This is a genomic window from Cellulosilyticum sp. ST5, assembly GCF_046529625.1.
GTDB lineage: Bacteria > Bacillota > Clostridia > Lachnospirales > Cellulosilyticaceae > Cellulosilyticum > Cellulosilyticum lentocellum.
On the sequence record NZ_CP132338.1, the window covers coordinates 1,614,802 to 1,730,144 of the forward strand.

Sequence of the window (115,343 nt, forward strand, 5' to 3'; positions counted from 1 at the left end):
TAAAAGCAAATCAAAATCTGCTTCTAAGCCTTTATCTTTTTTACGCTACCTATAATACCACTCTCAAACATCACTTTTATACCATAATGATGCTCAGGTGAATTGGTGAGTATCTTTTTTACTATGCCTTCTGTCAGCTTTATAGTACGCTGATTTATATAGTTAGCTCATAATATGCAGTTACTCAAAGAAGGTAAGAATACTTCCGTCAATAGTAGTAACGGAACAAGTTTTACCACCCCATGGTTGAACAATTACCTCTGAAATTTCATTTCATCCACGACTGCTAAATAGTTTGTACACCTCCCCTAAAGATATGTTCCCACAAGCACCACCTGCCCTAAAACACACAAAGGCTTAAAGCGTATAATCGCTCTAAGCCTTGATATATCTAGGTTTTATTTGTTAAGCTTCACTACAGTCTCAACGTGCCTTTGGACAAAGTGAGGAAACTATTTGGTATAAATAGGAGAGTGCACCCCCGGGGTTCGTTGAGATACCCCCTAATAAATAGGAAGAAACTCATTCAAATTATTAGGAATAGTTTGATTAACACTTATATTATCAGCTCATCTTTGACTTAGAAATTGTTTATTGTACTCACTAAATGATTATGGGACACCCCTTTTAAAAAAACAAGAATTTGAAAAGTATCAATTTACCATTTTTGCAAAAAGGGTCTCTACGTCTTGAAATTCATCATAAACCCTTAGGTTGAACCCAAAACCTTCATTAAAACTTGATTGGTGTACCAGGTTGATAAACTATACTATACTTTACCTAAATAATTTTATGAGTTTCTATCCACACTAATAACTCATTGTATTTCATACTTCCACTTGCTAATTCAATCCCTACTTGAATTAACTCTTTTTGTTCATACTTTATAGCTATATCATTAAGTTTTAATAATAGAAGCATGATTAAAACACCCATCCTTTTATTTCCATCACTAAAACTATGATTAGCAACAATTCCCCACGTTATGCGTGCGATTTTTTGTTCAGTAGTAACATATGCTTCTTTTCCATAAATTGTTTGAAATGGACTATTAATAGCCGAATCTAACAAATTTATATTACTAATTCCCTCAACTCCCCCAGTTTCTTGAATTAGTAAACTGTGCAATTTTATTAATTGTTGTATATCAAATTTTATCATTTTGCTAACTCCTCAAAGGCATCTCTATTTTCCTGTAATATAACTTTCGCTATATTGAAAATATTCTCTTCTCCTCTGTTTTTAATATATTGTTCTACCTCACTCATCCAGCAGCTAGTAAATTTCCAATTCTCTCGTTCCTTAGTTATAGATATATAAAACTGCATAGTTTCCTCAGTCTCTATAGTAAAAACAAATATCACACTTTTCCCGAAATGATCAATACACTGTCGGTTCATACTATAAAATTTTTCTATCAACACATTTATCTCATTATTATCAATCTCTATTTTTTTTTCATTTAATATACTAAAAAGCGTTTTTAAAGGCTCCTCTGTATCAATACTTACTATATCTTGTACATTGTTTTTTGTAATAAATACGATAGAGTACTGATTTTTATCTCGTTCACCATCATATTTTAAAAACAATTTAATATTACTTTCCGCTAAGTATTTCTGCAATTTCTGAAACATCTTTTACACCTCCTGTTGCTATTGAATTAATCAAATCCCATTTTTGATTATCAGACAATGAAGTCGTAACTCCTAAATCATCTAATAACATATTCATTGTATCTAAAGCCGTTCTTTTATTTCCATTCTCAAAAGCATGACTTGCAACACCCTTTGTAACCGCTGCTATTTGTTCATATGGCTCATCATAGTAGGAGGCAGAATTTAATATGCTTTCTATTGAGTTATACGCTTCATTTCCATTTGAATATTTCTTATTAATATTCCTAATATCACCTGCAATTTCATCCATATTATCAATTAAATTCCTACTAGACTTAACCACTCCATTTACACCATCATCTATCTTATTAACTGCATTTTTAACAGCAGCCTTTTCTGATGCTGCTACCTCATCTGAGTATTTTACAGCAGCTTCACTTACTAATGCAAGTTTTTCTGAGCCTTTTTTTCCAGTCTTTATTAATTGAAACACTTCATCCCCGTTCTTTACTACTCCTAATACTGGAACTATCCCTATTCCATCTAACACAGTTTGCCCCACATGTCCCCAAGACCATTCCCATTGATCTATATCTGCTAAAAGGTCTCTAACATCTGCTGGTGCATCTAATCCAAATAACCCCAGTGCCATTTGTCCACCTGTTCCTAACAATGTTACATCATCTGTATAGTTTCCTTTGATTAATTGATTTAGACTTTTTTCCAAATAGCTTCTTTCTGTATTTGATAAGGTTATTTCAACATATGTCATATTAGGATCTTTAGGCCCTATACTTTCTCCTTTATTATCATATCCTTTTATTGCTTCCTGTACTTCTTTGGGCAAATGAGAAATATCTGAACTAGTATCTTTTTGTGTATTTGTGTCTTCTTTTACATTATTAGCTGAAAGTTTTAGTTCGATACCTTTAGATTTAAGTTCTTTATCTATAACCGCTAGTGTAGTTTGTCCTACCATCCCCTCATTACTACCTGTATTATCTATATGATGGTCTTTTTTAAATTGATTTACTGCTGCGAGAGTCTTTTCTCCAAAGTATCCATAAGTTCTATGTGTATCTAAGTACCCTAACTCTTCTAATGCAATTTGAAGTTCCTCTATGCGTTTTCTTTCTTCTATCTTAACTATATTAATTCCTTCTCCTGGAGTATTAAACCCCATACCTATATGTAATAGACTTCTTGTATCCTTTACTTCATTATAACTTCCTTTTTGTTTGTTTGCTATCTCTCTTTCTATGCTTTCTAAAGTACTTATTCCTACTTTTCCATTATTTATCCCTTCATTACCCAGGTTATGATCCTTCTTATACTTATTTACTGCTTCTAACGTAAGGTTTCCAAAATATCCATAGTATCCGTTGGTATTTAAATACCCCAATTCTTCTAATGCTAATTGAAGATTACGTATATCTCCACTTACATCAGTTACTTTCTCATTAGCTGCGATATTCCTACCCATTCCCAGACTTAACAGTTCTCTAGAATCCGATATGATTATATTTTCTTGTTTTTTATTTTCCTCTTTATCAGTAGGGGTACTATTCGGTATACTGACATCTGATACTGGTTTAAAAACACCATTTCCATTTACTTGCCTCGTACCACCGATTTCTTTAGGAATATATTTGTAGTCATCACTGGATACAATTTTCCCATTCTTGATAATCTTACCATCTATATTCTGATAGAAATTATCTCCCTCTATGTAAACATATGATTTTAATTCACTACTATTAATATGGGGCGTACTGCTACTTATAGGTGTACTACTGCTTATAGGTGTACGGCTACTTATAGGTGTACTACTGCTTATAGGTGTGCTACTGCTTATAGGTGTACTACTGCTTATAGGTGTACTGCTGCTTATAGGTGTACTACTGCTTATAGGTGTACTGCTACTTATAGGTGTACTGCTACTTATGGGCATACTATTACTTTGAATATATCCACCACCGGATGTACTTTTTATTGTAGTACTGGAAGTATACTGAATCCATGGTGAGTTACTACTACTAATTTGAGTTATAGGATTGTATTTTTCATCTCGTACATCAATACCTTGTATAACAAGAGACTGTATTGTATTATTATCATAATAATAACGTGTACCACGATCACTTTGTCCACGTACAATTATTACATATTGTCCCTCTGTTGAAGTCTCTCTTGTACCTCCTATTTCTTTAGGAATGTATTTATAGTTTTCTTGAAGGACTGCTTCTCCATTTTTATACAATTTCCCTAATATGTTATCATATGTATTATTTCCTTCAGTATATGTATGTATATCTCTATTTATATCGAAGTTAGAACTTTCAACAAACTGCCCATTCCCATCATTAAGTCTATTTCCACCGATTTCCTTTGGTATATATCCCATATTTTCTTGTTCTACTAGATTACCATTTTTATATATTTTCCCATTAACGTTTTCATAAACATTAGTTCCTTCGATATAGATTTTCTTATCTCTGTTTATATCAAATTCTGAAGCATTTACAAATTCACCATTTCCATTTGATTGTCTATTCCCCCCAATTTCTTTTGGTATATACCCCATATTTCCTTGCTCTACTAAACTACCATTTTTATATATTTTCCCATTAACATTTTCGTAAATATTATTTCCTTCTACATAAATTTTTTTACCATTGATAACATCGAAGTTAGAACTTTCAACAAACTGCCCATTCCCATCATTAAGTCTATTTCCACCGATTTCCTTTGGTATATATCCCATATTTTCTTGTTCTACTAGATTACCATTTTTATATATTTTCCCATTAACGTTTTCATAAACATTAGTTCCTTCGATATAGATTTTCTTATCTCTGTTTATATCAAATTCTGAAGCATTTACAAATTCACCATTTCCATTTGATTGTCTATTCCCCCCAATTTCTTTTGGTATATACCCCATATTTCCTTGCTCTACTAAACTACCATTTTTATATATTTTCCCATTAACATTTTCGTAAATATTATTTCCTTCTACATAAATTTTTTTACCATTGATAACATCGAAGTTAGAACTTTCAACAAACTGCCCATTCCCATCATTAAGTCTATTTCCACCGATTTCCTTTGGTATATATCCCATATTTTCTTGTTCTACTAGATTACCATTTTTATATATTTTCCCATTAACGTTTTCATAAACATTAGTTCCTTCGATATAGATTTTCTTATCTCTGTTTATATCAAATTCTGAAGTATTTACAAATTCACCATTTCCATCTGATTGTCTATTCCCCCCAATTTCTTTTGGTATATACCCCATATTTCCTTGCTCTACTAAACTACCATTTTTATATATTTTCCCATTAACATTTTCGTAAATATTATTTCCTTCGGTATATACTTTCTTTATATCTTGTGAATCATTTGTTGATAAGGAATACCCGTTTCCAGATGTATTTCTAGTACCTCCAATTTCTGAGGGTATATATTTTAAATCATCTTTTGTTACAATTTTACCATTCTTATAAACTTCACCATTTTTATTTTCATATACATTATTACCTTCAATATATATGTCAGGCGTACTATTTTTTAAGTCATTGGTACTAGTGCTACTTGGAGGAATATTAGTGCTACTTGAAGTAGTACTTGTACTAGGTGTATAGCTACTTGTGTAACTATCTGTATTTGCTATGTAGTTTCCGTTCCCTTCATTATTTCTAGTACCACCAATTTCTTTAGGAATATATTTATAATCTTCATTCTTAACTGCTGTACCATTTTTATATATTACCCCATTCTTATTTTCATATATATTGTTCCCTTCTACGTATGAACAAGCACTCATGTTTTTCATCCCCTTATATTTAAAAATCAACGTACTTTAAACGATGGCTCATGTGATAATCTAAAGTAATCTTGCAGTTTATAATAGCCGTTAATAAATACCCTTATTATCCATACGCCCTCAGGATACTCCCGCTGTTTTTGACTCAAGTCTAAACAAAACCATTTAGTTTGAAATTCCTCTTTTCTGTGCGTTTCCCCATAAAAAGTATGCTCGCTTATATGATACAGACTCATACTAGGTTCATACCATAGTACTGTTATTTGATGTAAACCTACTTGCATTTGTAACTTAATCCCTAGGCATACTTTTCTATCAGTCTTTAAATTGATAACTTTTTGTGTAAAATTCTCGCTAATATCATGCCATAATCTATTTGTAATTATATATTTCTGAATATGCATAGTATCTTTTAACACAGGATTACTTATTTGATTATCTCTAATTCTTACAATTGACCACATTTCATTCTGTTCATCCAATGCATATTTTTCACTTGTCGGATCATTTAACTTAATATATTGGTTTACAACATACTTATAAAAATATATCCCATCAGGTAAATGCAAGTTGATGCACCAGGTATCTCCCACTTTAAGTAATCTATCCTTATTATGTTGGCAACCATTCAATGACCCTATTATGTAAATTTCTTGAATCTTAATATCCTTTATATCTTTACAAACAAAAAGTGCCATCTTAATCTCCTATCGTCTATCTTAAAAGCAAAGATATTCAACATTATTAACTATGATTCTAATAATTCTCTCCACGTTTCTACATACTTCTCAATCATTTTTTCTACTGTAAAATTTTGCAATTGTACTTCTAAGTATGTAACTTCCTTGTTAATATATTCATCACTATCTTTTTGAAATAACTTTATAATATCAATTAATTCATCCTGTTCATATGCATCATATTGATATTTATAGTCCTGAATAATTTCACTGATACCTCCATTTCTACTAGATATAATAGGTATTCCCCATTTCATACCTTCCACAACCACATAGCCAAACGGTTCATACAATGATGGAATAATAAGTGCATCTAATGAATTTAAGAAACTATCTTTTCTTGCCCCCATGCACCATCCCATAAATCTTACTTTATCATTCATATTTGCTGCTTCAATATATTGAAGTAGTGTACTAAAATAATAAGGGTCATTATTAGCACATGCAATTCTTAGTTCACCATCTATATCCTTAAATGCCTTTATACATTCTAAAATTCCTTTTCTATAATCCATTCTGCCAATATATCCAAATATCTTCTTTTTATGAGCGGTTCGTTTATTTTTTATTTCTTCAAAAGCTAAAGTAATTCCATTATGTATTACTTTTGTTTTGCGATCATATTGTGGATAAATATTAAGTAATCTATTTCTTTCTGCATAAGAAACACAAATTAACTGATGTGCATTTTCACACATATATTCAAAATTCTGTTTTATGTTTAGATTTCCACCAAACGGATCATCTTTAGGTGGTGGTTCGGGTAATGGTACTGAATGAATCACATACACGACTTTTTTACTAGAAATTATTTTTTCTGTAACGCAAAATGCTAATTCATAGAAATGAATAACAACTATATCACACTCTAAATCCTCTATTTTATAACCTTCATCATATGTCATGGATAAAATGTCATAGAATCCAGGGAAACTCCCTATATCAATATCGGTATAAGCATTATTATGTATATGGATAAAACCCGTTTCACCATCTCTATGTTTATATAATTCGTTAATATATGTTCCCATGCCTCCTATCACATAATTACCTATCTCATTAGTAATATGTACTACTTTATATTTTGTTTTAAAATATAAATTAATCAATTAGGTCTTCCCTCTTTCCTAAAACAACATTATATTTAAATATTTGATACCTTTGGTACTTATCGTTACATTCTAGATATATTGCTGGAATACATTCCAAATCTGGATGTTCAAACTGTCTATTTAAATCTAATATAAAATAACCTTCTATATTTACATTTACGTTATACACCTTATCAAGTATAAGTTTTTTATTATTAACAATCACTTCTTGAGGGAGTAGTCTATTTTTCATATTATTTCTCCATTAATCCTTCTTAGATTTTAATAAATATATTGTACAAAATAGTAATTATGTCCCAGGGTATATTATAGGTTATAAAAAATATTTAGATTGCAATCTATGCCTTTATGTAAGTTACAGGCTATTAAAAGATTAGTGTAGACACAAATCAAGTTGTTAAACAGCGTATTTATAGAGTAATAGATATAAGCTGAAATTTAGAAACGTTTCCAAAAAAAGTTTGATAATTTTTAATATTAATAATATTATACTTTGACAAACTTTGTTTTGCAATTATTATAGTTCTTGTTAATTCGTCAATATATTACATTTTGAGGTACTTTATTTTATTAAAGCACAGGAAAATCTACTTTTGGTTCATTAATACTTTATATTGGTACTCTAAGTTAGTATCATCTAATAGTGAAATGTGCAGTTTTCCTTTGCCATCTATCACTTTGATCTGTTCCAGCATTCTAAGACCTAGGTTCTCATTGAATTGTTCCTGTTTTACTCCATGATCTAATATCTCAATAAACTCATTTAACCTATATTGTTTTAATGCATCACTATCCTCTAACGCAGTTCTCCATTTTTCTAAGAAATACTTCTTATTTGCAACTAGTTCATTAAATGCCTCAACAAAGGCTTTCTTCAATATCTCCTCGTTAATGTGTCTACTCTCACAACCTTTTACTCCTTTAACCTTATATCTATTTCTGCACATCTAAACTTTCCTTTTACCCTTACCCTCGGGCTGCATCCACGTTCTCCTATTATAGACAGAGCCACAAATACCACAAATAACTTTGCCACCAAAGGGTATTCTTGTGTCTAGATTCTTGATGCCATGCTCCATACAAAAGTTTTGCGCCTTTCTATCTCTAATTGAACAGCTTCCCAAGTTTCAGGTTCTATGATAGCTGGGTGGCTTTCTTCTACATAATACTTTGGGACTTTACCAGTATTCTTTACACGTTCCTTTGTTAAGAAATCTACTGTGTAAGTCTTCTGCAAGAGTGCATCCCCTTTGTATTTCTCATTTTGTAAGATGCTTTTGATGGTGCTCTCGTACCACTTACTTGTGCCATTCCAGTTTTTAACCTTCTCTTTTTCTAGTTCTCTTGTAATATGGGCTGTACCTTTGCCATCTAAGAAATCCTTATAAATCCTTTTTACAATTACTGCTTGTTTACTATTGATAATAAGATTACCTTCGTTATCTTTGTCATAACCTAAGAACTTTTTCTCATTAATAGTAACTTTACCTTGTTCAAACCTTCTTCTTACACCCCAGGTAGATGCCTTGCTAATCGATAAGCTCTCTTCCTGCGCTATACTAGACATCAAATTTATCAGAAGCTCACCATTTGAGTCTAATGTATTGATGTTCTCTTTTTCAAAAAATATTCCAATACCTAAATCTTTTAACAGTCTTATATTATTTAAGCAGTCCACGGTATTTCTGGCGAAACGGCTTATAGATTTTATGACCACCATGTCTATCTTATGCTCTTTGCAGTCTGCAATCATTTTATTAAATTATTTCCGCTTCTTTGTATTGGTTCCTGATATACCTTCATCGGCATAGATTCCCACTATTTTCCACTCATCATTGTTGTTTATTAAATTTTTAAAATATATTCTTTGTGCCTCAAAACTATTTAATTGTTGGTCCTGGTCTGTAGAAACTCTACAGTATGCAGCTACTCTCTTTTTTATAGGATGGATTATCCCATTGCTTTCTGTTACTTCATTTTTTGGTACTACTGGTATAAGTGTAATGCTTCTGGCCATTTTTTATCCACTCCCTCACAATAGTTTCTTCTTTTATATTAAGTCCCTCTAAAACACTTTCATCTATAACTGTTCCAGAGCAGGTAGCCTTTCCATTTTTAATATAAATACTACATTGCCACACGACTTTTTTACATGGCTTTCCACTGTTCCAAACTCTGCGTTGTAGTTTACTGCCACACTTACTGCAAATGAGTAGTCCTGATAAAGGATATTTTTTACTATTTCCCTTTTTATTTCTACGCCTCATTTTTAATTCTTCTTGGGCCTGCTCCCACATCTCTGTAGATACAATAGGAGAATGATTTTCTCCTACATAAAAGCTTTCTTTTTTATTGATGTTTCTTCTACTCTGCTTGCATAAATGATCTGGTCTATAATATTTCTGTAGCAAAGCATCACCCTTGTATTTCTCGTTTTTCAATATTTCAAGAATAGTAGTATCATGCCATCTGGCCCCTGTTACTGTTGGAATCCCTTCTGCATTTAATTCTTTTGCAATGATAAAGCTTCCTTTACCAGTTAGATAATCTTCGTAAATACGCCTTACTATCTGAGCTTCTTTTTGATTAATAACCAAGTCCCCATATTCATCTTTGTCATAGCCTAAGAAGCGCTTTGTATTAATAATGAGCTCGCCTTTTTCAAACTTCTTTCTAATACGCCATCTGATGTTTTCGCTCACACTTCTACTTTCTTCTTCTGCAAATGCAGAAAGGACAGTAAGAATAAGCTCACCGTCCTACGTTAGTGTTTTGTTATTTTGGTCTTCAAATTATAACAATTAAACCTTTACGCAAAACTACCTACTTACGCGTAATTGTGCCCCCCTACTCATTTGGGAACATATATCCGCTCTAAATCTACCCAAAAACACATCAAGGCTTAGAACACAAAAACGTTCTAAGCCTTGATATTACTAAGGTTTATTGTACCGCTAAAAAAACTCTTTCCCACTTCACCCCCCACAAACCTTAATCCTTCGTTGCCCGCTAAAAAAAGTCATGCCTGATTTCTTCATTTTTGACCTATTTTTTTCTCTCAAATTTAACAAAATCGGGAACAACTTTATTTTCATTAAAACAAAGTCATGGCTGATTTTAAAGGAAAGTGATTAGGGAAAAGGGGTAAGAAAAAAGGATTAAGGGATGTTTTTCCCTCAATCCTTCTATCTTTATTTTTCTTTAAAACCCTTGTCCCTCAATCTCTTAACCCTATTTTAATTCCTGCTTTGATCCCTGGTTTTTTACCCTTGAACCTTACTTCTTATTCCTGCTCTTTCTTCCTGCATTTGCTCTGGTGGAAGAAATTAGTGGGAAAGAGTTTGTTTTAGGGGGACACTATCCTTGACATCTTAACCACACTCTCGACATGCGTCGTTTGCGGAAACATATCAACTGGTTGTACCTTCTCTACTTGATACCCTTCTACTACAAGATACGCTAAATCTCTTGCTAAAGTAGCTGGATCACAAGAAACATATACTATTTTATTAGGTGACATCTTGATTAAAGTCTCTAATAATTTGCTATCGCAGCCTTTGCGTGGTGGATCTACGACTATAGTATCTGCCACAATGCCTTGTTCATACATTTGTGGGATAACTTCCTCTGCTTTTCCCACATAGAATTCTGCATTGGTAATATGATTGAGAGCTGCATTTTCTTTTGCATTTTCAATAGCTTCTGGTATAATTTCTACGCCATATACTTTCTTTGCTTTTTGTGCAAGAAATAAAGAGATAGAGCCTATCCCACAGTAGGCATCCCAAACGATCTCATCGCCTGTTAGCTCTGCATATTCTAAAGCTTTGGTATATAGTACCTCTGTTTGCTGAGGGTTGACTTGGAAGAAGGATAAAGGTGAGATTTTAAACTGTAAATCTCCAATGTAATCAATAATGGCATTCTCTCCATCTAAAACTGTACAGCTATTGCCTAATATAGTGTTACTTTTTTCTAAATGCTGGTTAAGTATAATACTTGTTACAGGCGCTACTGCTTTAATAGCTTTTACAAACTCATCTGCATGAGGTAGTTTGGGTCCGTTAATCACTAAGCACACCATCATCTCCTCTGTATGATAACCTGTTTTAATCATTAAATGGCGTACCAGTCCTGTATGCTTTTCTTCATCATAAATGCTAATCTTGTACTTTTCTAAAAAAGCTATTACAGCTTTCATAATGGCTTCTTTTTTAGGATCTTGAATGTAACAAGTTTCTAGTGGTATTAGCTGATGACTACGAGGAGCAAAAAAGCCCGTTTGTACTTTGCCATTAATCTGACGAATAGGATATTGGGCTTTATTACGATAATGATAAGGGGTGTCCATTCCTAGGGTTGGTAATACCTCTATGTCTTTTAGACCACCAATACGATTTAAGCAATCTTTTACTTTTTTGGTTTTCCAATCTAATTGTGCCTCATAGCTCAGATGTTGAAGCTGACAGCCTCCACAGGTCTCTGCCACTTCACAAATAGGTTCTACCCTAAAAGGTGAAGGTGTAATAAGCTTTACTAATTTGCCATAGCCAAAGCTTTTTTTCACTTTTACAATACGTATTTCTACTACATCTCCAGTAATCGCTCTAGGAATGAAAACGGTAAAGTCATTGATTTTACCAATCCCTTCTCCTTCTGAGCCCATATCTGTAATAGTTAGCTCGTAGTGCTGATTCTTTTCAATTGGTTTATCCATAGTTACTCCTAATTTAAACGTTTATTTTTCTTATTTTCCTCAAAAAGTAAGGTTTTAATAGCTTTTGCTAATACTTCATCATCCACAGCTTGCATACGATCGGTCATGTTTTTTTGCAAAAAGCGCTCTAATAAAGGTGAATAGCCTTGCTCTTCTTTTTTCACCAATGGTTTTGCTGTATTTTCTTTACTTACTTTTCCTTCTGTTTTCTTCATTTCGCTCTCCCCTGCCATTCACATACGGTATCTTTACAAATACAATGTTTACATTTCATAAAGTCTGGTGTTGCTATTGGCTTATACTCCCCTTCTAACATTTCTCTCATTTGCTTCATTGTACGCTTAAGATCTGCTCTTAGCCTAGCCGTGTTACGAATCGTAAAGGTTTTATTGGCATAAACCAGTTTTCCATAAGGTGGCTTTTTTCCATAAACTTCTTCAATGATTAAAAAATAAGCTACCAGTTGATACACATCTCCTAGGTGTGGTTGATCTTCTGTTAGCTTACCACTTTTAATCTCTAACGGAATATAACGTCTTAGCAGCCAGGTTTCAAAGATAAAATCCGGCTTTCCTTGTAAAGCTAGACGTTCTGCTACTAAAAGCTTTGTTCCTTTTTCATCTTTATAAATGGCTGACGCTCTTTTGACACCTATTTCTCTCCGGTCTTTAACACTTATTGTGGGTCTAAAACCTAACCATAAAAGGAGTGTAAAACTAAGGAGTAAGCTTATTTCTATTATTTGGACCATCTCATAAAACTCCCAACTAAAATAGCAATCACTAGGATTAGCCCTAAAATCATTAATAGACGTTTGATGCGGTAGCTTCTATAATAGGCCTTATGAAATTTAATTCCCTTTGTAAAATGCGCTTCTGTTTTACTTTGTTTACTACCTAGTGCTTTATACTGCTCCTTTAAAGCAGTTTGCCCATAATAACGGCCATAATACCACTGATAGGGACAATAAATAAAGCGATTTATTTCATTGGCAGATAACTTTTTATGGGCACTTCCCTTTTCTTTCTTCATAAGGTTACTCGTCTAATATTTCTTCCTAATAATTTATGATAACCTACATAAGGCTCTTCACTACTTGTTTCTAAAAGCTCATCTATCATTTTAAGCCGTGAATCTGAGAAGTCTGCTAAATGAACAATCATAGCTTCTATACATTTAGGCCTTTTAGGTGATGCATATTCATATTCACCATGATGAGCGATGACTACATGCTTAAGTAACATTTCAATTTCTGCTGGAAAGCCTTCAATTTGGCTAGCTGCATCATGAATTATTTCAGCTCCAATCACTAAATGGCCAATGAGCTGGCCTTCATCTGAATAATCATTCCTTGGAAAAGTGGTTAATTCTCTAAGCTTGCCAATATCATGCAGTAAACAACCTGCTATTACCAAATCCTTTTGGGCATTTTCATATAAATCTGCCATAGCAAGACCTAGTTTAGTGACTGTGATGGTATGCTCTAATAAGCCATTTAAATACCCATGGTGAACACTCTTACCAGCACTATGAACGATAAAATCATCATACGTTTTTTCATCTAAAAAGATGGTCTCTAAAAGCTGCTTAATAGAAGGTTCTTGAACCTTTTCAATGAGCTCTAATAGCTCTGCTTCTAATACATTTACATCTTTTTTGGTATGTGGAATAAAGTTCTTTAAGTCATAACCGCCTTCAGCTTTTTGTATTTTAGTCACATTAAGCTGCAAGTTTTCTTGATATAGTAAGGTCTCTCCTTCTACTTCTACAATATCATCTACTTCAAAAGGTAAAATACAACTATGAAAGGACCAAATCTTGGCATCTATAGCACCCGTACGGTCCTGTAATCTAATAGTACAATAGTCTTTTCCATTTTTATTTTTTAAAATTTGTTTAAACTTACATAAGTAATAGCCTTTGATATTGTCTTGAGGCTTCATATCACTAATTTGTGTCATATACTCTCTCCCTTTTCTTTCCTAAAGTAATACTAACAAATCTACCATGAGTTTTCAACGCTTTCTATAGATTTCACTGTTAAATTCTGTTAACAAACAAAAGAAAAGGTATTTATTCTTAGCATCTTGCCCTTGCCAAGATAAATACCTTGTTTTTAAAATAGATTTGCTTTCTTCTGTTGCAAACTAAAATAGAAAATAACCGGCTTATTTTCTTCTGATTCAACGCCGACCACTTCTCCATGTTGTTTGATAATTTCTTTCACAATAACTAACCCTAATCCTACACCGCGCTTATCCATTCCTCTAGAACGATCTCCTTTATAAAAGCGATTCCAAATTTCTGATTGTTGCTCTTTTGGAATAGGTGGTCCTGAATTACAAATAGCTACCCATATTTTATCATCTTTTAATGCTGTTCTTACTTCTATCGTGCCATCTTGCTCTACAAATTTCATAGCATTATCTAAAAGATTTTGGACCACACGGCTGATTCCATCTAAATCTGCTACAACATAAGGTGGATCTGCTTCAAACATCTTAACTAAACTTACACCTTTTTCTAAAGCCCGTTTTTCTAAACTAGCAAAATTACGTTCAATAACACTATTAATATTGAAAGCTGTTTTATGAAGCGCATCTTTAGATTCTTCCATCTTATTTAACTCTAGAATAGTATTAGTCATACCAATCATACGATGCGTTTCACTAAGTACAATCTTTAAATAGCGTTCTTGCTTTTCTGGGGAAATAGTTCCATCTAACATAGCTGTTACAAAACCTTGGATGGAAGTTAAGGGAGAACGTAAATCATGAGAAACATTGGCAATAAAACTTCTCCTATTCTCCTCAATCTTATCTAATTCTTCAGCCATATGGTTTAACGACAAACCTAGTTCCGCTATTTCATCTTGCCCCTTCACTATAATACGCTCATCAAAATGACCACTTGCTATGGTCTTAGCAACTGTATTCATCTCTTTTAGGGGCTTGGTCATTTGTTTAGAGATAAAATAAATCCATATGAACATGACCGTCCCTACAATCCCCACTACCTTTAAAATTAAATTTCTTACTTCATCAATAGTCTGAAGCACATAAGGCATCGGTGTATGAATAAACAAAGCGTATTGTACCTTTTCACCTACTCCCATGGGATAACCAATGGTTAAAACAGGTGTAGAAAAATAATCTTTAAAACCATTTTCAAGTCCCACTGCACGTCCCTCAAAAACCTCTTGCAAGTTAGCTTCTTTGGGTAACTTTTGTGCCATATTTTGTACACTATCTTTACCAATTACAAGCCCCTCACCCTTTTGATCTACAATCCAGGTAGTCGCTTGCAAATAACTGGACATGACTTGTACACGATATAAAATTTTCTCTAGTGCATCTTCTTTAGAAGTACTATAAGCACCCTCTTTATAAAATTCCGTGGCAATGGTTTGTGCTTGCTTTCTCATAATATCCTGAGTATATTTCACAAAATAGGACTGAAACGAATGGGTAAAGGTGATAAAAAGCATGACTAACATCAACACTAAAATACTGATATACACAGAAACTAAACGGCTAAATAAACTTGGAAATCTCAGTTTATCCATTATCTCTCGAATTTGTAGCCTACGCCCCAGACGGTTTTTATGCTCCATGTGTGATCACCCTCAAATTTATCTCTTAGCCTCTTAATATGCACATCTACAGTTCTTGTATCTCCTACAAAGTCATATCCCCAAATCTTATCTAAAAGCTGCTCTCTAGTAAAAACTTGTTTAGGATGACTTGCCAGAAAATAAAGTACCTCTAGTTCTTTTGGTGGTAATTCTACTAAAGCTCCTTCATAAGTCACCGAATAATTGTCCTTATCAATAATTAAATTATCAAGCACAATACGATTTTTAGGTGCAACTTCCTCTATCGGTTGCGTATTACGTCTAAGGACAGCTTTCACTCTTGCTATAAGTTCTTTAGGATCAAATGGTTTTACCATATAGTCATCAGCCCCTAACTCAAGGCCTAATACCTTATCAAATACCTCTCCTTTAGCAGTAAGCATAATAATCGGCGTGCGATGCTGCTTACGAATTTCTTTACAAACATCATAGCCATCTAGTTCTGGTAACATGACATCTAGCAGTACTAAGTCTGGATGAAAAGATTCAAACACTTCTAAAGCTAAGCGACCTGTAGCCACTTCCTTTGTTTCATATCCTTCTTTATTTAAGTATAAAGCAATTAATTCGGAAATATTGGTGTCATCATCTACTATAAGTATCTTTAACATATCTTCCCTCTTTTCTATAGATTACTGTTTTATTTAATCGTTACTACTGTAACCCCCATTTCTCCTTCTCCATAAAGTCCTGGTCTTTGGTCTTGTACATGAGGGTGTCTTTTTAACTTTTGGGTGATGCCGCTTCTAAGGGCACCTGTTCCTTTACCATGAATAATGGTAACTTGTTTAAGCCCTGATAAGTAGGCGTCATCTAAATATTTATCTACTACCGGCCAAGCTTCATCTACCATCATTCCTCTTACATCTACTTGCGTGGAAATGGTACTTGTTTTATTCATATGATAGCTCACTTGACCTTTTGTCTTTTTCTTTTCCTGCTTTTTAGCTACCTGTATTTCTTCTTCTAATCTTGTAAGCCCACTTAATGGGATGCGCATCGGCATAATACCTATACGTACTTCTACATTACCACTACGGTCTGCTGCTGCCGTTACAACGCCTTTTTGCATTAACGAGGTTACCATTACTTCTTCGCCTACTTCTACTGCTTTTAAAGCGACTTTTTCTTGTCTACCTACTACTTTTCCTACGCGTTTATGTTGTGCAGAAACAGTATCCGACATGCGCTTTTTTGCATTGTAAAGGCTTTGTTCATCAATGGTTGCTTGCGCTTTTCTAGCTACTGCTCTTACTTCCTTAAGCACCTTGTCCGTTTCAGCTTCAGCCGTTTTAAGTATTTCTTTAGCTTTTAACTCCGCACGTTCTAGTACTTTTTTCTTAGCTTTCTCTAATTTCTTACGTTCGTTTTGAATTTCTTCCTTTAGATGTTCTGCTTCATCACGAAAAGCTTTGGCACGTTCACGTTCCATTTCAGCTAAACGCTTGCTTTGCTCTAAGTCAACTAAGATATCTTCCATTTTGACGTTTTCTTTTTGTAAGTAAACTTTAGCTTCGTCGATGAGATACTCTGGTAATCCTAATTTCATAGAAATAGCAAAGGCATTGCTTTTACCTGGTACTCCAATTAAAAGGCGATAAGTTGGTCTTAAGGACTCCACGTCAAATTCACAGCTTGCATTTTCTACGCCATCAGTTGAAAGTGCATATAATTTAAGTTCACTATAGTGAGTCGTTGCAACAGTACGAATTTGTTGTTTTCTAAGATGTTCTAGGATAGCCATGGCTAGGGCAGCTCCTTCTACTGGGTCTGTTCCTGAACCTACTTCATCTAATAATACTAGGGAGTTTAAGCTCATGTCTTTTAAAATGCTTACAATATTAGTCATATGAGCTGAGAAAGTACTTAAACTTTGTTCTATACTCTGCTCATCACCAAGGTCAGCATAAATTCCTTCAAAAATAGCCATTTCACTACCTTCAGCCGCTGGAATCTGTAAGCCTATAGCAGCCATAAGTGAAAAAAGTCCTATGGTCTTTAAGGTAACTGTCTTACCACCTGTATTAGGTCCTGTAATAAGTAAGGTGGTAAAATCCTTCCCTACATAAATGTCAATCGGTACAACACTTTCTTTTGCTAAAAGAGGATGTCTCGCTTTTTTCAGAAAAATGTAACCTTGATTGTTTAAGCGTGGCTCACGACAATCATAACGAAGGGAAAATTCACTACGTGCAAATATACTATCTAAAAGGGTTAAAAGCTCATAGTTTCTTCCAATCTCCTCAGTAATAGGGGCGATTTGATTGGTTAATTCAATGAGCAATTTTTCAATCTCTTCTTGTTCTTTAACCTCTAAACTTTTTAAGGCATTCCCTAACTCTACAACAGCCATAGGTTCAATAAAAACAGTAGCACCTGTAGAGGATTGATCATGTACAATGCCTTTAAATTGACTTTTATACTCAATCTTAATAGGAATACAATAACGGTCTTGTCTCAGTGTCACAACAGGATCTTGTATCATATCTTGATAATGGCTAGAATGAATCATATTTTGAAGGACTTCTTTAATTTTAACACCTAAGGATTTCATTTGTTTTCTAATGTGCGCCAGTTCAGGTGTTGCATCATCTGCAAACTGATCTGCGGCTATAATACAACGTGAGATTTCTCTTTCTAAGGTTGTAAAAGGTGTTAAGCCTTCAAAATAGCCGCCTATTGAAGGATATACTTCACCTGTAGCAATCGCATCTTGATAGTAGTTCTTGCCTTGTCTTGTTAATCTTAATACATCTCTAATGGCTAACAACTCACCTGCACTCAAAATAGCACCTATATCAATATGTTTTAAAATAGGCTTAACCGCTTTAAGAGTACCAAGAGGCATTTTACCTTGTTTGATACTTATATGAATAGCTTCTGCAGTTTCTTTTTGAAGCGTTTTAACTTCCTCAAGCTCTGTAAGAGGCATTGCATGAGCAACGGCTTCTTTTCCACCTTCTGTTACTGCATAAGCTTTAACTAATTCTTTAACTTTATGAAACTCTAACTTATAAAGTGTTTTTTCATTCATTGTGTTACCTCGTATACAATATTTTACGCTATTTTTATTATGGCACATCTTCTGCTATTTGGAAACACCCTTGCCCGTAATTTCACCAAAACGTAATACAAAAAGAGTCCTCAAAAGGACTCTTCTCATTTTAAAAATAATGTAAGATACGACTTCCCATTACATAATTACGAGTATAGTAATTACTACTTAATCGGCTGAGCATGACACCTCTCGTACTATCTGCATGAAGAAATTGACCATTACCTGCATAAATACCCACATGAGAAATACGGCCGTTATTAACACCCGATGTGTCAAAAAATACTAAGTCTCCTGGCTGAAGCTGTGATTTTGTAACTGGAATACCATCTTTGGCTTGCATATAGGAAACTCTACTAATGTCAATATCAAAACCTGCATAAACCCTTTGGGTTAATCCTGAACAGTCTACTCCGCTTCTTAGATCGTTTCCTCCCCAAACATAAGGGGTTCCAATAAAGAGCTTGCCATAGTCTACAATTTCTTCTCCTAATACTTTACTATATGGAATAAAGCTATCATCAGGTACTTCCACAAAGTCTTTAGATACCCAGCCTTCTTCACCTTTTACACTTACTCTATACCATTTATCATTTTGTCCAAGGATATGGAGTTCTTGCGCATTAGCTAACATAAGCACCTTGCCGTATTTACTTGGATAGTTCCTTACATTGATCTCATTTCCTACTAACTGAGCTGTTACTCCTGTGTAACTTGGAAATATGTTATTTTTAGCTGTAGTAGTAGCATAAACAGGAATTAAAGTTCCCCATAAAATACCAATTAGACATACAGCTTTAATTATTTTTTTCATTGTTTCCTCCTAAAATGCACACGCTAGGCGTGATTTAAAAATCAACCCTATTTCATTATGAACGGATTTTCTATTTTTTATACATCTTAGTCAGAAAATTGTTTTTATTTACCAGTGATAATGATGTAACTCACCTTGCTTAGTAAGATGCTCAAACTGATGTTGTCTAAGCGCTTCATATATGACAATGGCTACGGAATTAGATAAGTTTAAAGAACGTGCTTCAGAAATCATAGGGATACGAATGCATGTTGCTTTGTTATCTAATAAAATTTCTTCTGGAATACCTGCTGTTTCTTTTCCAAACATAATATAGCATTCTTCTTCATAGCTTACATCTGTATACGTTTGTCTTGATTTTGTTGTTGCCATATAAACTTTAGGGTAATTATTTTTTTCTAGAAATTCCTCATAATTTTTATAAGTTTGAACATTAACAAGATGCCAGTAATCAAGACCTGCTCGTTTAATCTGCTTTTCATCTAAAGAAAAGCCTAACGGTTCTATTAAATGCAAGGTAGCACCTGTAGCTGCACAGGTTCTTGCAATATTTCCTGTATTTTGTGGTATTTCTGGTTCGTGTAAAACAATATGCATCATTATGTTTCCTTCTTTCTTTATTCATCCATTATTTCTTATTCTAACACGACCTTTCATTTCGTTCAACGATGCCATCTGGCTTATTCATCTATGCGATCATTTAATACTTACCTACTATTCTTTTTACCTGACAATGACGTCTTTTAGGATAAGCTAGGTGATGAAGAAAGTTTAATACCTTTTCTTCATAAGCTTTCTTCTCATGGATATAAGCTCTAATGTGTCCTTGCACAGTAGGTACCCAATAGTCTACTTTTCCTTTTTCTTTAATAGCTTCATAGATAGTAAGGGTATCTTTATAAGGAATGACCTCATCCCCTTCTGCATGAATAAGTAAAAGAGGCCGCTTTCCTAATTGCTTAGCAGCTTCTAAAGGACTTACTTCTTTTATATTCATACGAAGCCAATGCTTAGTTAACCCCACTGTTAAGTAACTAAATGGAAAACTTGGAAGCTTTGTAAAACGGCTCATGTTCTCATATAAATAATGTTTTAAATCCGCATAGGGACTATCTGCTATAATTCCCCGCACTTCTTTTGCCATAGCACCAGCCATAATAGAAACAGCTGCTCCCATTGACCATCCCATTAATACAATATGATGACAATGCTTTTCTTTTTTCACATAACGGATAGCTGCTAATAAATCATAACGTTCTAAATAACCGCCAGTTGACATCCTACCCTCTGAAAAGCCACAGTGTCTAAAGTCATACATAAGTACATGATACCCATCAGCACTCATCTGCTTTACCAAATCAAATAATGCAATTCCTTCTAGTGTTCTTACATTATGATAGCCATGAGATAAAATAACTGTATAACGGCTATCTCTAATCACGCCTTCTTCTTGAGCTGGTATCCACCAACCAGATAACATTAACCTTTTGCCTCCCTTGTTCCTTACTGGTCCATCAAAGCTCACATCTTCATAAAGAAGGCCATAATCTGAAGGCCACTTATTAATGGTTTCAGATGGTGTATACATCATTCGATAACCAATATATAAACAAGTTCCTAATATAGCGCCACCTACTGCGCAAGGCGCTAAAAAAATCCAGTCTTTACTTTTCATTTCTAAGCCACCTCTATTACTTTTTATTAGTTTGTTCATCTACTTGGTTTTCTATAACTATTCTCTGGATACTCATCAAAAAAAGACTTACTTAAGTCCATTGAATAGAATAGGATTGCTTAAGTAAGTCACTACTTTATTTGTTTAGTTTCGCAAAAGCCTCTGCAAAAGCAAAGTTACCTTCTTCCTTTTTAGTTTGCTCTTTAAGGTATTTTTGTACAGACTTCTTGTCTACCTTTTTGCTCTCACTACGGTATTTCTTATTAAAGACACTTAACTTTTCACGGAAAGTACAAGTGGTACAAACATAAATTTGCCCTTCACCTTCTCCTCTTAATTCTAACTTTTTATGGCAGTTAGGGCATCTTGTTTGGGTGAAACGGCTAATATTTTCTCTATAACCACAATTTCTATCTTGACAAACATACAGTTTTCCATGCTTTCCTTTTACTTCTAACATGAGCTTGTTACATTCAGGACAGCGTTTACCTGTCAGATTGTCATGAATATATTTTTCTCCGCTTCCCTTAACAGATTGCACCAGTTCTTCACTATAAACTCTGATTTTTTTCATAAAGGCTTTTGGATCTTGTTTACCTTTACTAATTTGTTCTAATGCCATTTCCCACTCAGCTGTAAGTAGTGGTGATTTTAAATCAACTGGTACTAACTCAATGAGCTGCTTACCTTTAGAAGTAGGAACGATTTCCTTCCCACTTTTCTCGATATAAAACATGTTGTAAAGCTTTTCTATGATATCGGCTCTTGTTGCAACTGTGCCAATGCCACCGGTCTCCCCTAATGTCTTAGCTGCCTTTTGATCCACTTCTACATATTGATGAGGTTTTTCCATAGCAGAAAGTAGTGTAGCTTCTGTAAAACGACTAGGTGCTTTTGTCATTTGCTTCGTTTTAAAGAACTGTTCTAAAACAACTGTTTCTCCCTTTTTAACTTCTGGTAAGCTTTGTACCACTTCATCCTCATCTTCATCGGCTTCTATTTCATAAAGCATTTTCCAGCCTGGTTCAATCACTTTTTTGCCCTTTGCTACAAAGCATTCCCCTTCACTGCTTACCTCTAATACGCCTTCATTATAAGCCATAGGTGGTAGTAAAACACTTAGAAAACGCTTGACAACTAAATCATAAATTTTACGTTCATCGCTATTAAGCTTTGATAAATCTGGACTTTCCTCTGTTGGAATGATGGCATGGTGATCTGAAACTTTGCTATTATCTACAAAATGTTTACTTGACTTAATACCATTTTTCAGAACTTCTCTTGCTCCTATTTTATAAGGTCCTATAGCAATAGCATTGATTCTTTCTTTAAGTGTTGGTACGATATCCTCTGACAAGAATCTAGAATCTGTTCTTGGATAAGTAAGCACTTTATAATTTTCATATAAGCGCTGCATCACTGATAGGGTTTCTTTTGGGCTAAAGCCAAAGCGTTTATTGGCATCTCTTTGAAGCTCTGTTAAGTCATATAAAGCTGGTGCATATTGTTTCTTTGATGTTTCCTTATATTCGGTTACTTGTGCCTTGCTCCCTTCTAACTTGCCAATTAAAGTATCTATTTGCTTTTCATCAAAGAAACGGTCACCTTTTTTACCTTTATAAGCAAGTTGAATGCCTTTGCACTTGGCTGATAACGTGAAGTAAGGCTTCGGCTGAAAGTTTTTGATAGCTTCTTCTCTAGCTACAATCATTGCTAAAGTGGCTGATTGCACACGGCCTGCTGAAAGCTGCGCATTAAACTTACAAGTCAGTGCTCTTGTGACATTAAGTCCTACTAACCAATCTCCTTCTGCCCTACAGACAGCCGCTTTATATAAGTTTTCATAATCTTTACCTGGCTTAAGATTTTTAAAACCTTCCGAAATTGCTTTATCTGTAACAGATGAAATCCATAAACGTTTAATAGGCTTTTTAACCCCTACTTTATCAATGGTCCACCTTGCTACTAATTCCCCTTCACGTCCTGCATCTGTAGCAATAATGATTTCATCTATGTCTTTTCGTAGCATTAAGCTCTTAACGATTTGAAATTGCTTACCTGTTCCTTTTAATACAGTTAATTTCATGCGTTCTGGTAGCATTGGAAGTGTTTCCATACTCCATGTTTTATATTGATTACCATAAGCTTCTGGGTCAGAAAGACCTACTAAATGTCCCATAGCCCAAGTAACTACATACTTAGGTCCTTCAAAAAAACCATTTTGCTTTTGTGTACATTTTAAAACACGTGCTATATCTTTTCCCACACTGGGCTTTTCTGCAAATACTAATACTTTTCCCACTTTATTCTCCTTGTCTGCTTACTTTGTCATCTGCTAGCTCGTTTAATAACCTCTTTTATTATAGCATTCTTTTCAAGATATATACAGCATCAAAAGAACCTCCTATTGTTTATGATAGGAGGTTCTCGTAGAAATAATTTATTTCTTCTTTTTAATAACAATATAGCCTAATAAACCTACGATGACAATAGCACCGATAATACCTATTACTAATGGTACATTAGAGCGTGTTGCTGTCTGAGTTGATGCTGGACTTTCTGTAGGCACTGGTGTTGCTTTTAATGTTGGTTCAGTTGTGGGTGCCACTGCTTCACTAGGCGCTGGTGTTACCTCCGCTACTTGATTAGCCAATGCCTCTATTGCTGTTTTGGCTTCAGCTTCTGTTTTATAAAGCTGCGCTTCACCTGCTGCAACACCTAAATCATTACTACCTTCTAGGGCTGAAATAACAACCCAATACTCCTGTTGCTGATCTATAGGAATATCTTTAATATCACTAGATTGTGCTTCTGCTTGGCCATCTCCATTGATATCCACACTAAATACTAAATTTAAATGATGCTCCGCATTAATGGTAGCTGTATACCAATGCTCCGTTTCCTCAGCTGTCATAGTTGTTCCTGGAAATGCACCAAGTATCTCCCCATCATCACCCCAGTTATATATATTCATACTCTCCCATCCACTATTATATGCATGAACAACTACAGAAGTGGCAGCTTTAGTCTCTGCACTTAACCCCAAAATACTTGTTACAATTCCTAATGCCATCAAAAACGACCCTACTCTTTTTAACATCTGATTCATTTTATTCACTCCTTATAGATTGAATTTTTAATTAGCTATTTATTATTTTGATATAATAAGTGTGTCCTGCAGGAATAACCAAGCTGTCTTTTTGATTGATAGGGGTATTATACAATACCTCTTCACATCTACCTCCTTCCTTCTTTCCTCTGTATGCAATTTCATAAGTGAGGGGCCCCTGTGTTTGATTGATCACTATATCTATCATTGCTTCCTGATCATATCGTCTCATAACAAAAAGCTTCCCTTGGTAAAACAAGCTCATTTCTCCTGTTTGAAGTACTTTTTCTTGCTTTCTAATCGCTATTAAGCGCTTATAATAATGATATACATCTTGATCCCAATGTGCTTCACACCAATCAAATCCTTTTCTGCATCCCGGATCATATTCTCCTATCATCCCAATTTCTGTACCATAATAAGTACACGGAATCCCTATATAGCCGAATAAAAAAGCTGCTGCATTTTTAAGTGAAGCCTTATCTTCCTGACATAAAGTTAAAAACCTTTCTGTATCATGACTATCTAAAAGATTAAGCATCCCTTCATTAACTTGCTTAGGATAACGCATATATAAACTCGTCAGTTGTTCTTTAAAAGCCTTAGCATCTATAGCCTTTCTAGCAAAATAATCTCCCATTAATTTAGTAAGTGGATAATTCATGACACTATCAAATTGATCACCCATAAGCCACGGATAAGCATTGTGCCAATTCTCTCCAATAATCACCACCTCTTGATTAATGCCTTTTACTAGTTCTCTAAATGCTCTCCAAAAGCCATGTTCGATTTCATCTGATACATCTAAACGCCAGCCATCAATACCATAGGTTTTGGTCCAATAACGAACAACGGAAAAAAGATACTCTCTTACTTCTGGATGAGCTGTATTTAGTTTTGGCATATAAGGCACCTGAGAAAAAGTTAAATAGTTAGGCGGCTCTAGAATCACTTTCTCCCCTTTAATAAAAAACCAATCATAATACTTAGATGCTCTACCTTTTTGCATCACATTTTGAAATGGAGCAAATGCTATACCACAATGATTAAACACTGCATCTAAAATAATTTTCATCCCTTTTTGATGTGCTTTTAAGACTAGTTCCTCAAAAATTTTTTCATCTCCGAAATAAGTATCAATTCGCATGTAATCTACAGTATCATATTTATGATTAGAAGGAGATTCAAAAATAGGAGTTAAATAAATGGCATTAATACCTAGTTTTTCTAAGTAATCTAACTTTTCTATAATCCCCTTTAAGTCTCCTCCAAAAAAACTCTTAGGCGTAGGATCATCTTCCCAGGGGGTTAAAGGTGTTGGAGAATTTGCTACATCCCCATTAAAAAAACGCTCTACAAAAATCTGATAAAAAATAGCATCTTGAAGCCAAGAAGGCTGCTTATGTACATCTTCTGCATTAATAAAGGGATATTGAAAATAATAACAATATGCCATATCATCATTAAATATTTCCTCTAATCCCACTTCCGTTAAAAATAAATAGTCCTCTCCTTTTTTTAGTCCAAAGTAATAACCTAGTCTAGTATCCTCTAATTGAAGCCTGTACTCATAATAGTCATAATACTCATCTTGATAAACTTTCTGCATCCACCCACTCTTTTTATTTTGCCAATTAAACTTATTGCCATAAAATAAAGTGACTTCCTCTAAATCATCTTTGGCGGTCCTTAAACGAATATGTAGTTCATCTAACTTATAAGCATAAGCATAATTACTTTTTGGGATATGACATAGTGCTTCTTTATTCATATTAGTCTCCTTTATACTGTTATTCAGCTTGAGAAGCAAGTATAGCCTCCCAAGTTTCTATCGTCTTTTTCTGTGCTTCATCAGGCGTAAGTTCTCCATCATATAAAGAAATCAGTGACTTCTCTGTAGCTGTCCAAAAAGCTTTAATATCCTTTACATTAGGCATAGGAAAGGAATTTTCAAATTGCTGTGTAAAAGGTTTCACCAAAGGGTCTTCTCCTAGGCCTCTTACATTGGATACATCCTTTAAGGTTGTAATTTTATTAGCTTTTTCATAAAGTAATGAAGCCCCTTCATCTGACACAAGAAATTCAGCTAGTAATTGGGCTGCTATAGGATACTCTGTCCAAGCTGATACATGAGCTGTTTTCACCCCTGCAAAAGGTGTTAAACTTCTTCCTTCATAAGTAGGTAGCGTCGTTACGCCAAAATGAACCCCACTATCTCTAAAGGTTTTGATATCCCATGGTCCTGTAATCTCATAAGCTACCTTCCCTTCCATGAATAAATTTCTCACAAACTCTGCATTCCTTAAATCTGTAGCACTAACAGGCATAATTTCACGAAGGCTATAAATAAGTTCAAGTCCCTTTTTAAAAGCCTCTGTTTCAAAGCCAGGATGTGCATTATCATCACCATTCTCTCCAAACGCATGATAACCAAAAGCACTTAATAAAGGATAGGCTTTATAGGTATCAGGGGTAGAATAAAGGAAATAAAACTTATTGTTTACCACATCATTATAAGTCTTAGACTCTTCTAATATTTCCTCTAGTGTGATAGCTGGTGTTTCACCTACAAGATCTTTGTTATAAAATAAGCAACTGGTTTCAATGGATACTGGTACCCCATATAGTTTGTTATCTACCGTTACCGTTTTAATACCAACATCATTCATCTTTGCTTTAATACGTTCAGCTATTTGTGGATTAATCTCTAAAAACAAACCTGCTGCCATGCCTGTTGGCATATTATCATGTGAACTCATAAATACATCTGCTCCTGTCTGAGTCGGTCCAGTTAAAATCATTTTGTCAATTTCACCCATACCTACTTTTTCTACTGTGACTGGCACACTATATTGAGCTTCAAAAGCAGTAGCAATGGCTTTGCCATACTCCTCATCTACGGTCCAAAATACAAGCTTTGCCCCTTGTTCTGGTACCAATTCCCCCTTTTCATTGACTTCATTACTTTTCACCTCAGTTTCATCCTCTATAGGCAAAGCCTTATGGCAACCCATAGCTCCTAAACTTATTAATAAACTTAATGTAATAATGGCATGTTTTTTAAATTTCATTTATTAATCCCCCTTTGATTTCACTATTCTTTACTTGCTCCTGATGCAATACCTTGTACTAGAAACTTCTGAAATACTAAGAATAAAAGCGTACATGGAACAGCAATAACCACTGAACCTGCTGCAAAAGTTGTAAAATAAGAGTTTTCATTGCCTGTAATCATACTATAAAGGCCAACAGCTACCGTTCTTGTTTTGTCTCCTGTTAACAAAAGATTGGGTAAAATATAATCCATCCATGGGAACATAAATTGTGAAACCATACAGTACACAATGATTGGCTTTGACATAGGTACAATGATTTTAAAAAATGTGGTAAGTTTTGTACTACCATCAATATAAGCAGCTTCATCTAGTGACATAGAAATACCATCTAAGTAACCTTTAACAAGCCAAACATTATATGGAATGGCACCTATCGAATACAGAAGTACTAAAGCTAGTGGTTTTCCTACCAACCCCAAGTTAACAAACAGCGAATAAATAGCTGTCATAGATAAAAAGCTAGGAAACATGGATAAGATAAGTAAAGTGATAAGACCTTGCTTTTTCCCTTTAAATTGAAATCGTGATAATACCCAAGCAGTTATTAAGATGAGAAAAACTGAAATGATTGCATTTAAAGTAGCAATTTGAAATGTATTACTAAACCAAGTGGTAAAATTCGTTTCTTGAAAAAGTCGTCTATAGTTTTCGAAAGTCAATTGTTTTGGAATGAAGGTAGAAGTTGCTAAACTTGTTCCTTTATTAAAAGAAGATAAAACAATCCACGAAACGGGTACAATCACAATGATCGACATGATCATTAATTCTAGATTAACCAAAATGGTCTTAATTCTAGTCTTCATGCTATTCCACCTCCTTAAAAGCTTGTGTTCTTCTAAAGTTATAAAAAGATACCGTTCCTATGACTACAAAAATGATAATACACATAACAGCTGCCATATTATACATTTGATCACTTAAGGTAAGCTTATAGATCCAAGAAATAAGAATATCTGTATGACCTGCTAAATGATAATTCGGATTAGCTGGATTTCCTTCCGTCAAGAAATAAATAATACCAAAGCAGTTAAAATTATTAGCCAGATTCATAATAATGAGTGGTGCCGTTGCCCTAAAAATAAGTGGCAATGTGATATACTTAAAAGACTGAAAAGATGTAGCTCCATCAATGTGGGCTGCTTCATAAAAAGCCTGATCCACATTCCCTAATACCCCCTGAATCATTACCATAAACATCGGAAAACCAAGCCATAAATTAACAACGATAATCGTAACCTTAGCAATAATCGGATCTGATAAAAAGGGAATTCTCTCATTCACCAAGCCTATATCAATAAGTAATTGACCTAAAGGACCAAACTGACCATTAAGTAAGTTTCTAAATACTAATAGTGTAATCATTTGAGGAATAGCCCAAGGTAAAATAAGAATGCCTCTAAATAGCGATTTGCATTTGGCATAGGAGCTACTTAGCAAAATAGCTTGAAATAAGCCTAAAAAGTAAGTTGTAAAGGTGGCACTTATAGCCCAAATAATGGTCCAGCCTAAAACTGAAAAGAATGTTGTTGACCACACTGGTACTTGAAATAGCTTGGTAAAGTTAGAAAATCCTACCCAATCAATTAAATGAGCTGGGGGTAAGTGATTCTTATTATAGTTTGTAAAGGCCGTTAATATAGAAAAGATAATTGGCATCACAACAATGAACATAATAGCTACTACAATAGGCCCTAAAATCACATAAGGAAAGAACTTGGTACAAGTCAGTTTCAAATACTCTTTGGAAGATACATAAACTCCCTTTTCATCTATCATCTTTCCAGTTTTATAGCTGTCTTTTAGGTTCCATATATAAATAGCCATAAATAGTCCTAAAAGCAATAAGACGATAATGCCATTAATTAAAAGTATTGTTGAATGATCTCCTGTTCTAACCCCTAACTTCTCTCCCAAGGTAATAAAACCCCAAATACCTTTTGTAAAATAACCACCATGAATTCTTATACTAAATTGCTTAATTTGACCACCTAGATATTCCAACCAATAACCACTTTGTAGCTCTATTCCTATAAATAGCATTTGAACAATGAAGAACAATAGTCCCTTTATGTATTGCTTTCCTATGAAAAATTGTCCACTTCCCCATAAGAAAGCAGATAACCCTACTGCCTTTGTACTTTTCTTCATTTCACATCCTCCCATCACCTAATACTCAATAACTTAATCGTTTAAGTTGATTTTAATTTATCACGATATTTTTCTATAGTCAATATAATTTTCACAATTTTATTTTTATTTAAACCATTTTTTTGTTGCATTTTACTAGTATTTTTACTTAATCATTTTTTGTTAAGTCGTTTTCTTACCTTTCCTCGCTTCTATTTACATACTTTTTACACTATCATTTGTTTTTATTAAGTTAAATAAGTAGCTGAAGAAAATAAAAATACGTAAAAAAAGAAGTTGCATTTCTGCAACCTCTTTTTAGTCCTATTAATCTGGTAACATTAAAATTCTCGTTTCTGCTGCTTCATCATATTCCAAAGTTAAAAGCTGCTTTAGAATGCGAACACCCATTTCAGCTTTTCTTTTATTACTTACTTCTATATACCTTGTATATGGTAATAAAGTTTCTCTGGCCGCTCCTGAAGCAATCACTACTATTTGGCTAGAATCTATATAACGCTCTACTTGTACCCCTAGATTTTCACCTATTACAATACCTTTTTTCCCTATATGCCGTTCTAAAAAAGCTTTCATATCAGCATGTCTTTTATGAATGAAAATATCTTCTTGCTTAAAATCACTCATTAAAGTATTTCTTACTTTGCCATTAATCACATCTTCCATTATTAAATAAGGATAGGGTTCACCTAGCATTCGTTTAGCTTGGTTTAACAGAAAAGTATAGTCCGGTAATACTTTATAAAACAGCTGTAATTCAACATCACAATCCATAAAAATAATAGGAACATAATATTGACTTGTAATTTTTTTAAAATGTTTTTCATCTACATCAATAATAAATGCAGCTTCTAAAGAACGCTTAGAGATAATATCTATATTTTCAAGATCATGTGTCATAGAAATCACTGTATCATATCCTATTTGATGTAGCTCACCTTGAAGGTGAGCTGCTAAATCATAATAATATTGCTTTTTAGTCATGGGGTCATCAGGTTTTAAATGAATCATAATCCCTACTAAATTACTTTTCCTATTTACTAAGGATCTAGCAGATAAATTAGGGACATAACCCATTCTTTTAGCAGTTTCTAATACCTTGAGTCTCATATCATGACTAATTTTTTCTTTTTCTGAATGGTTTATGACATAAGAAACCGTAGCTAAAGAAATATTTAATTCTTTAGCTATGTCTTTCATTGTGACTTTCCCCTTAGCCATTAGACATCCCCCCATGACTTATATGATTTCTTCTTATCTTATCTCGTTTCACTACTTATTTGCTTAAATGTGCAATACGTTCAACCACAGCTTCAAGCATTGTTTCGTATTTTTCCTTTTTAGCTTTTTCTTCTTCTAAAAGTTTGGCTGGTGCTTTTGCTACGAAGCCTTCATTTGCTAATTTTTTATTAACACGCTCTACTTCACCTTCAAGTTTTGCTTTTTCTTTAGCAAGACGATCCAGTTCTTTTTCGATATCTACTAGATCAGCAAATGGAATATAAACCGTTGCATTTGGAATCACTACAGATACAGCATCACTATCAATACCTGCATTATCTTTTTGAATCACAACTTCTGAAGCATAACCTAGTACTGCAAAGAATACCTTACCATTTTCAAAGGTGCTAATTACTTTTTCATCTTCTGATACAACAAATACTTTTGCTTTTCTTGATGGTGGTACATTCATTTCACTACGTAAGTTACGAATGTTACGTACAGCTTCTTTGATTAAGTTAATTTCTTCTTCTTCAGCTTTAAAGTTCCACTCTTCTATAAAAGCAGGCCATGTTGAAATCATGATAGAGTCTTCTTGATCTTGTAGACCAAGGAAAATTTCTTCTGTAATAAATGGCATATAGGGATGAAGCATTTTTAAAATCTGGGTCATGACTGTCTTAAGAGTCCAAAGTGCTGCAGGTCTTGTAACGTCTTCTTTGTTATAAAGACGTGGTTTTACCATTTCAATATACCAGTCGCAGAACTCTTCCCATGCAAAGTCATATAATTTTTGAACAGCTACACCAAGGTCATATTTATCCATATTATCGGTTACTTCCTTAGCTAAAGTATTCACTTTTGAAAGAATCCATTTATCAGCAGGAATTAAGTCTTTTAAGTCTACTGTTAAATTAATATCCTCTCCTTCATAGTTCATCATAATGAAACGTGCTGCATTCCATAATTTATTACCAAAGTTACGGTTAGCTTCTACTCTTTCATAGTAGAAACGCATATCATTACCAGGTGCATTACCTGTTACAAGTGTGAGTCTTAAAGCATCTGCACCGTATTTTTCAATCACTTCAAGTGGGTCTACCCCATTACCAAGTGATTTACTCATCTTACGCCCATCAGCTGCACGTACAAGCCCGTGGAATAAAACATCTTTAAATGGAATTTCTCCCATTTGTTCAATACCTGAGAATACCATACGGATAACCCAGAAGAAAATAATATCATAACCTGTTACAAGGACACTTGTAGGATAGAAATGTTTAAGCTCTTCTGTATTTTCTGGCCAACCTAAAGTTGAGAATGGCCATAGCGCTGAGCTAAACCATGTATCAAGGGTATCTTCATCTTGAACAAAGTTTGAACCACTACATTTAGAGCATGTATGAGGTTTTTCTCTAGCAATAATAATTTCACCACAATCTTGACAGTAGTAAGCAGGGATTCTGTGTCCCCACCATAATTGACGAGAAATACACCAATCTCTGATATTTTCAAGCCAGTTGTAATAGGTTTTTTCCATACGTTTTGGTACAAGATTGAGTTCACCGCTTTTAACAGCTTCAATAGCAGGTTTAGCCATTTCTTCCATTTTTACAAACCATTGTGCCTTGATCATTGGTTCAATAACACATTTACAACGGTCATGTGTTCCTACATTATGCGTATGAGGTTCTACTTTTACAAGGAAACCTGCTGCTTCTAAATCAGCTACTAAAGCTTTTCTTGCTTCATAACGATCCATACCTGCATATTTACCACAAAGGTCATTCATACTGCCGTCATCATTCATGACACAGATTTCTGGTAAGTCATGACGTTTACCTACTTCGAAGTCATTAGGGTCATGTGCTGGTGTAATTTTAACAACACCTGTTCCAAATTCTTTATCAACATAAGAATCTGCTACGACTGGAATCTCACGATCCACAAGTGGAATACGAACCATTTTACCTACTAAGTGAGCATAACGTTCATCTTCTGGGTTAACAGCAATGGCAGTATCTCCAAGCATAGTTTCAGGTCTTGTTGTTGCTAATTGTACAAATTCATCACTACCTACTACAGGATAACGAAGATGCCAGAAATGACCTTCTTTTTCCTCATGTTCTACTTCTGCATCTGAAATAGAAGTCCCACAAACTGGACACCAGTTAATAATGCGTGAGCCTCTGTAAATATAACCTTTTTCATAAAGTCTAATGAAAACCTCTTGTACAGCTTCTGAGCAGCCTTCATCCATGGTAAAGCGTTCTCTATCCCAATCACAAGAAGAACCTAATTTTTTAAGCTGTTCTACAATACGGCCGCCATATTGCTCTTTCCACTCCCATACTTTTTCTAAGAAACCTTCACGGCCTAAATCTTCTTTTGTAAGCCCTTCAGCTGCAATTTTTTCTACCACTTTAACTTCTGTTGCAATACTCGCATGGTCTGTTCCTGGTACCCAAAGGGCATTAAAACCTTGCATACGTTTGTAACGTGTTAAAATATCTTGAAGGGTATTATCAAGAGCATGACCCATGTGAAGTTGCCCTGTGATATTGGGTGGTGGCATCACAATTGTAAAAGGTTTTTTATCTTTTTCTACTTCAGCATGAAAATAACCTTTTTCCATCCATTGATGATAAAGGCGCTCTTCAACGCTACTTGGATCATATACTTTTTCTAACTGCTTCATATTGTTCCTCCTTGTGAATGATCTACTTTGTAATTATTTAGATATATAAGTTTGTAAACATTATTCATGATGCGCCTAGCAAAAGAAAAACAAAGCCGACGCCAACAACAACTAATCCTGCCATCCTTACTGCAATGACGGCACCCGATGTTAATAAATGCATTTCTGCTTCATCCTTAGGATCCATCTTTGTTTTGCCACGTACAATACGTCTAGCAAAAAAACAAATCATGAGTCCAATGCACAAAAGCACAAAACCTATCATCTGCATCGTCTCACCCCTTTATTTTAGGCATTTTTTAAGGTAATAACGTCAAAAAGAGCTTCTTCATCCCAATAAGGACGAAGAAGCTCGCGGTACCACCTTAATTCTTTGCAATGTAAATAAATAAATAAATAAATAAATAAATTACTTTGCAAAACACTTGTTAGCTTTAACGGGCATACCCGCCATTTCCTACTATTTTCAGAAATGGTGCTCCAAAGCTACCTTCTAGTGTTCTTTTCGTAAGAAGACTTTCAGCTTATAATCTTCTCTCTCTATACGCAGTAGCACTATACTCCTCTTTTTCATTGCATCAAATGTTTAATTACTTAACATTTTATGCACCTTTCTCGGTTTTGTCAAGCATCATACTTTCATTATAAGCTTCAATAGCTACTGCTACCTTCTCTTTTAAATGTTCTTCTTGACCCAACGCATAGATCTCTTTCCATAGCTCTTCTTCATAAGCTCTTAACCCATGAATTTGTTCAATCGCTTTCTCTCGTTCTTCTTTTACCTGTTTCATCTCATTAAGCTTTTTAGGCGTTAAAACCCAGTCTGATAGATTATTAATATAATCTATCTTAATTCCCTTGCCACTTAAAATAGCTAACATATCTTCTTCAATCTCATTAAGCGTTTCATTCATCTGCAAATAAATACGTTCATTATTTTTGTTTTTTAAGTAACGGTTATAATAAAGCTCTAGCTTAGCAACGCTGTCTACACCTAACTTATGATATTGAAATTCTAGATACTGTACTTGATTAAACAATCTAATTTTAGCTTTGTTAAGATATTTAACAGCTTTTTGTTGTAAGACTACGTTCCTACTGAGTTCTTTGTCAATGTTTTCTTTCAAAATAACAACACCTATAAATAAAGCTACTACTACAAATCCTATAGTTGTTAGAACTATCCATATCTGTTCTCTTAATGTCTGCAAGACTGCAAAGGAAACAAATAAGCAAATGACAATAGCTGCTATCATGATGCCACTAAACCCTTTCAGAAAACGATATCCTAGTAAAAGAGATTCTCTTTCTTCATAAAGCTCTTCTTTTTCTTCTTCTAAGTAAAAAATATGATTTTCTGTTTCTCTACGTCGTTTTTCTGCTATTTGCATTTCCTTAATGAGGTCAGGTATCTCTTCTTCATACTGACCTACTCTTGCTAAAGCTGAATTATTACTAATGAGTCTGCCTCTTAGATTCATCTTTTTTTCTTCTATGGTCTTAGCACGCCCTGCTAAAATATCTAACTTATGTATATCTTCTTTGTCTAACACTTCATATTGACTAGCTAAAGTTTCTTTACCCTCTAGCTCCTCAAGATAGTGCTGAGTACGACTCATTTTCATCTGAAGTTCATAAAGTTCCTCAAATAAACCCTCCATTGAATGTTCATCTAATTCCGTCCCTTTGCGAAACTTATTTTTTGCAAATAAGGTTGTCCATATTTTCTTTATTTTACTCACGCCTCGTTCCCCTTTGCCCTATCAAATCTTTTTTCTATATTATCACACTTCACTCATAAAAAAAAGAACCCCAAAGGGTTCTTCTTAAAGCTCACTACCAAGTACATCACCAAGTGTTACTTTTTCATCACCTGATGTCATATATTCGCTGATTTCTTCATCCATTTTAGCTGCTTCTAACTCTTTAAGAGAAAGACCAATTTTTTTAGCTTCTTTATCGATTGTAACGATTTTAGCTTGTACTTCTTGACCCATTTCTAAAGCTTCTTCTGGTTTGTTAATACGTTTTTCACTAATTTGAGAAATGTGAATTAAACCTTCTAAACCATCTGCAATAGCAGCAAAAGCACCAAAGCTTGCAAAACGTGTCACTTTGGCTGGCACAACATCACCTACTTCAAAGTTGCTTACTGCAAGTAACCATGGATCTGTTGTCATATCTTTTAAGCTTAATGCAATTTTACCTGTACTTTGATCTACAGAAGAAATAATCACATCTACTTTATCGCCTTCTTTTACCACATCTGAAGGGTGTTTAATACGTACCCATGAAAGATCTGTATTATGCACAAGACCTTCAACACCACCAAGATCTACAAAAGCACCATATGGCATTAATTTTGTTACTGTTCCTGATACTTTTTCACCTTCTACAAGAGCAGCAAGTTTTTGTGCTTTTTCTGCTTGTGCTTTTTCTGTTGCAATACGTTTACCTGATAAAACAAGTTTTTTAGATTTAGGAACAAACTCAATAATTTCAACTTCTATATCTTTACCAACGAAAGCCGCAAGGTCGGCTACATAAGTATTCGTTAATTGGGAACCTGGAATAAATCCACGAAGTCCCGTAATAGGTGCTACAACCCCACCTTTAACAACTTCTTTTACATGTACTGTAAAAGTTGCTTTCTTTTCAAATAATTCTTGAATTTCCTCTATAGCTGTTTCAGCTTCTGCTCTTCTTTTAGATACAAGAACATTGCCTTCACCATCATCTACTTTCATAACATAAACATCAAAAGTATCGTCTTCTTTGATGCTTGTACGATCTATTTCATCATAAGCTACTTCTTGCCAAGGAATAAGGCCATCTGCATGATACCCAATATTCACAATAACACCTTGTTCACCAACAAGTGCTACTTTAGCTGGTAAGATTTGACCTCTATATATACGTGTCATTGATTTATCTACTTCTGCCATTAAGTCCGCCATGGTTAGATTTTCTTCCATTTTCTAATCCTCCTTCGTTTTTTACCTATACCTTTTCTATTATACACATTTCTTCATTAAAAATATAGTGTATTTATAAGTTTATTTGATAATTTATTAAGCTTGAAACCAAATCAAACCCTCTAGAGTTAAATGTAAAATGAAATCTTTCCTTATTATATTATGCTTATAATCAATTATTCTGACTAAATTATATATTTAGAAATAAGATCTTCAAATTATAAATCTGTAAAATAATAGCTATAATAAAACAACATCATTACAGATATCAAGATAACTACTTACTAGAGTTATTTATCAGAAATTAAGACTAATCAGACAGAAGGATTGATATGAATAACAGAGAACATTTTAGTTCAAAATTAGGAATTATTGCAGCAGTTACAGGCTCAGCAATCGGTTTAGGTAACATATGGAAATTTTCATATATGGTTGGGAAGCATGGTGGGGATACCTTTATTGTTGTATACCTATTAGCTATTATATTAATGGGATTTCCATTATTTTAATAGGTTATTCCATGACTTTACCTAGGCTTAAGGAGTCATTTGCATTTTTATTCAAACCAGACTTTAGTAAAATAGCACCTTCTATTATCATTAGTGCTATAGGGCAAGCTTTCTTCTCTTTAAGCTTAGGTATGGGAGTGCTTATTACATATATTAAATTCGGTGGCAGAACACTTTTTATTGCTTTAGATTATCTTACTAACAATATCAACATTCCTCTAGTAGCTGTACTTGCAGCTATTGTGGCAACTTGGATTTGTAAAACAAAATCCCTTAATAAAGAATTAGAATGTGGGAAATAACCTTTTCTCATACAAAAAGAGTAGACTTGTCATTAGTCTACTCTTTTTGTATGAGAAAACAACACTTTTTTTACAACTCTTATACACTAAAGGTTGTACATAAAATACTAAGATTCCTTTGCAATACGTTCTGCTAACTCGTTTAAATATTCCCAACGTTCCATTTGATACATTAATTTTTCTTCTTTAGCTTGTTTCTCATTAGTAAGTTCTTGCAGGCGTCCATAATGAGAAGCATTCATACTCATTTCTTCTTCTATTTGCTGAATTTCTTTTTCTAAAGTCTCGATTACTTCATCAATCTTTTCATACTCTAATTTTTCTTTATAAGTAAATTTAAGTTTAGTTGTTGACGCTGAACTTTTTTTGTTAGTTACGGGCTTTACTTTTTTAATTTCTTCTTTTATGGCTTCTTGTTGCAATTGGCGTTCTTTATAATCTGAATAATTACCTGGTATATAAACAATATTGCCATCTCCTTCGTAAGCAAAGATTTTCTCTGCAACACGATCTAAGAAATAACGATCATGAGAAATAGCAATAACAGGCCCATTAAAATCATCTATATACTCCTCCAAAATCTGAAGGGTATGAATATCCAAGTCATTAGTAGGCTCATCTAAAAAAAGAACATTAATATCTTCCATTAAAACACCTAACAAATAAAGTCTTCTTCTTTCTCCACCTGAAAGTTTCTCAATAGGCGTATATTGAAGGATAGGAGGGAATAAAAATCGTTCTAACATTTTACTTGCTGAAATCAAACTGCCATCTGCTGTTTTAACATATTCGCCGCGTTCTTTAATGTAATCAATGACACGAAGCTTGGTATCCATCTCCTTATTTTCCTGTGTATAATAGCCAATCTTAACGGTTTCACCAATTTCAATCTTTCCGCTATCTGGTAAGACGCGCTCTGTAATGAGGTTAAGTAAAGTAGATTTTCCCATTCCATTATTTCCAATAATCCCAATGCGGTCATCTCTTACGACAGTATAAGTAAAATTCTTGATCACTTGTTGATCTCCAAAACGCTTGCTTATATTGTCAAGACTAATAATTTTCTTTCCTAATCTGCTTGTGCCTAAGCTCATTTCTAGATTCTGTTTGTAGTTTCCCTCTAAACTTCCTTCTAAGTCATAAAAACGTTCTTTTCTCGCTTTTTGTTTCGTACGCCTTGCTTCTACCCCTTTTCTCATCCACTCTAATTCTTTCTTATATAAGGAGAAGTTTTTCTCGCGCATACGCTCTTCAATACTTTCACGCTCTGCTTTTTGTTCTAGATAAGCTTCATAGTTTCCTTCATATTTATATAGCTTTCCTTGGTCTAATTCCACAATACGGTTAGTAATACGCTCCAAGAAATAACGGTCATGCGTAACCATTACAACTCCACAACGTTTATTTTTAAGAAGTTCTTCTAAATAATCAATCGTATCATTATCTAAATGGTTAGTTGGCTCATCTAAAATAAGTAAATTGCAAGGTCTAATTAAGGCTCCTGCTAAAGCAATTTTTTTGCGTTGCCCCCCTGATAACTCACTCACCTTTTGATTGAAATTCTGAATTCCTAATTTAGTTAATACTGCCTTTGCTTCACTTTCTAATTGCCAAGCACCTTCTGCATCCATCTTTTCGCTTAGCTTTAGTAACTTAAGCTGCAAGACTTCATCTTCTGGTTCCTTCTCTAACTGAGCCATTGCCTTTTCATAATCTCGTAGTACCATCATAAAAGAAGAATTTCCTTTAAAAACTTGTTCTATAACAGTTGATTCTTCATCAAATTCTGGATTTTGAGGAAGATATTCAATCACTAATTCATTAGAGGTAATTACTTCTCCACCATCAGGCGTTTCTAAACCTGCCATAATCTTTAATAAACTACTTTTTCCTGTCCCATTGATTCCAATCATGCCTATTTTTTCTGTATCATCAATACCTAATGAGAGATCATTAAAAATGACCTTCTCCCCATAAGTTTTCTTAATATTATTTAAGGATAATAAAATCATAAACCTTCCTCTTCCTTATTACTTATTCTTGTCTCCATTGATTTGAAGTAGCTGATCAATACAAGACCTTCTTCTAGCTTTCATAACTAACCCAATATAAACGGCAAATGCACCTGAACCCAAGGTCCCACAAATAATGTCTTCCATTGTGTCTTGCAAACTTCCTAGTTGTGCATTAGTTCCTAAAAAAACATCTCCTGAAAATTCAATAATTTCCCAAATACCTGCAGCTGCTATGCCTACTGCTACTACAAAAGTTACAATGACGCCTATCTTATTTTGCTTAAACAAAGTTTGACTCCTATCTAGGCTCACTAATATAATAAGTGCCACATAACCAATAAAAATACCAGAGGTAGCGTGCAAAAGCACATCCCAACAAGGAATATAGCCATAAAAGCCCAAATAAGAACCTAGCCATTGGGCAGCAAAAATAAATAAGGTGTAAAACAACCTTGCACCTATAGGGATATTAACCTTTGTCCACTTTGTATAAAGCTCAGGTACGAAAGTTAACAATAAACTTCCTAATAATAACACAAGCCGGTCAAATCTCAAAATACAAATAAGATAAACACTATTAATCAGAAAAATTAAACGGCATAAATAGATAATGCCTTTGCTCCATTTCATATATGACTCCTTTATGCTATATATTCTTAGTTTATTGTATGCTAAAAAAGTACCCATTAAACTTCTTCTTGCAAAGTTAAGTTTATATGTCATTTTATTATATCATACTCTTTTGTATAAAACATGAAAAATAGGTATATACTATAATTGCATTGATAAGATGCAACTGGCACCTATATAAATGCCCTGTCATACTTCCACCATTTTTAAGAAGTTTTATCACCTATCAATCTATATCATACTATTCCCCGATAGTTAGAAGATTGAGCATATCTTACCCCATCAAAAGCGACCTTTATTTAAGCGTCGCTTTTTTGTTGAATAAAAATAGCTTTACCTATTAGTTTACTTTTTTGTACAAATTGGTAAATTATTGTTCTACTTTGACTCCCCAATTAATTGCATGGACTCTTTATATTTCTTCTTTTATAATAAGGACTAATCACTTGCGAATTAAGAAAGAAGGGAAAACATGCAGTTTCAAAAACTTAAATATATAGTACCTCTTTGTTTACTCACTTTATCAGTAGGTTGTCAGTCAACTTCTTCTACACCCACTATTCACGAGACACCTATAGTTTCTACAACTCAAGCGACATCTACACCATCTCCAACACCTACTCCTACGCCAACACCTACTCCTGCTCCCCCTCTGACATTAAAGGCCACTGCCATTTTAGAAGCTCCTAGCTTCCAAGAAGGAACACCTGTTTTCACACATGGTGCACTGGAGGTTAATGGCATTCATATTATAGATAAGAACAGTGAAGTTTTCCAATTGCGCGGTGTTAGTACCCATGGTATTCAATGGTATAGCCAGTATACAACTGAAGAAACCTTTAAGACACTTCGTGATGATTGGCAAATTAATGCCATTCGTTTAGCACTTTATGCTGATACCGAATCTCGATATCCAGAAAATCAAGAAGCTTATACTACTATCTTAGAAAACGCTATTACAGCTGCCACTAACTTAGGTCTTTATGTCATAGTTGATTGGCATATATTAGCAGATGGTGATCCTCTTTTACATCAAGAAGATGCCAGTACCTTCTTTGATTATTTTGCGACCAAATATCAAAATTATCCTAATCTAATTTTCGAACTCTGTAATGAACCAAATGGTGGCAAAGTCAGTTGGGATGAGTCTATCAAACCTTATGCAGATACACTCTTAAAGGTCATTCGTAAAAATTCTCCTAACACTTTAGTGATTGTAGGTACACCTAAATGGTGCCAAAGTCCTCTATCAGTAGTCAGAAATCGTATTGATGATCCTCAGGTTGTTTATGCCTTTCATTTCTATGCAAACTCCCATAAGGATCCTCTAAGAGAAACTTTAGAAAATGCTATTGTTAAATATGAACTACCTCTATTTGTTAGCGAATTTGGTACTTGTGATGCTTCAGGTACAGGTGACATCAATATAGAACAATCCAATACCTGGTTAGACTTATTAGATCAATATCAAATCAGCTGGATGAATTGGAGCTTATGTGATAAAGATGAGTCTTCTGCACTTTTAGTGCCTAATGCTTCATCTGCTAATTGGTCTGATGAAGCATTAACAGAAAATGGACATTTCATTAAGGCAAGACTACAATCCTATACCAAATAGTTAGTCTCTGTCCTTTATATACTCACTCCTATACATGATAAAAAGGTGTTAGCCTATGGCTAACACCTTTTTATTATCCTAGATTAAGCTAAGATTTTATCTCGTACTTAATCTATGTTTCCTATCCCTTTATGCTTTACTTATTACTTTTTTTGAAAGCCAAGAACTCATCATAAGTTCCAAGACGATCAATTGTACCTGTTTCTGTAATTTCAATCACGCGGTTCGCAATTGTTTGAATGAATTGATGGTCATGTGAAGTGAAAAGCACATTGCCTTTGAATTCAATTAAACCATCATTTACCGCTGTAATAGACTCAAGGTCTAAGTGGTTAGTAGGTTGATCAAGCATAATAACATTAGCCCCAGATAGCATCATACGAGAAAGCATACAACGTACTTTTTCTCCCCCTGATAATACTTTTGCAGCTTTAAGTGAATCTTCTCCTGCAAAAAGCATACGACCAAGGAAACCACGAAGATAACTTTCTGTTTGATCTTCTGAATATTGACGTAACCAATCAATAAGGTTAAGGTCACAGCCTTCAAAGAACTCTGTATTATCTTTAGGGAAGTAAGATTGTGAAGTTGTTACACCCCATTTAAATGTTCCTGCATCCGGCTCAATTTCTCCAGCTAAAATCTTAAATAAAGTTGTTTGTGCAATTTCGTTTTCTCCGATAAATACGATTTTATCATCTTTATTAACGCGGAAACTTACATTATCAAGTACTTTTACGCCATCTACTGTTTTTGTAAGACCTTCTACTGTTAAGATTTCATTCCCAACTTCACGATCTGGTGTAAATCTAACGAATGGATATTTTCTTGAAGAAGCAGGCATTTCATCGAAAGTTAACTTATCAAGTAATTTACGACGAGAAGTTGCTTGTTTCGCTTTTGATTTATTGGCTGAGAAACGTGTAATGAAGTTTTGAAGTTCTTTAATTTGATCTTCTTTCTTCTTATTTTGTGCTTTCATTAATTGTTGCATCATTTGACTTGATTCATACCAGAAGTCATAGTTACCTACGTACATTCTAATCTTACCAAAGTCAATATCTACTGTATGTGTACAAACTGTATTTAAGAAGTGACGGTCATGGGATACAACAATAACAGTTCCAGGGAAATCTAATAAGAAGTCTTCAAGCCACTCTACTGAATCAATATCTAAGTGATTAGTAGGCTCATCTAGAAGCAAGATTCCTGGCTGACCAAATAAAGCTTGCGCAAGAAGAACTTTTACTTTCTCTCCACCTTGAAGATCTTTCATTAAAGCATAGTGTAAATCTGTTCCGATGCCTAACCCTTGAAGTAATTGAGCAGCTTCTGAATCTGCTTCCCAACCATTGAGTTCAGCAAATTCACCTTCTAGTTCTGCTGCTCTTTCACCATCAGCATCTGAGAAATCTTCTTTCGCATATAATGCATCTTTTTCTTGCATGATTTCATAAAGTCTTGCATTACCACGGATAACTGTTTCTAATACTTGACATTCGTCATATTGATAATGATCTTGTTTAAGAACAGACATACGAATGTTCTTAGGAATAGAAACTTCACCTGTCGTACTGTCTAATTCACCTGATAAGATTTTTAAGAAAGTTGATTTTCCAGCACCATTTGCCCCAATAACGCCATAGCAATTTTCAGGTGTAAATTTAAGGTTAACATCTTTAAACAGTGTTTTTCCTGCAAATTGCAGGCTCATGTTGTTTACTGTAATCATTTAATCTATCATCCTTTATATGTGTATTTCACACCTAATTGATAAACTAGGTATGAGCTTTTAATTTTAAACTTATTTTTTACTAACATTTTGTATTATAACATACAAGCTAGTGAGTTGCCATATAAAAATATGGAATATAACTCAGCATGATTTTACCATTGTCCACATATGATAGTATAAATAGAAAATAAAGGAGTTTAATCATGACATTTATCACACAATTTGTTGATTGGCTAATGACTTTCGTTGGCGAATTAGGTTATATCGGTATTTTTATTGTAGTTGGTCTAGAATATGCTTGTTTCCCTATTCCCAGTGAAGTGGTGCTTCCTTTTGTAGGTATGAGCATTCCACAGACTAATCTCAGCTTCTTTCCTGCTTTTCTTATAAGTATACTCGCTGGCTTAGTTGGTTCTTATATTTGCTATTTCATTGGTTATTATGGCGGACAACCTCTTTTAAATAAATTCTCTAGCTCTTCTAAAGGCATCCATAAAGCAATGAATACTTTTAATAGCTGGTTTGGTCGTTATGGCCGTCTAGCTGTTTTCTTTTCTAGAGTTATTCCTCTTACAAGAACATATATTTCTCTTTTTGCTGGTGTTAATGCTATGCCACTTTTAGAATTCTCTCTTTATTCTATTACAGGTATTGCCATCTGGAACCTTATTTTAATGAGTTTAGGCTTTTATCTAGGCAATAATTGGGAAGCTATTGAAGGCATTTTAAATACCTATAGTAATATTGTTTTAGCTCTATTAGCCATAGTCATCATCCTCTTTGCCTTAAAAAAATGGTCTGATGCTAAGAAAATTAGCTGATTTTATTTATAAGCCATGTGTAAAATTGCCTTTATAAGTAAATAATATTATAATAATTTAGAACTTATATATTATTATTCTTATTTTATATTCATTTACAAAGGAGGTCAGATATGACAAATAGTTCACTCGGTCTTATTGTAGAAGGAGGAGGGATGCGTGGTGCCTATGCCGCTGGTATTTTGGAAGCCTTTCTAGATCATGACCTATACTTCCCTTATGCTATTGGTGTCTCTGCTGGGGCCAACACCTTATGCAGTTATTTATCTAGGCAAAAAGGAAGAAACGAGCGTCTTTATACCAAATGGATTACTGATAAACGTTTTATCGGTTGGAAAAATTTCTTTAGGGAAGGTGGTTACTTTGGCATGAATTTTTTATTTGACGACTTGCCTAAGCACCTTGATCCTTTTGATTTTGAAACCTTTAAGCAAACGGATACTATTTTTAAGGTAGGGGTTACCCATTGTGAATCTGGTAACCCTCATTATTTTGAACCTACTAAAGCCAATAACCTTGACGACACAGACCGTATGCTACGTGCTTCTAGTAGCCTTCCCTTTATTTCAAAAGTGGTGGAAATAGAAGGTGAACATTATCTAGACGGCGGGCTTTGCAACTCGATTCCTATTGATAAATCCATAGCAGATGGTAATCAAAAAAATGTCATTGTTTTAACACGTAATGCAGGTTATCGTAAGCACTATTCTAAAAATATGCATCGCTTAGCAAAGGCCTATGGAAAAAAGTATCCCGAAGTCGTTCGTTGTATTGCCACTCGCTATCAACATTATAATCAAACTTTAGAAAGCATTAATCAATTGGAAAAAGAAGGTTCTGTTTTTATTTTAAGACCCGAACTTCCTTTAGAAGTTGATCGCTTTGAAAAGGATGTAGATAAATTAAAAGTTCTTTTTGAACAAGGCTATGAGCAAGCTATTACTGCAATACCTCATTTAAAAAATTGGCTTTAAAATTTTAAAGCAAGAAAAAGATGAACTAATGTCCACTTTTTCTTGCTTTTTTTAGCGATTAATAGCACCCTATTCTAACATCTATATGATATAATATGAAGTATTCAGATATGCTTTTACAACTAGGAGGCTTTATGAAAAAACGATCCATTATCTTTATATTCATTCTTTTTATGATAGGCTTAACTTATATTGTAGGTCTCTCCTCCCCTACCTTGATTGAAACCTATTATTCGCTAGGCTTCAACAAATGGTTTTTACAGTTTTTAAGTCATTGTACTGGCTTTATACCTCTTTCTCTTTTTGAAATTGGCATTTATAGTTTACTGCTTTGTCTAGCTTATCGTTTATTGGTCTGGTTATACATAGCATTTAAAAGAACTACGCCTTTTAAGAGGCATCTTACAAAAGGTCTCTTACATATCTTTTATTTTGGATTAACACTCATTTTCCTTTTCTATTGGGAATGGGGCTTTAATTATAATCGTGTGCCCTTACGCGATACACTTAGTTTAACCCGAACGACTTTTACAACCGAAGAACTTGGACGTTTATATGAGACCCTCATAGAAAAGGCCAATACACTTAGACCTTTTGTTAACGAAGATGAAAATGGTTATATGACGATTCCTGGTGGCTATAAAAGTGTTTTTGCCAGAGCAGATTTAGGTTATCTAGAACTTGCTAAGCTTTACCCCATTTTTTATGGAAGCTATGGTAAACCCAAACCTATTTTAGCCTCTACTTATATGAACTACACTGGCATTACAGGGATTTATTCACCGTTTACAGGTGAAGCCAATGTTAATGTTGCTATCTTACCACAAGCACTACCTTATACAACACTTCATGAAATGGCCCATCAAAGAGGCTTTGCTAGCGAGGATGAATGTAATTTTATCGCTTTTCTAGCTTGCTCAGTTCATCCTGATGTGGATTTTGAATACTCTGGGTATCTTCTTGCATTAGCTTATACTAATAACGCCTTATCTAGCGCTAATCCAGAACTTTTAAAACAGCTAAATACAAAGCTTTCAGATAAAGTTAAAGCAGATATTCACTATAACAATACCTTTTGGAAGCACTATAGCGGCCCTATTGAAAAGGCTTCAAGTAAAGTCAATGACACTTATTTAAAAGCTAATGGCATCAGTGATGGTGAACGTAGCTACGGCCGCATGGTTGACTTATTACTAAGCTACTATCATGATACCCTAGACGTTACGCCTTAATGACATCTTCAAAACTACCTTTAATGTAATCACATAAAGCTTGGGGTGCAAGCGTAACTTGTACCCCTATTTTTCCGCCGCTTACGGTTATTTCTTCTCTATTTTCAGCTGATTGATGAATAAAAGTTTTAAACAGCTTCTTCATACCAATAGGAGAACAACCTCCTCGAATATAACCTGTCGTTTTTTGCAAATCCTTAACATGAAGCATTTCTATACTTTTTTCTCCTGCTATTTTACTTGCCTTTTTTAAATCTAATTCTTCATCTACTGGAACCACAAATACATAGTTATTCTTTGAATGTCCTACTGCTACTAAAGTTTTATAAACCTGCTCTGCTGGTTTATGTATTTTAGCTGCTACTGCTTGTCCATCAATTTTCCCATCTGCCACCTCATAGGTTGTTACCTCATAAGGAATTTTTGCTTGTTCTAAAAGACGCATAACATTTGTTTTTGGATTTCCCATCTTATTACCTCTTTCCTATTTCAATAAAAAGCTATCATAGATGACTTTTAGCCTTCTTATGATAGCTTTTCTTGTAATTCTTTCGTTTGGCTAAAACTGTTATTTCTATTTTCCAGGTGCTGTAGCTGTTTCTAATGTTTCTAAGTAAGCTAAAGCTGCTTCCTTAGACTGGCCACACATCTCTTTGCTCGGCATTAATGCGCCACAGACTTTAGGCCTTCTAGGATCCTCAAAAATTTTACAACGGTTGTTTTCATCTAGTTGAATGCACCTTTCATTGGCCTTTTTCCCCTGAGGCATACCTGGAATAGGTGAACTAATCGAAGGCGCAATACAACATGCACCACAAAAATCTCTACATTTCATTATCTTACCTGATGACCTTCTTTTTATTAGCTATTATAACAAAGTTTTCATCATGTGCAAATAGCAAGTCTACTTCTTTATTTAACAGCTTCCTCAGCAAAGGTTGTATTGACTAACTCCTGATAAGCTGGGCGCTGATTGAGCTCTCCAGCAAGCTCCATAACGTCCATTAATCTATTTAAGCTTTCTTCTTTAAGAATAGGATCTGTGCACCAGGTATCATTATCTTTATAACGCTGCACTACTTTTACTAATTGTTCTTTTTTCATTTCTTTAAACTGTGGTGCAATTAAATCTGCTATTTCTTCTGCTGTATGTGTTTCCACATATTGCTGGCCTTTGTAAATAGCATTAGTAAATTTTTGAATCATATCAGGATTTTTAGCCATATAACTACTTAAAGCTGAATAAGCTGTATAAGGTATTTCTCCTGATAATTGTCCCATAGAAGCTAGAATATAACCTTGACCTTGTTCTTCTAGCTGAGTAGCTGTTGGCTCAAATAAAGTTACGAAATCACCTTCGCCACCAACAAAAGCCCCACCCATGGCTGCAAATTGAATGTCCGTCCTCACCTGAGTATTTCCTTCAGCTAAGTTTTCTCCTAAGGTTAAGCCTTGATTTTTTAGTACATATTCTAACGTCATTTCTGGCATTCCGCCTTTTCTACCGCCAATAATCTGTTTGCCTTTAAGCATGTCAAAATTAAAACTGTCAATCTCAGTACGTCCTACCAGAAAGGTACCATCACGTTTTGTCACTTGCGCAAAATTAATAGCATAGTCTTTACTCCCTTGATTATAAACATAAATAGAAGCTTCTGGTCCCATGAAACCCACCTGTGCTTCATTTGAAAGAAGCGCTGCCATAGTCTTATCGGCTCCTTGTGTTAAAATGAGCTGAACATCTATACCTTCATCTTTAAAATAACCTGCCTCTATAGCCACATACTGTGGCGCATAAAAAATAGAATGCGTTACTTCTGCAATAGTCACCTTCTTTAGGCCTTGCTCGTTGCACCCCGTCATGCCAAAGGTTAGTAATATAAATGATAAGGTTACAATTAAAATAGATTTAATCTTTCTCATACCAATCACCTCATAAAATGGTAATTTTTTACTTTAAGCTACTATAACATACGCATTAGCTTTTTATTTGGTGACTCTTTTCTTAATAATAAGCTTTTCGACAAAACCTACAATACTGTACATCACAAAGGCACATACTGCTAATACAACAACGCCCATCATAACTAAGTCTAGCCTAAATACCTGACCTCCATAAACAATCAAATAACCTAAGCCATAACGAGATACTAAAAATTCTCCGACAATCACCCCCACCCAAGATAAGCCAATATTAATTTTAATAATATTAACGATATTGGCTAGGTTAGCTGGCAAAATAAGCTTCGTTAAAATTTGTACTTTTGTAGCTCCAAAACTGGTTAACATTTTTATCTTTTCTTCATCCATATGAATGAAATAATTATAGGCTGACAAAATAGTCGTCACTATAGAAATCGTTACTGCTGTTAATACAATACCACCAATACCTGCTCCAGCCCATACAATTAAGATGGGGGCTAAAGCTGTTTTAGGTAAAGCATTGAGTACTACAAGTACAGGGTCTAATATTTTAGCAACAGTTTCTGACCACCACAGACCAATGGCTATGATAATGCCTAAAGCAGTGCCTATTGAAAAACCTAAAATCGTTTCCCAAACTGAAATAGCTACATGTTTAAAAAGACTTCCATCTCCTATATAAACTAAAAAAAGTTGATAGACTTCACTAGGGCTACTAAATAAAAAAGTATTTAACCATCCTAATCTAGCAGCTACTTCCCACAACCCAATAAAACCAACTAGCAATATGAGCTGCCATCTTAAGATACGTCTTTTCTTTCGTCTCTTTTCATTTAAATAATGTAAATACCCATCGCTTTTATCATTCATTGGTTTCCAGCTCCTTCCACAGTATATCAAAATAATCTTTAAATTCAGGTGCTTTTCTACTTGAAAGAGGGGTTCTATCTCCTGCAACTGTTAAATGAATTTCATAGGTATGCTTTACATACGCAGGTCTTTTAGAAAGCACACTGATTTCATCTGCCATTGAAATGGCCTCTGAGATGTCATGAGTAACAAGTATGGCTTCCTTATGCTCTTTTTTGATAATGCCATAAATATCATCACTTACTAATAATCTTGTTTGATAGTCTAATGCTGAAAATGGCTCATCTAATAGTAAAATATCTGGATTAGTCGCCAAGGTACGAATAAGAGCTGCCCTTTGCCTCATACCACCTGATAATTCCTTTGGAAAACGATTTTTAAATTCGCCTAGTCCATAATTTTCTAATAAGACCTCTACCCTATGCCGATTTTCCTCACTTAATTTCTTTTGAATCTCTAGACCAATGGTTACATTATCCATAATGGTACGCCATTCTAATAAATGGTCATGCTGAAACATGTACCCTATCTTCCCATTAATCATAACTTTTCCACTGCTCGGCTTTATTAAATCAGTTAGTATATTGAGTACTGTTGACTTCCCGCTCCCTGATGGGCCAAGAAGTGCCAATATCTTCCCAGGTTTTAAATTTAAGCTAAGATCTTTCAGCACTATAATTTCACCTTCGTCTGTATAAAAGCTTTTATCTATATGCTGTAATTCTATACGATTATTCATTTTCTTCAGCTCCATTTCCCTTTTATCGCCATATTTAGTGCTCAATGTCATCTTATTACCATAATATTATTTGCTTGCTATGATAGTGCTTGTTTTAAGGAAATACGTTATACTATAATAAAATCATTACATTAGAAGGGAGCCTTGTATGCGTTATTTAATTTTATCTGATTTACATGGTAGCGAAACTTATTTAAGACCTATGCTTTCTTTATTTGAAGAACAAGGTTTTGATTTTCTCATTTTACTAGGAGATATTCTTTATCACGGTCCTCGTAATCCTCTTCCAGAAGGTCACAATCCTCAAGGTGTTGTAAATCTATTAAATACTTATAGCGATCGTATTATTGCTTGTCGTGGTAACTGTGATGCCGAGGTTGACCAAATGCTTTTAAATTTCCCTTGCTTAAGTGATTATAGCCTTATTGTAGATGAAGGCATTAAGCTCTTTGCAACTCATGGACACCGTTATACAGCTGAGAACTTTCCTAAATCTCCTGGCAAACAAGTTTTCCTCTATGGCCATACACACTTATGGGAACTTCGTGAAGAGGGAGACCTTGTCATTTGTAATCCTGGTTCTATTTCTCTTCCAAAAGAAAATAGACCTTCTACTTATGCCACTTATGAAAATGGTACCCTAAGTGTTTATGACTTTAGTCACTGTTTACTCGGTCGTTTATCTGTTAAATAAGCCATGCGCTCACCATTTACTTTTATACTTATTCATGATACTATCATAAAAGCAGAAGAAGCTACTTATGAGTGCTTTTACACGCTCATAAGTAGCTTCTTTATTTGATAAAAAGGAGATTTAAAATGGAAAATAAAGTACTTGCTGTTGTAGACGGCAGAGCAATCAAACAATCTGATCTTTATGACTTACTTCGTAGCATTGGACAAAATGCTATGCAGTTCCAAAGTGAAGAAGGTCAAAAACAATTAGTAGATGAACTTGTTATGCAAGAATTGCTATACTCAGATGCGATTAAACATGGCTTAGATAAGGAAGAAGAATTCACTGCTGCTCTTGAGCAAATGACTAAATCTTTACTTAAACAATATGCTATGGGTAAACTTCTTGAAAGCGTAACAGCTTCTGATGAAGAAGTAAAAGAATACTATGAAACACATCAAGGCCAATTCAAATCTGATGAAGCAGCTAAAGCTAACCACATTTTAGTAGCAACTTTAGAAGAAGCTGAAAAAGTAGCTGAAGAAATCAAAGCTGGGCTTCCTTTTGCAGAAGCTGCAAAAAAATATTCAACTTGTCCTTCTGCTTCACAAGGCGGTGCTTTAGGAGAATTTACTCGCGGTCGTATGGTACCTGAGTTTGAAACTGCTGCTTTCGCTATGTCACCAGGAGAAATCTCTGCTCCTGTTCAAACACAATTTGGTTATCACATCATCGAATTAGAGGCACTAACACCTGCTGGCCTTTCACCACTTGAAGCAGTGAAAGAACAAGTAAAAGAGCAATGTCTTTTAGCAAAACGTCAAGCACTTTATCTTGCAAAACGTCAAGAATTAGAAAGCCTTTATACTGTAGAAATGCAATAAACCTACTTACTAAAAAAAGCTGTTACAGCCCATCTTTTTGAGGCTTGTAACAGCTTTTTGACTATTTATATTCTCCTAAAATTTGAGTTTTGAGCATATGTGTATCTTTTGCCAAATAAGTAGCTCCAGCTTCTTTTAATTCTTTTTCATCCCTAAAGCCCCAAAGTACGCCAATAGCATCTACACCTGCATTTTCAGCTGTTTTTATATCTACATTAGAATCACCTACATAAATACACTCCGAAGGCGCTACCTTATAAGACTCTAATAATTGTATGACTCCTATAGGATTAGGTTTAGTAGGAATACCCTCTCTTTGTCCAATCACTTCTTGTACTAAATCTCCGAAAAAATGTTTTACAAGTTCCTTGGCATAAGCCTGTGCTTTATTAGTCAATACGCAGCAAGGAATCCCCTCTGCCTTAAGAGCTGTTAAAAGTTCTATAATTCCCTCATAGGGCCTAGTTTGATCTAAACTATGTTCTTTATAATAAGCATCAAAAACAGCCTTTACTTCTTTGACACATTCCTCTCCTCTATCTTCTATAGGAAGCGCACGTTCCACTAACTTATAAATCCCATTCCCTACAAATTGCTTATAATCCTTTTCTTCATGTAAAGGATAGTTAAAATGGGCTAGCGCCACATTGCATGCGCTCATCAAATCACCTATAGAATTAAGTAAGGTGCCATCTAAATCAAATATTGCTAAACGATACATATCCTTTTCTCCTTTTTATACTTCTTCTAGCTGAACTTGTACGCTATGATCAAGTTCTAAAGTATCTGGTGTAACCAGGCAATCATAAGCTAAGAGCCTCACACCTAACTTATCAGCTCTTTTTAGTGCCTCAGCGAAGGCCTTTTGTCTTTCTACATAAGGTTTAAAGTATAACACATCTTTCATTTGAATGACAAACACAACATAACACTCATATCCCTCTTGCTTTGCCTTGATTAGTTCTTCTACATGTCTTAGTCCTCTTTCTGTAGGCGCATCAGGAAACATCACATAACCATCTTGCTCCAAAGTAACGCCCTTGACTTCTACAAACCCTTTTTTCTCATAGGTTTCTACGTAGAAATCAAAACGAGATGCATCATAGGTTACTTCTCTTTTAATAAAGGTCAAACCTTCTTCCATACCAGGTAGCTTTAGCTTGCCACTGGCTAAAGCTTCTTCTACCACCTCATTAGGTGCCTGTGAGTCCATATTAATGAGACGATTGCCTTTTTCTACTGCAATTAATGAGTATTTTGTTTTACGTTTAGGATCCTTACTTTCTTGAAGATAGACGGTCACCCCTTTGATTAATAACTCAGCACATCGCCCTGTATTTTTTACATGTACTTTACATATTTCTTGGTTTACTTTGCATAAGGCAATAAAACGATTAGGACGTTCTATAAAAATGGCCTTGACTATGCCTTCATATTTCATTTCTTTCATTCCTTTACTTTCATTTCGTCATTTTATTTATAATAACACATTACATAAATAAACGGCTACCACACTCGCTAGAGCTACCAAAGTTAAACTTTTTTCAAAATATCCTAAAATAAGAGCCACTAACATCCCCACTGCCGCATGTAGGCTATACTCTGTACTATATAAGATATGCGGAAAAGTCATAGCTCCTAATACTGCATAAGGCACATAATGTAAGAAGGAACGAATATATAATGACTTAATAGGTTTTTGAAATAGCGTTACAGGTAACACACGAATGAAATAAGTAACGCCTGCCATAATTAAGATACTGATGATGATGTACATGAGTCTTCCTCCTCTTGAATGGGATACCAATAGGCGGCAAGTCCCGCTGCAACTAGTGTCACTATAATGACTGCAAAGCCTGGAGAAATACTGTTTAAACCTGGGATGTATTTTAAAATGCAACTACAGGCAACAGCTATTAAAATCGTTATTAAAATCGACTTGGTTCCCTTAGCTGCTGGAATAATTAAAGCAATAAACATCCCATACAAAGCTATACCTAGAGCATCTTGAAGTGCACTTGGTAAAAAACCGCTCATTACTGCACCCATCAACGTTCCTAAGCTCCATCCAACAAATGGCAAAGTAATCAATCCCCATAAAAAACTTGAGCAGATTGGCTCTTTTTCTAAAGCTGCCACTGCAAAAATTTCATCCGTCACCCCAAAACTCACTAGTAGCTTTTCAAATCTCTTGAAGTCTTTAGCAAATTTTTGCGATAAAGATAAGGACATCAAAAAATACCTGGCATTAATCATAAGCATTGTTAATGTCATCTCTATGTAAGAACCTCCAGCTGCTATTAAGCTCACACCAGCAAATTGACCTGCTGAAGTGAGATTGGTCATAGAAATAATAACAGCTGCTAAAGGCGATAAACCGCTCCCTACAGCTAACATCCCAAAGGCAATGGATACAGAAAAATAACCAAGGCCGATAGGCACTCCTAGTTCTAATCCCCTTTTAAATTGTTTTTTATTCATCTATTTCACCCCATTTATGAACTAAGTAAAAAGCACAATGAAGGCTAATTGCCTTATTGTGCTTATCTATCACCTGTTATTAGACACCTTATTTTTCGTAAACAGATCTTTTTAATATGCCTACATAAGGTAAATTACGATAACGCTCTGCATAATCAATACCATAACCTACAATAAATCCATCTGGTACTTCAAAACCTAAATAATCAATATTCACACTTTCCTTACGACGTGCAGGTTTATCTAATAAAGTACAAATCTTAACACTTGCAGGGTTTCTTGTTAATAAAATTTCTTTTAAATATTTTAAAGTTAAACCACTATCTACGATATCTTCGACAATGAGTAAATTTTCGCCTTCTACACTACCATCTAGGTCTTTAATAATTCTTACAACACCTGTTGATTCAGTAGCATTACCATAGCTAGAAACTGCCATAAAATCCATTTTTAATGGTAGGTTAATCTTTCTTACTAAATCACTAGTGAAAATATTAGAACCTTTTAATATGCTAATAACCGTTAGTGGTTTACCTGCATAATCATTTGTAATTTGCTCACCTAACTCTGTTAGTCGTGCATTTAACGCTTCTTCTGAATATAAAATTTCTTCAATATCTGCTCTCATGAGATGACTCCTTTAACGTAAAATCGAACTATATTTTTATTATAACACATAACGTTCAGATTTCAAATTTATAAATACAATTACCTTCATTTTAGGCCATTATTCTTTATAAAACAAGTAAAAAAGCTAAAAGCTTTGATTCACTTTTAGCTTTTGTTATCCTATTATGACTTATTCATTAATGCCAGCATATTTTTGAATAATAGCCTCTGCTACTTGAATGCCATCTACTGCTGCTGAAGTAATACCACCTGCATAGCCTGCTCCTTCTCCCGCTGGATAAAGGCCTTTTACATTACTTTCATAAGCCTCATTTCTTGGTAAACGGACTGGTGATGAACTTCTTGTCTCAAAGCCGGTAAATAATGCTTCTGGATGGTCAAAACCTTTTATTTTTTGTCCAAAGACCTTCATAGCTTCATCTATAGCACTTGTTATAAAGTCAGGTAAAGCAGCTCTCATATTCGTCAGTTTCACACCTGGTGTATACGTCGGTTTCACTATCCCAATTTGTGTACTTGCTTGGTTATTAAGAAAATCTCCAAGAAGCTGCACAGGTGCCTTGTAATCTCCTCCTCCTAGATGAAAAGCCAATTCTTCTAACTCACGCTGTAAGTGCATTCCTGCCAGAGGATCATCACTACCATAATCTTTAGGACCTACATTTACCAAAATAGCACTATTAGCATTCTTACCATCACGGCTATGTTCACTCATGCCATTGGTTACCACTCGCCCTTCTTCTGAAGCTGAAGCAATAACATAACCACCTGGGCACATACAAAAGCTGTAAGCGGTACGTCCATTTTCACAATGATGAACGAGTTTGTATTCAGCTGCTCCCAGTTTTTCATGATTCTTATTTTCTTTTCCAAATTGTGCTTCATTAATCCATTCTTGCAAATGCTCTATGCGCATACCCATAGAGAATGGCTTCTGCTCCATGTGAATTTGACGATTATTGAGCATTGTAAAAGTATCTCTTGCACTATGTCCAATAGCCAAAATACAAATCTGTGTTTCTAGACGTTCTTTATCATTAATAATCACAGCCTTAACTTCACCGTGCTCATATTCAATATCCGTTACTTGACTTTCAAAACGGTATTCACCACCCAGTTCTATAATTGTCTCACGTATATTTTTAACTACATCTCTTAAAATATCGGTTCCAACATGAGGTTTATTCTTATAAAGAATATTATCTGGTGCACCGGCTTTCACCATTTCCTCTAATACTTTATGACAACGCTTATTTTTAATTTGTGTCGTTAATTTACCATCTGAAAAAGTACCTGCGCCACCTTCTCCAAATTGTACATTAGAAGTAGGATCGAAGCTACCTGTCTGCCAAAAGTGCTCTACATCCTCTACACGCGCATCTACAGCTTTACCACGTTCTAACACAATAGGTTTAAACCCTTCTTGCGCTAAAATAAGTGCTGCAAATAATCCACAAGGACCACTTCCTACTATAACAGGTCTATGCTTTAACCATTGATTCCCTTTGATAGGGCAAACATAAGCCATAGACTCCCACTTAAGCTCTGGCATCTTGGCTAATAGCTGCTTATCCTTAGTAGTAGCTACATCTACAGTATACACTAGCTTAATATCCCTTTTTTTCCTAGCATCAATTGCTTCTTTAAAAATACGATACTCTAAAATATCAGATGTTTTTATTTTTAATTTTTTAGCAATCTTCTCTGGAAGTAGCGATAGCTCTTCATTCAAATTTAATTTGATATCTTGTACTCTAATCATGCCTTTACTCCATTTCTACTTACACTTTCTCCTGCAATGAAACCTGTTGACCAAGCCCATTGCAGATTATATCCACCACAATCCCCATCTACATCTAATACTTCTCCAGTAATATATAAATCTTTAGCTTTTAAAGAGCCCATGGTACTTAAATCCACTTCATCTATTTTAACGCCTCCTGCAGTGACTTGAGCATATTTATAACCCCGCGTTCCTTCTACAGGAAAAGTAAAACCCTTTAGAGTAGTAGCAATACGCGCTATCTCATCATATTCTAAGTTCTCACACGGTCTTCCTATTTGTACAATAGTAGCTGCTTTTAGCACAGGTACGATGATGCGTTTATGCAGTAAACCAATAAAAAGCTCTTCTATTGAACGTTCAGGATGCCTTGCAATACGCTCATATAATAAGCTTATCATTTCATCATAACTGATGTCTTTAAAAAGGTCTATGACCACTTTGGCTGATTGCTTCTCTAACTTTGCTCTTGAAGCAATACGACTTAACTGGAAAATAGGAGGCCCTGATAATCCATCCTCTGTAAAAAGAACTTCTCCATAATCCTCTCTCATAACCTTGCCTTCTACTTCTATTTTAACATCTGCTTTTACCTTAGTCCCCATCATCATCTTACAATACGGCGATGATGACAGCATATGAACTAATATAGGAAAGGTAGGTGTAATCTGATGCCCTAGACGTTTTAACAAGTTATATCCTGTGCCGTCACAGCCTAAACTTGCATTTGCCATTCCTCCTGTTGCTACAATAACTTTTTTACTAGCATAAGTTTGTCCTTGTTCACCTACAATCTGCCATCCATCTTTTTTATAAAATAAATCTGTTACCTTTACATCTGTTAAAATCTCTACTTGTAAGCGCTCAGCTTCCATGCGAAGGACATCCAAAACACTTGTTGCTTGCTCAGAGCAAGGATAAACTTTTTGTCCTTCTACTAAAAATGCGATGCCTAATTCTTCAAAAAAAGTCTTTGTTTCTTCATATCCAAAGCGTTCAATAGGTCCCATAATAGGATACACTTCACTACTAGTATGATAGCAGTTTGCTTTTAGCTGGGTATTGGTTATGTTGCATCTCCCATTTCCCGTCACAAGTATTTTTTTACCTACACGACTTAACCTTTCTAATAAGCAAACCTTAGCGCCTCTTCTGGCTGCTACAATAGCAGCCACTAATCCTGACGCCCCCCCCTCCAATAATAACGACTTCTTTCACTCTATATCCTCCTTCATACAGCGAATAAGACTGCCCGTAGGCAGCCTTATTCACCAACATAATCTTGTAATATTCTTTGGAGTACACTTGCATCTTTTAAAAGTGCCTCTTTTTGCATGGTTGTAATAGTAATACTTTCTTTTAAAAGTAAGCTATAAAGATAGCTAGAAAAGTCTGTTGCCTTACGTGCAATATGACCCACTACTACTCCTGTTACCACTTCTTTAATACAAATCTCATCGCCTTCTACACCTAACGCATAACTTCTAGCTTCACTTGTTTGCTTGAATGCTAATGAATCCAAATCGGCTGTTTTTAAAAGCTTAACCTCATCCTCGTTAAAAGTTTCAATACTACAATCTTTAAAACGCTCTTTTAACTCCTGTTCGGTAAGTCCTAATAGGCTCGTTGCATTTAACGTCACACTTTCCATCTTTTCTTGATCATTTGTTTGTAAACAAAGAAGTATTTTGGTGCTAGGCAAAATTCTTGTGATTTGCAATTGATTACTTGATAACGTCTTAGAAACATTTTGTTGTTCTAATACTACTTGTCCTGCCATAGGAGCTACTACTTTATTTCTTCCCATTACAATGAAATAAGCAGCTATAAAAAGGATAAAAAACGCTATGGCAGCTACTAATAACGTTATCCAATATTGTTTTTTCTCTAACATAATGGCACTTCCTTTATCTTTGATAAGTATGAACTTATTGAGATTATGTGTAAATTTTTAATTTTTATACATTTAGGAAGTGTTTTTAATATAAATTTTTAATTTTTATGCTCTTTCAAGAAATGCAACTACTTTTTTACCACCCGGGAAAGATAATAGGTCAGACCTTGAAATCGTATGAGTTGCAAGGCCTACAAGGAAGTAAATAATAGCAGCTATAGGTATTACCACTAAAATGCTTAACTTAACTGAAACACCTATGAAGATTAGAAGTGCATAAATAGCATAACTGATGATTCCCATTACCCCTGCACAAATCATAGGTTTAAGTAAAAGTTTTTTCCAATTAAATTTAATATGAAGATGCTTACATAAGTAACGTATATTTAAAATCGCATAAATGACATAACATAAAGTTGTACTATGAATAAAGCCATAAATATTAAGCGCCGGAATAGAGAGTGCGATTAAATTCATAGCCACCTTAATAGCACAAGCTATAACGGCATTAATGGTAGGAATGCTTTGCTTACTCATTCCTTGTAATACACCCGCACTTAATTGTGCTAGTGCCATTCCTAAAATCCCAATAGCCCCTGCTGAAAGTACCTCTGCACCCTTGGCATCGCCTACTACTAATGTGAGAATAGGGTCAGCAAATATGAGAAAGGCTACAGCAGAAGGTGCTGCAATCAGCAAACCTACCTTAAAAATCAGCTTTGTTTTCTTACGAATATCTTTATATAAACCTGCTGCCATAGCTGCTGCTATAGCTGGTACTGTGGCTAATCCTAATTGTAAAATCAAACTCACAGGAATATTCATAAAGGTCATATATTGAAATGAAAGATAACTACTTAAATGATTTACAACTGTATCTGTTTTCAAATTGGCTGCATCCATTACAGGTACTAAGTTTAATAAACCCTGTTCTCTTAGTATATCTATATTTCTTGGCAATACCTTAGAAATCATAGATTGGTCAATAGATGTCATAATAGAGAAAACCGAAGCACTAATAATAACAGGAATCATCATATTTAAAATCTGTTTTAAGATTGTCCCTGTGCTTTGATATTCATATTCAGTACTATGTGCTAGTTCCTTCTTAATTCTAGGTCTTTTGAGAAAATATAAGGTGAGCAGTACAATAAGCCCTGCTATAGCTCCCATTCCCGTTCCTAAAGCACTTCCAGTGGCACCCCATACAAGAGACTGTGTTGTATTTAAAAAACTATAAGCTAAAACAACACTAAAAATAACATTAATGATCTGCTCAATCACTTGTGAACTAGCAGTAGGCACCATATCTCCCATACCTTGAAAATACCCTCTAAGTACCCCCAGACTAGTTGCAATAATAACAGTAGGTGCCAATGCCTTAATAGGTAGTGCTACATCTTGAGTTGGATAAAATGTATTTGAAATAAAGTCTGCACTACACCATAAAACAATTGCCATCACACAGGCTACCCCTAGGGCATAAATCATAGCTAGATGATATACCCTCTGTGCTTCTTTATAAGCGCCTGCTGCACGTCTTTCTGCAATAAGCTTTGACAAAGCTCCCGGAATAGCCATAGCCGTTAAAGTTAAGATAACGACATATATCCCATAAGCCACACCATAAATTGAATTACCTTCATCTGTTAAAATATTTCTAATAGGGATACGATAAACCATACCTATAATACGGCTTACTAATACGCCTATACTTAAAATCATTGCCCCCTTCATGAGGCTTTGTTTGTTTGTTGTACTTTCCATAGTCTTCCTCTGTGTTTTATTTTAAATCATGTCCTTTTTTCGCCTGATTAAACCTATTTTAGCATATTTTTTTACTGAATACATCTTTTCATAGAAAAAAGCCATAGGAAATCCTATAGCTTTTTTTCTCCATTAGGCAAGGGTGGTAATAACGTATGCTTAGGTGTCATTTTTAAAAGAAGTGAAAAACGCTCAGCAATCTCTGGGTATTGCCTATTAAAAATCACAAATTTTTCTATTTGCTCTAAGCTTTCGTAGGATAAATACTGACTCATAGATTCCTTTTCCGTACTAAAATTCTTTTCAATATGCAAGAAACCTAAGAATTCATCGATAAGCGCATCTCTAGCCATTAAATACTCCGCTGTACTCTTCCCTTGCTCTGTTAATTTTAAGGGTTGGTAAGGTGAGTATATGATATGTTTTTGATAGTGCATGCGCTGAAGGGCTTGTATTGTTTTTTGTAAAGGTTGGTTGATTTGCTTAGCAAGATCACTAATCTTTAGTTCCCTATCACTTTCAAGCATTTGATACATGCAAACTAAGCACTTTTCTAAGCTAGATGAAAGCATGGTATCCCTCCATATAAACATCACTACAATAAATATATGCAAGAGTTCACACTCACATGCACTATTTCCTATTATGGTAGAAGTTTCAATTATGAATTGACAGAGTGAGTTAGTGCATATTAGAATTGATAAGAGGTTATCTTAAATAAAGGAGGTGAATTTATGCCTAAAATCGTACTATTAAGTGATACTTCTTGTGATTTACCTGAATCTATACTCAGTAAGTACAACATCGAAACTATTCCTTTTTATGTTTCTTTTGATACAGAAACTTATTTTAAGGAAATAGAAGAATTATCATTAAAAACGTTTTATCAAAGACTAAGAGATGAGAAAATCTTCCCTAAAACTTCTTTGCCATCAATCAATGATTATTATGAACGTTTTAAGCCCCATATTGAGGCTGGAAATAGTGTCATCTGTGTGTGTTTATCAGGCCATTTTAGTGGTTCTTATAACGCCGCAGTTAATGCTCGTGAACTTATTTTAGAAAATTATCCTAATGCGCAAATTGAAATTATTAATTCTCTTAATGCAACTGGTGGCCAAGGTGTTCTTGTTCAAGAAATTGGACGTATGATTGCAGATGGACTTGCTTTTAAGCAAATTGTCCAAGTAGCAACTAAGCTTAGGGAAAGTGCAAGAATCTTTTTCTTTGTTGAGACGCTAGACTATCTTGAAAACGGAGGTCGTATCGGAAAAGCTGCTGCTCTTCTAGGTACGATGCTTAATGTTAAGCCGCTTATTTATTTACAAGATGGCTTACTTTTCCCAGCTGGTAAGGTACGTGGTACTAAAAAAGCTATTGCGAAAGTCCTTGAAATGACTAAAGACTATATTGAAGGACACCCTTCAGATTATCACTATCTTTTTGCTCATGCTGATAATGAGGAGTATGCACAAGTACTACGGGATGAATTAGCAAAATCATTAGACCTATCGTTAAATGAAGACTTTGCTTTTATTGGAACAACTATTGGCGTTAATACAGGTCCTGATGTAGCCGGTATTTGTTTAATAAAAAAATACGAAACGTTACTCGATGCCTAATAAAAAGCAACTTCCATGTTTATGGAAGTTGCTTTTTATTAGGCTCTGTTCTATGCATTACTAATGCCTTTAATATCTTTGATAGGCTTACTCAATATGTAATATACTGCAAAAAATCCAAAAGCCTCACTTAAGGTAAATGGTGGGATAGTCCAAATTCTGTCTACATAGTAACTTAAACCATCAATAGTAAGTGCCAGTTGTGCCAAAATAATAATAGCTAATTGAACCCTCATTTGTACATTCTTATATCTCCAGATACCTATTAAACAAAGTATTAAAATAACGCCTACAAAGCAGCCTTGAACAATACTTAAGTACATTGGAAATTGCCCTGTTAACATTAGCTCATAACCTATCTTCTCACTCTTTACAATACGTGTAGGTTGTTTGAGTATCATATATAAATAAAATAAAGCACACGGTAAAAAGCCTAGTAAAACATAAGGATACTTTATTCTTTCTCGGTACAAAGGTGTTGCATACCATACAGCTGAAAGTGTCGTTCCTGTAAGTCCTATACTTGTTGCAAAGTAGAAATATCTTAATGCTACTAGTTGATTATAGCTGGGTGTATCCCCATAAACAACTAAAGTTATATACCTTGTTGCTGAATAGATAAATAAAAAGATACACACTAAACGTAGTAACATAAAAGGATTATTTCCTATTACTTTTAAATTTAAAAACAAACTATATAGAGCAATTAAACATAGGATGATCAAAATGGCATAACTACTACTCATCCCCCCACCTCCTCCTTATAATTTATGGAGGTTTTCTCATTTTTAGAACAAGCACTCTCATAAAATAAAAGATGGTGCTCATTTCTTAACACCATCTTTTGCTTTATGCTTTTGCAAGCGTATTTAAATAGCTTACTGCTTGAAGTACCGCAGTACTTCCTTCTCCTACTGCTTTTGCAACTTGAAATGGTTTTCCTGTACAATCTCCTGCTGCATAAACACCTGGTAAATTTGTCTCCATCATACGATTGACACGTATGGATTTATTATCTAGCTCTAAACCGCTTAATAATTTAGTGGTAGGAATATTATCTTTAATAATAAAGACACCGCTGACATCTAAGCTTCCTTCTGCTAGATCAAGTCCCTTTACTACTTGCTCTCCAAAAATACGTTTAGGTCTAGCTTTAAGCACCTCTATACGTCCATCTAAATGACTAATTTCTTTATAAAGTGGAATATAGTAAACTTGCTCACATACTTCTGCTAGATAATTAGCATCCTCTTCTGCATGAATAGAATCACCAATTACAACAACTGCCTTTCCTCTATAAAGTGGGCCATCACAGGTTGCACAATAACTTACACCTCTACCCAGAAATTCATTTTCACCTTCTAAAACAGCTGTCTTCGTTAAACCATTGGCTAAAATAACTGTTTTAGCTTCAATGAATTCATTTTCTACATTTAAAGTATAATAATTACCCATTTGAAAAATCTCAATGACCTTTTTATTTTCAATTTCTACACCTAAGTCTTTTGCATGACTCGTAAATGTTTCCATCATTTCTTTACCAGATACGCCTAGCATCCCTATATAATTATCAACTCGTTCAGCTTTATATATATAGCTAGTAGATGGTGGATTACCAAATACTTTTACTTTTTTATTACGAATAACCCCTGTGATAGCTGCAGAAAGTCCTGCTGGGCCAGCACCAATAATGGCTATATCTAACATGCCTTTACCTCCATTCTTATCTCTGCACACTTGATAGTGCTACTTTAATTATATTATGAATCTCATTACTTTGTCATCCTTTATTCAAATATTCCTTTACAAAGCTGACAAGCTGTTGGTGTGCTGGCTACTCCTCCCAGTGCTGTTTCTCTTAATTCACTGGGCATACTATGACCTACACGATACATAGCTTCTACCGTCTCATCAAAAGGAATCAAATGTGAAATACCACATAATGTCATTTCTGCACTTATTAAAGCATTGGCGACGCCCATAGCATTACGCTTTTGACAAGGTGCTTCTACAAGCCCTGCAATAGGATCACAAACAAGTCCTATAATATTGGTTAAAGCTGTGGAAGCTGCATCTAAACATTGTTTAGGTGTACCACCTCTTAACTCACATACAGCAGAAGCTGCCATAGCTGATGCTGCACCTACTTCAGCTTGGCAACCACCTTCTGCCCCTGATACAGTTGCATTGCGTGTAATTAAATAACCTACTGCCCCTGCATTAAATAATGCTTTTACCACTTGTTCTTCACTTAAATGAAAAGCTTCTTGAATGGCAATTAAAGCACCTGGAATAACACCTGAAGAACCTGCTGTAGGTGCTGCCACAATAAGCCCCATAGAGCTATTGACCTCTAATACACCTACTGCATAGCTAATGGCTTTACGCATTAAATCACCACATACAGAAGACTCCTCTTTGAAAAAGAGCTTTTTACTTTCTCCACCTATTAAGCCACCCATAGAAACAAGTTCTTCTGTCAAGGCACGCTTTACGGCTTTTTTCATGATATCATAAGCATGTGCCATTTGCCCTAATACTTTAGTTTCGTTGTGGTGAAATAGTTCCATTTCTCTTTCTAGCATAGCTTCTGACAAAGTATAATTTTTTTCTTCACATAATGCAAGTAATTCTTTACTATTTATAAAATTCATAAGCTGCTCCTCTATAAGTTAATCTTTTTAGCATATTGTACAGCTGAATTTTCCATAATCGCTGCTAAAACTTCATCACAAATCAGTTGATCTGTTTCAATAATGGTAGAGGCTACTTCTCCTTTTGCTTGACGATAAGACCTCATATAAGCAATATTAATTTGCCATTCACTTAAACACTGTGTAATATGCGCTACAACACCTGTCCTATCTTCATGATTAATAAATAAAGTTTCATATTCTCCATCAAAGAAAACTTCCATACCATTAACCTTATCAATACTAATGGCACCACCACCTATAGAAGATCCTACTATACTAAAAGGGCGCCCCTTTTCATCTTCTACTATAATTTCTACTGTGTTGGGGTGTTTAATATGTTCATCATTACTAGTTTCGAAAATATAATGAAGCCCTGCTTCCTTGGCATAAGAAAAGGCTTCTTTTATACGTTCATCTTCTTGTCCCATTCCTAATAGTCCAGCCACTAAGGCTCTATCTGTCCCATGTCCTCTATAGGTTTTAGCAAAAGAACCATATAAAACGAAGGTTACCTTAGAAATGATTTCAGGTGCTAGCTTATAAGCTACTCTTGCTATTTTAAGAGCGCCGGCCGTATGTGAACTAGATGGACCAATCATATTAGGCCCGATAATGTCAAATACACTTAATTCTTTCATCTGTCATCCTCTTTATTGTAAAATTTTAACTTCTCTATTATACCTAAACAGCTTTTTAAGGTCAAAAAAAAGATGTCTTCTATAGAATCAGTTTCTACATGAAAACATCTTTTTATGAGTTTGTTTTTCATTATGTATTATTTGTTATTTTTACCGAATTTCGCTTCTTTTAGTGCTTTTGGCATTTCTGGTTCAAAGAAAATGAAAACTGATTTAGAACCACTTGCACCTTCTACTGCTTTTTCTGCTGCTTTTGCAATTCCTTTTAACATTGTCTTTCTAATTTCCATTTGAAATACCTCCTTTGAATTTGTGTAATAAGAAGTGAAATCATAACGATGACCTGGCTCCAAACTATTACTAACCATATATCAACTTTCCCTAGATTAAATAAAATACCTACTAGGCTCACGAAACCGTACAATATAAAGAAAAATCTTGCTCTTTTTTTTCTAAGCACCATTTCCTCTTGTGTTTTAGGGTTTTTATCACTATTTAGAGAACCAGTGACCAGATTATACATCATTGCTATTACACCTATTACTGCCAACAACATCGTATCTTGCAAGATTTTATTTGAGACCAAATACATCACTGCGCAATATGACATACATGATAACAAATAACATTGCCAATACCGATTAGCATGATAACCCCCTGTATAATGACGCATACTAGCTAGTATCAGAAGAAATACTATAGTTAAACCTATTTTCCCCAAAAGAAACCCTAAAACTACTATTGTACTTGTTGTGATGATTGTCATTAAGGTTAAATAAATGCCATAATCATATATAGGTTGGTCTTCTTTTTTGATAATTTGAGCAAAAACCAACCGATTCGATATATGATGACATACAGTCTGTAGCATTCTCCTCACCTCTGCTTTTATTATAACACTATTTTTCAAAAAATGTATAAATTGGCGCGAATAGTATATTTTTTGGCGCGAATAGTTAAAGTAAAACATTTTTAATCATTATTGATAATAAAAACTGATTATTTTCATACTTCCATTCCAAATTTCCACCATATTTTTCTACAATTGTGCGCATACTCAGCATTCCAATACCATGTCTTGATTTATCTTTTTTTGTTGTTATTAATTGTTTATTATCCATTGCTTCTTTTTTTACACTATTACTTACATCAATTAATAAATACTCTTTATGCATTTTTAAAGATAAGCTTGCTTTTCTTTTTTCTTTATCTTCTATTTGACGACAGGCTTCTATGGCATTATCTAAGCTATTACATAAAAGGGCACACAAATCCATTTGATTAATATTTAACTCCTCATCTAATCCACCACTTACTATCAGGTCTATATTCTGAGCTTTTGCTAGCATGAATTTTTGATTAATAACAACATCTGCCATTTCATTTCCTGTTTTAATTCCCATATAGGTAGTTTGGCAACTAGCATTCATATTTTTAATATAGGCTCTAGCCTTCTCTATATTACCCATTTGCAAAAGCATATCAATGCAGCTCATATGATTATTAAAATCATGCCATATTTTACGTACTTCCTTATTCATTTCGTCCTTTTCTAGGGTAGCTTTTATAAGGACTTCATTTTGATATTGAACGACCTCATATTCTTTTTCTTTATTAATCCAATCACTTAACTTTTGTACTGTATAATAAATAATAATATTATCTAAAAAAATCCCTACTGCAGTTAGTGTAATAAATAAGTTAATGGAACCAGATATACTTCCTAATACCTTAAAAAAAACTACTGATAAAAAGTAAATACTAATTAAAGATATAAAAAAACCACATCCCATTAGTCCTCTTACTTGAGGCGTTAATTGATAAAGTTTATTTTTCTCTAGCTCTATAAATATTTTTACTATTCCAATTAATAGTAGCTTACTTATAAGCCCTAATTGAATATAAAAGTAAGTTGTTTGATAATCCATTAACTGATTAACTATTGGATTATTTCCCCCAAATACAGTAATTACAAGTAAATCTAATAAATAAAGAATAACTAAATAAAATATTGTAAATATAGCTTCTTCTAAAATATCTTTTTTAAAGGCATAGTGTGCAATACAAAGCAAAATTACTATATGAATGATTAGCACTAAAGGCCATGACACCCCTAATGGTTTTGTAATATATACTCCTATACCACCGATTATATACATCATCCATCGTTTATTGACAGGATGATTTTGTGTTTTTCCGAATCTTGCAGACATAAAACCGTAGTACATAACCACCTCAATAAATCCCATCATATAATCTATTAAACTAAAAATAATCTTTTCCATTCTTACTCCCCCTGCCTAATATGGTTTTTATATGCAGAAAAAACCTGTTGCATTCTATATCTACTCATAACTAGTAATTCATTATTATCTAAAATAACCTTCTGTTCCTCTATAGTCTTTATATAACCTAGATTAACCATGCAACCCCTATGAATTTTCGTAAAACTCTTATTTTCAAATTGCTCCTCAACATCCTTCATACGCCGTATCGTTGTTTTATAACACGCTTGAATTGTATGTACTTCAACATGACGGTTGACACACAGAAAATACATGATATCCTTAACTAATAATTTAATCCATCCTTCCTCTGTTTTGATTATATAGCATTCTGTCTGCGCTCTCATCTTTTTTAAAGCACTCTGAATGCACTCTTCGATTTCCTCTTTAAAATGACTTTTACGTACATATCTGAATGCACCAACTTTAAAGCTTTCAAAAACCCGTGTCGTTATCCCTGTTAAAAATACAATTAATAGCTCCTGATTAATCTCTCTTATTAATCTTGCAACTTCTATTCCATCTTTTCCAGGCATATCTATATCTAAAATGACTATATCAAAAAAATAAGGCACTTCATTGAATACCTTTATAAAAGCTTCACTACACGAAAATTGATGAACTTTAATATCTACATTCAATACTGATAGATAATACTCAATATATAGCGTGGCAGATTCTAAGAAATCCTTATTATCATCACATATTATTAAGTTAATCATCTAATCACCCCATTTAATTCTATACAATTTTTGTATTATTTTCAACATTTTTAATTCATATTTTATTCATATTTGACACATTACAACATCGACTATGTTTACATGTGGCTATATAACTATGTTATAATAAAATAAACTGTAACTATTTTTAGGAGGTTAAAATATGACCATCACTTCACTTTATTATGAACGTACCGCTGAAACACTTATAAAGAATTTACAAAAGCGCCATATAGAAGGCCATTATGTATCGTCTAAGGAAGAAGCCATTCAAAAAGCATTTTCTCTTTTAAAAAATAGTGAACTTATTTCTTGGGGTGGCTCTATGACATTGGCTGAAATAGGTCTTATTCCTGCTCTAGAAGCAGCAGGATGTTATACCCTATTAGACCGTTCCAAGGTGCCTAATGAGCAAGTAGAAGAACTCTATCATCGTGCTTTTTTTGCTGATACCTATTTTATGAGTACAAATGCCATCACTCTTGAGGGTGAACTTATCAATATTGATGGTACTGGTAATCGTGTTGCCTCACTTATTTATGGACCTAAACAAGTCATTATTATTGCCGGCATGAATAAAGTAGCTAGAAATCAAACAGAAGCTCTTTCTCGTATACATAATGCAGCTTGTCCTCAGAACGCTATTCGCCTTAGTAAAAACACACCTTGTGCTTTAACTGGTGTTTGTCAAGATTGTTTAAGTCCAGATTGTATTTGTATGCAAACGGTTATTACACGTAATAGTAAACCAGCCGGTCGTATTAAAGTCATTCTAGTAGGTGAAAATCTAGGTTATTAAGTAACCCTTAAATAGCCATTTTTTCTAGAGGTAAATGTTGACAAACGTCATCCTACATGCTATTATAATAAAGCGCTTAACAAAGAGCGCTCTGCTCTCATGGCTCAGGCGGTAGAGCGTCACCTTGGTAAGGTGGAGGCCACGGGTTCAAGTCCCGTTGAGAGCTTTACTATTCAAAGGATACAAGTTATTACTTGTATCCTTTTTTGTCAGTCAATAAATATTTATGTTTATCGACGTATAATATCAGTATTTTTTAATAAGAGGTACCATTGACTCTATTTGTTATAAATTCTTACTTTATAAATTTTTCAGACTTATAATTTATTTTTATAAGAAAATACATTTAATATTAAAATGATTCATATTATTATGTATATATATAAGTTATTAAGGAGTATAGCGTAATGATATTAAAAATTTTTAAGAAATACGAATTTCCTCTTATGTACATTGTATTTATAACTACTATATATATTACTTACAGGTTATTAAACGTAGCCATTTAACCAGTTATATACTTAAATGAATGCCCAGTTACTAGCTTTATAAAAAAGGGTATAAACATTAAAAATAAATGTTTATACCCTTTTTTGTGACTCTTTTTAGTTATTGAAGACTTTTATTGAATTCAAAAATATTTTCTATTTCATTATCTGTCTCGTCATAACATTTCACATCCGCTCCTGCAATGTATCCAATGGAATCACGGTCCAAAACTGTAGCTCTTATTTTAAGTAAGTCCTCCTCACTCATGGGTAAATCAACTACCTTTGTTTCTTGATCTCTAGTACAGACCATCTTAACTTTCATTTTACTCACCTTTCTTCCTTCTATATTAAACTTCCATAATAATTGGCAAAATAGCGGGCCTTCTTTTTGTTTTTTCATATAAAAGTTGCTCTACCACCTTTTTAATGCTCGTTTTTAAAATATGCCATTCTGTCATTTGATAAGCAAGACACATCTCTAATTCTTTATTAGCTACAGCTTTTACTTCTTCTATTAAATCCTCTGAATCCTTGGCATAAACAAAGCCTCTGGTAATAATATCAGGACCACTCATAATAGAGCAAGTTTCTAAATCAATAGCTGCTACTACTATGAGCATCCCCTCTTCTGCTAAATGCTTACGATCCCTGAGTACAATATTACCTACATCTCCTATACCAATACCATCTACTAAAATATTTCCTGCCCTTACTCTTCCGGTCACTCCAGCTGTTACCTTACTTACTTCTAAAACCTCCCCATCTTCTAAAATAAAGATATTATCCTGAGCCATTCCCATTTGCCTTGCTAAATTGCGATGATGAATCAGATGCCTATATTCACCATGAGCTGGCATAAAATACTGCGGATGCGTTAAAGTATGCATGAGCTTAAGCTCTTCTTGATATGCATGACCTGATACATGAACCTCTTCTAAATCCTTATATATGACTTGAGCTCCTTTTTTATAAAGCTCATTAATCACTTTTGAAACTAATTTATCATTTCCTGGAATAGGTGAAGCAGAGATAATAAATAAATCATTGGGTTCTATTTGAATGAATCGATGTTTTCCAAAGGCAATACGTGCCAGCGCTGCCATAGGTTCCCCTTGGCTTCCTGTCGTAATAATAGTCATTTGATCATTAGGGTAGTTCTTCATTTGTTCAACTTCTATTAAAGTAGTCTCTGGCACACTCAAATACCCTAAACTTCTGGCTACTTTCGTTATGTTTTCCATACTTCTGCCACTAAAAGCTACTTTACGTCCATAAAGCACCGCTGCATTAATAATCTGTTGAATACGATGAATATTGGATGCAAAGGTCGCAACAATAATACGTCCTTTCACATTGTCAAATAAACGCTCTAAGGTCTTACCAATAGTTACTTCTGATGGAGAGTGTCCTTTACGTTCTACATTAGTGCTATCTGCTAAAAGGAGTAATATGCCTTCTTTTCCCAATTCACCAATCCGCTGTAAATCCATTCCCTTCTGATCAACAGGTGTATAATCCACTTTAAAGTCCCCTGTATGAAAAATAATTCCTTCAGGTGTATGCACTGCAATACAACACGCACCGGCAATACTATGTGTACTTCTCACAAACTCTACCTTTATTTGTTCTAAAGCAATCACGTCACCAGCTTCCACGCAGTGACATTCACTTTTTGTTAGGAGACCGTGTTCTTGGAGTTTGTTTTCTATAATGCCTAAAGTAAGAGGAGTTCCATACAAGGGAATGTTCATTTGTTTTAATATATAGGGAACTGCACCTATATGATCTTCATGTCCATGAGTGAAAAAGATACCTTTTACTTTATTCTTATTTTGTAATAAGTACGTAATATCAGGAATAACCAAATCTACCCCATACATTTGTTCATCTGGAAAACCCATGCCACAGTCAATCACTATGATTTCTTCTTCATACTCTATAACGGTTATATTTTTGCCAATACTTCCAAGCCCTCCAAGAGGAATGACTTTCACAGCATTTTTCATCTTTCATCCTCGCTTTATTACTTTTATACTTAGTATAACTTTTTCCTAAAAAAGTATGTAGTGTTATTTTTAAATGAGACAAATGATAAAGTTACTTGCCATTAAGCTTTGATAAAATTTCCATATTGAAATACTTACATTAAGCTCATACTAAATTTGAATTTTTATTCTTAATCATTTATTACTTTTAGGAGGTATTGTCATGTTTTTCCCTAACCATTTTAAAGCGCAACAACAAACAAGGCATCCTGGTTTTGAATACGAAATGCAACCACTCCCCATTTTTGATGATGAAACGACTCTTCCAAATGGTAGTTTACTCCAAGAACAAGTAGCTATTATTACAGGTGGTGATAGTGGTATTGGACGTGCTGTAGCAGTGGCTTATGCCAAGCAAGGAGCTGATGTTGCCATTGTTTACTATAATGAAGATAAAGATGCAGAGGATACACAAAAAGCTGTTGAAGCTTATGGCCAAAGCTGTCTTCTTATTAAAGGTGATCTCACAGAAGAAACTTTCGCTACAGAAGTAGTCACAAAAGTCATGGATACCTATAAGCATATCGATATCCTAGTCAATAATGCTGCTGTCCAATATGAAAACTCAAGTTTACAAGCCATTACTACCGAACAGTTTGATAAAACTTTTAAAACTAATGTATATGGCACTTTTTATATGACTAAGGCCGTCTTACCGCATCTCAAATCAGGTGCATGCATTATTAATACAACTTCTGTCGTCGCTTTTCATGGTCATGAAAAACTCATCGATTACTCCATGACCAAAGGTGCCATTACAGCTTTCACGCGCTCCCTTTCTATGGCTCTTACAAAATCAAAGTCTGGTATACGTGTTAATGCTGTTGCACCAGGTCCTATTTGGACACCTTTTATTCCTTCTAGTTTTGATGTAAGCAGCATTCCTGCTTTTGGTACTACCACGCCACTAGGTCGTGCTGGTCAACCCATAGAATGTGCAGGTGCTTATGTTTTCTTAGCTTCTAAAGCTGCTAGTTATATAACAGGACAAACCATTCATATTAATGGTGGAGAAATTATTAATGGCTAATCCTACTTTTTTATGAAGAAAATTGATAACCTATCTTTAATGTTATAAATAGCGTTTAAAAATATTTTTATTTTCTATTAGGGATTCCACTTGTAGCTAACATATATATAAGTGTAAAAACAAATCAAACAACTTCCTCAGCATAATCACCGCAACATTAACTTGAGGAACTGACCGGGCCTCGTAAGTTTCAATCTGTTGCTACAGATACCTCTGTCTCCAAGGAAAATGTCACTAGTACGCTGACAGGGAGACGCCATTTATAAGTTGCCAAAAACGTTTTTACATCTTGTGTGATTCAAATAAAGTTTTAACCAGAGTCTTAAGGCCTTGGCACCTAGCTTAGGGCAGCCCGGCCAAGACTTTAAGGAGCTCCTCACTCATTGGTTTAACTTTTATGATGTTGCTACCTATGCCTTATGAAACTTCATACTGTGCTGAGGAGCCATTGCTGTGTCTTTTTTAAGAAATGGGTAGCATGTTATAGAAGTTAAATAAGAGTCTGGCACAAAAAAGGTAATCCTTACTGTGATACTTCACTGAAAGGATTACCTTTTTTGTTGAATTTTTATTTGCTAAACTTAATAAGCTTTTCTATAATAAATATTTAATATGACTTTAATTTCTTTTTCTATTTGCAATAAGATAAATACCAATAGCAATAAGACCAATAGACCATACTAAAGAACCATTAAACCATCTAAAAAAATTGGTACTCATTTCATCTAAAGCAGAAATTAATAAAATACCTACTGGAATTAATAAGAAATTATTACGAGAACCAAACCAATAGAGCTGAAATAACCCTAATGCTACACCTAGTTCCCCTGCTGGAAAGTGTGTAAAGAATAGACCTCCAAATAAGGCCTCTAAAAAGCTAAACAATCCTACTACTGTAAAAATACCTCCTGGAACAAGAATGCCTGGTGACCTCCTTGTGGTAAAATACTGCCACTCAAAATATAACCCCAGTGCTAAAATACCTAAATCCCAGAAAGAAATATAACCAAATAAATTAATATTAAAAACTTGTTTTAAGATACCACCTATCCCGATGATAATTAAAATAGCCGCTAAAATAATATTTGTTTCTTTTTTTCCCATTACTATTCTCCCCATTTCCTTTATGTTAAGTGTTTGTAAGATTAATATAACTCCTCTTTATGAGAAATTGATATGTCCAAGATTAATATTTCATGAGAAAATGCTTATTCCTCTTATAGATTTTATTTCTCTCTATATACTTATATCTGATTAAATTCGCCGTATGAAGGCAATCAATCATTTTTAAATAAGACAAAAAGCAGAAATCCTTATAGGGTTTCTGCTTTTTTGCTATTAACTATTCCTTATTTGTATATTTTATACTATTTCACGCAATACTCAGCTAAGTAAGCTTCCATTCTTGCTTTCATTGCATCATCAATATATACTTTTCCATCAATCTCTACGTTGTGGATTGTATCAATAATTTCTCTAACAGTTACGATTGGATATGTTTTAATACCAAATTCTGTTTCGATTTCTTGAATGGCTGTTTTATCTCCTTGACCTCTTTCCATTCTATCTACAGAGATAATAAGTCCTTCAATTTGTACATCTGCAGCGCCTCTAAGGATTGGGAAGACTTCTCTTACTGCTGTTCCTGCTGTGATAACGTCTTCAACGATGAGTATTTTGTCACCATCTTGAAGCTTGTATCCCACCATAGAGCCACCTTCACCGTGGTCTTTTTCTTCTTTTCTATTGAAGCAGTAGTTAAGATCTTTATCAAATTCATTTGATAGTGCAATAGCTGTAGCTACTGATAATGGAATCCCTTTGTAAGCTGGTCCAAAAAGAGCATCTACATCTCCTTTACCATTTTCCATAATGCTTTTAGCATAGAATTCACCAAGTCTAGCTGCTTGTGCACCTGTTTTGTAGTTTCCTGTATTGACGAAGTAAGGTGTTTTACGACCGCTTTTTGTGGTGAAATCTCCAAAAGTTAATACCCCTGATCTTACCATAAACTCGATAAACTCTTTTTTGTAGCTCATTTTCTTCATCCCTTCGATTATTGTTTTTTCTTTATATTAAGTTTCATAGTATGACTATAGCACTTAAACCTATAGAATAGCTTTAAAACTATTTTACACTACTACTTATTCTCTTTAAAGCTATTCTCTGTTTAAAAAGAAAGGAGAGTGGCCTCTCCTTATTCAATGTATTCTCATCATATATTTGCCTGGCTCATCAATTACTTTTTATTGTAAGCTCCTAATTACTTTTATTTTCCGCAAAAAACTTGTGGGTGAGAGAAATGGTCTGTCCGTAGATGTGACTTCGTAGTATTTTCTAGAAGCACTTAGTGAACTTTTTTGATGGTCTTTAGCGAGACTGTTTGAGCGCTAGCGAGTTTCGAGCGTTCATCAAAAAAACGAACTTAGTGCTTCAGAAAATACGGAGCGGACCATCGGAGGATAGACCATTTATCTCATCCCCCACCACACTTTTTTTGTTCTTTTAACCTTGAAAAGCATCTCTAATTTCTTGTAAGTTTTTAAATCCATAACGTTCCATATAGTCAATAAGCTCTCTCTTAATATCAACAGGTGCTGTTGGATTCGCAAAAGCTGCTGTTCCTACTGAAATAGCATCTGCTCCTGCCATAAGGAATTCTACTACGTCTTCTCCTGTCATAATACCACCAAGCCCAATGATTGGAATATTAACTGCTCTTCTTACTTGGTAAACCATTCTTACTGCTACTGGTTTAACAGCTGGACCTGAGAAGCCACCCATTTTATTAGCAATCACTGGACGTTTACGATGAACATCTATTTTCATCCCTAATAAAGTATTAATAAGAGAAACTGCATCTGCTCCTTCTGCTTCTACAGACTGCGCAATAGAGGCAATATCCGTTACATTGGGTGTTAATTTAATAATAATAGGTTTAGTAGTGAGACGTTTCACTTCTCTTGTTACTTTAGATGCCATATCACAAGAAGTTCCAAAACCAATCCCACCTTCTTTCACATTAGGACAAGAAATATTAACCTCTAACATATCTACATCTGTTTCATTTAAGCGTTCTACAACGCTACAGTACTCAGTGATACTATGTCCTGCTACGTTTGCAATAATCTTTGTATCAAACTTTCTTGCAAAAGGTAATTCATGTTCAATGTAATAGTCTACTCCTGGATTTTGAAGACCTACGGCATTAATCATCCCACCATAAGTTTCTGCAATTCTAGGCACTGGATTCCCATCCCAAGGTATACTTGCAATCCCTTTGGTAATCATGGCTCCTAGTTCACTTAAATCATAAAACTCACTACTCTCATGAGGTGAGAAGGTTCCTGAAGCTGTTGTGATAGGATTTTTAAGAGTAATGCCTGCAAGGTTAACACTTAGGTCAATGCCTTTAGCTGCTGCTATTTGATCAATATCTGTTAGCTTACTCATCCCACTTCACCTCGCTTCCTAAGAAAACAGGACCATCTTTACATACTTTTTTATGTTCAAAGCCCTTTTCTGTATTCGCTTTTGTTTTGCAAACACACCCTACGCATGCACCATAACCACAGCCCATACGTTCTTCAAGCGAAACTTGAACAGGCACATCAACTTCAGCACAATAAGCTGCTAATGCCTTAAGCATAACTTTAGGTCCACAGCTATAGAAATAATCGCCTTTAACGCCTTCAGCCTTAATAAGTTCAATCACATTTCCTTTAAAGCCTACTTTTCCACTATCTGTAGCAACATATACTTTTACGCCTAAGTTTTCTAATTCCTTTACTAAGAAAGGGTCATCTCTAAAACCTAACACAGCGATTTTTTCACCTGGAATATGCTTAGCAAGTTCCACTAATGGTGGTACACCAATACCGCCACCCACTAAAACAGAAACCAGTGCTTCTTGTACGTCATAGCCATTTCCAAGTGCACTACTAATACGAATGGTATCTCCTGTTACAAGCTTAGAAAACTCTTTTGTCCCTTCTCCTACCACACCATATACCAGTGTAATAGTCGTTTCACCTACTTCACAAATACTGATTGGTCTAGGCAATAATGTACTTTTAGATTCTGGATACACATTAACGAATTGTCCACATTTTGCATTTTCAGCTACTTCTGGTGCTTCTATAATCATTTTATAAATCATAGGGGCAATTTCACCTTGCCCTATGATTTTTCCATTTACAACTTGTTTACTCATGGCGACTTACTCCCATATCATAGATATCTGTTTGCTCTGTAGTCATTTGCTTAGATACTATATCAGCTAGTGCTCTTACAGTGTCTAATGAAGTTAAGATTTGAATAGAAGATTCGATTGCTAAACGTCTGATTTTGAAACCATCACGTTTAGAGTCATTTCCTTTAGTAGGTGTGTTAACTACAAGGTCAATTTCACCACTTCTAAGGAGTTTAAAGATTTCATCTGTTTCTTCTACAAATTTATTTCCCTTCACTGGTGATAGTTTTTCTACCACTCTCGCTTCAATGCCGTTTTCTTGTAATTTCTTAGCTGTACCTTCCGTTGCAACGAATTTGTATCCCATGCTCGCAAAGCGTTTTGCAATCGTTACAAACTCATCTTGATCGTATTTTTGAATCGTTGCAAAGATGGTACCACCTTGCATTGGAAGAGATTTACCTGCTGCAATAAAGCCTTTATAAAGTGCTTCCTCTACTGTTGTACCCACACCAAGAACTTCTCCTGTTGATTTCATTTCTGGTCCAAGACTTACTTCTACTCTTGGTAATTTCTCTGTAGAGAACACTGGTACTTTTACAGCATAGAAGTCTTTTGGTTCTGGGTAAAGCCCTGTGCCATAACCAAGATCTGTAATTTGCTTACCAAGCATTGCTTCTACAGCAAGGTCGATAATTGGTACACCTGTTACCTTAGAAATGTAAGGTACTGTACGGCTAGAACGTGGGTTAACCTCGATAATATATAAGTCATTTTTGTATTCGATATATTGAATATTAATCATACCAAGTACTTTAAGCTCTTTCGCAAGCATTTGTGTACAAGTAATGATTTTTTCTTTAATATGGTCTGGAATATTCACACTTGGATAAAGTGTTGTACTATCTCCTGAGTGAATACCTGCTCTTTCTAAGTGTTCCATGATTCCTGGAATAAGGATGTTTTCACCATCTGAAAGGGCATCTACTTCGATTTCACGTCCCATTAGGTAACGGTCAATGAGTACTGGGTTTTCTGGGTCTCTATCAAATGCATTGATGAGGTATCTTTCTAATTGGTGTGCTTCATAAGTGATTTCCATTCCTTGACCACCCAGTACATAAGAAGGACGTACAAGTACTGGATACTCTAACTCTTCTGCTACTTTAAGACCTTCTTCAACTGACCAAATCGCTTTTCCTTTTGGACGTTTGATGTGAAGTTTTTCTAAGATTTCATCAAATTTTTCTCTATCTTCTGCTTCATCCATGTGCTTTGGGTGTGTACCAAGTACAGGAATATTCATTTTTTCACAGAATTTAGCTAGTTTAATAGCTGTTTGACCACCAAACTGAAGGATAACACCCATTGGTTTTTCTTTTAAGTAAATGTGGTAAAAATCTTCATCTGTTAATGGTTCAAAGTAAAGCTTATCTGATGTATTAAAGTCTGTACTTACTGTTTCTGGGTTGTTGTTAACGATGATTGTTTCAATGCCTTTTTTCTTAAGCGCCATAATGGCATGAACAGAGCAGTAATCGAACTCAATTCCTTGACCAATACGTATTGGACCTGAACCGATAACCATGACTTTTTGTTTATCAGATACTTCAACTTCATCTACTTCATCATAAGTTGAGTAGTAATAGGGTGATTCTGCTTCAAACTCTCCACCACAAGTATCAACCATTTTGTAAACAGGTACAATATTCCATTTAAAACGAATATCGCGAATATCATCTTCACTGACACCTATTAAGTCTGCAATAGCTTTATCTGAGAAGCCTCTTTTCTTAAGCTTACGTAAGTATTTGGGTGTTAACTCATCAAAGCTCATTTCAGAAAGGAGCTCTTCTTGTTCTACAATCCAGCGGAATTTCTCTACAAAGAAAATATCCATGCCTGTAATTTTACATACTTGTTCTTTTCTATAGTGACGACGAAGCATTTCTGCTAGGGCGAAGATTCTTTCATCATCTGCTGTAATCACTTTTTCTTTGAGCTCGTCTAAGCTGCACTCTTCAAGCTTTTTATGTTTAAAGCTGAATTTACCAATCTCAAGTGAACGAAGACCCTTTAAGAAGGCACTTTCAAAATTGTTACCGATAGACATAATTTCACCGGTTGCCATCATCTTAGTACCAAGTGTACGTTTAGCTGTATAGAATTTATCAAATGGCCATTTTGGTATTTTACATACCACATAGTCAAGTGTTGGTTCGAAACAAGCATATGTTTTCCCTGTTACAGTGTTTGGAATTTCATCAAGGCCGTAACCAAGTGCAATTTTAGCTGATACTCTAGCAATTGGATAACCTGTTGCTTTAGAAGCTAAAGCTGAAGAACGGCTTACACGAGGGTTAATCTCGATAACCGCATACTCAAAACTATCTGGATGCAGGGCAAGCTGTACGTTACAACCTCCTCTAATATCACAAGCTGAAATAATATCAAGTGATGCACGGCGAAGCATTTGATATTCTCTATCTGAAAGTGTTTGAGAAGGTGCTACTACGATACTATCTCCTGTATGGATACCTACTGGGTCAATGTTTTCCATATTACATACAGTAATGGCTGTACCATAGTTATCACGCATGACTTCGTATTCAATTTCTTTCCAGCCTTTGATACATTTTTCAATAAGTACTTGGTGTACACGAGATAAATGAAGACCGCTTGCACAGATCTCACGGAGCTCTTCTTCTGTTTCTGCAATACCGCCACCTGTACCACCTAAGGTATAAGCTGGTCTAACAACTACTGGATAACCAATTTTCCTTGAAAAGGCTACGGCTGCTTCTACCGTTTCTACAATTTCACTTTCAATACATGGTTGATTGATACGCTTCATAAGTGCTCTAAAGAGTTCACGGTCTTCCCCTTCTTTAATAGCTGAAATTTGTGTACCAATCACACGTACATTATATTTTTCTAAAATTCCTTTATCATTTAATTCCACTGCTAAGTTAAGAGCCGTCTGACCACCTACACCTGCTAAAATGCTATCTGGTCTTTCTTTAGCAATAACTTTTTCAAGGAATTCTATTGTTAATGGCTCGATGTAAATTTTATCTGCTATTTCTTCATCTGTCATAATAGTAGCTGGGTTACTATTGACAAGGACTACTTCAATACCTTCTTCACGAATCGCTTGGCAAGCTTGTGTTCCTGAATAGTCGAATTCAGCTGCTTGACCTATAACAATAGGACCTGATCCTATAACTAATACTTTTTTGATGCTCATATCTCTAGGCATTTAATTTTCCTCCTTGCATAACAGTGATAAATTCGTCGAAAATGTGTGCTGTATCTGTTGGCCCTGGGCATGCCTCTGGGTGGAACTGAACACTGTAAATATTTAAATCTTTAAAGTACATCCCTTCTACAGTTTGGTCATTCATATTCGTATGCGTCACTACTGCACCTTCTGGAAGTGTTTCTACATAGTAGTTATGGTTTTGAGACGTAATATACACACGGTGTGTAATAAAGTCTTTAACTGGATGGTTACAACCATGGTGACCAAATTTAAGTTTTGCTGTGTTACCACCAAGAGCTAAGCAAAGTAATTGGTGTCCAAGACAAATAGCTGTAATAGGTTTTTTACCGATTAAAGCTTTCACTGTCGCTACTGTATCTGGTACATCTTTAGGATCAGCGGGACCATTTGATAAGAAGATGCCATCTGGATTAACTGCTAAGATTTCTTCAGGTTTAGCTGAAGCAGGGAAAACTGAAAGCTTGCAGCCTCTTGCTTCAAAGGAGCGAAGAATATTACTTTTAATACCACAATCAATGACAGCAATATGTGTTTTATTTCCTTCGATCACATAGCTTTCTTTAGTTGTTACTTCTGAAACAGCCATTTGGTTATTAAAAGCATCTATTTTAAGTTTGATTTGACTTGGTGTCAATTCTCTTACAGCAATGATAGCGCGCATGGTACCATGATCTCTTAATACTCTTGTTAAAGCTCTTGTATCAATACCTTCAAGTCCAATAATCTTTTGTGATTTTAAGTAACCATCTAAAGTAAGTTCACATCTAAAGTTATTTGGATAATCACTTTTTTCTCTCACAATTAAAGCACGTACATGAGATTTACTACTTTCCATATCTTCAAGGTTAATACCATAATTTCCGATAAGTGGATAAGTCATCACTACCATTTGTCCATAGTATGAAGGGTCTGTTAAGATTTCTTGATAACCTGTCATCCCTGTATTAAATACGACTTCTCCAATTGTTTCTTTAAGGTATCCGAAGGCTTTACCTTCAAAGATCATCCCATTTTCTAAAATTAATTGAGCTTTCATTAACGCATCACTCCTTGTAAGTCATCTCTCATAGCTAATACTGCTTTCTTAGCAGCTATGGCAAATTCTTTTTCTGTTACTTCTTTATCTTTTTGATAAGCTGCAATAATACCTCTTGAAGAGTTAACAATGATTCCTGAACCATTTTTATCAAAATAATCCTTTAAGTCCTCTGCTTTGCCACCTTGAGCACCATAACCTGGTACTAGGAAGAAAGTGTGTGGCATTCTTTTTCTAAGCTCTATACCTTGCTCTTTGTATGTAGCTCCTACTACAGCACCGATACGGCTATAGCCTCTAGTTCCCATAGTAAGTTCTCCCCATTTACTTACTAAGTCAGCTGAGTAATCATATACTGGTAAACCATTTACCATAAGGTCTTGAATTTCTACACCACTTGGATTACTTGTTTTTACTAAGATGAATAATCCTCTATCTTGCTCATTGCACGCTGCAATGAAAGGTTCAATTCCGTCAAATCCCATATAAGGGTTAAGCGTAACGGCATCTTCTTGCCATAAGTCAAAGTGTTCACCTTCAATTTTAACACCTGCGATATGCCCTGCATAAGCAGCTGCTGTTGATGCGATATCACCTCTTTTAATATCTCCAATAACCACTAGACCTTTTTCTTTTGCATAAGCTACTGTTTCCATATAAGCTCTTAGCCCTTCTAAGCCGTATTGTTCATACATGGCGATTTGTGGTTTGACCGATGGAATGAGAGTTGCTACCTCATCTAAAATACTTTTATTAAAACGAATAAACATCTCTGCTACAGCCTTTGGAGTTTTTCCGTAAGTTTCTAACATTTCTTCTTTTATAAAGGATGGAATCATAGCATATGTTGGATCTAATCCCACCACTGTAGGGTTTTGAGTAGCTTCTATTTGACTTATTAAACGATCAATCATCTTTTTTACGCTCCTTTGACTTCTGAGTTTTAGAATCTATCTTTTTTGAATTTTTATACATTATTATTAATAATTATTCTACCATTTTTTCAGTAAATTGCAATCTTAATTTATTTTTGATAAATAACTTTTCCATTTGCTAAGGTACAACTTACTTCTCCTTGTACAGTCATACCTATAAATGGTGAGTTTTTACTCTTTCCTGCAAAAGTAGCTTCATTAATAGTGTAAGTTGCTTCTGGGTCAAGAATAGTGATATCAGCCGTTTTTCCTACTGATAAATCCCCTTTATCAATGCCTACAATCTCAGCTGGCTTTGTACTCATTTTTTCAATTAAAGCCATTGGTGAGATGAGGCCTGTTTTTACTAAGTGTGTGTAACTTAAACCAAAGCTTGTTTCTAATCCTACAATACCAAAAGGTGCTTTTTCAAACTCTACATTCTTTTCGTCATAGTGATGTGGTGCATGATCAGTTGCAATAATATCAATCGTTCCATCTATAATGGCACGTTTCATCGCTTCTACATCTTTCGTCGTACGTAATGGAGGACTCATTTTTTTGTTCGTGTCATAATCCCCTAAAATACTATCGTCTAAAGTAAAGTAGTGTGGTGCTGTTTCAGCTGTTACTTTAATGCCTTGCGCTTTTGCAAAACGGATAATTTCTAAGCTACCTTCTGTGCTAATATGGCATAAGTGAAGTGGTGTGCCTGTGTATTTAGCAAGCAAGATATCTCTTGCTACAATAATCTCTTCTGCTTCTCTTGGAATACCTTTGATCCCAAAGAGCTGTGCATTTTCACCTGCATTTATGGCTCCACCTGTTAAGGTACGATCTTCTGTATGAGAGAAGATTGGTAGGTTAAAGGGTTTTGCATACGCCATTGCTTTTTTCATAAGACCTGAATCCATAACTGTTTTACCGTCTTCGCTAAGCGCACAAATACCATGTTCTTTCATTTTTCCGATATCTGCTAGTGTTTCACCTTGTTGTCCTTTCGTAATGGCTCCAATTGGAAGCACATTGACCCCATTTGCTTTAGCAGCCATTGCATAAATATATTCTACAACGCACTCATTATCAATAACCGGATTTGTGTTAGGCATGCAACATACAGTTGTAAAACCACCTTTGGCTGCCGCCTTTGCACCACTTTCAATATCTTCTTTATGCTCATAGCCTGGTGCTCTGAAGTGTACATGCAAGTCGATTAATCCTGGTACTACCCACTTACCTGTAGCATCAATGATTTCATTAGCTTCTTCACTGTAGTCCTTTCCTATATAAACAACTTTTCCCTCTTTAATCCAAAGGTCATTAACCTCTTCCATTTGTGTTTTAGGATTAATAATTAATCCGTTTTTGATACAAGTAATCATGCGTTTTCTCTCCCTTCTTGAAGTAATGCTAAAATAGCCATTCTCACTGCTACACCGTTGGTAACCTGCTCATCTATGACTGATACCTTGCTATCCATTAACTCTGGCATGAGTTCAACACCTCTATTAACAGGTGCTGGATGCATTAAGAGTGCATCTGGTTTTGCATATTCAAAAATCTCTTTATTTAAACCGTATATTTGGCTATATTCTCTAAGGTTAGGAAATAATCCTCCTTTTTGACGTTCTAGCTGAATACGTAATGCCATGACAATATCCGCATCTTTAACCGCCGCTTTCACATCCGTCATGACGGTGCATCCTAGTTTTTCCATACTTTGAGCTGTTAAGGTTCCTGGTCCTGCTAAGGTTACTTGTGCACCTAATTGAGTGAGTCCAAATACATTGGATCTAGCCACTCTACTGTGGGCAATATCACCAACGATTGTTACCTTTAGATTTTTAAAACCACCTTTTTTTTCATAAATGGTGTAGAAGTCTAATAATGCTTGAGTAGGATGCTCATTGGCGCCATCTCCTGCATTAATCACAGATGCTTTAACATTTTTAGCAAGTAAATGTGCTGCCCCACTCATGCCATGTCTCATAATCATATAGTTAATACCCATACTATCTAAAGTGATACCTGTGTCTACTAAGCTTTCTCCTTTTTGTACACTACTGCTAGCTACACCAAGGTCTGCTACATGTGCACCTAAATAAGTCCCTGCCATTGTAAAGGCCATACGTGTTCTTGTACTGTTTTCATAAAAAAGTGTTACAGCACTTTTCCCTTTCAATACATCTAGTTTAGCCGCTTTACCAGTTACTATTCCTTTCATGCTTTCAGCTGTTTGTAATATGGTCATGATTTCATTGACACTTAAATCTCTAATTCCTAGTAAGTCTTTTCTTCTTAGCATCTGACACCATCCCTTAATGTAAATTTAATTTTTAGCAAAATAAAAGGCAATAAAAGGATTATTTATCCTTCTATTGCCTTTATACGCCCTGCGACACAAGCTTTAGGAACAACTAAATAAACTACTCTATTGAGTGGTCTAGAAACGCTTGTATTCGCTAATTTTATATAGAATTGTTGCATTACTTTTATTCGTACTATAATTGTATTTAATCTTCTCATTTTGTTCTCCTTCTTGGTCTCTCTGGGCCAAACTTAAAGGCAATTTCCTTATTTGATTATCGCTATTTTATCACTGTATTCGGCTTCTGTCAAGCAGCTATTTATCTATTCTTCCACTTGTCCTAGCATTTGATAAATCTTATAAAAATCAACCTTAGATACTGTCGTATAAGAGGTTGCATTCAAATCTCCTACTACAATGGTTTCACTTTCTTGAACCAAAGAGCTTGGTATACCGTTAGTATATTTAATATGATGACTTAAGGGATTTTGATCCTTATCTACCATCTTAATCATTTCAATTTCATCCGCATAACCTAAAGCCAAAGCGGCACTTGGAAAAGGCGTTCCTTTCCAAGACATTCTTAAACCATACATACTAATATTAGTAGTAGAAATAGCACTAATTTGATAAAGCTCTTTGATTTGTTCTTCACTGAGCATGTGAAATTCATCAACGACAATATAATCATAGTTATTAGCAATAATCTCATTTATTTTTAAAGATTCATCAGATTTAAGTAAGATGTCTGCTTTCACCTGATCTTTAATTAAACGGCTACAAATATAGCCTCCATCTCTTGTATCTAATGCTGGCTTTAGAACTAAAGTTTTTAAATTTCTCACCTTTAAATTCTGTACCTCCGCAATGGCTCTTGCCGATTTTGAAGAACCCATTACCCCCACTGTCACTTTAAAAAAACCCATTTCCTCAAGTCTCCTTTTGCCTATTCATCTTTCTGCTAAAAAGTATTATACACTACTTTAACGAGAAAAAAAATGTATCTATTAATTGTTGCAATCTTATAGTACTCTTGATAGCTCTTTTAATGAAATGCTTTTCAATGTCTCTTGATCTAGTGTAATAAGGTATTTTAAAAGCCTTCTTCTTTCTTCTTCGTCTTTTATCTCTTTTTTAATAGTAGCTCTCCATTCACCTAAGCACGCTACATAGTCACTATAAGATTCATCATAAAGACTTTCTAGTTCCTTTTTTATCTTAGCAGCTAGAGCAGGACTTTTCCCCTGCGTAGAAACACTTATAATCAAATCGCCTCTACGAATACCTGCTGGTACTAGAAAGCTAGAAAGTGCCTGATCAGTTACAACATCACATAATTTGCCCTGCTTCTTACAAGCTTTTCCTATAGTAGCATTACATGCCCTATCATTAGTTGCTGCTATAACAAGTTGAAAGGCTAAAAGATAATCTTCTGAATAGCTTGCTTTTAATAAATTCATCTGTCCTTCTAAACACTTTATTTCTTCGCAAAACTCAGGACTAAGTACAGTAACTGTAGCCCCATAAGCTAAGAGCATCTTAGCTTTTTGATAAGCAATATGCCCCCCTCCTATAATTAAACATTTGAAAAAAGCTAAATTTATCATCATCGGATAATACATTCTTAACACCTCTCATTAAGGGATTCTATAACTGGAAACCCCTCATTCATACTGACTATAGTTATAGTAGCTGTGTCAATTTTAAAATGCCAATGTAAAGAAGGCTTTTTCACAAGTAACTCTGATAAAATACATCTAATCGTACCACCGTGAGCCGCTACTAAAAAAGTACCGCTTTGATGATTCATCAAAAACTCATTTAACCAGTCGGCTACTCTCTGATGTGCCATTACTAAACTCTCTCCTTTTGGATATCTATACGCTATCCCCTCCTTAATCATATACGTTACTTCCTCTGGATAATTCTTTTTTAACCAATTAAAATCCTTGCCTTCACAGATGCCAAAGTTGATTTCATGTAAGGCCTGTGCAACTTGTACTGGTATATCCTTATCCATAAGTTCTTTTATCGTTTCTTGTACCCTTTCTGCAGGGCTTGTATAAATTTGCTGTATCTGCCACTTATCTAGTTTTTTGCAAAGCCTCCTAGCTTCTTCTTTTCCTTGTAAACTTAGCGGACTTTCACTTCTGCCAATATAAAGGCCAGCTTCGTTAGCTACAGTGGCGGCGTGCCTTACCAGTATTAATGTAAGCATTGTCTCCTCCTATTTCAAATTATTATTTCTCCGATTATGCTCTTCTTAGCTTTATTGTACCTATTCACTGTCCTTTCTTTTTAATCTATTATACAAAAGAAAAAGAAGCTTTTTCAAATAAGCTTCTTTTCATCTGAATTAATTGATTATCATTTATCATTTATCTGAGTTACTACCAAAAGTAACTCATGACACTTTCTATTAATTAATAAATAGCAAAAGCACAAGTAAATGCATGTAATTATTAGACACATAACGGATAGTATACTCCCCTATTTGCTCTACATTGGGATAAAAAGAAAATTTATAAGCATCTGCATGCTTTTTAAATTCAATAATAAGCTCGTATTCTTCTGGCTTCTCAAAAGTATATTCTTCTAAAGCTTCTAAACCTTTTTTAACACCTTTACGAATACGTTCTATGGCTAAATCAGGATGAATACTAACAACAGCTCCTCCAAATCCTTCTTGTACAGCAATGGTTTTAATCTGTGGATTAAAACTACGTACAGAGCGCATTAAATCCCCATCTCCTGAGACCGCTACTATAGGTACGCCTAACATATACGCTGCATAAGCATGAATCAAAAACTCATCTGCGTCCTCTCCATTGATAGTCACATTTTTAATAACATCTGGTAATAGGGTATGAGCAAGAGGACTTCCATTAGAACTAGCGCCACTGTGATAACCAATAAAAATAACGGCATCAAAGCTTTCATCTAAGCCTTCTACCATACAATAAGGATGATTACTCCAACCCGAAATCACCTTTACGCCTCTAGGTAACATACTATGGATCAGATTTTTCCCATCTTCATGAGCATCTTTAACCATAATATACTCTGCTCCCGCTTCAATGGCCCCTTCGCAGGCAGCTACTACTTCTCTTGTCATTTGCTCTCTATATAAATCGTAATAGTGGCCTCCTTTATGAGTTTCTTCCCATTTTGAGACCCCTGTAATGCCTTCTAAATCTGCACTGATATATACACGCATTTTCATGCCTCCCTATTCCTACGCTTTATATACCTCAGTATATCAAAAACAACTGAAAATATCAAAAAATATATTTTTATAATTATTATTTTTCTATAAAATCGAGTATACTAACATTAAATCATATAATCTAAAAGGAGCTGATTTCATGTCAACATCACAACCTAAGCGTCAAGACGTTAAAATAGAAGATACTTGGAAATTAGAGGACCTATTTGAAACCGATCTTTTATTTGAAAATACCTTATCTGAAACAAAAAAACTACTTGATAAATTTAACCCCTACGAAGGTAAGCTTACCAGTAACCCTCATACATTACTTACTTTCTTAAAATTACAAGATACTTTTGGTGAAGCACTTGGTAAACTTTATGTTTATGCACACATGCGCCTTCATCAAGATGGTAGCAATGCTTACTATCAGGATTTAGCAAGTCAAAGTGAAGATCTATCTGTTGCTGCTTCCGAAGCTCTAGCTTTCTCCGGTCCTGAACTTACTCAGCTGACAGCTGCTCAGCTAGATACCTTTTTCAAAGAGCTTCCTGAGCTTCGTCATTATGAACGCTATTTAAATGAAATACTTAGACAAAAAGCACATATTTTAACACCTGAAATGGAAGCTGTCTTAGCTCGCGTGGGTGAATTAGGTACTATGCCTCAAAACACCTTTTCTATGCTGAATAATGTAGATATGAAGTTTCCTACTGTTGAAAACGCCAAGGGCGAAACCGTTCGCTTGACCCACGGTAATTACATTCCTTTGATGGAGAGTCAAAATCGCTCAGTTAGAGAAGCTGCTTTCACTGCGCTTTATAATACTTATACGAGTTACAAAAACACCATTAGTACGCTTTTTGCGGCCAATATTAAGCAATATGGTTTCTTTTCTAGTATGCGTCACTTTGAAACACCTCTTCATAGTGCTCTTTCAGAAAATAATATACCAGTCACTGTTTATCATGAACTCATTCATACAGTTAATAATAACTTATCCATTATGCATGATTATGTTACTTTACGCAAAGAGGAATTAGGACTTGATACCCTGCATATGTACGACCTTTTTGTACCCATGATTAAAGATTTCGAAAAGGAAATAAGCTATGAAGAATCTTGTGACATCCTTCTTAAAGCACTGGCACCATTAGGCGAAGATTATCTTACCATTGTTAAAGAGGCCTTGGATAACCGCTGGATTGACAAATATGAAAATGAAGGTAAACGCAGCGGTGCTTATTCCTGGGGAAGCTATGGTGCACCTCACCCTTATATATTGCTTAACTACTCTCCTAACATTAATAGCTTATTCACTCTTGCTCATGAAATGGGTCATGCTTTGCATAGTTACTATTCTCATCACCATCAACCTCATATTTATGGTGATTATTGCATCTTTGTAGCTGAAGTGGCATCAACAGTCAATGAGGCTTTACTAATGAACTATCTTTTAGAAACAACACAAGAAGAAACTTATAAGCGTTACCTCATTAATTATTTCATGGAACAATTCCGTAGCACACTTTATCGTCAAACTATGTTTGCCGAATTTGAATTAATGATGCATACAGCAAGTCAAGAAGGTAAAACACTAACTGCCGACTATTTATGCGACACTTATTATGAACTGGTGAAAAAATATCATGGTCCATCTATAGAAGTAGATGCTGCTATTGCTATGGAATGGGCACGTATTCCTCATTTCTATACCCCTTTCTATGTTTATCAATATGCTACTGGATACTCTGCTGCTATTACTTTATCTGAGCGTATTTTAAAAGAAGGTACAGAAGCTGTTAAGGACTATAAAGCTTTCTTAAGCGGTGGCTCCTCTAAGGACCCTATCGACTTATTAAAAATAGCTGGTGTAGATATGAGCACTTCAGCTCCAATTGCTAAGGCTTTAGAAGTGTTTAATTCTCTAATAATTCAGTTTAAACAGACAAAAAAATAATGTATTGCCAAGTCCAAATTGTGATGATATGATAATTGGAAATAACTTTGAGGGGGGCTTTATCATGACAAAAAGATATAAACGATCAGACGTTACACAAGAACTGGTTTTAGTAGCAAGTGGAGCAAAAAAAGCCGACCTTGTGATTAAAAATGCAAACCTTATTAACGTTAATACAGCTGAAATTATACCACATATGGATGTAGCCATTACAAAAGGGCGTATTGCTCTTGTAGGCGATGCGGCTCACACCATTGGACCTAAAACAAAATGCATAGATGCGACAGGACTTTATCTAGCACCTGGTTTTATAGATGGACATATTCATGTAGAAAGCAGCATGCTTACAGTTAAAGAGTATGCAAGAGCTGTTATGCCTCATGGTACAACTGCTATTATGATGGATCCACATGAAATTGCCAATGTGCTTGGTACAGAGGGTATTGGTCTTATGATTCAAGAAGGTAAGGAAGTACCACTTAACGTCTATACCACTATGCCTAGTTGTGTTCCAGCTACTGCAGATTTAGAAACGACTGGCGCTAGCTTATCACTTAGAGATATTGCCCATGGTCTTTCTCAAGATACCATCATTGGCCTAGGTGAAATGATGAACTATCCAGCTGTTTTAAGTGGTGATTCTAATGTACATGGTATTTTAAAAGCCACTTTAGACCGTCACAAAACGATTACAGGACACTATTGTGTTCCTGATGAAGGAGGCCCTGGCCTTAATGCTTATATTGCAGCTGGTGCTAACTGCTGTCATGAAACAACAAGACATGAGGATGCTCTCGCTAAAATGCGTCTTGGTATGTATGTTCAAATTCGTGAAGGCTCAGCTTGGTGTGATGTGAAGGAAACGATTAAAGCCATTACAGAGCATCAAGTAGATTCTCGTTTTGCTTGTTTAGTCAGTGATGATACACATCCTGATACTTTATTATCTGTAGGACATATGGATTATATTATTAGGCGTGCCATTGAAGAAGGTGTTCGTCCTGTAGTTGCTATTCAAATGGCTACTATTAATGCTGCTGAATGCTTTGGTTTAGCGCATGACCTGGGTAGCGTTTCTCCTGGAAAATGGGCAGACCTTGTCTTACTTAGTGATTTAACTAAGGTTACAGTAGCGAAAACCATTATTAATGGCCAGGTTGTGGCTGAAAATGGACAGCTTAAGATGACTTTACCATCGGCTTCCTATCCAGAGTTTGCAAAGAAAACCATGCATATTTATGAGCCATTAACAGTCGAAGACTTTAAAATAGCTGTCCCTAATGACTATGCAGAATCAACTATTCCTGTTCATGTTATTGGCATTATTGAAGCTCAAGCTGGTACCCTTCATAAAAAAGGTATGCTAACTATAAAAGAAGGATTTGTATCTAGTGATATATCACAAGATTTACTAAAGGTTGCTGTTATTGACCGTCATTCAGGTACGCAAAGCATGAGCATGAGTTTTGTAACTGGCTTTGGTATTCAAGAAGGTGCTGTTGCTTCTACTGTTGCTCATGATGCTCATAATTTATGCATTATTGGTACCAATGATGAAGATATGGCACTAGCTGCTAATACTTTAGTCGATGCAGGCGGTGGCCAAGTCGTTGTTCAAAATGGAAAAGTATTAGCACTCAATCCTCTTCCTATAGCAGGACTTATGTCAGAAGACCCTGCCACAGTCGTAGCAAAACGTGTAGCTGAAATTGATGAAGCATGGAAAACCATTGGTTGCCCTCTTCATTCACCTTTTATGACTATGGCACTTCTTTCTTTAGCCGTTATTCCTGAACTTCGTCTAACCAACAAGGGACTTGTAGATACTGTAAACTTTGTAGCTTTACCTATTTTTGACCTTTAGTGAAATAGAATACTTAGTTACTATAAAATATGGCTGTGGTTATAAACCACAGCCATATTTTATAGTAACTATCATACTCATTAAAAATAAACTAATCAATAGTAGCTTCATTACAAAATACTTCATATGTTTTCGCTTGGTCCAAATGCAAAAAGCGGTTACAACTAAAGTGGGTAATAATACATAGCTATTTAACCATAAAATAACTTGTTTGTGTTCCCACCAATGAAGTGCTTCTTCTTTAAAAATATTCATTCCAAAAAAGCCTGTCACAAAGCTAGGAAGCACCAATGCTGCTCCTGCAATGGTTAATAACTGAACCTTCATATTAGAAGCTGCCTGTTCTACTAATGTTGCATATTCATGTACTTCATCTACCTCAAAGTTCAGTTGTTTTAACTCCTCTTCAATTTTAAAAGATTTGGTTAATTCTTCATAAATCCGAGCACCCTCACCTTCTTCAGTCACTTCTTTAAAATATAATTGATTAATAAATTGAATATAAATCTCATAAATACTTGATATAGCTTCTGAAAGTGCATACTTGGGTAAGGTTGAAATCCTAGCAATCTCTGTAGATAAGCTGAGAAGTGTCGCTCTTTGCATCAGTACTAAGGTTACTAACTGATTATATAATTTACCCTCTAACCATTCTTTCGTGACACACAATAACATAAAGCGATTAATCCCATAAATACTATAATCATTTTTAATATATGAACTGGTAGCACTATAACTCATTTTTTTATTTAAGGTCATAAATCTCTCTAAGCGTTCCTGTGCTACTTCACCTTTCTCAATGGCGTCTACAAGGAGTGGACTTTGATAAATACAGCAACAAAACATTTGATTGCCTAGGATAGGCTCAATAACAATTCGATTATAAGATTTTTCTTTTTCTTTACATACAAAGGGGGCACCTAATATAAACATGATTAAAGGACTAATCGTTAAACTCTCTTTATAGTAATCTGCAGTAAAAAGCTCCTCTATATAAGTTTCCTTATTAAGTCTCATACTAACAGACTCTGGAAACCATTCATTTCTCGCTTTCTCTAAAGGAAGTATAGGGGGATAAATCATTTTACTAAAGCTATTAATGGCTTCTATTTCTTCTAACTGTAGGTAATGGTGATTAAGTAATTCAAAAGAAAGTAATCCTATTCCTGTTTTATAGAGTTTAAGGCGTATTTGTTTAATATCTAATAGAAATAACTGCTCTTTTATATGAAGCTTAAAAAATTGTGTTTCATCTAAATGCTTAAAAACATAGTTTCTAACAATAATCGGTTCTTTTTCAAAAGTATATAGCGCAGAACGGATGGGCTTATAAAAATAAACAAACTCATTATAATCTTGATCATCTTCAATGGTAGAGTAATGTACTTGCCACTGCTTTAAATGGTCAAAGCTTTTACCTTTTAGCTCAACATGTGGATAAAATAAGCGTTCAGGTAATTGACTACTACTTTTCCAACTGAAAGGAAATATAAAAATATGTTCACTTATAGGGCTTTTATAACGCATGGCTTTGTCCACCCCCTATTATAAATAAGAAGGATGTTTTATCTGAAAAACATCCTTCTTATTTTTTCGAAGCTTATTTATTATTGTTGTTATCTGTGCTGTCGTTATAGCTATTAGTACCAGCGTTATTTTGATAATTATTTCTGTTAGCATTTTTAAAATTATTATTGTTATTATCTGTGCTATCTTTGCAGTTATTATTATTACTACTGTTTTGATAGTTGTTATCGTTGCTATTTCTGCAATTGTTACTGCTGTTTTGGTAGTTGTTGTCGTTGCTGTTTTTTAAATTATTGTTGTTGGAATCTTGGTACTTGTTATTTTGTGTCATGTCGTTAGTCTCCTTTGTTGTTCAATATCAGTATGGCAAAATATTTTCCACGCTCCTATTATGAACAATGAGACCTTTTTTTATGCGTTAATTTATCACTTTATGGCATTTTTTTGTTAAAATCCAAAGACCTTTGAAACTTCATCACGTTTAGCGACGATAACCTCTATATCCTTTCCTACAATAATATTTCTTTCTTCTAAAGCCGTTTGTGCTGTTAAAAGGGCTAAATCCGGTACGTTGTTATCTTTGCTTAGATGTCCTAAAACAGCCCATTCAAGCCCAGGATGGTATAACTCTACTAGTGCTTTAGCTGCGGCTTCATTGTTTAAATGGCCTACATCACTTAAAATACGTTTCTTTAAGTAATAAGGATATCCCCCTGCTTCTAGCATACGTATATCATGATTAAACTCTAATAAGATGCCATGTGAACCGCTTAATCTTGCTGCAATTTTATCATCAATCGTACCAATATCCGTTGCTAAAGTAATTTTTTTATCCTTATACTCAAAAATGTAACCAACAGGATCTACTGCATCATGATAAATAGGGTAGGGTAAAATTTTAAGCTCACCCACCTGTAGATATACTTCTTTTTCTAAGATTTTTTGATGTTCTTCTTTTACGACGCCAATCATTTTTTCGCCTAAAAGCCTCTCCCAAGCTAAGCTTGTAGCATAAATAGGAATATTATATTTTCTACTTAATATGCCTACTCCCTTAATATGGTCTGAATGCTCATGGGTAATTAAAATCCCATTAATGCTTTCTGGTGCCACCTCTAATTGATCAAGCGCTGCTACTACTTTCTTCCCACTAATACCTGCATCTATTAAAAAGCGCTGTTCTCCAGCTTCTAAATAAGTACAATTACCACTGCTGCCACTTGCTAGGGCACATAATTTAAATTCCATTTCTTTTCCTCCGCTTTGCAATGATGTCCATTACTGCTATTACTATAGCACATTTCTTCTCTTTTTAGCATACCTTGTCATAAAAAAATCGTTCTACCTTATCACCAAGGTAGAACGATTTAGATCTGGCTATTAGTATTCTCCTGTTTTTTCTAAGAACATCACAAGCATTCTAGCCATTTCTGCTCTTGTTGCAGTTTTTTGTGGTAAATACTGATTATCACCATTTCCTGTAACAAGACCTAATGCTTTAGCAGCTTTAACACTTGCCTGAGCCCAAGTAGCTACTTGACTCATATCATTAAAGCTTTGTGTATCATATTCTGGTATTTTTTCTAAATCCATATTCATAGAATAAGTATATGCTTTTACAAGAAGTGTTGCTAACTCTTCTCTTGTAATGGGTTTATTAGGCTTAAAGCTATTATCTGCATAACCGCTAATAAGTCCTAACTCCTTAAGCGCTATAACAGAACCACTATACCAGCTATCACCTTGAATATCTTTGAATTGACCTTCATTTTGAATGTCCTCAGTATTGATATTTAACATTCGACATAAGTAAGCTGCAAATTCAGCTCTTGTTAATGTGCCTTTTGGATCAAACCTATTCTCTGTTTTACCCATGGCAATATGCCTTGCTGCTAAAACTTCAATACTATCTTTAGCCCATGGTACTAAGTCTAAATCATCAAAGGTTTTTTCGTACATCATTACCGCATATTGACCAGACTCTATCATTTTAAAGGTTATACCTTCATCTGTTAATTGACCACCCTTAAAAATCAACTTGCCTGAATCAGTAATTTGATAAACGCCTACTTTTCTCTTATCTGTAATAGCTGCTTTTTGCTCAGCAGTTAGTGGTATGGTTACTTCTATACCATTCTCTAGTTTCTCTATATTTTTACCCTTCTCATCAATGATTTGTAACTGATGAAGATTGCTTATAGCGGTATAAAGCGTTTGATCTTTTACTTGTTCAAGGTTTGGTTTCTCTTCAAGTACTTTTTGGGTTACTTGAACTTTTGGCAAAGTAGTGGTTCCTCCGCTACTTGTTCCATTGCTACTGCCTCCACTACTTCCTCCATTATTATCAGTTGTAGCTTTCTTACCTGACAGAATAACTGTGCCACCTTCAGCTACATTTGGTAAGGTTACCAATACTGTTTGATCTTTTGTCACTATATAAGTCTTACCACTATATTCATCGGTTACTATACTACCTACTTTATAAGGTACTTTTAAAGTAATTTCTTTATTTGTTTTAGCATTATTAACAGCTACAACAAGAGTATTCTCTCCATAACTTCTTTCAAAAGCTATGTACTGATCACTATTGCCACCTGCTACTTGCTTTCTAGTACCTTTAGCAAATATTTCTGAGTACTTAGCTCTTATACCAAATACGTTTTGATAATGTTTCAAAATAAAATTACTTTCGTTAGCCTTACTCCAATCCATGTCATAGCGATTATCATAGTATGGCCAATTATTCTTACCACTCTGACCAAGTTCTTCACCATAATAAATAACAGGTTGACCTTTTGAAGTTGCTTGAAGTGTTGCTGCTACTAAAAGCTTATCTGTATTTTGCATACCAAGTGAATACAAGAAACCATCTTCATCATGGCTACCTAAGAAGTTACCATAGGTGGCTGTACTTGTTGCTTTTTCATTTAAAACTTGTAATTTAGCTTCTGCTTCTTCTAATCTACCATTTACAAAATCCTTAGCAATTTCTTTAAAATCAAAGTTGAGAACTGAATCTGCTAAACCACTATTAAGATAAGTATCTACTTCATTGCCACTTAGCCATGCTTCTACAATATATCTAAAGTTTGGTTTTACTTCTGATAAGGCATTTTTAAAGGCTTGAAGTGTCGCTTTATCTACATGCTTAGCAGTATCAATACGGAAGTAATCAATCGTATTACCTTGATTAGTCTTACCAAGTTCTTCTACCCATTTCACTTGCCATTCAATAATCTTACTCCTTACTTCTGATTTTTCTGTTATAAAGTCAGGAAGACCAGCAAGCTCACCATAAACTTCATCTGTACTACCATCTGTTCGAAGCATGCCGCTAAACACATCTTGCTCAGCAGTAGTTGGGAAACCGGCTAATCCACTTGGGCCACCATTTGCTTCTGGTGTATCACCACTCTTCATGCCATAGCCAGTGTGATTAATAACAACATCTACCATGATCTTCATGTTTCGTGCATGTGCTTCATCAATGAGTGTATGGAAATCTTCTATTGTTCCTAATTCTGGATTAAGTGCTTCAAAATTCTTTGCCCAATAACCATGATAACCATAATAACTCACATCACTGCCTACTTGACCTGGTTGTTTACTATACTCATCACTATAAGCTAAAACATTAAAATCGATATTATCAACAATAGGTGTAATCCAAATTGTATTAATTCCTAAATTTTTCAGATAATCTAATTTTGATGTTACGCCTTTAAAGTCTCCTCCGTGATAAGCTCCTTTATCCGCTACATTAACCTTATTACTGTCATTACTTGTATCTCCATTATTAAAACGGTCTGTTAGCATAAAGTAAATGACTGCTTCATCCCAATCAAAATGGTCTTTTCCTACTGACGTTTGTGGATTAATCGTTACATCCGCTGTACCTTTATAAATATTGCCATAAACATCATATACTTGAATTGGTAATTGTTTAAGCCCTGCTGTAGTAGTTTCTGTAGCTGTTAAAGTAATCGCTTTCAAGTCTTTATCTACTACTACACCAGCTTTTCCACCAAGGCCTGTTAAATCTACTGTTATTTTATCAATTTCTAGTTGCTTGTTTGCATCTTCACCTACTGTTTCGGCTTTAATGTGGAGTACTGCACTTTCTCTAAAGTTAAAGGCACCTGGTTTTACTTCACCTGTTACCTTGACATCTAGTTTTTGATATTCAATAACAGATAAACCATTTTCTACCTTAACATTGTTAGGATCAAGTTTTTTCACTCTATTACCAAACCCATCTGTCACATAATAGCAATAGTAGTATTTACCTGATTCTAAACCTTTATAGGTATACTTAAATAACTCATTTTTAGCATCATATGCCATGTCATAAAGCTTACCATTAATTTCAACCTCTACTTTTTGAATAGTATCCATTTGATCTGTTTTGAATAATTTATTATCCCTATAATAGAATAGGATACTATCTTCTTGTGGTAAAATCTGAGGTGCTGTTGCTGGTGCTAAAACCTCTATCTCTTGTACCATTGACGTTACTCTTGCTTTAACAATAGTCTGATCTTTTTGAACTGGAATAAATCTATCACTTGTAATATCTTGTTTAGCTGTATTCCAATCTGTTCCCTTTCTTACAAGAAAACCTACACGGTCAGCATCTGGACCTAATTCCATCACTGCAATTGCTTTATCCTCTGTGATTTCAGTAAAATCAATCTGGTCATTCTTAGCACCAGTTCCCCATACCCATAAATTCCAGTCTGTATAATCCTTATCAGGTCTTATGTATTCAAGGATGAGATAGCGTTTTTCATAAGCTTTAACAACAAGATTAAGCGTTTCACTTGCAGTTCCTGCTGTTGCTGTAAGCGTTACTTCTCCTGCTACTATACCTGTTACTTCTCCAGAAGTGTTGATACTAGCTACAGAAGGATCACTAGATTGCCATGCTACTTTAGCGCCTAGCATCTCTTGATTAAATTGATCGTATACTTTAGCACTAAGCTGAAGCTTATAGCCTTCATAAACATAATCTTGAGGTGATGCTAATTCCATTTTAGTAGGCGTTAAGGCATTAACAACTTCTACTGGTAAGATTGCTGTAGCATCTCCACAGCTTACTGTAATAGCAGTCTTTCCTACTTTCTTAGCTGTTACTTTACCTATACTATCTACACTTGCAATCGTATCATCTTGAACTGTCCAAATTATCTTTTGACCTGACATAACTGCGCCCATCTGGTCTTTCACAACTGCTTTAATCATTTTGCTTTGATTAGTAGCTATACCTAAAGTACTTGGTGTAAGTGTTATTGTTTTAGGTATTGGCTCATAATTGGTACCTTCATCATAAAGTACCATCATAGATAATGGTGCTACCTGTACACTACTAGCCGCTAACAATTGATTAAGAACTGCTGTTCCTGCTTTTTTATCATTGACAACGATTTTCCAATCGGCTGTACTTGGTAATTTCACTTCTTTAACAGTATTATTGCCGTTATAAATGACAACAATATTTTTCCATGCATCACCATTGGCGTTATTTTTTAATGTATAAGCTACCACGTTGTTGCTTTTCACATAAGCATCTATATTCGCATTAACTTCTTTACCTGTTGTCATCCTAAAAGCCGGATGTGCTTTTCTAAGAGCAATAAGCCCCTCATAATACTCAGTTACTTCCTTATAGCTGTTTCTGTTTGCCCAGCTAATCATATTAATGCTATCTGGACTCTTATAGCTATTGTGGTCGCCATATTTTGTTCTAAGGAATTCTTCACCGGCATGAATAAAGGATATACCTTGAGAAGTAAGTGCTATGCCATTTGCTAGTATGCTTCGTTTAACGGCTTCATTTTCTAAAACGTTACCGGTTATGCTTGCATAAGGTGTTTTGGCATCTAAGCCCATAGTAGCAAGTACTTTATCCCAAAGATTAAGATTATCGTGAGCTGTTACATAAGAAACAACTTCTGTTGGATGAGTAGCAAAAGTATTAATAGCACCTTTTACACCTTCTACAATACTAGCTTCTTGGCCTGTTGCACCTGTTGCAAAACCTTTGCCAGCTCCATCACTATCTCCCTTGATGGCTCCTCTAATCTCATCATTGAACACACCGAAATCTTGGCCTTTTTGACTACCTTTAACAGTTTGTTGTTGTAATGGCGTACTTCCACCAGTCCAAGGTTCACCATAAATAATAAAATCTGGCTTGATTTCATTCTTGATTTCGCTTGTAATTTGCTTCATGGTTTCTGTATCAATAAGCCCCATTAAGTCAAATCTAAAGCCATCTAAATTATACTCTGATGCCCAATACTTAGCAGAGTCTTTAATAAACTTTCTTACCATCGGTCTTTCTGAAGCTACTTCATTACCACAGCCTGAACCATTAGTAAACTTACCTGTATCATCTGTTCGATAATAATAACCAGGAACTACTTTATTAAAAGGACTTGTCACATCTGTGTCAAAGGTATGATTATATACCACATCCATAATAACACCAATACCTGCCTCATGAAGCGCATTAATCATTTGTTTTAATTCATTAACTCTTTTTACAGGATCTGTAGGATCTGTAGCATAAGAGCCTTCTGGTACATTATAGTTTTGTGGGTCATATCCCCAGTTAAACTGAGCTTCTGAGCTAGCTTCATCTACTGAGCCAAAATCATAGATTGGCATTAATTGCACATGAGTGATTCCTAACTCCTTAAGATGGTCAATACCTACTGGCTCACCATTTAGTGTTAATCCTCTCTCCGTAAAGGCTAGATATTTGCCTTTATTGACAAATGGCGCATTTGGATCAATAGACATATCTCTTACATGAATTTCATAAACTATAGCATCTGCAGAACTTGCAACTGCCGGACCTGAGTTACTATAAAAACCAGCTGGGTTTGTTGCATTTAAATTAATTATAGCTGCTTTTTTACCATTGACTGAAGCAGATTTTGCATAAGGGTCCATTGCATCTTTATTAACACTGCCATCTGCAAAGTAAACCGTATAGGTATAAAACTTACCTGCTAAATTACCTGCTAAATTCACAGTCCAAACGCCTGCACTCTGACGTGTCATAGCATGAGTAACACCTGTTTCAGTAACTGCATTGTCATAAAGTACCACTTCTACTTTAGTAGCTGTAGGTGCCCATAGTTTAAAGGTGCTGCTTGATGATGAATAAGTCATCCCTAAATCATCACCTGAATAATAATAAGCATCATCATCTAGAATTTTTCTCATAAGTACATTGCTAGCTTTAAAGCTTGGTGCACTTACTGTATATTGTTTAGTCACGTCAATAGCTGTGCCATCTGCTATAACTAATTTTACTGAAGTATCACTTATTTTAGTTGCAGTTGTTGCAATAACCTGATTGGCTGCCACGTCCTTAAGTTCAATACCGGTTAGTGCTGTGATAGGGTTATTAAAGCTAACGAGTATCGTATCTTGGCTGTCTGCTAAGGCACTTTGCACTTTAGCTGTTAAATCTGGTTTTGAATAATAAACCTTTTCATCCCCCTGTACACACCATACTTCTACTTCTGTTTGCCCTGTTGGTACAGTGACAATACGGTCTCCACCATCTTCACCTTTCCAGTCGCCTTTTTTGAACTTGAAATTAAGTGCATTGCTAGGTACCTTATATAGAGCTTGTTTAAATTCTCCTACTAACTCAGTAGCAAAACTAACATCTACTCCACCTTTGCCCGTTTCCCAAGTCCATATACTCCAATCTGTATAATCTGCGGTTGGTCTATAATAATTAATCTTATAAGTATAAAGCTGACTTACTACTTCTACTTTAATCACTAATTCCTGATCCCCTGAACTAGCCATTAAATCAACACTATTACCAGTAAATGTTTTATCGACTGTAAGGATACCATTTTCAAGTGTAACCCCTGTTGGTGCTGGTTCTTTTAAAGCATAGCTAGGTGTTACGATTGTGCTCTTACCTTGACTATCCCATAACGTAGCACTAGTAGGTAAAGAAGTTGGCACTCCTTTTTGCACACTTATTGCTTCTACTACTAGACCAGGTACGATAAGAATAGAATTATCTTCAGTTCCGGGATTTAAAGGATCTTTAAAAGAACCATTCCAATCCTTATTAGATAATTTAAACTTATATTGATACTTGCCAGGCGCTACAGGATTTTTAGTGGTATAAGAGAACATGCCTTTCTCATTTTTAGCAATCTCTTTACCATCCCAGTCTTCTCCTTCTACTGTACCAGCTATATAAAGCTTTTCACCTGTATAACTTGGGATATTAAAAGTTACAGTTCCATCAGGATTAATGACTGGACTTTTAATGAGTTCTGTTACCGCATTAACTTCTATGGTAGTTATTAAGCCATTATATTCTGCTTGTAACTGAATTTTACCTGCTGGATAATCAGCTGCTACGTTTAATAAGTTACTACTTAAACTTAATTTGCTATCAGGATTAACTAAAGAATATACTGGTTCTACTTCCTCTACCTGCTGACTTTCTTTATAATACTTAACTTTTGGTAAAGAAATAGATTCGCCTATTTTTACCTCTAAAGGTTCTTTTTGTATAAGACCTTCTATGTAAACTAAACTATTTCCACCACTTGTTTTATTATTATTTTTAGGATCAGGAATCCAATCCTTACCATTTACTACAAACTTATACTCATTAATAATGTCAGTTACTTCTACTGTTGTTTCCCATAAACCCTCACTGTTTAATATCATTTGATTAGCAGTTTGGTTCCAGTTATTAAAACTACCTGCTACGTATACGTTACTAGCTTCAGCATTCATATACTTAAAGATAACATCTTTTCCTGATACAGTGGGACTTGTAAAGTCAATCGGTACAACACTTGAAGCCTGTACTGTATAAGTATTAGCATAAGTTCCTTGTGGATTCATATTAATACCTGATTCATTCCATGCATCTGCCAACATATTAGCAGAGTCTTCTGGAATAACATTAAATGCACCATGCTCATTACTTGTATTTCCACTCAGGACAACAATAGGATGAATCTTGCTATCTGTCGTTACACCTAAAGCAGTTAATGGAATAGAACCTTCAATCCCTACTGCTCTATTACCTTTCACTACAATATCTTTTGGATTACTTGTTGTATCTAATACAACTTCTATAGCGCTACCTGTTGTACTTTTTGTTAAACTAGAATAACCTGCCACATCACCTGCAATACGAATATTCACATGATACTGTGGCGCTGCTGCCATAGTAGTATAATTATATTGATTTCCCCATGGATTAGCAGAATCACCTACCTCCTGATCTTCTACATAAAGTCCTAGGTCAACATACATACCAGTAGAACCCCAATTAGGGATATTTGTATCAATCCAAAAATAGAGATTTTTAGAATCATTAGATAGATACAAGTCTCCAAGTGTTGTACTTGCCCATCCATCTGATGAACCTTTTCCTAAAGAAGTGGTATTCCAATCTGCTTTATCACCATCTACAGCTGTGAATGTAGCTGCTTTAAGGGTATTCCAGTTCATGCTAAATCCCGTAAACATGGAAAATACCATACAAATCACAAGTAACCATGCAAGTCTTATTTTATTGCCTTTAAATTTCATAGTTTAATTATTCCCCCTTTCATTCCTCTTACTACCTCATACTCTTTTACCCCTCTTCTCCTTTCACCATTAATTTATACTAGCTACAAGATAGATTTAATGCTCTTCTTATAAGTAGTAAACATAATAGAATTTCATTTTTGATACCCTTACCGGTAACGTTACCGTTATAGTATCAAAAATATGCAATTAATCTCACCAGACATCACTTTCCATTAAGCAATATTTATAAAATTAACTGCATTTTTCTTATTGTTATTATATATTACTCCTTAAAATAATTCAATATATTTTATATATTACTTTATTTTATATAATATTTTAAACTTGTACCCTTATTTTTCTTCTCTCAAAGTAAAAGAGCCTTGTTTACTTAAAAAGCTAACAAGACTCGTAACATCTAAATATTCTCTATACTTACTTTTTTGCTCGTAGTACAAATAACCTTTCTAGGGATATTAGCTAAAGTAGTATATAAAATCGTCTTGCCCCCCCATAAAGTTTGAATATACTTGAGTGTTTCCGTGGCATAAGCTAGATTTAACTCTTTGTCGTCACTTATATGCTCTAACACCAAAGTGTGCTCTTGATGTAACATTTCTTTGACTTGCACGACAGGCATACCACCCATACCTACATTATTAGCAAGTGTATTTCTAATTTGTTTCCAGCCTATGTCATTAGCCACTTCAGATACAACATAATAACGCTCTTCTTCCTGAAATTCACATAGATGACTCTTCGTTGCTAAGTCATACGTTAAATACTTTCTTATAAATGAAGCATCTCTTTCTAGCATTCTGATTTCTGCTAGTTTTTTAAAATCACCATCATACTGGTGATACAAATCCTGCCAGATTTTAAATCCTAAATAGTAGGGATTGAGCTGACCTGGCACTTGACAAATGACACTATTATGCACCTTATAAAATTCTAAGCTCATCCCCTGATTTAAGCTAAGACGATTTAAGATTGTATAATGCCAAAAGGTAGCCCAGCCCTCATTCATAATCTTTGTTTCAATCTGAGGAAGAAAATACCTACTTTCTTCCATTACAATATTAATGACATCTCTTTGCCACTCTTCTAAATCACCAAAGGCACCTAAATATTCAAGGAGATTGTCATAAGGATAAATAACTTCTTCTCTAGGTTCAAAAGGTTTACTTCTAAAGCTGTGGCACTGATAACGAATGGAATGAGCTGCATCTAATATCTGCTCTACTGCTTCATAGCCAATATTAGGGTCCTTTATATAATGCCTGATACGATCAGCATGGGTTTTAAACTTCTCTACGGTAAGTCTTGCATTGGTGTGTGTAGTAAATAGACGATTATTCTTAAAAAAATCATTATGCCCATAAACATGAGCAATTGTTAAAACCTGCAAAACCAAACTATTATCTTTCATCAGGTAAGCAATACAGGGGTTCGAATTAATAACCATTTCATAGGGTAAACCCGTTAAATTATATCTATATGCTGTTTTTAAGCGATCATAGCTTTTACCATAGCTCCAATGTGAGTAATGAGAAGGCATACCTACATATGCTTCATAACAAAGCATATCTTCAAAACTAATGATTTCAAATTCTTGAGGATAATAATCAAGTCCAATTTCATCAGCAATACTTTCTATTTGTTCATTATACCTTTCTAAATCCTTCATTGTATAATCCATGCTACTCACCTCCCTTAGCCAATTTTGCTTTGGATTCAATAGCAAGCATTTCCACAAAAGCTGTCCATACTTCTTCTTTCCTGGTAATCTTGACAGCTGTAAAATTTGCTTTTTTCACATCCTCTAAATACCTCGACATAATGGTACTGGTATACGTACTTGTTTTAATTTCGCCATAACCAAATAAATTGCATACATCACATAACTCGTTAGCTAACTGTACTGCTTTATCATTATCTTCACCCCAATTATCCCCATCACTACAATGAAAAGTATAAATATTCCATTTAGAAGGATGATATCTTTCTTCAATCAGTTCCAAAGCTTTTTCATAACCACTACTAATATAAGTTCCGCCACTTTCTCCTCTATGAAAAAAATCATTTTCGCTTACTTCTTTAGCAACTGTGGTATGGGCGACAAAAGCAATTTCCACATGTATATATTTAATACTAAGAAATTGATATAGTAAAAAATAAAAGCTACGTGCAAGGTATTTTTTTGTTTGCCCCATTGATCCTGACGTATCCATAATACAAATAACTACCGCGTTTGAATCTCTCTTGAGCTTTGGTTTCTTATAAAAATATTTTAAGTCATCCTGATGAAATGGCATTCTATCCTGAGCATCAAAACTTTGCCCTATTTCGCTATAAGTCTTTTGCTGCCTTTTTTCTCTTTTTATTTTTTCAATAACTGTATGTTTCTTAGATAATCGGCATCTAGCACCTTTATCTCTTACGCCATTTCTCTTTGATCCATACTGAGTTTCAATTTCATTGAATTGTTTATGCTCTAAATAAGGGAGGCTGATATCCTCAAACAGGTAATGAATAGCTTCTTCTACTGTAATCTCTGTTTCATAAATTTCTTCTCCTTCATCATTACCCGCCCCTTCATCTCCTGTCTTGCCTTCTCCATATTCCTTTTTAGGGATTTTTTTGCCTTTTTCTTCTTCGCCTGTCCCCGAAATAACACCTTTTTGATTACGTCCATGTTTAAAATAATATTCTTTAAGACCTTTAATGGGAATTTTGATCTTCTTATTTTTAGCTTTACCTATAATACTTTCATCTGAAATAATACTTCCTATATTATCTTTAATACTCTTCTCAACCAACTCTCTATGTCGTCTGCGATCCTCCACGCTACGATCTCTGCTATGGGGTTGAAACTCTTTAAAAATGGTTGTCATAAGCTTCGCCTAATCTTTCCACAAATTATTAGCAGCATATTTAAGAATCACATTACAACAATGATTACAATAGCCATTAGCTTTCATTTCTTCTACCATAGCATCATATTTGACATTTTGTTCTTTATCTCTTACCTTACTTTGTGTAATAATACGAGATAATTCTCTTACAGAGGTGGTGAGTTTCTTTTCAATAGCTTCTTTAAGTGGTTCATAGGAGGTATAGTCCACTTTTCCGCCATTACGTACAATAGAGAACATATAGGAAGTCACATCTTGTCTAAATCCTTTAGCACCTGCTTGAGTAATGCCTAATTGTTCTTCAATAGAACGCATAAATTCTTCATCAGGATTCAGCTCTTCTCCTGTATTTTGATCCTTTAGCTTTGTTTTATTGGCATAAGCTTCGGCATGATCTAAGTAATTATTAAATAAATCTTCAGCTTGTTCCTTGTAACCATGTATAAAGGCTTTTGTCACTTCTTTCTCAAGTATTTTATGATATTCTTTCTTGATCGTATCTTGTAAAAAGCCCAAATACTTTTTCTTTAATTCATCAGAAATAGTCAGTTCTTTAACCTCTCTTAACAAAACTTCCATTAATCCAATTGGATTAATACAGTGGCATTCAGATTCTGCTAAAGCTGTATCGATTGCTTTAAAGATAAAACGTGTAGAAATGCCAGACATACCCTCTCGTTCTGCTTCATCCTTTAATTCTAAGATATCAATACGTTTTGTTGTTCCCTTTTCAATAACTTCCTCACCATTATAAATCTTTAATTTGGTTAATGGATCTACCTTAGCAGATGGTGCTAGTCTAGAAAGGATAGCAAACATTCCTGCTAACTCTAATGTATGTGGTGCGATATGAGAATTAAAATTTGAACGTTTAAGCATCTTATCATAAATCTTAATTTCTTCACTTAGCTCTAAACAATACGGTACTTCAATTTTAACGATACGGTCTAATATAGCTTCATTGGTATGATCTGATTTAAATTTATTCCATTCTGCTTCATTGGAATGAGCTAGAATAACCCCATCAAAATAAATCATGGCGTTCTTACCCGGAGATGGTATACTTTTCTCCTGAGTTGCTGTAATCATCGTATGTAAATATTCTACATCATTTTTAAATACTTCTATAAATTCTACAATACCACGATTACCTGCATTAAACGCACCATTTAGGGATAATACTCTTGGATCATCTTCAGGATATAAATCCATTTTTGATATATCAATAGAACCTACTAGTACTGATGTATCTTGGTTATTAGGATCTACTGGTGGTACTACCCCTATTCCTTTTCTTGAGCGAATAGAAAAGTCTATAGCTTCTACAGGGAATTTTTCATATTCACCATTAAATTCATTCATGAGACGATACTTACAAACAGGGCATAAATCTCCTTCAATTTTAATATTCAGTAATTTTTCGACTTGCCCCCTCAGATGTTTAGGCAAAAGATGTAAAGGTTCCTCTCGCATGGGACATCCCTGTAAGCTATAAATAGGAGGGCTTTCTTCTAACAAACGTTTAATCGCATCAATCAAGGATGATTTACCAACCCCTACAGGCCCAACTAAATAAAGGACTTGCCTTGATTCTTCCCCTTTCATAGCTGCTGAACAAAAGTAACGTACAATCTTCATAATCGTTTGATCAATACCAAAAAAATCATCTTTAAAAAAGGCATAGCGTTTAATAATTTCTTTTCCATAAATACGCATTAACCTAGCATCTTCTTCTGTTTTAATATGCTCTACACCTGGCTTTGTCAATAGATGATATAACCTTTCATGAGCTAGCTGGTAGGATGTCGTATCCTCCCTTAATAGATTTAAATAATCTAAAAAAGTTCCTTTAAACTTATCTGCTTTCCTTTCTTTACGGTCTTCTAATATGAGCATAGAAAAATCCACCATATATTTTCACTCCTTTAAATGGCTAAGGGTCTCTTTAAAATATATGGTGGACGGAAACAATACATGCCTAAATTTTTATGACTTATAATAACAAGCGGTGTATTTACTTAATTCATCTAAAGCATAATAAACCTCTCCTTGTAAATCTTGTTTTTTTGCTACCTTTTTTAAATTCACTTTAGGAAAACAAGTACCCATGTACTCTTCTGAGATATAAAGTTTATCCTCAAAATAAGTTCCTATAATACTATATTTCATATAGCAAGGTACTTTATCCTTTTGCGGTATTTGTAATGTATTTTCACAAGCCAGTGGTAAAGTAAGAGCTTTCATTGTATTAATAAGTGCTGGTTGTGTTGTCAAACGGTAATCTTCTTTATTGTTATTACTGATGGCGTTCATATCCACATTCATATATAAAACACCTCTTAACCTAGGGTAATTTTCCAGTACCTCTTTATAAAATAACGTTAATTGGTCTTGCGTCTCATGAATGGTATAAACATGATCCACTCTAGAAAAATGTGAAATAGCTAAAGAAGATATCAGCATAGGCTTAGTATGTTGAAAATTTTTATACCAGAAATCTAATTGCTTCGTTCCTTCATAACTATAACGTTCACCCTGCTTATAGCGTGGTATATAAATATTGATACCCGCCCAATCGATATATTTATCTCCTGGATAATAAAGTGGCATATCAGAAACCCTGGATTCATCAGTGCTCCATACTACAATAGCATTTTTAACATACTTATGCACAATCTCATAAGCTCTTTGATAAATCTTTTTATATTCACTAGGTGCGTAATTTCTAGTAGTAAGTGGGTAAAGCTCAATAAATACTGGCATACCATATGCTGATTTTAAGTCATAAACTAAATGATATAACGGCGTTAAATCATAATTGTTATCCAATACAATCTTAATGTAAGGCACTTTTTTTTGTGCCATACATCTTAAAAGCTCTTGTGCAGGGAGGTTTTCCTCCAAATTATATTCAAATACTTTAAAAGTTTGAACCTGTCCTAACATTCTCTCATAAGCTAGTAGGTCACCTGTTATATTCTCATCTTTTTGAACATATGCCCCTGTGTAAACACCTGATACAGGCTCATATTCACCTAATTTAATTTCTTCTTCTACATAAAGTTCTAAAGGTACTTGCCTTTGCGCATATGCTTCAAGGCCTACTGTCTGTTCATCATAAAGAACGCTTTTGCTACAAGCACTTAATGAAAGTAGCATACCTGCAAGGCCTATAAACAATACTCTTTTAGGAATTGTGTGCTTCATAGCTCTCACCTCCTATAGATTATTGTCAATAATTTCTCTATTTATACATTATTTATAACGTGCGTCTATATAACTTTGTAGTATCTTTAAATAATGCACATATAAACCGCCTTCTAAAGGAATTAAATATTTTTTCTCAAATTTATCATAAGGAATGGACTTTCTTCCTCCTTCTTCTGCTTCTTTATAAAGACGTTCTAAGTCATCAATAGGTAGAAAATAATATTCCTCATACTTTTTAAAGTTGACAACTAAAAAAGCTTCACCACCCTGCTTTTTAAAATCACTCATAAAGCGCACTTGATGGTCATGAATATTACTCATGGGCAAAAAATTTTTCGTTGTTTCTTTGGCATCAAAACAAATAGCGACGCCTTGTACAACACCAATATAGTCTACTGTACTTTTTTGTTCGAAATACGCCAGGGTAATCGTTCTCTTTTCTTGATCGATACGTATTGGCTTAATAGGTGTTGGCACTTTCTGAATAATACCTAGATTCTTTTCTCTATACAATTCATTGGTTAAGTTAATTTGTTCTTCTAATTCATTTCCTCTTAAACCTCTTGTATTCCAATAACCCAAATTTTCTCCCCCTTTTATTGATTTTTTGTAAAATATTGGTTATTATTATATTAATTAACAATCATCTATTTATTTCTTACTAAGGAGGCGGTTCTATGCTACGCTACATACGTTTTTTATGGAAATGTAGCCAAACACGATTTCAATTTTTTTCCTATCCTTCCTTGCAAAAAGCAAAATTCTTAGCTGAAAATAATTTGTCCTTCTTAGCAGGGATTTATTATTTAGACTCTAAAGAATATACGGAAGCTGCATCTTGCTTTGAAAAAGCTGGTGCTTATAAACACCTTATTATTGCTTATCAAAAACAAGGTCTGTATGGGAAAGCCATTACTTTAGCAGACCAAAAAAAATATTATGAACGTGGTGCTGCTATTTGTTTGCACATTCATGATTATCAAAAAGCAGCTTATTTTTATAGTTATTTTAATCCTTTAGAAGCTGCTAAGCTTTACAAACAAGAGTACTGCTTTTATGAAGCTGGTTATGCCTACCTCTATGCTTATAATGGTTTGAAAGCCATTGATTGTTTTAGGTGTTGCAAAAATCCATTGCAAAAGGAGCAGGGTTTAAAAGAAGTGGCAGAATTTGCGCTAGTCCTTTATTTTACTAAACAATATGAAGAAGCATTCGAACTCTTTATCAAACTGAATGATTATTATTCTGCTCTTGAATGTGCTAAAAAATTAAAAGAAGATGAATTAATTAAATCTACTTGCTTACTCATTGGTATGGAAGAAGCAGAAAAAAAGCACTACTCTTTTGCAGCTAAATGCGTAGAACCTTTTGATACGGAATTAGCTATGTATTATTATAGCTTAGACCATGCCTACGAAGAAACTGTACGTCTATTGCTCACTCATGGCGATTATGAGAAGGCGTTACACATTTGTTTGCTAGAAAATGACTTGAACCGCGCATATGAAATTGCTTCTACTTATAATCCTACCTTACTCAGTTCATAAAATGCAAGTTCTTTCCAAACTACTTTAAAAGAAAGGGAGCAACCTATGGCACATGCCTAGATTACTCCCTTCATTACTTGTTATTATAAAAGAGCTTCTCCTGCACAAATCTGTGAATAAATAGCAGGTGCAGGTACAGTAAATACACGATCTTGTAAATATAGAAATGGTGCCTTACAAAGTTCGAATTTCACTTTATATGCACATAAAATCTGATACTTTAAGCCGTACTGAGAAGCAAAATATTGATTTTCTATAGGGTCACCATATTTAGGATCTCCAATGATGGGATGTCCAATTTTACTTAGGTGGGCTCTAATTTGATGCGTTTTCCCTGTCACCAACTGTACTTCAACTAAAGTATATCTACCATTGGTCTTTAAAGGAAGAATGCGAGTTTCTACAGGCTTAGCACCTTCTACATATTCTGTTGTAATCTTTACTTCATTTTTGCCTTCCTGCTTTATATGATAACCTTTTAAAATCATTGGAGCTGTTACCCTACCTAGTACAATACTCATATAATACTTAGAAATTTGCTTCGTTTGAAGCATCTCTCCTAGTACTTGAACCGCTGGAATATGTTTACCTACTAATACAATACCTGCTGTATTACGATCTAGGCGATTACATGGTGCCGGTGTAAAACCTTTAGAGGTTTTGGGGTCATAACTCCCATTATCTTTTAAATAAGATAAGACTTCATCAGCCAAACTATGCCCTGTTGCTGTATCTTTTTGAGTAAGTAATCCCATAGGTTTATTAACAATCAGTATATGCTCATCTTCATAAACAGTTTGAAAGCTAATAGGCACTTTTTTTACTTCTTTTTCACTAGAAAAGGTCTTAAATTGTTCTTCTGTGAAAAAGATTTTTATTTCATCACTTTCTTGTAAGATTTCATTGCCTTGAGGTTTCTTCCCATTGTATTTAATTTTTTTCGTTCTCATTCCTTTATAAATGAAGCTTTTAGGACATTCATTTAAATATTTCATCAAAAATTTATCTAAACGTTGATTTGCTTCTAAAGGCGTAATTGTAATCTGTCTCATTTTTCCACCACTTACATTAATAAATCATTAATAACTTTCGTATATTCTCCTAATTTCTCATTGGTATAACATGCATCTTTTTCAATTTTTATTGCTAGATTCTTTATTTGTACTTCATTATCTACATGCACAAAATGAATAGATTTCATCGGTATACCTTTACTTGCTAATTTATTTTCGAGACACAAACGGTATTTTTTTATCATCTCACTACTTTCACTAATGAAATACATACTTCTAGAAGTTACTACAATATGCTCAAAAAAAGCAGTTCCTCTTGCGTCTGGTATAATCGCACTATGAAATAAATCGTAACTCCCTTTCATTCCTTCTAAAATCTTAGCTGATACTTCTTTTCCATCCTTAAACTTTCTAAATCCTATATAACGAGATAAATTAAGTGCAATACCTAAAACTAAAACACCTGCTATAACTGTGAAATAATTTTCTCTCTTTCCTGCTAAAAATAAGCCGCTTCCAAAGAGTACTGCCACAACCGCAGTCCATATTAGTGTATGCTTCAGATATTTTTTCTTCTGTTCTTCTATATAATGACACCCTTGTACTATCATTTCATCACCTTATTCCGCATAAATCATTTTTACTGTCATACCACCATCAATTACAAAATTACTTCCAGTAATAAAACCTGCACCCTCACTCGTTAAAAATAATGCAGCTTCTGCTACATCCTCTGGCACACCCACACGTCCTACTAAATGTTGCATATGATCTTCTTCTGTAAGTGCTGTAAACTTGCGATCTTTTTTCTTTTTCCATTCTGATACATTAATCCAGCCTGGACTAATGGCATTCACACGCACACGATGTGCTAAACTATTGGCTAATGCATGAGTTAATGCAAGGAGTGCTCCCTTGGAAGCTGTATAAGGTTCTGTATGAGGTTCACTCATTAATGCTCTTGTCGAAACAATATTTAAAATACTACTTCCCTCTGGCATGTGCATAGCACAATATTTACTACAAATATATGCTCCTGTTACATTCACTCGTAAAGTCTCTTCAAAGGTAGCTACACTTCTAGTAAATAACGTATCATTTTCACCTTGGGTCTGTACTGCTGCATTATTAATCAAAATATCTATTTTCCCATAACGCTCTACAACTTGATTAACCATTTGTTCTACAGAAGCTTCTTCTTTTATATCAGTCTTAATAAACAAACATTCTCCACCTATTGCTTTAATTAAGCTTTTGGTTTCTTCTCCTGCTTCTTCATCAGATTCTGCAATAATAACAATAGCTCTTTTCTTGGCATATGCTAAAGCCATACACTGTCCTATGCCTTGTCCACTTCCTGTAATGATGACCACCTTACCAAAATATGCCATGGTCTTCCTCCTTCGGACTCATTCATAATTTTACATATGAATTTATTATATCAAATAAAAGAACTGTCGTATACTCTTTCTATTAGAAATTGTCCAGCAAAAATGCCCTAGATTTATTTCTAGGGCATTTTGATTCTTAAACAATTGTTTGATCTTTAAATTCAGTTTGCGCATTTTCTACATTTTGTGCATTTCCAAATACGCAATAATATTCTTTTTCTAAGCATTCTTTTACAAGAGGTGCAAATTGCTTAAGTGTTTCATTAGTTGTTGCAAAGAGTTCATCTCTGCTTTGTTGAAGCTGATGCTCTTTGATTCCCATCAAGTAGTAAGTCTGAGCTGTTTTTCCCTCGGTAGCAGGTGTAAATGGAAAATCCATTTGACTAATAGTTCCGATTAAATACTGTAATAACTCCCTGTCTGAAAGTTGAAGTACTTCTAAATAGCTTGGTATTTCTTTGTAGAGCTCTAGAGTTTGATCAATATTAGGATCACGATAAGATACAAAGAACATATTACCACTACGCCTAAAATCACAGAAGCAACCGTAGGCACCATTTTGTACACGAACTTTACTCCATAAATAGTCCATAGATAAAACAGTTTTTAACATCAACATGCCACCATGATAATTATAGCCTTGCTCTTTAAAATTATAACCCATTGCCACATAGTTAACATTACTTGGATAAATCATAGCTTCTTTTTCTTCTGTTACATCAAATTTCATCACAAGAGGCTCTATCTTTTCTTCTGGTAAGTCATCTATCTGATTTTGAATAATAGGAATGATTTGAGAAGCTTCTTCCTCATCAACTGTTAAGCCTACCGTGATACGTTTTTTATTAGCCAAATAACCATAAGCTTCTTTTAATGCACTTATAGTTTGATCTTTTACACTAGACCAGTTTTTCTCAATATCACAAACAAAATGATAAAAAGTAATACCCTTTGTTTTTTCTTCAAAAAGCTCTGTGCTAGAGAGATGTGCTAGTAATCTACTATAAGCAATGCGATGTCCTTCACTACTTATAGCCGATTCCATAAGTGCTTTCATCTCACGTATGATTTCTAATAAACGATCAGCATTATCAAATAAGGTATTTTGTAATATTTCACCCATCATACGTACTTGCTCAGAAACTTCATTAATAAGAGCTTTCGACTGAATCAGAAAAGTAGGTAGATAACCGTCTCTTTGATTGGCATCATTTAATGCTTGAATATGATAAGACATACTACCAATGTGCTCATCAATGTGACTAGATAGTGCTTCATAGGTGTAGTGTTTCGTATCTAACTTACCTAGCATACCTACAATCATCCCCAAATAAGGCATGTATTTATCTTCTATACCTATTAAACTGATATGCCAATTCACATAAGCAATTTTATTGGTGAATACTGTAGTTACCACATAATCTGTTTCCTGTTCTTTTCTAACGACATACTTTGGATATTTTGCTTTGCGTCTTAGGTCTTCTCTTTGTAAGAGTGGAATACACTCTGCTGCACCTTCTGCATCTGGCGTCATTTGAAAAGCATTAAAGTGCTTAGTTGCGTCTATTAAAGCTTGTAGTTCTTTCTCACTAAGACTAGCTTTATATGCTGCTAACTTTTCTGTAACTGCATCTTCTATTTCCTTCTCTAGTCCAACTTTAGGATATAGCTCCACCTTTGCACAATGCTTATTGTTTAAAATATGTTGTTTGATGAGTTCTTCATAATACCCATTTTTCAAATTAGTTTTTAAGGCTGCTAGTTCTTCTTCATATTTTAAATACACAAAAGGAGAAGCATCATAAATCCAACTTTTCATAGCTGCTAAACTATAAAATAAACCTTTTGAATAACCGCTAGAATCACCTTCTCTTAATTCAAACTCTTTAACTTGTAAGGCACCTTTTAATAAATGCTCAGGTAATCCATTTTTAGCTAAATCTTCTAATACTTCATGAATGACCTCATAAAAACGTTGCTTTTTATCCTCTACTACATTTTTACCTACAATTGTAAACACTGGTTGTTTTAAATGAGTTTGAAAAGCTCCATAGACATCTTCTCCAATGCCCTCTGCAATAAGTGCTTTTTTAAGTGGTGAAGCAGGTGTGTCTAAAAGCACATATTCTAAAATAGACATGGCTAACATCAACTGACGATTACCTACATCTCCTACTACAAAGTTATAAGATAAAAATAGACCATTATCTTTATCCGGTGTTGCAGAGTAATACGCTGTCTTAGTTACTACCTCTTTAAAAGCTAGCTCCTCAGCTATATGACTATCAATCTCCATATAACTGAATTTTGATAAATATTCTTTATCAATATATTCTAATGTTTTCTCAGGGTCCATGTCTCCATACAAACAAATATAGCTATTAGATGGATGATAATATGACTTATGAAAATCTATGAAAGCTTCATAGCTTAAGTCTGGAATATGTGCAGGTGCACCACCTGACTCATGTGCATAAGTGGTATGCGGAAATAGGGTTTCTTTAATCAATCTAAATCCAATTTCCTCTGGAGATGAAAAAGCACCCTTCATCTCATTGTAAACAACACCTTTATACTCAATAGGTGCCTTTACATCCTCTAGGTGATAACGCCACCCCTCTTGCATGAGAATTTCTTTTTGCTTATAAATATTTGGGAAAAATACTGCATCTAAATAAACATCCATAAGATTTTGAAAGTCTTTATCATTTTGGCTTGAAATTGGATAAAGTGTTTTATCTGGATAAGTCATTGCATTTAAATACGTATTAAGCGATCCTTTAGCTAGCTCTACGAAAGGATCTTTGAGTGGATATTTTCTGGAACCACATAATACAGAGTGCTCAATAATATGTGGTACTCCTGTACTATCCTTGGGTGGTGTACGAAAACCTATACAAAAACTTTTATGTGGATCTTTATTGGCAATAAGTAATACCTTTGCTTTTGTTGCTTCATGTATATAAATATCTGCCTCGCTATCAATTTCCTTAATATATTCTGATTGTTGTAATAAATATCCTTTAATTGGATAAGCCACAGCTTCCCCTCCTAATACTTGTAATTGGTTGATATTGTCAATACTTTTATTATAGGCATTTGTTTTCCATTTGTCTATGTATAAAA

101 protein-coding genes, 1 tRNA gene, 1 pseudogene and 1 other annotated feature are annotated in these 115,343 nt (G+C 34.7%); of the genes and pseudogenes, 15 read left to right on the top strand and 88 right to left on the bottom strand.

Features of this window, described 5'->3' with window-relative positions; genetic code table 11:
• Positions 1-23: 23 nt before the first annotated feature.
• From QTL86_RS07920 to rpsA, 33 genes and pseudogenes are all read right to left on the bottom strand, one after another.
• The gene (locus QTL86_RS07920) at positions 24-158 is read right to left on the bottom strand and encodes a YwbE family protein (RefSeq protein WP_127068056.1); all 135 of its coding nucleotides are present in this window, start codon (positions 156-158) and stop codon (positions 24-26) included.
• A 622-nt stretch (positions 159-780) separates the two neighbouring features.
• Complete coding sequence (locus QTL86_RS07925; protein ID WP_127066471.1) at positions 781-1,161, bottom strand: type II toxin-antitoxin system death-on-curing family toxin; 381 nt, start codon at positions 1,159-1,161, stop codon at positions 781-783.
• Positions 1,158-1,637, bottom strand: coding sequence for a hypothetical protein (locus QTL86_RS07930; RefSeq protein ID WP_127066470.1), 480 nt, complete (start codon positions 1,635-1,637; stop codon positions 1,158-1,160). The genes QTL86_RS07925 and QTL86_RS07930 overlap by 4 nt, the downstream gene beginning before the upstream one ends.
• Positions 1,600-5,451, bottom strand: coding sequence for a type II toxin-antitoxin system death-on-curing family toxin (locus QTL86_RS07935; RefSeq protein WP_410496928.1), 3,852 nt, complete (start codon positions 5,449-5,451; stop codon positions 1,600-1,602). The genes QTL86_RS07930 and QTL86_RS07935 overlap by 38 nt, the downstream gene beginning before the upstream one ends.
• A gap of 26 nt (positions 5,452-5,477) precedes the next feature.
• Entirely contained in the window at positions 5,478-6,149 is a 672-nt protein-coding gene (locus QTL86_RS07940) for a hypothetical protein (RefSeq protein ID WP_410496929.1), read from the bottom strand.
• 50 nt (positions 6,150-6,199) lie between these two features.
• Positions 6,200-7,300 (bottom strand): glycosyltransferase family 4 protein, encoded by a 1,101-nt coding sequence (locus tag QTL86_RS07945; protein ID WP_410496930.1) that lies wholly within the window; start codon positions 7,298-7,300, stop codon positions 6,200-6,202.
• The gene (locus QTL86_RS07950; protein ID WP_127066466.1) at positions 7,293-7,535 is read right to left on the bottom strand and encodes a hypothetical protein; all 243 of its coding nucleotides are present in this window, start codon (positions 7,533-7,535) and stop codon (positions 7,293-7,295) included. The genes QTL86_RS07945 and QTL86_RS07950 overlap by 8 nt, the downstream gene beginning before the upstream one ends.
• Before the next feature lie 355 nt (positions 7,536-7,890).
• Positions 7,891-8,250 (bottom strand): hypothetical protein, encoded by a 360-nt coding sequence (locus tag QTL86_RS07955; protein WP_330547537.1) that lies wholly within the window; start codon positions 8,248-8,250, stop codon positions 7,891-7,893.
• A 107-nt stretch (positions 8,251-8,357) separates the two neighbouring features.
• The gene (locus QTL86_RS07960; protein ID WP_334295403.1) at positions 8,358-8,870 is read right to left on the bottom strand and encodes a recombinase family protein; all 513 of its coding nucleotides are present in this window, start codon (positions 8,868-8,870) and stop codon (positions 8,358-8,360) included.
• A pseudogene (locus QTL86_RS07965) lies at positions 8,847-9,320 on the bottom strand (recombinase family protein); the annotation flags it as partial. The gene QTL86_RS07960 and the pseudogene QTL86_RS07965, both read right to left, overlap by 24 nt.
• Positions 9,277-10,005: a recombinase family protein gene (locus QTL86_RS07970; protein WP_243118588.1), complete on the bottom strand. Its 729-nt coding sequence runs from the start codon at positions 10,003-10,005 to the stop codon at positions 9,277-9,279. The pseudogene QTL86_RS07965 and the gene QTL86_RS07970, both read right to left, overlap by 44 nt.
• A gap of 644 nt (positions 10,006-10,649) precedes the next feature.
• Positions 10,650-12,020, bottom strand: coding sequence for a 23S rRNA (uracil(1939)-C(5))-methyltransferase RlmD (rlmD, locus tag QTL86_RS07975; RefSeq protein WP_410496931.1), 1,371 nt, complete (start codon positions 12,018-12,020; stop codon positions 10,650-10,652).
• Between the two features lie 8 nt (positions 12,021-12,028).
• Complete coding sequence (locus tag QTL86_RS07980) at positions 12,029-12,235, bottom strand: hypothetical protein (RefSeq protein WP_127066462.1); 207 nt, start codon at positions 12,233-12,235, stop codon at positions 12,029-12,031.
• The gene (cas4, locus tag QTL86_RS07985) at positions 12,232-12,771 is read right to left on the bottom strand and encodes a CRISPR-associated protein Cas4 (protein ID WP_127066461.1); all 540 of its coding nucleotides are present in this window, start codon (positions 12,769-12,771) and stop codon (positions 12,232-12,234) included. The genes QTL86_RS07980 and cas4 overlap by 4 nt, the downstream gene beginning before the upstream one ends.
• Positions 12,759-13,052 carry a hypothetical protein gene (locus tag QTL86_RS07990; RefSeq protein WP_127066460.1) on the bottom strand — a complete coding sequence of 98 codons (294 nt, stop codon included), beginning with the start codon at positions 13,050-13,052 and terminating at the stop codon, positions 12,759-12,761. Before QTL86_RS07990 ends, cas4 begins: the two co-directional genes overlap by 13 nt.
• Positions 13,049-13,981, bottom strand: coding sequence for a 3'-5' exoribonuclease YhaM family protein (locus tag QTL86_RS07995; RefSeq protein ID WP_013656956.1), 933 nt, complete (start codon positions 13,979-13,981; stop codon positions 13,049-13,051). The genes QTL86_RS07990 and QTL86_RS07995 overlap by 4 nt, the downstream gene beginning before the upstream one ends.
• A 155-nt stretch (positions 13,982-14,136) precedes the next feature.
• Complete coding sequence (locus tag QTL86_RS08000; RefSeq protein WP_410496932.1) at positions 14,137-15,633, bottom strand: ATP-binding protein; 1,497 nt, start codon at positions 15,631-15,633, stop codon at positions 14,137-14,139.
• Positions 15,585-16,265 (bottom strand): response regulator transcription factor, encoded by a 681-nt coding sequence (locus QTL86_RS08005; protein ID WP_127066459.1) that lies wholly within the window; start codon positions 16,263-16,265, stop codon positions 15,585-15,587. Before QTL86_RS08005 ends, QTL86_RS08000 begins: the two co-directional genes overlap by 49 nt.
• A gap of 29 nt (positions 16,266-16,294) precedes the next feature.
• Positions 16,295-18,688: an endonuclease MutS2 gene (locus QTL86_RS08010; protein ID WP_410496933.1), complete on the bottom strand. Its 2,394-nt coding sequence runs from the start codon at positions 18,686-18,688 to the stop codon at positions 16,295-16,297.
• Positions 18,689-18,818: 130 nt separating this feature from the next.
• Positions 18,819-19,523, bottom strand: a complete 705-nt coding sequence (locus tag QTL86_RS08015) for an NlpC/P60 family protein (protein WP_410496934.1) — start codon at positions 19,521-19,523, stop codon at positions 18,819-18,821.
• Positions 19,524-19,631: 108 nt separating this feature from the next.
• Complete coding sequence (gene trmL / locus QTL86_RS08020; RefSeq protein WP_127066456.1) at positions 19,632-20,123, bottom strand: tRNA (uridine(34)/cytosine(34)/5-carboxymethylaminomethyluridine(34)-2'-O)-methyltransferase TrmL; 492 nt, start codon at positions 20,121-20,123, stop codon at positions 19,632-19,634.
• Between the two features lie 100 nt (positions 20,124-20,223).
• Positions 20,224-21,198 (bottom strand): alpha/beta hydrolase, encoded by a 975-nt coding sequence (locus QTL86_RS08025; protein WP_190283314.1) that lies wholly within the window; start codon positions 21,196-21,198, stop codon positions 20,224-20,226.
• A gap of 136 nt (positions 21,199-21,334) precedes the next feature.
• A complete protein-coding gene (locus QTL86_RS08030) occupies positions 21,335-23,500 on the bottom strand; it encodes a DNA topoisomerase III (RefSeq protein WP_410496935.1) in 2,166 nt (721 codons plus the stop codon).
• A gap of 138 nt (positions 23,501-23,638) precedes the next feature.
• Positions 23,639-24,307 (bottom strand): starch-binding protein, encoded by a 669-nt coding sequence (locus QTL86_RS08035; RefSeq protein ID WP_410496936.1) that lies wholly within the window; start codon positions 24,305-24,307, stop codon positions 23,639-23,641.
• A 31-nt stretch (positions 24,308-24,338) separates the two neighbouring features.
• Complete coding sequence (locus QTL86_RS08040; protein WP_410496937.1) at positions 24,339-26,078, bottom strand: glycoside hydrolase family 13 protein; 1,740 nt, start codon at positions 26,076-26,078, stop codon at positions 24,339-24,341.
• A 19-nt stretch (positions 26,079-26,097) separates the two neighbouring features.
• On the bottom strand, positions 26,098-27,378 hold the full coding sequence (locus tag QTL86_RS08045) for a maltose ABC transporter substrate-binding protein (protein ID WP_013656946.1): 1,281 nt from the start codon (positions 27,376-27,378) through the stop codon (positions 26,098-26,100).
• Between the two features lie 23 nt (positions 27,379-27,401).
• The gene (locus tag QTL86_RS08050; RefSeq protein WP_410496938.1) at positions 27,402-28,226 is read right to left on the bottom strand and encodes a sugar ABC transporter permease; all 825 of its coding nucleotides are present in this window, start codon (positions 28,224-28,226) and stop codon (positions 27,402-27,404) included.
• 1 nt (position 28,227) lies between these two features.
• On the bottom strand, positions 28,228-29,571 hold the full coding sequence (locus tag QTL86_RS08055) for a carbohydrate ABC transporter permease (RefSeq protein WP_410496939.1): 1,344 nt from the start codon (positions 29,569-29,571) through the stop codon (positions 28,228-28,230).
• A 306-nt stretch (positions 29,572-29,877) separates the two neighbouring features.
• Positions 29,878-30,789, bottom strand: coding sequence for a LacI family DNA-binding transcriptional regulator (locus QTL86_RS08060; protein WP_410496940.1), 912 nt, complete (start codon positions 30,787-30,789; stop codon positions 29,878-29,880).
• A 55-nt stretch (positions 30,790-30,844) separates the two neighbouring features.
• Entirely contained in the window at positions 30,845-33,487 is a 2,643-nt protein-coding gene (locus tag QTL86_RS08065) for a valine--tRNA ligase (protein ID WP_410496941.1), read from the bottom strand.
• A gap of 64 nt (positions 33,488-33,551) precedes the next feature.
• Complete coding sequence (locus tag QTL86_RS08070) at positions 33,552-33,758, bottom strand: hypothetical protein (RefSeq protein WP_013656941.1); 207 nt, start codon at positions 33,756-33,758, stop codon at positions 33,552-33,554.
• Between the two features lie 64 nt (positions 33,759-33,822).
• Positions 33,823-34,070 (bottom strand) — a binding site (T-box leader).
• Positions 34,071-34,089: 19 nt separating this feature from the next.
• Positions 34,090-35,229 carry a hypothetical protein gene (locus QTL86_RS08075; protein WP_127066448.1) on the bottom strand — a complete coding sequence of 380 codons (1,140 nt, stop codon included), beginning with the start codon at positions 35,227-35,229 and terminating at the stop codon, positions 34,090-34,092.
• 84 nt (positions 35,230-35,313) lie between these two features.
• On the bottom strand, positions 35,314-36,462 hold the full coding sequence (gene rpsA / locus QTL86_RS08080; RefSeq protein WP_410496942.1) for a 30S ribosomal protein S1: 1,149 nt from the start codon (positions 36,460-36,462) through the stop codon (positions 35,314-35,316).
• Positions 36,463-36,794: 332 nt separating this feature from the next.
• On the opposite strand from rpsA, the gene QTL86_RS08085 reads away from it, so the two are divergent.
• Entirely contained in the window at positions 36,795-36,971 is a 177-nt protein-coding gene (locus tag QTL86_RS08085) for a hypothetical protein (RefSeq protein WP_410496943.1), read from the top strand.
• A complete protein-coding gene (locus tag QTL86_RS08090; protein ID WP_410497301.1) occupies positions 36,971-37,273 on the top strand; it encodes a hypothetical protein in 303 nt (100 codons plus the stop codon). Before QTL86_RS08085 ends, QTL86_RS08090 begins: the two co-directional genes overlap by 1 nt.
• 107 nt (positions 37,274-37,380) lie before the next feature.
• Here QTL86_RS08090 and QTL86_RS08095 read toward each other — a convergent pair whose 3' ends face one another.
• Complete coding sequence (locus QTL86_RS08095) at positions 37,381-39,285, bottom strand: ABC-F family ATP-binding cassette domain-containing protein (protein ID WP_410496944.1); 1,905 nt, start codon at positions 39,283-39,285, stop codon at positions 37,381-37,383.
• 18 nt (positions 39,286-39,303) lie between these two features.
• Entirely contained in the window at positions 39,304-39,918 is a 615-nt protein-coding gene (locus QTL86_RS08100; RefSeq protein ID WP_013656937.1) for a hypothetical protein, read from the bottom strand.
• A 472-nt stretch (positions 39,919-40,390) separates the two neighbouring features.
• Between QTL86_RS08100 and QTL86_RS08105 the strand changes: the two genes are divergently transcribed.
• Positions 40,391-41,536, top strand: a complete 1,146-nt coding sequence (locus QTL86_RS08105; protein ID WP_127066442.1) for a glycoside hydrolase family 5 protein — start codon at positions 40,391-40,393, stop codon at positions 41,534-41,536.
• Between the two features lie 136 nt (positions 41,537-41,672).
• On the opposite strand, the gene QTL86_RS08110 is transcribed toward QTL86_RS08105, so the two are convergent.
• Positions 41,673-43,268: an ABC-F family ATP-binding cassette domain-containing protein gene (locus QTL86_RS08110; RefSeq protein WP_127066441.1), complete on the bottom strand. Its 1,596-nt coding sequence runs from the start codon at positions 43,266-43,268 to the stop codon at positions 41,673-41,675.
• A 206-nt stretch (positions 43,269-43,474) separates the two neighbouring features.
• Here QTL86_RS08110 and QTL86_RS08115 point away from each other — a divergent pair, with 206 nt between their 5' ends.
• The 3 genes from QTL86_RS08115 to QTL86_RS08125 all read left to right on the top strand — a co-directional run bounded on the left by QTL86_RS08115 (position 43,475) and on the right by QTL86_RS08125 (position 46,298).
• Positions 43,475-44,092: a DedA family protein gene (locus QTL86_RS08115; protein WP_127066440.1), complete on the top strand. Its 618-nt coding sequence runs from the start codon at positions 43,475-43,477 to the stop codon at positions 44,090-44,092.
• 113 nt (positions 44,093-44,205) lie between these two features.
• On the top strand, positions 44,206-45,066 hold the full coding sequence (locus QTL86_RS08120) for a patatin family protein (RefSeq protein ID WP_013656933.1): 861 nt from the start codon (positions 44,206-44,208) through the stop codon (positions 45,064-45,066).
• A gap of 134 nt (positions 45,067-45,200) precedes the next feature.
• A complete protein-coding gene (locus QTL86_RS08125; protein ID WP_190283312.1) occupies positions 45,201-46,298 on the top strand; it encodes a DUF3810 domain-containing protein in 1,098 nt (365 codons plus the stop codon).
• Here the strand turns inward: QTL86_RS08125 and ybaK are convergent.
• From ybaK to QTL86_RS08150, 5 genes are all read right to left on the bottom strand, one after another.
• On the bottom strand, positions 46,288-46,767 hold the full coding sequence (gene ybaK / locus QTL86_RS08130) for a Cys-tRNA(Pro) deacylase (protein WP_127066438.1): 480 nt from the start codon (positions 46,765-46,767) through the stop codon (positions 46,288-46,290). The two genes, QTL86_RS08125 and ybaK, sit on opposite strands and share 11 nt — an antisense overlap.
• Before the next feature lie 105 nt (positions 46,768-46,872).
• Complete coding sequence (locus QTL86_RS08135) at positions 46,873-47,133, bottom strand: YkgJ family cysteine cluster protein (RefSeq protein WP_013656930.1); 261 nt, start codon at positions 47,131-47,133, stop codon at positions 46,873-46,875.
• Positions 47,134-47,210: 77 nt separating this feature from the next.
• Positions 47,211-48,221 carry an ABC transporter substrate-binding protein gene (locus tag QTL86_RS08140; RefSeq protein ID WP_013656929.1) on the bottom strand — a complete coding sequence of 337 codons (1,011 nt, stop codon included), beginning with the start codon at positions 48,219-48,221 and terminating at the stop codon, positions 47,211-47,213.
• A gap of 63 nt (positions 48,222-48,284) precedes the next feature.
• A complete protein-coding gene (locus tag QTL86_RS08145; RefSeq protein WP_127066437.1) occupies positions 48,285-49,091 on the bottom strand; it encodes an ABC transporter permease in 807 nt (268 codons plus the stop codon).
• Positions 49,084-49,830: an ABC transporter ATP-binding protein gene (locus tag QTL86_RS08150; RefSeq protein ID WP_013656927.1), complete on the bottom strand. Its 747-nt coding sequence runs from the start codon at positions 49,828-49,830 to the stop codon at positions 49,084-49,086. The genes QTL86_RS08145 and QTL86_RS08150 overlap by 8 nt, the downstream gene beginning before the upstream one ends.
• 148 nt (positions 49,831-49,978) lie before the next feature.
• Between QTL86_RS08150 and yfcE the strand changes: the two genes are divergently transcribed.
• Together yfcE and QTL86_RS08160 are read left to right on the top strand one after the other, a co-directional pair.
• Positions 49,979-50,524, top strand: coding sequence for a phosphodiesterase (yfcE, locus tag QTL86_RS08155; protein ID WP_127066436.1), 546 nt, complete (start codon positions 49,979-49,981; stop codon positions 50,522-50,524).
• Positions 50,525-50,649: 125 nt separating this feature from the next.
• Positions 50,650-51,390, top strand: a complete 741-nt coding sequence (locus tag QTL86_RS08160) for a peptidylprolyl isomerase (RefSeq protein WP_127066435.1) — start codon at positions 50,650-50,652, stop codon at positions 51,388-51,390.
• Between the two features lie 61 nt (positions 51,391-51,451).
• On the opposite strand, the gene QTL86_RS08165 is transcribed toward QTL86_RS08160, so the two are convergent.
• The 10 genes from QTL86_RS08165 to QTL86_RS08210 form a co-directional block, all read right to left on the bottom strand.
• The gene (locus QTL86_RS08165; protein WP_127066434.1) at positions 51,452-52,111 is read right to left on the bottom strand and encodes an HAD family hydrolase; all 660 of its coding nucleotides are present in this window, start codon (positions 52,109-52,111) and stop codon (positions 51,452-51,454) included.
• 15 nt (positions 52,112-52,126) lie between these two features.
• Complete coding sequence (gene sfsA, locus QTL86_RS08170) at positions 52,127-52,840, bottom strand: DNA/RNA nuclease SfsA (RefSeq protein ID WP_410496946.1); 714 nt, start codon at positions 52,838-52,840, stop codon at positions 52,127-52,129.
• Between the two features lie 27 nt (positions 52,841-52,867).
• On the bottom strand, positions 52,868-53,167 hold the full coding sequence (locus QTL86_RS08175) for an AzlD domain-containing protein (protein ID WP_127066432.1): 300 nt from the start codon (positions 53,165-53,167) through the stop codon (positions 52,868-52,870).
• On the bottom strand, positions 53,143-53,871 hold the full coding sequence (locus QTL86_RS08180) for an AzlC family ABC transporter permease (protein WP_013656921.1): 729 nt from the start codon (positions 53,869-53,871) through the stop codon (positions 53,143-53,145). The genes QTL86_RS08175 and QTL86_RS08180 overlap by 25 nt, the downstream gene beginning before the upstream one ends.
• A gap of 88 nt (positions 53,872-53,959) precedes the next feature.
• Positions 53,960-54,499 carry a hypoxanthine phosphoribosyltransferase gene (hpt, locus tag QTL86_RS08185; RefSeq protein WP_127066431.1) on the bottom strand — a complete coding sequence of 180 codons (540 nt, stop codon included), beginning with the start codon at positions 54,497-54,499 and terminating at the stop codon, positions 53,960-53,962.
• A gap of 171 nt (positions 54,500-54,670) precedes the next feature.
• The gene (locus QTL86_RS08190; RefSeq protein ID WP_127066430.1) at positions 54,671-56,263 is read right to left on the bottom strand and encodes an NAD(P)/FAD-dependent oxidoreductase; all 1,593 of its coding nucleotides are present in this window, start codon (positions 56,261-56,263) and stop codon (positions 54,671-54,673) included.
• Positions 56,260-57,483 (bottom strand): NAD(P)/FAD-dependent oxidoreductase, encoded by a 1,224-nt coding sequence (locus tag QTL86_RS08195; RefSeq protein WP_410496947.1) that lies wholly within the window; start codon positions 57,481-57,483, stop codon positions 56,260-56,262. The genes QTL86_RS08190 and QTL86_RS08195 overlap by 4 nt, the downstream gene beginning before the upstream one ends.
• 65 nt (positions 57,484-57,548) lie before the next feature.
• Positions 57,549-58,178 (bottom strand): hypothetical protein, encoded by a 630-nt coding sequence (locus QTL86_RS08200; protein WP_013656917.1) that lies wholly within the window; start codon positions 58,176-58,178, stop codon positions 57,549-57,551.
• 105 nt (positions 58,179-58,283) lie between these two features.
• Positions 58,284-59,945 carry a polysaccharide biosynthesis C-terminal domain-containing protein gene (locus tag QTL86_RS08205; protein WP_410496948.1) on the bottom strand — a complete coding sequence of 554 codons (1,662 nt, stop codon included), beginning with the start codon at positions 59,943-59,945 and terminating at the stop codon, positions 58,284-58,286.
• Positions 59,946-60,058: 113 nt separating this feature from the next.
• A complete protein-coding gene (locus QTL86_RS08210) occupies positions 60,059-60,538 on the bottom strand; it encodes a metal-dependent transcriptional regulator (protein ID WP_410496949.1) in 480 nt (159 codons plus the stop codon).
• 141 nt (positions 60,539-60,679) lie between these two features.
• Here QTL86_RS08210 and QTL86_RS08215 point away from each other — a divergent pair, with 141 nt between their 5' ends.
• Positions 60,680-61,567 (top strand): DegV family protein, encoded by an 888-nt coding sequence (locus QTL86_RS08215; RefSeq protein WP_127066426.1) that lies wholly within the window; start codon positions 60,680-60,682, stop codon positions 61,565-61,567.
• A 50-nt stretch (positions 61,568-61,617) separates the two neighbouring features.
• Here QTL86_RS08215 and QTL86_RS08220 read toward each other — a convergent pair whose 3' ends face one another.
• From QTL86_RS08220 to QTL86_RS08255, 8 genes are all read right to left on the bottom strand, one after another.
• Positions 61,618-62,313: a hypothetical protein gene (locus QTL86_RS08220; protein ID WP_410496950.1), complete on the bottom strand. Its 696-nt coding sequence runs from the start codon at positions 62,311-62,313 to the stop codon at positions 61,618-61,620.
• Between the two features lie 103 nt (positions 62,314-62,416).
• Positions 62,417-63,274 (bottom strand): NAD(P)/FAD-dependent oxidoreductase, encoded by an 858-nt coding sequence (locus QTL86_RS08225; protein WP_013656912.1) that lies wholly within the window; start codon positions 63,272-63,274, stop codon positions 62,417-62,419.
• Between the two features lie 80 nt (positions 63,275-63,354).
• A complete protein-coding gene (gene sdaAA / locus QTL86_RS08230) occupies positions 63,355-64,221 on the bottom strand; it encodes an L-serine ammonia-lyase, iron-sulfur-dependent, subunit alpha (RefSeq protein WP_127066425.1) in 867 nt (288 codons plus the stop codon).
• 11 nt (positions 64,222-64,232) lie between these two features.
• Positions 64,233-64,901 carry an L-serine ammonia-lyase, iron-sulfur-dependent subunit beta gene (gene sdaAB / locus QTL86_RS08235; protein ID WP_410496951.1) on the bottom strand — a complete coding sequence of 223 codons (669 nt, stop codon included), beginning with the start codon at positions 64,899-64,901 and terminating at the stop codon, positions 64,233-64,235.
• Between the two features lie 137 nt (positions 64,902-65,038).
• Positions 65,039-65,191, bottom strand: coding sequence for a cyclic lactone autoinducer peptide (locus QTL86_RS08240; protein ID WP_190283310.1), 153 nt, complete (start codon positions 65,189-65,191; stop codon positions 65,039-65,041).
• Positions 65,167-65,772: an accessory gene regulator B family protein gene (locus tag QTL86_RS08245; RefSeq protein ID WP_410496952.1), complete on the bottom strand. Its 606-nt coding sequence runs from the start codon at positions 65,770-65,772 to the stop codon at positions 65,167-65,169. Before QTL86_RS08245 ends, QTL86_RS08240 begins: the two co-directional genes overlap by 25 nt.
• A gap of 85 nt (positions 65,773-65,857) precedes the next feature.
• Positions 65,858-67,186, bottom strand: coding sequence for a sensor histidine kinase (locus tag QTL86_RS08250; RefSeq protein WP_127066421.1), 1,329 nt, complete (start codon positions 67,184-67,186; stop codon positions 65,858-65,860).
• 2 nt (positions 67,187-67,188) lie between these two features.
• The gene (locus QTL86_RS08255) at positions 67,189-67,908 is read right to left on the bottom strand and encodes a LytR/AlgR family response regulator transcription factor (protein ID WP_410496953.1); all 720 of its coding nucleotides are present in this window, start codon (positions 67,906-67,908) and stop codon (positions 67,189-67,191) included.
• Between the two features lie 163 nt (positions 67,909-68,071).
• On the opposite strand from QTL86_RS08255, the gene QTL86_RS08260 reads away from it, so the two are divergent.
• On the top strand, positions 68,072-68,707 hold the full coding sequence (locus tag QTL86_RS08260) for a lactate utilization protein (protein WP_127066419.1): 636 nt from the start codon (positions 68,072-68,074) through the stop codon (positions 68,705-68,707).
• A 93-nt stretch (positions 68,708-68,800) separates the two neighbouring features.
• A tRNA-Thr gene (locus QTL86_RS08265) sits at positions 68,801-68,873 on the top strand.
• 443 nt (positions 68,874-69,316) lie between these two features.
• Here the strand turns inward: QTL86_RS08265 and QTL86_RS08270 are convergent.
• Both QTL86_RS08270 and QTL86_RS08275 read right to left on the bottom strand, forming a co-directional pair.
• On the bottom strand, positions 69,317-69,520 hold the full coding sequence (locus tag QTL86_RS08270; protein ID WP_041713604.1) for a hypothetical protein: 204 nt from the start codon (positions 69,518-69,520) through the stop codon (positions 69,317-69,319).
• Positions 69,521-69,545: 25 nt separating this feature from the next.
• Complete coding sequence (locus tag QTL86_RS08275; protein ID WP_127066418.1) at positions 69,546-71,204, bottom strand: ribonuclease J; 1,659 nt, start codon at positions 71,202-71,204, stop codon at positions 69,546-69,548.
• A gap of 202 nt (positions 71,205-71,406) precedes the next feature.
• Between QTL86_RS08275 and QTL86_RS08280 the strand changes: the two genes are divergently transcribed.
• The gene (locus tag QTL86_RS08280; RefSeq protein WP_410496954.1) at positions 71,407-72,273 is read left to right on the top strand and encodes an SDR family oxidoreductase; all 867 of its coding nucleotides are present in this window, start codon (positions 71,407-71,409) and stop codon (positions 72,271-72,273) included.
• Between the two features lie 618 nt (positions 72,274-72,891).
• Here the strand turns inward: QTL86_RS08280 and QTL86_RS08285 are convergent.
• The 14 genes from QTL86_RS08285 to QTL86_RS08350 form a co-directional block, all read right to left on the bottom strand.
• The gene (locus tag QTL86_RS08285; protein ID WP_127066416.1) at positions 72,892-73,377 is read right to left on the bottom strand and encodes a hypothetical protein; all 486 of its coding nucleotides are present in this window, start codon (positions 73,375-73,377) and stop codon (positions 72,892-72,894) included.
• A gap of 263 nt (positions 73,378-73,640) precedes the next feature.
• Positions 73,641-74,312 (bottom strand): orotate phosphoribosyltransferase, encoded by a 672-nt coding sequence (gene pyrE / locus QTL86_RS08290; protein WP_127066415.1) that lies wholly within the window; start codon positions 74,310-74,312, stop codon positions 73,641-73,643.
• 466 nt (positions 74,313-74,778) lie between these two features.
• Positions 74,779-75,726, bottom strand: coding sequence for a dihydroorotate dehydrogenase (locus QTL86_RS08295; RefSeq protein WP_410496955.1), 948 nt, complete (start codon positions 75,724-75,726; stop codon positions 74,779-74,781).
• Positions 75,719-76,486, bottom strand: a complete 768-nt coding sequence (locus QTL86_RS08300) for a dihydroorotate dehydrogenase electron transfer subunit (protein ID WP_410496956.1) — start codon at positions 76,484-76,486, stop codon at positions 75,719-75,721. The genes QTL86_RS08295 and QTL86_RS08300 overlap by 8 nt, the downstream gene beginning before the upstream one ends.
• Positions 76,479-79,724 (bottom strand): carbamoyl-phosphate synthase large subunit, encoded by a 3,246-nt coding sequence (gene carB, locus QTL86_RS08305; protein WP_410496957.1) that lies wholly within the window; start codon positions 79,722-79,724, stop codon positions 76,479-76,481. Before carB ends, QTL86_RS08300 begins: the two co-directional genes overlap by 8 nt.
• Positions 79,717-80,784: a carbamoyl phosphate synthase small subunit gene (locus tag QTL86_RS08310; RefSeq protein ID WP_410496958.1), complete on the bottom strand. Its 1,068-nt coding sequence runs from the start codon at positions 80,782-80,784 to the stop codon at positions 79,717-79,719. Before QTL86_RS08310 ends, carB begins: the two co-directional genes overlap by 8 nt.
• Complete coding sequence (pyrF, locus tag QTL86_RS08315; RefSeq protein WP_127066411.1) at positions 80,784-81,698, bottom strand: orotidine-5'-phosphate decarboxylase; 915 nt, start codon at positions 81,696-81,698, stop codon at positions 80,784-80,786. The genes QTL86_RS08310 and pyrF overlap by 1 nt, the downstream gene beginning before the upstream one ends.
• 110 nt (positions 81,699-81,808) lie before the next feature.
• The gene (locus QTL86_RS08320; RefSeq protein WP_410496959.1) at positions 81,809-83,080 is read right to left on the bottom strand and encodes a dihydroorotase; all 1,272 of its coding nucleotides are present in this window, start codon (positions 83,078-83,080) and stop codon (positions 81,809-81,811) included.
• A complete protein-coding gene (locus QTL86_RS08325; RefSeq protein WP_127066409.1) occupies positions 83,077-84,003 on the bottom strand; it encodes an aspartate carbamoyltransferase catalytic subunit in 927 nt (308 codons plus the stop codon). The genes QTL86_RS08320 and QTL86_RS08325 overlap by 4 nt, the downstream gene beginning before the upstream one ends.
• Before the next feature lie 62 nt (positions 84,004-84,065).
• Positions 84,066-84,224 carry a hypothetical protein gene (locus QTL86_RS08330; RefSeq protein WP_190283307.1) on the bottom strand — a complete coding sequence of 53 codons (159 nt, stop codon included), beginning with the start codon at positions 84,222-84,224 and terminating at the stop codon, positions 84,066-84,068.
• Between the two features lie 105 nt (positions 84,225-84,329).
• Positions 84,330-84,932 (bottom strand): hypothetical protein, encoded by a 603-nt coding sequence (locus tag QTL86_RS08335; RefSeq protein WP_127066408.1) that lies wholly within the window; start codon positions 84,930-84,932, stop codon positions 84,330-84,332.
• Between the two features lie 96 nt (positions 84,933-85,028).
• Complete coding sequence (locus QTL86_RS08340; protein WP_127066407.1) at positions 85,029-85,628, bottom strand: bifunctional precorrin-2 dehydrogenase/sirohydrochlorin ferrochelatase; 600 nt, start codon at positions 85,626-85,628, stop codon at positions 85,029-85,031.
• A gap of 2 nt (positions 85,629-85,630) precedes the next feature.
• Complete coding sequence (locus QTL86_RS08345; protein ID WP_013656827.1) at positions 85,631-86,224, bottom strand: histidine phosphatase family protein; 594 nt, start codon at positions 86,222-86,224, stop codon at positions 85,631-85,633.
• 201 nt (positions 86,225-86,425) lie between these two features.
• Positions 86,426-87,223, bottom strand: coding sequence for a M55 family metallopeptidase (locus tag QTL86_RS08350; RefSeq protein ID WP_013656826.1), 798 nt, complete (start codon positions 87,221-87,223; stop codon positions 86,426-86,428).
• Positions 87,224-87,371: 148 nt separating this feature from the next.
• Here QTL86_RS08350 and pepF point away from each other — a divergent pair, with 148 nt between their 5' ends.
• On the top strand, positions 87,372-89,174 hold the full coding sequence (gene pepF, locus QTL86_RS08355; RefSeq protein ID WP_410496960.1) for an oligoendopeptidase F: 1,803 nt from the start codon (positions 87,372-87,374) through the stop codon (positions 89,172-89,174).
• A gap of 64 nt (positions 89,175-89,238) precedes the next feature.
• Positions 89,239-91,038 carry an adenine deaminase gene (ade, locus tag QTL86_RS08360; RefSeq protein ID WP_410496961.1) on the top strand — a complete coding sequence of 600 codons (1,800 nt, stop codon included), beginning with the start codon at positions 89,239-89,241 and terminating at the stop codon, positions 91,036-91,038.
• 39 nt (positions 91,039-91,077) lie between these two features.
• On the opposite strand, the gene QTL86_RS08365 is transcribed toward ade, so the two are convergent.
• From QTL86_RS08365 to QTL86_RS08405, 9 genes are all read right to left on the bottom strand, one after another.
• Entirely contained in the window at positions 91,078-92,565 is a 1,488-nt protein-coding gene (locus QTL86_RS08365; protein ID WP_127066403.1) for a CorA family divalent cation transporter, read from the bottom strand.
• 73 nt (positions 92,566-92,638) lie between these two features.
• Positions 92,639-92,896 (bottom strand): hypothetical protein, encoded by a 258-nt coding sequence (locus QTL86_RS08370; RefSeq protein ID WP_127066402.1) that lies wholly within the window; start codon positions 92,894-92,896, stop codon positions 92,639-92,641.
• Positions 92,897-93,012: 116 nt separating this feature from the next.
• Positions 93,013-93,813 (bottom strand): MBL fold metallo-hydrolase, encoded by an 801-nt coding sequence (locus QTL86_RS08375; RefSeq protein WP_127066401.1) that lies wholly within the window; start codon positions 93,811-93,813, stop codon positions 93,013-93,015.
• 132 nt (positions 93,814-93,945) lie between these two features.
• Positions 93,946-102,159, bottom strand: a complete 8,214-nt coding sequence (pulA, locus tag QTL86_RS08380; protein ID WP_410496962.1) for a type I pullulanase — start codon at positions 102,157-102,159, stop codon at positions 93,946-93,948.
• A gap of 400 nt (positions 102,160-102,559) precedes the next feature.
• On the bottom strand, positions 102,560-103,840 hold the full coding sequence (locus QTL86_RS08385) for a SpoVR family protein (protein WP_410496963.1): 1,281 nt from the start codon (positions 103,838-103,840) through the stop codon (positions 102,560-102,562).
• A gap of 1 nt (position 103,841) precedes the next feature.
• Entirely contained in the window at positions 103,842-105,035 is a 1,194-nt protein-coding gene (yhbH, locus tag QTL86_RS08390) for a sporulation protein YhbH (protein ID WP_127066398.1), read from the bottom strand.
• 9 nt (positions 105,036-105,044) lie between these two features.
• Positions 105,045-106,967, bottom strand: a complete 1,923-nt coding sequence (locus tag QTL86_RS08395) for a serine protein kinase (RefSeq protein WP_410496964.1) — start codon at positions 106,965-106,967, stop codon at positions 105,045-105,047.
• 75 nt (positions 106,968-107,042) lie between these two features.
• Complete coding sequence (locus QTL86_RS08400; RefSeq protein WP_127066396.1) at positions 107,043-108,263, bottom strand: glycosyl hydrolase; 1,221 nt, start codon at positions 108,261-108,263, stop codon at positions 107,043-107,045.
• Positions 108,264-108,311: 48 nt separating this feature from the next.
• Complete coding sequence (locus QTL86_RS08405; RefSeq protein WP_127066395.1) at positions 108,312-108,848, bottom strand: Holliday junction resolvase RecU; 537 nt, start codon at positions 108,846-108,848, stop codon at positions 108,312-108,314.
• Between the two features lie 95 nt (positions 108,849-108,943).
• Between QTL86_RS08405 and QTL86_RS08410 the strand changes: the two genes are divergently transcribed.
• The gene (locus QTL86_RS08410; protein WP_127066394.1) at positions 108,944-109,813 is read left to right on the top strand and encodes a hypothetical protein; all 870 of its coding nucleotides are present in this window, start codon (positions 108,944-108,946) and stop codon (positions 109,811-109,813) included.
• An 83-nt stretch (positions 109,814-109,896) separates the two neighbouring features.
• On the opposite strand, the gene QTL86_RS08415 is transcribed toward QTL86_RS08410, so the two are convergent.
• The 4 genes from QTL86_RS08415 to QTL86_RS08430 all read right to left on the bottom strand — a co-directional run bounded on the left by QTL86_RS08415 (position 109,897) and on the right by QTL86_RS08430 (position 115,257).
• Complete coding sequence (locus QTL86_RS08415; RefSeq protein ID WP_127066393.1) at positions 109,897-110,865, bottom strand: RluA family pseudouridine synthase; 969 nt, start codon at positions 110,863-110,865, stop codon at positions 109,897-109,899.
• A gap of 11 nt (positions 110,866-110,876) precedes the next feature.
• Positions 110,877-111,437 (bottom strand): hypothetical protein, encoded by a 561-nt coding sequence (locus tag QTL86_RS08420; RefSeq protein ID WP_410496965.1) that lies wholly within the window; start codon positions 111,435-111,437, stop codon positions 110,877-110,879.
• A gap of 9 nt (positions 111,438-111,446) precedes the next feature.
• Positions 111,447-112,217 (bottom strand): SDR family oxidoreductase, encoded by a 771-nt coding sequence (locus QTL86_RS08425; protein ID WP_013656811.1) that lies wholly within the window; start codon positions 112,215-112,217, stop codon positions 111,447-111,449.
• 136 nt (positions 112,218-112,353) lie between these two features.
• On the bottom strand, positions 112,354-115,257 hold the full coding sequence (locus QTL86_RS08430; RefSeq protein ID WP_410496966.1) for an insulinase family protein: 2,904 nt from the start codon (positions 115,255-115,257) through the stop codon (positions 112,354-112,356).
• Positions 115,258-115,343 lie beyond the last annotated feature (86 nt).

Coding starts and splice junctions, on each gene's coding strand:
- pyrF (WP_127066411.1), bottom strand. CDS start 81,698: ATGATTGATCGTTTAATAAGTCAAATAGAAGCTACTCAAAACCCTACA.
- QTL86_RS08175 (WP_127066432.1), bottom strand. CDS start 53,167: ATGTACATCATCATCAGTATCTTAATTATGGCAGGCGTTACTTATTTC.
- QTL86_RS07995 (WP_013656956.1), bottom strand. CDS start 13,981: ATGACACAAATTAGTGATATGAAGCCTCAAGACAATATCAAAGGCTAT.
- QTL86_RS08310 (WP_410496958.1), bottom strand. CDS start 80,784: ATGAAAGCTCAATTAATTTTAGAAAATGGGATGATCTTTGAAGGTAAA.
- QTL86_RS08050 (WP_410496938.1), bottom strand. CDS start 28,226: ATGAAGACTAGAATTAAGACCATTTTGGTTAATCTAGAATTAATGATC.
- QTL86_RS08085 (WP_410496943.1), top strand. CDS start 36,795: ATGAATAACAGAGAACATTTTAGTTCAAAATTAGGAATTATTGCAGCA.
- QTL86_RS08425 (WP_013656811.1), bottom strand. CDS start 112,217: ATGGCATATTTTGGTAAGGTGGTCATCATTACAGGAAGTGGACAAGGC.
- QTL86_RS08365 (WP_127066403.1), bottom strand. CDS start 92,565: ATGCGTTATAAAAGCCCTATAAGTGAACATATTTTTATATTTCCTTTC.
- QTL86_RS07990 (WP_127066460.1), bottom strand. CDS start 13,052: ATGAAGAAAGAAAAGGGAAGTGCCCATAAAAAGTTATCTGCCAATGAA.
- QTL86_RS08215 (WP_127066426.1), top strand. CDS start 60,680: ATGCCTAAAATCGTACTATTAAGTGATACTTCTTGTGATTTACCTGAA.
- QTL86_RS08345 (WP_013656827.1), bottom strand. CDS start 86,224: ATGCTTACATTAATACTGGTAAGGCACGCCGCCACTGTAGCTAACGAA.
- cas4 (WP_127066461.1), bottom strand. CDS start 12,771: ATGGTCCAAATAATAGAAATAAGCTTACTCCTTAGTTTTACACTCCTT.
- QTL86_RS08295 (WP_410496955.1), bottom strand. CDS start 75,726: ATGAGTAAGCTAACAGATATTGATCAAATAGCAGCAGCTAAAGGCATT.
- QTL86_RS08275 (WP_127066418.1), bottom strand. CDS start 71,204: ATGAAAAATGCTGTGAAAGTCATTCCTCTTGGAGGGCTTGGAAGTATT.
- QTL86_RS08255 (WP_410496953.1), bottom strand. CDS start 67,908: ATGATTAACTTAATAATATGTGATGATAATAAGGATTTCTTAGAATCT.
- QTL86_RS08300 (WP_410496956.1), bottom strand. CDS start 76,486: ATGAGTAAACAAGTTGTAAATGGAAAAATCATAGGGCAAGGTGAAATT.
- QTL86_RS08005 (WP_127066459.1), bottom strand. CDS start 16,265: ATGTTAAAGATACTTATAGTAGATGATGACACCAATATTTCCGAATTA.
- sdaAA (WP_127066425.1), bottom strand. CDS start 64,221: ATGAATTTTATAAATAGTAAAGAATTACTTGCATTATGTGAAGAAAAA.
- QTL86_RS08135 (WP_013656930.1), bottom strand. CDS start 47,133: ATGAAATGTAGAGATTTTTGTGGTGCATGTTGTATTGCGCCTTCGATT.
- ybaK (WP_127066438.1), bottom strand. CDS start 46,767: ATGGGAAATCCAAAAACAAATGTTATGCGTCTTTTAGAACAAGCAAAA.
- QTL86_RS08225 (WP_013656912.1), bottom strand. CDS start 63,274: ATGTTAGATATAGCCATTATTGGTGCTGGCCCAGCAGGACTTTCTGCA.
- rlmD (WP_410496931.1), bottom strand. CDS start 12,020: ATGGATAAACCAATTGAAAAGAATCAGCACTACGAGCTAACTATTACA.
- hpt (WP_127066431.1), bottom strand. CDS start 54,499: ATGAGAGCAGATATTGAAGAAATTTTATATTCAGAAGAAGCGTTAAAT.
- QTL86_RS08320 (WP_410496959.1), bottom strand. CDS start 83,080: ATGATTACTTGTATCAAAAACGGATTAATTATTAATCCTAAAACACAA.
- QTL86_RS08165 (WP_127066434.1), bottom strand. CDS start 52,111: ATGTATCGTTTAGCAATATTTGATTTAGATGGCACCTTACTTAATTCT.
- QTL86_RS08210 (WP_410496949.1), bottom strand. CDS start 60,538: ATGTTTATATGGAGGGATACCATGCTTTCATCTAGCTTAGAAAAGTGC.
- QTL86_RS08335 (WP_127066408.1), bottom strand. CDS start 84,932: ATGGGTTTTTTTAAAGTGACAGTGGGGGTAATGGGTTCTTCAAAATCG.
- yfcE (WP_127066436.1), top strand. CDS start 49,979: ATGCGTTATTTAATTTTATCTGATTTACATGGTAGCGAAACTTATTTA.
- QTL86_RS08070 (WP_013656941.1), bottom strand. CDS start 33,758: ATGCAGATGATAGGTTTTGTGCTTTTGTGCATTGGACTCATGATTTGT.
- QTL86_RS08060 (WP_410496940.1), bottom strand. CDS start 30,789: ATGGCTAAGGGGAAAGTCACAATGAAAGACATAGCTAAAGAATTAAAT.
- QTL86_RS08240 (WP_190283310.1), bottom strand. CDS start 65,191: ATGGAAATTAGAAAGACAATGTTAAAAGGAATTGCAAAAGCAGCAGAA.
- QTL86_RS08120 (WP_013656933.1), top strand. CDS start 44,206: ATGACAAATAGTTCACTCGGTCTTATTGTAGAAGGAGGAGGGATGCGT.
- QTL86_RS08025 (WP_190283314.1), bottom strand. CDS start 21,198: ATGAAAAGTAAAGACTGGATTTTTTTAGCGCCTTGCGCAGTAGGTGGC.
- QTL86_RS07955 (WP_330547537.1), bottom strand. CDS start 8,250: ATGTGCAGAAATAGATATAAGGTTAAAGGAGTAAAAGGTTGTGAGAGT.
- QTL86_RS08160 (WP_127066435.1), top strand. CDS start 50,650: ATGGAAAATAAAGTACTTGCTGTTGTAGACGGCAGAGCAATCAAACAA.
- sdaAB (WP_410496951.1), bottom strand. CDS start 64,901: ATGAAAGAATTAAGTGTATTTGACATTATCGGGCCTAATATGATTGGT.
- sfsA (WP_410496946.1), bottom strand. CDS start 52,840: ATGAAAGAAATGAAATATGAAGGCATAGTCAAGGCCATTTTTATAGAA.
- QTL86_RS08325 (WP_127066409.1), bottom strand. CDS start 84,003: ATGCTAAGAAGAAAAGACTTACTAGGAATTAGAGATTTAAGTGTCAAT.
- carB (WP_410496957.1), bottom strand. CDS start 79,724: ATGCCTAGAGATATGAGCATCAAAAAAGTATTAGTTATAGGATCAGGT.
- ade (WP_410496961.1), top strand. CDS start 89,239: ATGACAAAAAGATATAAACGATCAGACGTTACACAAGAACTGGTTTTA.
- QTL86_RS07925 (WP_127066471.1), bottom strand. CDS start 1,161: ATGATAAAATTTGATATACAACAATTAATAAAATTGCACAGTTTACTA.
- QTL86_RS08375 (WP_127066401.1), bottom strand. CDS start 93,813: ATGGAATTTAAATTATGTGCCCTAGCAAGTGGCAGCAGTGGTAATTGT.
- QTL86_RS08115 (WP_127066440.1), top strand. CDS start 43,475: ATGACATTTATCACACAATTTGTTGATTGGCTAATGACTTTCGTTGGC.
- QTL86_RS08250 (WP_127066421.1), bottom strand. CDS start 67,186: ATGGAAAAGATTATTTTTAGTTTAATAGATTATATGATGGGATTTATT.
- QTL86_RS08205 (WP_410496948.1), bottom strand. CDS start 59,945: ATGGAAAGTACAACAAACAAACAAAGCCTCATGAAGGGGGCAATGATT.
- QTL86_RS08055 (WP_410496939.1), bottom strand. CDS start 29,571: ATGAAGAAAAGTACAAAGGCAGTAGGGTTATCTGCTTTCTTATGGGGA.
- QTL86_RS08260 (WP_127066419.1), top strand. CDS start 68,072: ATGACCATCACTTCACTTTATTATGAACGTACCGCTGAAACACTTATA.
- QTL86_RS08040 (WP_410496937.1), bottom strand. CDS start 26,078: ATGAATAAAGAAGCACTATGTCATATCCCAAAAAGTAATTATGCTTAT.
- pyrE (WP_127066415.1), bottom strand. CDS start 74,312: ATGAGCTACAAAAAAGAGTTTATCGAGTTTATGGTAAGATCAGGGGTA.
- QTL86_RS08400 (WP_127066396.1), bottom strand. CDS start 108,263: ATGAAGCACACAATTCCTAAAAGAGTATTGTTTATAGGCCTTGCAGGT.
- QTL86_RS08410 (WP_127066394.1), top strand. CDS start 108,944: ATGCTACGCTACATACGTTTTTTATGGAAATGTAGCCAAACACGATTT.
- QTL86_RS08110 (WP_127066441.1), bottom strand. CDS start 43,268: ATGATTACAGTAAACAACATGAGCCTGCAATTTGCAGGAAAAACACTG.
- yhbH (WP_127066398.1), bottom strand. CDS start 105,035: ATGACAACCATTTTTAAAGAGTTTCAACCCCATAGCAGAGATCGTAGC.
- QTL86_RS08150 (WP_013656927.1), bottom strand. CDS start 49,830: ATGAATAATCGTATAGAATTACAGCATATAGATAAAAGCTTTTATACA.
- QTL86_RS08285 (WP_127066416.1), bottom strand. CDS start 73,377: ATGGGAAAAAAAGAAACAAATATTATTTTAGCGGCTATTTTAATTATC.
- QTL86_RS08415 (WP_127066393.1), bottom strand. CDS start 110,865: ATGAGACAGATTACAATTACGCCTTTAGAAGCAAATCAACGTTTAGAT.
- QTL86_RS08270 (WP_041713604.1), bottom strand. CDS start 69,520: ATGAAAGTTAAGATGGTCTGTACTAGAGATCAAGAAACAAAGGTAGTT.
- QTL86_RS08095 (WP_410496944.1), bottom strand. CDS start 39,285: ATGATTTTATTATCCTTAAATAATATTAAGAAAACTTATGGGGAGAAG.
- QTL86_RS08140 (WP_013656929.1), bottom strand. CDS start 48,221: ATGAGAAAGATTAAATCTATTTTAATTGTAACCTTATCATTTATATTA.
- QTL86_RS08035 (WP_410496936.1), bottom strand. CDS start 24,307: ATGAATCAGATGTTAAAAAGAGTAGGGTCGTTTTTGATGGCATTAGGA.
- QTL86_RS07980 (WP_127066462.1), bottom strand. CDS start 12,235: ATGAAGAAAACAGAAGGAAAAGTAAGTAAAGAAAATACAGCAAAACCA.
- QTL86_RS08065 (WP_410496941.1), bottom strand. CDS start 33,487: ATGAAGCAGTTAGAAAAAGTATATGATCCAAGTAGCGTTGAAGAGCGC.
- QTL86_RS08015 (WP_410496934.1), bottom strand. CDS start 19,523: ATGAAAAAAATAATTAAAGCTGTATGTCTAATTGGTATTTTATGGGGA.
- rpsA (WP_410496942.1), bottom strand. CDS start 36,462: ATGGAAGAAAATCTAACCATGGCGGACTTAATGGCAGAAGTAGATAAA.
- QTL86_RS07935 (WP_410496928.1), bottom strand. CDS start 5,451: ATGAGTGCTTGTTCATACGTAGAAGGGAACAATATATATGAAAATAAG.
- QTL86_RS07930 (WP_127066470.1), bottom strand. CDS start 1,637: ATGTTTCAGAAATTGCAGAAATACTTAGCGGAAAGTAATATTAAATTG.
- QTL86_RS08000 (WP_410496932.1), bottom strand. CDS start 15,633: ATGGAGCATAAAAACCGTCTGGGGCGTAGGCTACAAATTCGAGAGATA.
- QTL86_RS08045 (WP_013656946.1), bottom strand. CDS start 27,378: ATGAAATTTAAAAAACATGCCATTATTACATTAAGTTTATTAATAAGT.
- trmL (WP_127066456.1), bottom strand. CDS start 20,123: ATGATGCATATTGTTTTACACGAACCAGAAATACCACAAAATACAGGA.
- QTL86_RS08370 (WP_127066402.1), bottom strand. CDS start 92,896: ATGACACAAAATAACAAGTACCAAGATTCCAACAACAATAATTTAAAA.
- QTL86_RS08190 (WP_127066430.1), bottom strand. CDS start 56,263: ATGATTAGAGTACAAGATATCAAATTAAATTTGAATGAAGAGCTATCG.
- QTL86_RS08125 (WP_190283312.1), top strand. CDS start 45,201: ATGAAAAAACGATCCATTATCTTTATATTCATTCTTTTTATGATAGGC.
- QTL86_RS08280 (WP_410496954.1), top strand. CDS start 71,407: ATGTTTTTCCCTAACCATTTTAAAGCGCAACAACAAACAAGGCATCCT.
- QTL86_RS08220 (WP_410496950.1), bottom strand. CDS start 62,313: ATGAGTAGTAGTTATGCCATTTTGATCATCCTATGTTTAATTGCTCTA.
- QTL86_RS08145 (WP_127066437.1), bottom strand. CDS start 49,091: ATGAATGATAAAAGCGATGGGTATTTACATTATTTAAATGAAAAGAGA.
- QTL86_RS08010 (WP_410496933.1), bottom strand. CDS start 18,688: ATGAATGAAAAAACACTTTATAAGTTAGAGTTTCATAAAGTTAAAGAA.
- QTL86_RS08385 (WP_410496963.1), bottom strand. CDS start 103,840: ATGGATTATACAATGAAGGATTTAGAAAGGTATAATGAACAAATAGAA.
- QTL86_RS08330 (WP_190283307.1), bottom strand. CDS start 84,224: ATGAGAAGATTAAATACAATTATAGTACGAATAAAAGTAATGCAACAA.
- QTL86_RS07960 (WP_334295403.1), bottom strand. CDS start 8,870: ATGTCTAGTATAGCGCAGGAAGAGAGCTTATCGATTAGCAAGGCATCT.
- QTL86_RS08200 (WP_013656917.1), bottom strand. CDS start 58,178: ATGTTAGAGAAAAAACAATATTGGATAACGTTATTAGTAGCTGCCATA.
- pulA (WP_410496962.1), bottom strand. CDS start 102,159: ATGAAATTTAAAGGCAATAAAATAAGACTTGCATGGTTACTTGTGATT.
- QTL86_RS08350 (WP_013656826.1), bottom strand. CDS start 87,223: ATGCGTGTATATATCAGTGCAGATTTAGAAGGCATTACAGGGGTCTCA.
- QTL86_RS08340 (WP_127066407.1), bottom strand. CDS start 85,628: ATGTATTATCCGATGATGATAAATTTAGCTTTTTTCAAATGTTTAATT.
- QTL86_RS07950 (WP_127066466.1), bottom strand. CDS start 7,535: ATGAAAAATAGACTACTCCCTCAAGAAGTGATTGTTAATAATAAAAAA.
- QTL86_RS08180 (WP_013656921.1), bottom strand. CDS start 53,871: ATGAATAAAAAACAATTTAAAAGGGGATTAGAACTAGGAGTGCCTATC.
- QTL86_RS08395 (WP_410496964.1), bottom strand. CDS start 106,967: ATGGTGGATTTTTCTATGCTCATATTAGAAGACCGTAAAGAAAGGAAA.
- QTL86_RS08245 (WP_410496952.1), bottom strand. CDS start 65,772: ATGCTACAGACTGTATGTCATCATATATCGAATCGGTTGGTTTTTGCT.
- QTL86_RS08420 (WP_410496965.1), bottom strand. CDS start 111,437: ATGATAGTACAAGGGTGTCATTATATAGAAGAACAGAAGAAAAAATAT.
- QTL86_RS08105 (WP_127066442.1), top strand. CDS start 40,391: ATGCAGTTTCAAAAACTTAAATATATAGTACCTCTTTGTTTACTCACT.
- QTL86_RS08100 (WP_013656937.1), bottom strand. CDS start 39,918: ATGAAATGGAGCAAAGGCATTATCTATTTATGCCGTTTAATTTTTCTG.
- pepF (WP_410496960.1), top strand. CDS start 87,372: ATGTCAACATCACAACCTAAGCGTCAAGACGTTAAAATAGAAGATACT.
- QTL86_RS07940 (WP_410496929.1), bottom strand. CDS start 6,149: ATGGCACTTTTTGTTTGTAAAGATATAAAGGATATTAAGATTCAAGAA.